This is a genomic window from Paracoccus solventivorans (assembly GCF_900142875.1).
GTDB classification, from domain to species: Bacteria; Pseudomonadota; Alphaproteobacteria; order Rhodobacterales; family Rhodobacteraceae; genus Paracoccus; species Paracoccus solventivorans.
The window spans coordinates 55,500-138,258 of sequence record NZ_FRCK01000009.1 but is presented as its reverse complement, the minus strand read 5'-3'; the positions used below and the strand labels follow the sequence as shown (position 1 = coordinate 138,258).

81 protein-coding genes and 1 pseudogene (1 of these 82 running past the window's edge) are annotated in these 82,759 nt (G+C 67.1%); 39 read left to right on the top strand and 43 right to left on the bottom strand.

Annotation, left to right across the window (positions count from 1 at the left end; all coding sequences use genetic code 11):
* The 4 genes and pseudogenes from BUB57_RS16625 to BUB57_RS13320 form a co-directional block, all read left to right on the top strand.
* Positions 1 to 153, top strand: a pseudogene (locus BUB57_RS16625) (electron transfer flavoprotein subunit alpha/FixB family protein); the annotation flags it as partial.
* Between the two features lie 153 nt (positions 154 to 306).
* Positions 307 to 1,101: an enoyl-CoA hydratase-related protein gene (locus tag BUB57_RS13330; protein ID WP_073067836.1), complete on the top strand. Its 795-nt coding sequence runs from the start codon at positions 307 to 309 to the stop codon at positions 1,099 to 1,101.
* Between the two features lie 12 nt (positions 1,102 to 1,113).
* Positions 1,114 to 2,319 (top strand): acetyl-CoA hydrolase/transferase family protein, encoded by a 1,206-nt coding sequence (locus tag BUB57_RS13325; protein ID WP_073067834.1) that lies wholly within the window; start codon positions 1,114 to 1,116, stop codon positions 2,317 to 2,319.
* Positions 2,320 to 2,369: 50 nt separating this feature from the next.
* Positions 2,370 to 3,527, top strand: a complete 1,158-nt coding sequence (locus tag BUB57_RS13320; RefSeq protein ID WP_073067831.1) for an acyl-CoA dehydrogenase family protein — start codon at positions 2,370 to 2,372, stop codon at positions 3,525 to 3,527.
* A 186-nt stretch (positions 3,528 to 3,713) separates the two neighbouring features.
* Here the strand turns inward: BUB57_RS13320 and BUB57_RS13315 are convergent, their stop codons facing one another.
* The 4 genes from BUB57_RS13315 to BUB57_RS13300 form a co-directional block, all read right to left on the bottom strand.
* On the bottom strand, positions 3,714 to 4,586 hold the full coding sequence (locus tag BUB57_RS13315) for an SDR family oxidoreductase (protein WP_073067829.1): 873 nt from the start codon (positions 4,584 to 4,586) through the stop codon (positions 3,714 to 3,716).
* A 148-nt stretch (positions 4,587 to 4,734) separates the two neighbouring features.
* A complete protein-coding gene (locus BUB57_RS13310; RefSeq protein ID WP_073067827.1) occupies positions 4,735 to 6,057 on the bottom strand; it encodes an MFS transporter in 1,323 nt (440 codons plus the stop codon).
* 67 nt (positions 6,058 to 6,124) lie between these two features.
* Positions 6,125 to 6,313: a hypothetical protein gene (locus BUB57_RS13305; protein ID WP_200796457.1), complete on the bottom strand. Its 189-nt coding sequence runs from the start codon at positions 6,311 to 6,313 to the stop codon at positions 6,125 to 6,127.
* 4 nt (positions 6,314 to 6,317) lie between these two features.
* Positions 6,318 to 7,463, bottom strand: coding sequence for a CaiB/BaiF CoA transferase family protein (locus tag BUB57_RS13300; RefSeq protein WP_073067853.1), 1,146 nt, complete (start codon positions 7,461 to 7,463; stop codon positions 6,318 to 6,320).
* Positions 7,464 to 7,761: 298 nt separating this feature from the next.
* Between BUB57_RS13300 and BUB57_RS16800 the strand changes: the two genes are divergently transcribed.
* Both BUB57_RS16800 and BUB57_RS16795 read left to right on the top strand, forming a co-directional pair.
* Positions 7,762 to 7,998: a hypothetical protein gene (locus BUB57_RS16800; RefSeq protein WP_084732152.1), complete on the top strand. Its 237-nt coding sequence runs from the start codon at positions 7,762 to 7,764 to the stop codon at positions 7,996 to 7,998.
* Positions 7,995 to 8,291: an AMP-binding protein gene (locus BUB57_RS16795; protein WP_084732151.1), complete on the top strand. Its 297-nt coding sequence runs from the start codon at positions 7,995 to 7,997 to the stop codon at positions 8,289 to 8,291. Before BUB57_RS16800 ends, BUB57_RS16795 begins: the two co-directional genes overlap by 4 nt.
* Before the next feature lie 169 nt (positions 8,292 to 8,460).
* Here the strand turns inward: BUB57_RS16795 and BUB57_RS13290 are convergent, their stop codons facing one another.
* The 5 genes from BUB57_RS13290 to BUB57_RS13270 all read right to left on the bottom strand — a co-directional run bounded on the left by BUB57_RS13290 (position 8,461) and on the right by BUB57_RS13270 (position 13,299).
* Positions 8,461 to 9,219 (bottom strand): SDR family NAD(P)-dependent oxidoreductase, encoded by a 759-nt coding sequence (locus BUB57_RS13290; RefSeq protein WP_073067823.1) that lies wholly within the window; start codon positions 9,217 to 9,219, stop codon positions 8,461 to 8,463.
* 43 nt (positions 9,220 to 9,262) lie between these two features.
* Positions 9,263 to 9,943, bottom strand: a complete 681-nt coding sequence (locus BUB57_RS13285; RefSeq protein ID WP_073067821.1) for a nitroreductase — start codon at positions 9,941 to 9,943, stop codon at positions 9,263 to 9,265.
* A 13-nt stretch (positions 9,944 to 9,956) separates the two neighbouring features.
* A complete protein-coding gene (locus BUB57_RS13280) occupies positions 9,957 to 11,003 on the bottom strand; it encodes a phosphotransferase family protein (RefSeq protein WP_073067819.1) in 1,047 nt (348 codons plus the stop codon).
* Entirely contained in the window at positions 11,000 to 12,244 is a 1,245-nt protein-coding gene (locus tag BUB57_RS13275; protein WP_073067817.1) for an acyl-CoA dehydrogenase family protein, read from the bottom strand. The genes BUB57_RS13280 and BUB57_RS13275 overlap by 4 nt, the downstream gene beginning before the upstream one ends.
* A gap of 266 nt (positions 12,245 to 12,510) precedes the next feature.
* Positions 12,511 to 13,299 (bottom strand): SDR family NAD(P)-dependent oxidoreductase, encoded by a 789-nt coding sequence (locus BUB57_RS13270; protein WP_073067815.1) that lies wholly within the window; start codon positions 13,297 to 13,299, stop codon positions 12,511 to 12,513.
* Positions 13,300 to 13,463: 164 nt separating this feature from the next.
* Here BUB57_RS13270 and BUB57_RS13265 point away from each other — a divergent pair, with 164 nt between their 5' ends.
* Together BUB57_RS13265 and BUB57_RS13260 are read left to right on the top strand one after the other, a co-directional pair.
* Entirely contained in the window at positions 13,464 to 14,243 is a 780-nt protein-coding gene (locus BUB57_RS13265) for an enoyl-CoA hydratase-related protein (RefSeq protein WP_073067813.1), read from the top strand.
* Positions 14,244 to 14,269: 26 nt separating this feature from the next.
* Entirely contained in the window at positions 14,270 to 15,286 is a 1,017-nt protein-coding gene (locus BUB57_RS13260) for an NADP-dependent oxidoreductase (RefSeq protein WP_073067852.1), read from the top strand.
* 69 nt (positions 15,287 to 15,355) lie between these two features.
* Here BUB57_RS13260 and BUB57_RS13255 read toward each other — a convergent pair whose 3' ends face one another.
* A complete protein-coding gene (locus BUB57_RS13255) occupies positions 15,356 to 15,820 on the bottom strand; it encodes a PaaI family thioesterase (protein ID WP_073067810.1) in 465 nt (154 codons plus the stop codon).
* A 5-nt stretch (positions 15,821 to 15,825) separates the two neighbouring features.
* Positions 15,826 to 16,587: a glucose 1-dehydrogenase gene (locus tag BUB57_RS13250; protein WP_073067808.1), complete on the bottom strand. Its 762-nt coding sequence runs from the start codon at positions 16,585 to 16,587 to the stop codon at positions 15,826 to 15,828.
* A 237-nt stretch (positions 16,588 to 16,824) separates the two neighbouring features.
* Here BUB57_RS13250 and BUB57_RS13245 point away from each other — a divergent pair, with 237 nt between their 5' ends.
* Positions 16,825 to 17,757 (top strand): 3,5-dioxohexanoate:acetyl-CoA acetone transferase, encoded by a 933-nt coding sequence (locus tag BUB57_RS13245; RefSeq protein ID WP_073067806.1) that lies wholly within the window; start codon positions 16,825 to 16,827, stop codon positions 17,755 to 17,757.
* Positions 17,744 to 18,652 carry an SDR family oxidoreductase gene (locus BUB57_RS13240; protein ID WP_073067804.1) on the top strand — a complete coding sequence of 303 codons (909 nt, stop codon included), beginning with the start codon at positions 17,744 to 17,746 and terminating at the stop codon, positions 18,650 to 18,652. The genes BUB57_RS13245 and BUB57_RS13240 overlap by 14 nt, the downstream gene beginning before the upstream one ends.
* Positions 18,653 to 18,710: 58 nt before the next feature.
* On the opposite strand, the gene BUB57_RS13235 is transcribed toward BUB57_RS13240, so the two are convergent.
* The 5 genes from BUB57_RS13235 to BUB57_RS13215 all read right to left on the bottom strand — a co-directional run bounded on the left by BUB57_RS13235 (position 18,711) and on the right by BUB57_RS13215 (position 23,660).
* Positions 18,711 to 20,354, bottom strand: coding sequence for an AMP-binding protein (locus BUB57_RS13235; protein ID WP_073067802.1), 1,644 nt, complete (start codon positions 20,352 to 20,354; stop codon positions 18,711 to 18,713).
* A 69-nt stretch (positions 20,355 to 20,423) separates the two neighbouring features.
* Complete coding sequence (locus BUB57_RS13230; protein ID WP_073067800.1) at positions 20,424 to 21,119, bottom strand: ABC transporter ATP-binding protein; 696 nt, start codon at positions 21,117 to 21,119, stop codon at positions 20,424 to 20,426.
* Entirely contained in the window at positions 21,116 to 21,814 is a 699-nt protein-coding gene (locus tag BUB57_RS13225) for an ABC transporter ATP-binding protein (RefSeq protein ID WP_073067798.1), read from the bottom strand. The genes BUB57_RS13230 and BUB57_RS13225 overlap by 4 nt, the downstream gene beginning before the upstream one ends.
* Positions 21,811 to 22,806, bottom strand: a complete 996-nt coding sequence (locus tag BUB57_RS13220; protein WP_084732149.1) for a branched-chain amino acid ABC transporter permease — start codon at positions 22,804 to 22,806, stop codon at positions 21,811 to 21,813. The genes BUB57_RS13225 and BUB57_RS13220 overlap by 4 nt, the downstream gene beginning before the upstream one ends.
* Complete coding sequence (locus BUB57_RS13215) at positions 22,803 to 23,660, bottom strand: branched-chain amino acid ABC transporter permease (protein ID WP_073067794.1); 858 nt, start codon at positions 23,658 to 23,660, stop codon at positions 22,803 to 22,805. The genes BUB57_RS13220 and BUB57_RS13215 overlap by 4 nt, the downstream gene beginning before the upstream one ends.
* Before the next feature lie 353 nt (positions 23,661 to 24,013).
* Here BUB57_RS13215 and BUB57_RS13210 point away from each other — a divergent pair, with 353 nt between their 5' ends.
* Positions 24,014 to 24,724, top strand: a complete 711-nt coding sequence (locus tag BUB57_RS13210) for a tyrosine-protein phosphatase (RefSeq protein WP_073067792.1) — start codon at positions 24,014 to 24,016, stop codon at positions 24,722 to 24,724.
* 74 nt (positions 24,725 to 24,798) lie between these two features.
* Here BUB57_RS13210 and BUB57_RS13205 read toward each other — a convergent pair whose 3' ends face one another.
* Entirely contained in the window at positions 24,799 to 25,266 is a 468-nt protein-coding gene (locus BUB57_RS13205) for a hypothetical protein (protein WP_073067790.1), read from the bottom strand.
* 449 nt (positions 25,267 to 25,715) lie between these two features.
* Here BUB57_RS13205 and BUB57_RS13200 point away from each other — a divergent pair, with 449 nt between their 5' ends.
* A complete protein-coding gene (locus BUB57_RS13200) occupies positions 25,716 to 26,720 on the top strand; it encodes a type VI immunity family protein (RefSeq protein ID WP_073067788.1) in 1,005 nt (334 codons plus the stop codon).
* Between the two features lie 215 nt (positions 26,721 to 26,935).
* On the opposite strand, the gene BUB57_RS13195 is transcribed toward BUB57_RS13200, so the two are convergent.
* Genes BUB57_RS13195 through BUB57_RS13170 form a run of 6 tightly spaced genes read right to left on the bottom strand, consistent with a single transcriptional unit; the run spans position 26,936 to position 33,027 of the window.
* The gene (locus BUB57_RS13195) at positions 26,936 to 27,853 is read right to left on the bottom strand and encodes an SDR family NAD(P)-dependent oxidoreductase (RefSeq protein WP_073067786.1); all 918 of its coding nucleotides are present in this window, start codon (positions 27,851 to 27,853) and stop codon (positions 26,936 to 26,938) included.
* 10 nt (positions 27,854 to 27,863) lie between these two features.
* A complete protein-coding gene (locus BUB57_RS13190; protein ID WP_073067783.1) occupies positions 27,864 to 29,051 on the bottom strand; it encodes an acyl-CoA dehydrogenase family protein in 1,188 nt (395 codons plus the stop codon).
* Between the two features lie 2 nt (positions 29,052 to 29,053).
* On the bottom strand, positions 29,054 to 29,923 hold the full coding sequence (locus BUB57_RS13185; RefSeq protein WP_073067781.1) for an HpcH/HpaI aldolase/citrate lyase family protein: 870 nt from the start codon (positions 29,921 to 29,923) through the stop codon (positions 29,054 to 29,056).
* Positions 29,920 to 30,372: a MaoC family dehydratase gene (locus tag BUB57_RS13180; RefSeq protein ID WP_073067779.1), complete on the bottom strand. Its 453-nt coding sequence runs from the start codon at positions 30,370 to 30,372 to the stop codon at positions 29,920 to 29,922. Before BUB57_RS13180 ends, BUB57_RS13185 begins: the two co-directional genes overlap by 4 nt.
* Positions 30,373 to 30,386: 14 nt before the next feature.
* Complete coding sequence (locus BUB57_RS13175; protein WP_073067777.1) at positions 30,387 to 31,580, bottom strand: acetyl-CoA acetyltransferase; 1,194 nt, start codon at positions 31,578 to 31,580, stop codon at positions 30,387 to 30,389.
* A gap of 4 nt (positions 31,581 to 31,584) precedes the next feature.
* The gene (locus BUB57_RS13170; RefSeq protein ID WP_073067775.1) at positions 31,585 to 33,027 is read right to left on the bottom strand and encodes an OB-fold domain-containing protein; all 1,443 of its coding nucleotides are present in this window, start codon (positions 33,025 to 33,027) and stop codon (positions 31,585 to 31,587) included.
* A 158-nt stretch (positions 33,028 to 33,185) separates the two neighbouring features.
* Between BUB57_RS13170 and BUB57_RS13165 the strand changes: the two genes are divergently transcribed.
* From BUB57_RS13165 to BUB57_RS13150, 4 genes are all read left to right on the top strand, one after another.
* Positions 33,186 to 34,193, top strand: coding sequence for a phosphotransferase family protein (locus BUB57_RS13165; protein ID WP_073067773.1), 1,008 nt, complete (start codon positions 33,186 to 33,188; stop codon positions 34,191 to 34,193).
* 10 nt (positions 34,194 to 34,203) lie between these two features.
* A complete protein-coding gene (locus tag BUB57_RS13160; RefSeq protein WP_073067771.1) occupies positions 34,204 to 35,100 on the top strand; it encodes a MaoC/PaaZ C-terminal domain-containing protein in 897 nt (298 codons plus the stop codon).
* A gap of 307 nt (positions 35,101 to 35,407) precedes the next feature.
* Positions 35,408 to 36,520, top strand: a complete 1,113-nt coding sequence (locus BUB57_RS13155; RefSeq protein ID WP_159435576.1) for a DcaP family trimeric outer membrane transporter — start codon at positions 35,408 to 35,410, stop codon at positions 36,518 to 36,520.
* Between the two features lie 82 nt (positions 36,521 to 36,602).
* Positions 36,603 to 37,574, top strand: a complete 972-nt coding sequence (locus BUB57_RS13150) for a DUF7064 domain-containing protein (protein ID WP_073067767.1) — start codon at positions 36,603 to 36,605, stop codon at positions 37,572 to 37,574.
* A gap of 57 nt (positions 37,575 to 37,631) precedes the next feature.
* Here BUB57_RS13150 and BUB57_RS13145 read toward each other — a convergent pair whose 3' ends face one another.
* Complete coding sequence (locus BUB57_RS13145; protein ID WP_084732146.1) at positions 37,632 to 38,393, bottom strand: enoyl-CoA hydratase-related protein; 762 nt, start codon at positions 38,391 to 38,393, stop codon at positions 37,632 to 37,634.
* Positions 38,394 to 38,456: 63 nt separating this feature from the next.
* A complete protein-coding gene (locus BUB57_RS13140; RefSeq protein WP_073067762.1) occupies positions 38,457 to 38,990 on the bottom strand; it encodes a MarR family winged helix-turn-helix transcriptional regulator in 534 nt (177 codons plus the stop codon).
* Between the two features lie 196 nt (positions 38,991 to 39,186).
* Here BUB57_RS13140 and BUB57_RS13135 point away from each other — a divergent pair, with 196 nt between their 5' ends.
* The 4 genes from BUB57_RS13135 (at position 39,187) to BUB57_RS13120 (ending at position 43,800) form a co-directional block, all read left to right on the top strand.
* Positions 39,187 to 40,335 carry an acyl-CoA dehydrogenase family protein gene (locus BUB57_RS13135; protein ID WP_073067850.1) on the top strand — a complete coding sequence of 383 codons (1,149 nt, stop codon included), beginning with the start codon at positions 39,187 to 39,189 and terminating at the stop codon, positions 40,333 to 40,335.
* A gap of 106 nt (positions 40,336 to 40,441) precedes the next feature.
* Positions 40,442 to 41,587, top strand: coding sequence for an acyl-CoA dehydrogenase family protein (locus BUB57_RS13130; protein WP_073067760.1), 1,146 nt, complete (start codon positions 40,442 to 40,444; stop codon positions 41,585 to 41,587).
* Between the two features lie 101 nt (positions 41,588 to 41,688).
* On the top strand, positions 41,689 to 42,573 hold the full coding sequence (locus BUB57_RS13125) for a MaoC/PaaZ C-terminal domain-containing protein (protein ID WP_073067758.1): 885 nt from the start codon (positions 41,689 to 41,691) through the stop codon (positions 42,571 to 42,573).
* Between the two features lie 45 nt (positions 42,574 to 42,618).
* A complete protein-coding gene (locus BUB57_RS13120; RefSeq protein ID WP_073067756.1) occupies positions 42,619 to 43,800 on the top strand; it encodes an ABC transporter substrate-binding protein in 1,182 nt (393 codons plus the stop codon).
* Between the two features lie 235 nt (positions 43,801 to 44,035).
* On the opposite strand, the gene BUB57_RS13115 is transcribed toward BUB57_RS13120, so the two are convergent.
* From BUB57_RS13115 to BUB57_RS13095, 5 genes are all read right to left on the bottom strand, one after another.
* On the bottom strand, positions 44,036 to 44,806 hold the full coding sequence (locus BUB57_RS13115; RefSeq protein WP_073067753.1) for a 3-ketoacyl-ACP reductase: 771 nt from the start codon (positions 44,804 to 44,806) through the stop codon (positions 44,036 to 44,038).
* Position 44,807: 1 nt separating this feature from the next.
* A complete protein-coding gene (locus BUB57_RS13110; RefSeq protein ID WP_073067751.1) occupies positions 44,808 to 46,463 on the bottom strand; it encodes a class I adenylate-forming enzyme family protein in 1,656 nt (551 codons plus the stop codon).
* 107 nt (positions 46,464 to 46,570) lie between these two features.
* Positions 46,571 to 47,368, bottom strand: a complete 798-nt coding sequence (locus BUB57_RS13105; protein WP_073067749.1) for an SDR family NAD(P)-dependent oxidoreductase — start codon at positions 47,366 to 47,368, stop codon at positions 46,571 to 46,573.
* Between the two features lie 107 nt (positions 47,369 to 47,475).
* A complete protein-coding gene (locus tag BUB57_RS13100) occupies positions 47,476 to 48,843 on the bottom strand; it encodes a 2-hydroxyacyl-CoA dehydratase subunit D (protein ID WP_084732144.1) in 1,368 nt (455 codons plus the stop codon).
* A gap of 30 nt (positions 48,844 to 48,873) precedes the next feature.
* Positions 48,874 to 50,022 (bottom strand): 2-hydroxyacyl-CoA dehydratase subunit D, encoded by a 1,149-nt coding sequence (locus BUB57_RS13095; RefSeq protein WP_073067747.1) that lies wholly within the window; start codon positions 50,020 to 50,022, stop codon positions 48,874 to 48,876.
* Positions 50,023 to 50,436: 414 nt separating this feature from the next.
* Between BUB57_RS13095 and BUB57_RS13090 the strand changes: the two genes are divergently transcribed.
* The 6 genes from BUB57_RS13090 (at position 50,437) to BUB57_RS13065 (ending at position 56,238) form a co-directional block, all read left to right on the top strand.
* Entirely contained in the window at positions 50,437 to 51,585 is a 1,149-nt protein-coding gene (locus BUB57_RS13090; RefSeq protein ID WP_143159727.1) for an acyl-CoA dehydrogenase family protein, read from the top strand.
* 105 nt (positions 51,586 to 51,690) lie between these two features.
* Complete coding sequence (locus BUB57_RS13085) at positions 51,691 to 52,854, top strand: ABC transporter substrate-binding protein (protein WP_084732143.1); 1,164 nt, start codon at positions 51,691 to 51,693, stop codon at positions 52,852 to 52,854.
* A gap of 107 nt (positions 52,855 to 52,961) precedes the next feature.
* Positions 52,962 to 53,858 (top strand): branched-chain amino acid ABC transporter permease, encoded by an 897-nt coding sequence (locus BUB57_RS13080; RefSeq protein ID WP_159435575.1) that lies wholly within the window; start codon positions 52,962 to 52,964, stop codon positions 53,856 to 53,858.
* Positions 53,858 to 54,787, top strand: a complete 930-nt coding sequence (locus BUB57_RS13075; protein ID WP_073067739.1) for a branched-chain amino acid ABC transporter permease — start codon at positions 53,858 to 53,860, stop codon at positions 54,785 to 54,787. Before BUB57_RS13080 ends, BUB57_RS13075 begins: the two co-directional genes overlap by 1 nt.
* Before the next feature lies 1 nt (position 54,788).
* A complete protein-coding gene (locus BUB57_RS13070; RefSeq protein ID WP_073067737.1) occupies positions 54,789 to 55,529 on the top strand; it encodes an ABC transporter ATP-binding protein in 741 nt (246 codons plus the stop codon).
* A 1-nt stretch (position 55,530) separates the two neighbouring features.
* On the top strand, positions 55,531 to 56,238 hold the full coding sequence (locus BUB57_RS13065; RefSeq protein ID WP_073067735.1) for an ABC transporter ATP-binding protein: 708 nt from the start codon (positions 55,531 to 55,533) through the stop codon (positions 56,236 to 56,238).
* A gap of 53 nt (positions 56,239 to 56,291) precedes the next feature.
* Here the strand turns inward: BUB57_RS13065 and BUB57_RS13060 are convergent, their stop codons facing one another.
* Positions 56,292 to 57,110 carry a TetR/AcrR family transcriptional regulator gene (locus BUB57_RS13060; RefSeq protein ID WP_234952079.1) on the bottom strand — a complete coding sequence of 273 codons (819 nt, stop codon included), beginning with the start codon at positions 57,108 to 57,110 and terminating at the stop codon, positions 56,292 to 56,294.
* Between the two features lie 541 nt (positions 57,111 to 57,651).
* On the opposite strand from BUB57_RS13060, the gene BUB57_RS13055 reads away from it, so the two are divergent.
* From BUB57_RS13055 to BUB57_RS13020, 8 genes are all read left to right on the top strand, one after another.
* On the top strand, positions 57,652 to 58,869 hold the full coding sequence (locus tag BUB57_RS13055) for an ABC transporter substrate-binding protein (protein ID WP_073067732.1): 1,218 nt from the start codon (positions 57,652 to 57,654) through the stop codon (positions 58,867 to 58,869).
* 70 nt (positions 58,870 to 58,939) lie between these two features.
* Entirely contained in the window at positions 58,940 to 59,959 is a 1,020-nt protein-coding gene (locus BUB57_RS13050) for a DUF7064 domain-containing protein (protein ID WP_073067730.1), read from the top strand.
* A complete protein-coding gene (locus tag BUB57_RS13045) occupies positions 59,956 to 61,185 on the top strand; it encodes a phosphotransferase family protein (protein ID WP_073067728.1) in 1,230 nt (409 codons plus the stop codon). Before BUB57_RS13050 ends, BUB57_RS13045 begins: the two co-directional genes overlap by 4 nt.
* Positions 61,185 to 61,739: a hypothetical protein gene (locus tag BUB57_RS13040; protein ID WP_073067726.1), complete on the top strand. Its 555-nt coding sequence runs from the start codon at positions 61,185 to 61,187 to the stop codon at positions 61,737 to 61,739. Before BUB57_RS13045 ends, BUB57_RS13040 begins: the two co-directional genes overlap by 1 nt.
* Positions 61,740 to 61,773: 34 nt before the next feature.
* Positions 61,774 to 62,517 carry an ABC transporter ATP-binding protein gene (locus BUB57_RS13035; RefSeq protein ID WP_073067724.1) on the top strand — a complete coding sequence of 248 codons (744 nt, stop codon included), beginning with the start codon at positions 61,774 to 61,776 and terminating at the stop codon, positions 62,515 to 62,517.
* A gap of 1 nt (position 62,518) precedes the next feature.
* Complete coding sequence (locus BUB57_RS13030; protein WP_073067721.1) at positions 62,519 to 63,229, top strand: ABC transporter ATP-binding protein; 711 nt, start codon at positions 62,519 to 62,521, stop codon at positions 63,227 to 63,229.
* A gap of 12 nt (positions 63,230 to 63,241) precedes the next feature.
* The gene (locus BUB57_RS13025) at positions 63,242 to 64,120 is read left to right on the top strand and encodes a branched-chain amino acid ABC transporter permease (RefSeq protein WP_073067719.1); all 879 of its coding nucleotides are present in this window, start codon (positions 63,242 to 63,244) and stop codon (positions 64,118 to 64,120) included.
* Between the two features lie 101 nt (positions 64,121 to 64,221).
* Positions 64,222 to 65,103, top strand: coding sequence for a branched-chain amino acid ABC transporter permease (locus tag BUB57_RS13020; RefSeq protein ID WP_407670367.1), 882 nt, complete (start codon positions 64,222 to 64,224; stop codon positions 65,101 to 65,103).
* A gap of 3 nt (positions 65,104 to 65,106) precedes the next feature.
* Here BUB57_RS13020 and BUB57_RS13015 read toward each other — a convergent pair whose 3' ends face one another.
* The 4 genes from BUB57_RS13015 to BUB57_RS13000 form a co-directional block, all read right to left on the bottom strand.
* Positions 65,107 to 65,856, bottom strand: a complete 750-nt coding sequence (locus tag BUB57_RS13015) for a GntR family transcriptional regulator (RefSeq protein ID WP_073067716.1) — start codon at positions 65,854 to 65,856, stop codon at positions 65,107 to 65,109.
* 140 nt (positions 65,857 to 65,996) lie between these two features.
* Positions 65,997 to 68,777 (bottom strand): cation-translocating P-type ATPase, encoded by a 2,781-nt coding sequence (locus BUB57_RS13010; RefSeq protein WP_073067714.1) that lies wholly within the window; start codon positions 68,775 to 68,777, stop codon positions 65,997 to 65,999.
* Between the two features lie 155 nt (positions 68,778 to 68,932).
* Positions 68,933 to 69,424, bottom strand: coding sequence for a DUF305 domain-containing protein (locus BUB57_RS13005; RefSeq protein WP_073067712.1), 492 nt, complete (start codon positions 69,422 to 69,424; stop codon positions 68,933 to 68,935).
* Between the two features lie 82 nt (positions 69,425 to 69,506).
* Positions 69,507 to 70,226, bottom strand: a complete 720-nt coding sequence (locus tag BUB57_RS13000) for a peptidoglycan-binding domain-containing protein (protein WP_073067710.1) — start codon at positions 70,224 to 70,226, stop codon at positions 69,507 to 69,509.
* A 174-nt stretch (positions 70,227 to 70,400) separates the two neighbouring features.
* Between BUB57_RS13000 and BUB57_RS12995 the strand changes: the two genes are divergently transcribed.
* Both BUB57_RS12995 and cydB read left to right on the top strand, forming a co-directional pair.
* Positions 70,401 to 71,819, top strand: coding sequence for a cytochrome ubiquinol oxidase subunit I (locus BUB57_RS12995; protein WP_073067708.1), 1,419 nt, complete (start codon positions 70,401 to 70,403; stop codon positions 71,817 to 71,819).
* A complete protein-coding gene (gene cydB, locus BUB57_RS12990) occupies positions 71,816 to 72,817 on the top strand; it encodes a cytochrome d ubiquinol oxidase subunit II (protein ID WP_073067706.1) in 1,002 nt (333 codons plus the stop codon). The genes BUB57_RS12995 and cydB overlap by 4 nt, the downstream gene beginning before the upstream one ends.
* A 300-nt stretch (positions 72,818 to 73,117) precedes the next feature.
* Here the strand turns inward: cydB and BUB57_RS12985 are convergent, their stop codons facing one another.
* The 8 genes from BUB57_RS12985 to BUB57_RS12950 form a co-directional block, all read right to left on the bottom strand.
* Positions 73,118 to 73,912, bottom strand: coding sequence for an IclR family transcriptional regulator (locus tag BUB57_RS12985; RefSeq protein WP_084732139.1), 795 nt, complete (start codon positions 73,910 to 73,912; stop codon positions 73,118 to 73,120).
* Between the two features lie 160 nt (positions 73,913 to 74,072).
* Complete coding sequence (locus BUB57_RS12980; RefSeq protein ID WP_073067702.1) at positions 74,073 to 74,885, bottom strand: substrate-binding periplasmic protein; 813 nt, start codon at positions 74,883 to 74,885, stop codon at positions 74,073 to 74,075.
* Positions 74,886 to 74,911: 26 nt separating this feature from the next.
* Entirely contained in the window at positions 74,912 to 75,571 is a 660-nt protein-coding gene (locus BUB57_RS12975) for an amino acid ABC transporter permease (protein WP_073067700.1), read from the bottom strand.
* Complete coding sequence (locus BUB57_RS12970; RefSeq protein ID WP_073067698.1) at positions 75,568 to 76,209, bottom strand: amino acid ABC transporter permease; 642 nt, start codon at positions 76,207 to 76,209, stop codon at positions 75,568 to 75,570. The genes BUB57_RS12975 and BUB57_RS12970 overlap by 4 nt, the downstream gene beginning before the upstream one ends.
* Positions 76,209 to 76,985 carry an amino acid ABC transporter ATP-binding protein gene (locus BUB57_RS12965; RefSeq protein WP_073067696.1) on the bottom strand — a complete coding sequence of 259 codons (777 nt, stop codon included), beginning with the start codon at positions 76,983 to 76,985 and terminating at the stop codon, positions 76,209 to 76,211. Before BUB57_RS12965 ends, BUB57_RS12970 begins: the two co-directional genes overlap by 1 nt.
* Positions 76,985 to 78,163 carry an NAD(P)/FAD-dependent oxidoreductase gene (locus tag BUB57_RS12960; protein ID WP_084732138.1) on the bottom strand — a complete coding sequence of 393 codons (1,179 nt, stop codon included), beginning with the start codon at positions 78,161 to 78,163 and terminating at the stop codon, positions 76,985 to 76,987. Before BUB57_RS12960 ends, BUB57_RS12965 begins: the two co-directional genes overlap by 1 nt.
* A gap of 26 nt (positions 78,164 to 78,189) precedes the next feature.
* Positions 78,190 to 79,509, bottom strand: coding sequence for an aspartate aminotransferase family protein (locus BUB57_RS12955; RefSeq protein WP_073067692.1), 1,320 nt, complete (start codon positions 79,507 to 79,509; stop codon positions 78,190 to 78,192).
* Between the two features lie 69 nt (positions 79,510 to 79,578).
* Entirely contained in the window at positions 79,579 to 81,126 is a 1,548-nt protein-coding gene (locus BUB57_RS12950; protein WP_073067690.1) for an aldehyde dehydrogenase family protein, read from the bottom strand.
* Between the two features lie 207 nt (positions 81,127 to 81,333).
* Between BUB57_RS12950 and BUB57_RS12945 the strand changes: the two genes are divergently transcribed.
* The 3 genes in view from BUB57_RS12945 to BUB57_RS12935 are tightly spaced (at most 11 nt apart) and all read left to right on the top strand, a layout consistent with a single transcriptional unit that may run on beyond the window.
* Positions 81,334 to 81,657, top strand: coding sequence for a type II toxin-antitoxin system HigB family toxin (locus BUB57_RS12945; RefSeq protein WP_073067687.1), 324 nt, complete (start codon positions 81,334 to 81,336; stop codon positions 81,655 to 81,657).
* Positions 81,647 to 82,027 carry a helix-turn-helix domain-containing protein gene (locus tag BUB57_RS12940; protein WP_073067685.1) on the top strand — a complete coding sequence of 127 codons (381 nt, stop codon included), beginning with the start codon at positions 81,647 to 81,649 and terminating at the stop codon, positions 82,025 to 82,027. Before BUB57_RS12945 ends, BUB57_RS12940 begins: the two co-directional genes overlap by 11 nt.
* An 11-nt stretch (positions 82,028 to 82,038) precedes the next feature.
* Positions 82,039 to 82,759, top strand: the beginning of a protein-coding gene (locus tag BUB57_RS12935; RefSeq protein ID WP_084732137.1) for a recombinase family protein. 1,034 nt of this gene lie beyond the right edge of the window; the window shows 721 of its 1,755 coding nt (coding positions 1-721); its start codon is at positions 82,039 to 82,041; its stop codon lies off the right edge, out of view.

The following is an 82,759-nucleotide window of genomic DNA, read 5'->3' as shown; positions in this document are numbered from 1 at the left end:
TCGGGCGCGATCCAGCACCTGGCCGGCATGAAGGACAGCAAGGTCATCGTCGCCATCAACAAGGACGAGGAAGCCCCCATCTTCCAGATCGCAGACTACGGCCTGGTCGGAGATATCTTCACAGTCCTGCCGGAACTGACCGAAAGACTGTGATCCGACGCCACGGCAAAATCCCCCCGGCGGGGATTTAGCGGTGGCGGACTCTCAAACAGATATGCATACTGACGATATTGATACGAACAATAGTCGCGGCACGTCGCCTGATCGCAATCGCGCCCCTGCCGCATGACTGGAGGAGAGCCCCACATGGCAAACGCACCCGCTTTCGAGGACATCATCTACGAGGTCCGCGGCCGCGCCGCCTGGATCATCATCAACCGCCCCAAGGTCTACAACGCCTTCCGCGGCCAGACGCTGGAAGAGATGATCCGGGCGCTGCACCTGGCCGGCAACGACAAGGACGTGGCCTCGATCGTCATCACCGGCGCCGGCGACAAGGCGTTCTGCACCGGCGGCGACCAGTCCGCGCATGAGGGCAATTACGACGGCCGCGGCGTCGTCGGCCTGCCCATCGACGAGCTGCAGGGCTTGATCCGCGACGTGCCGAAGCCGGTGATCGCCCGGGTGAACGGCTTTGCCATCGGCGGCGGCAACGTGCTGGCGACGCTCTGCGACCTGACCATCGCCTCGGAAAACGCCATGTTCGGGCAGGTGGGTCCCAAGGTCGGCTCGTTCGACGCCGGCTGGGGCACCTGCCTGCTGGCCCGCATCGTCGGCGACAAGAAGGCCCGCGAGATCTGGTATCTGAACGACCGCCTCTCGGCCCGCGACGCCATGAGCTATGGGCTGGTCAACAAGGTCGTGCCGCTGGAGGAGCTGGACGCCGCGGTCACGCAATGGACCGACACGCTGGCGGAACGTTCGCCCACCGCGCTGGCCTTTCTCAAGCGGTCGTTCAACGCTGACAGCGACTCGATCCGCGGGATCTCGAACCTCGCCCTGCACGCGGTCAAGCTGTATTACGCGACGCCGGAATCGCAGGAAGGCGTCAATGCCTTTAACGAGAAGCGCAAGCCCGATTTCTACAGCTTCGTGGAATAAGCGGGACCTGCCATGGCACCCTTGCGGATCGGTTCGCACGACATCGCCGGCCATCTTCCCGCCGGCGCCCGCATCTGGATGCACGCCTGTTCGGGGGAAAGCGCGCTGATCCGCGACGGGCTGGAGGCCGCTGATCTGCGCGGCCTGACCTTTACCGGGATCTTCGTGCCCGGGCTGAACCGGCTGGGCGGGCTGCTGGCAGCCGGGGCGCGGATCGACAGCTATTTCATGATGCCCGAGTTCGCGGGAAATGACGCGCAGGTCCGCTTCCTGCCGTTCTGCTATCGCGACATCCGCCTGCATCTTGGCGCGCTGCTGCCCGATGTAGCGCTGGTCATGGTCGCCCCCCCGGATGAGGCCGGGATGTGCAGCCTTGGCCCGGTCAACGACTTCATCGCCGACATCTGGCCGCAGGTCCCGCGCATCATCGCGCATGTGAACCCGCTGCTGCCGCGGACCCATGGCCGGGCGATTCCCTACGACCGCTTCCACGCGGTGATCGAGGGCGAGGCGCCGCTGCCGGTGTCGGACCCCGGCACGGACGCGGTGTCCGCCCGCATCGCGGCGCTGGCGGCCGGGTTGATCCCCGAGGGCGCCACGATCCAGGCCGGGCTGGGCCGCACCCCAGAAGCGGTGCTGTCCGGGCTGACCGGCCACCGCGCACTGTCCATCCATTCCGGGCTGATCGGCAACTCGACGCTGGACCTGCTGAACGCCGGCACCCTGCGCGCCGATGCCCCGATCCTTGCCGGGGTCGCCATCGGCAGCGCCCGGCTTTACGACGCCGTGGCCCGGCCCGAGTTCCGCTTTGCCCCGCCCTCGGTCACCCATGACATCGCGCAGCTGGCGACGATGGGGCGTTTCGTGACCATCAACTCGGCCATCGAGGTGGATCTGGCCGGCAATTCCCATGCCGAGGCCACGCCCAGGGGGCCGGTCTCGGGCCCCGGCGGGGCGTCGGATTTCGCGGCCGGTGCCCGCGGCCTGCAGGGGCTGCGCATGGTGGTGCTGCCCGCGACCGCGGCCGGCGGCCGGATCAGCCGCATCGTCGCCCCCGGTCGGGCCAGCGGCCCCGTCTCGCTGGGACGGTTCGATACCGATGTGGTCGTCACCGAATACGGCATCGCCGATTTGCGGGCCGCCAGCCCGGCCGAGCGCCGCGAAAGACTGATCGCCATCGCCGCGCCAGAGCATCGGGACCGGCTGGCGGACGGCTGATCCGCCCCTTGCCCGGACTTGCGGGCCCCCGCCACACGAAAGGAAACCACATGATCGAACGCAGCCTGTTCAACGAGGAACACGAGCTTTTCCGGGCCACGGTCCGGCGCTTCGTCGAAAAAGAGATCACGCCCTATCACGCGCAATGGGAAAAGGACGGCATCGTCCCGCGCGAGCTGTGGCTGAAGGCCGGCGAGCAGGGCCTGCTGTGCTGCACCGTGCCCGAGGAATATGGCGGGCTGGGCCTCGACTACCTGTTCGACGTGGTGGTGTTCGAAGAGCTGTGGCGCGCCGGCGCCTCGGGCCCCGGCTTCCTGATCCACACCGATCTGGTGGCGACCTATATCCTGTCCTTCGGGACCGAGGACCAGAAGCGCAAGTTCCTGCCCAGGATGGTGACCGGGGAATGGATCGGCGCGCTTGGCATGACCGAGCCGCATGCCGGTTCCGACCTCAAGGCCATCCGCACCCGCGCCACCCGCGACGGCGATGATTTCGTCATCAACGGGCAAAAGGTGTTCATCTCGAACGGGCAGCACGCCGATGTGCTGGTCTGCGCCACCAAGACCGACCGCGACGCCGGCGCCAAGGGGGTGACGCTGTTCCTGATCGAGGGCGACCGCGAGGGCTTCCGCCGCGGCCGCAACCTGGAAAAGCTGGGGATGCACGCACAGGACACGTCCGAGCTGTTCTTCGACAACGTCCGCGTCCCGGCCGCCAACATGCTGGGGGCCGAGGGCGACGGCTTCGCCCTGATGATGACCAAGCTGTCGCAGGAGCGGCTGGCCCAGGCCATCCGTTCCGCCACGGTGGCCGAGACGATCATCGAATGGACGCTGGACTACACCACCCAGCGCGAGGCCTTCGGCAAGACCATCTTCGATTTCCAGAACACCCAGTTCAAGCTGGCGGAACTCAAGACCCAGGCGACGCTGGCCCGGGTGTTCACCGACAAATGCATCGAGCTGTTCATGCAGGGCAAGCTGGACCCGGTCGATGCGGCGATGGCCAAGATGTACACCACCGAGCTGCACTGCAAGGCGGCCGACGAATGCCTGCAGCTGTTCGGCGGCTGGGGCTACATGTGGGAATACCCGATCTGCCGCGCCTATGCCGACGCGCGGATCACCAAGATCGCCGGCGGCTCGATCGAGATCATGAAGACGATCATCGCCCGCGCCATGAAGGCCGAGCACGAGCGGCGGTAAGGGGCGGCCCCGGGGCGCGCCGCTGCGCCAGTCCCGGGGCACCTGCCTGCCGAGGTGGCCTTGGCGCACCGCCGCCATGACCGCAAGCAACGGTCCCGGACACCCCACACCCTCCTGAGCCGCGCCCCTGAAAGCAGAGGGCGCCGCCGGAAGCGGGGCCCCATGCGGCCGATGGCGTTCCGGCGGTCAGCCGCGGTTCTTGAGAATCTCGGGCTGCACCGCGCGGTGAAAGCCGTTGTATTCCGGGATGTTGGTCGCCGGATAGTTCTGGGTCCAGGTCTGCCGGCGGTTGGGGGCGCCGCCGTCGACGCGCAGGCAGCTGCCGGTCACATAGGCCGCCGCCGGCGACAGCAGATAGGTGATCGCGGCCGAGATTTCCGATTCGGTGCCGTAGCGCGGCAGCGGCACCTGCGCCGGATAGGCCAGGATGCGTTCGGTGATCTCGGGGGTGTACTGGTCGAACCCCGAGGACGCGATTCCCCCCGGCGCCACCGCATTCACCCGCACCCCCGAATGCGCCCATTCGCAGGCGGCGGTTTCGGTCAGCGTCCACATCCCCCCGCGCGAGGCGCCAGAGTGCCCCATCTCGGGCCAGCCGTTCCAGATGTCGGCGATCACGTTGACGATGGCGCCGCCGTTGGCCTCCATCCAGCGGTTGTAGATTTCCCGCATGAAGATGAAGCCGCCGGTCAGGTTGTTGCGCACCACCGCCTCGAACCCCTTGGTCGAGATGGTCCTGAGCTCGGCGCGGTATTGCCCGCCGGCGTTGTTGACCAGCGCGTTGATGGCGCCGAAACGTTCGAGCGTCTGGTCGATCACGCCGATGACCTGGGCTTCGTCGCGGATGTCGCAGGTGGCGGTGTGGACCTTGCCGCCGTCCTCGGTGATCTCTTGCCGGACGGTTTCCAGCTTGTCGGGGTTGCGGCCGACGATCACCACCTGCGCGCCCAGATGCGCCAGCTCGTGCGCGGTGCAGCGCCCGATGCCGCTGCCGCCGCCGGTGACGATGATGGTCTGGTCCTTGAACAGGCCGGGTGCATATACGGAATTATAGGGCATTCGCATCTCGCTGGTGCTGCGGCGGGCGCAAGGCCGGCCTGTTGACATTTTTCCCGCCGCGGGGCTGAAGCATACCGTGCGCTTGTATACTATATTGCCCCGATGACGACGCAACGGTTATTTGCCCCGCTCCGCCCCGGTTGCCGCATCACAGTCCCTGCCCGGCGCGGCGATAAAGCCGCTCGCTATAGACCGACAGCAGCAGGGCCAGCCCCGCCACCGCGCCGCCGGCCACGCCCAGCCAGTCATAGCCCAGCCCGGCCACCACCAGCCCACCCAGGGCGGACCCCAGCGCAAACCCCAGATAGTTCATCGTCGCGTTCAGCCCCAGCACCACCGCCCCACGTTCCGGGTTGCGCTGCATCAGCAGGATCTGCTGCGGGATCATCATGCCGCCGGCCAGCAGATGCCACAGCAGCGCCTGCACGATCAGCAGCGCCCCCGGCAGCGGAGCGACGCCGATCAGCGGCAGCGACAGCACCGGCAGGATCACCAGCTGCGAGCCGATCGCGATCCTGCGCGCCCGCACCGCCCCCAGCCGCTGGGTGACGCGGCCCATCATCAGCCCGGCCACCACCCCGCCAGCGCCGAAGGCCCCGACCGTCAGCCCGACATTGCCGCCGTGCCGCATGACCAGCGGCGCGATCAGCCCATAGCACAGGATCAGGGCGCAGGCGTGCAGCGCCATGATCGACACCGCCGCCAGCGCCCTCAGGTCGCGTCCCGCATCCAGCAGCGTGCGCAGCGAGGTGACGGGGACCACCACCCGCCGGGGCAGCGTCCACCACAGCCCGGCCGCCGACAGCACGCCCAGCCCTGTCACGGTCAGGAACGCGGCGGGCCAGTCCAGCTGATGCGCGATGACCACGCCCAGCGGCAGCCCGGCAGCCTGCGACAGCTGCAACCCGGCAAAGACCAGCCCCAGCGCCCGGCCGCGCCGCGGCTCGGGCACGGTGGCAAAGACCACCGATGCGGCGACCGGCGTGTAAAGCCCGCCGCCAAAGGCCGCCAGCGCCCGCGCCGCCAGCATCACCTCGAACGAGCGGGTAAGGGCGCAGACCAGCGCCGAGGCCACCACCATCGCCAGGGCGGCAAGCAGCAACCGCCGCCGCCCGATCGCCCCGGTCGCCGAAATCAGCAGCGGCGAGCCGATGGCATAGGCGCCCGCATAGATGGTGAACAGCAGCGCCCCCTGGGCCAGGCTGACGCCCAGCCCGGCGGTGATCTCGGGCAGGATGCTGACGACGATGAAGCCGCTGGTGCCGACCACAAAGTTCCCCGTCGCCAGCAGGACGAGGGCCAGCGGCGATGCGGGGACCGGCTCATCCCTGCCCGGCCCGGCCGCACCCGCCACGCTGCCGGCCTGCCCGCTGGCGGGGCGGGGGTTTGGGGCTGCGCCGGATTGGCTCACCCGCAGCGCACCGGCCGGGGCCCCTGCATGGGCGTCCTGCGGGTTGACCGGATCGTCCATCTTTCTCCACCCGTCCGCTGCCGGAGACTCTCGCATATCATATGCTTATTGGTAATATATTGGTATATCAAATGACTGCCGCCGTGGTGGGGACCGCCTTCAACCCTCCCTCATAGGCAAAGCCCAGCTGCCCCGGGTCGGCGGTGTCGCGACCGATCCCGATGCCCGGCGCATAGAGGATGCTGTCCCGCTCATCACAGCTTTGCGCGATCTCGGGGATGCGCAGCGCCAGCGCCCTTTCGGGACGGACCGCCACCCCGCTACCCCGCCGCCGGGGGCGTGGCGCCGTCGCCGCCCAGCCGATCCCAGAGCGCCTGCGGAAGCCCCCAGTCGCTCCAGATCTCGCGGCTGTTCTCGCCCGGCGCCGGGGTGGTGCGGCGCAGGCTGCCGGGGGTGCGCGACAGCCGCGGCGCGGGCGCGGGGTGGACCAGCCCCCCGAACCGCTCATGGACCGCGCGCGCCCGCATCTGCGGATGCTCCCACGCCTCGGTTATGCTCAGCACCGGAGAGAAACAGGCGTCGCGCCCCGCCATCGCCGCTTCCCACTCGGCGCGGGTCCGCTGCCGGAAGCGGTCGGCGAAAAGCCGTTTCAGCGCGGGCCAGTTCGCCCGCTCGGCGCGGTCGGGAATCGTGGCCGGGTCAAGTCCCAGCACCTCGAGCAGCGCGGCGTAGAACTGCGGCTCGATGGCGCCGACGGCGACATGCTTGCCGTCCGCCGTCTCGTAGCAGCCATAGTCCGGCGAGCCGCCGTCCACGATGTTGTCGGCCCGCCGCTCGGTCCAGATTCCCTGCTGGGTAAAGGCCATGAAGGCCGACATCAGATGCGACACCCCGTCGATCATCGCCGCATCCACCCGCTGCCCCCGGCCCGAGCGTCGCGCCTCGTGCACCGCGGCCAGGATGCCAAAGGCCAGATACATCCCGCCGCCGCCCAGATCGGCAACCAGATTCAGCGGCGGCGCCGGCGGGCGGTCGGGATAGCCGATGGCGTGCAGCGTCCCGGTCAGCGCCAGATAGTTGATGTCGTGCCCCGCCTCCATCGCCATCGGGCCGTCCTGCCCCCAGCCGGTCATCGAGCCGTAGATCAGCCGCGGATTGGCGGCGGCGCAGGCGTCATAGCCCAGCCCCAGCCGGTCCATCACCCCCGGCCGGAACCCCTCGATCACCACATCGGCGGCCGAGACCAGCGCCACCGCCGCCTCGCGCCCCGCCGCCGATTTGAGGTCCAGCGCGATCGAGCGCTTGTTGCGGTTGTAGAAATCATATTCAGGCGGCAGCAGCGGCTGGCCGGGGCGGTCGACGCGGATGACGTCGGCGCCGAAATCGGCCAGCAGCCCGCCGGCGAACGGCCCGGGCCCTTGCCCCGAAAACTCGACGATCCGCAGATCGGACAATGGTCCGGTCATGGTGGCTTCCTCCTCCCTGCGGGCGGACGGCCGCGGAACGGCGGCGTCGCGCCGGATATTTTTCGCCTCGCCACCCATCCCGGGATGAAATCGGTGCTTGCGTTTTATATTCGCTTTCATACAGTAACAATGCGAAATAAATCTGACAAGCCACGCAATATCCGGTCCGCCGGCCCAGAACCGCAAGTCCCGCTGGAAAGAGGGAAGCTGCCGGCTCTGCGCGCCCGGCCGCCGCGAAGAGCCGGCACCCGCCACGTCGACAAGCGATTCGGGCAGGAACAGGGGGAGAGGAGAGCAGATGCAGGGAACGTTGCTGTTGAAACAGGCCGTTCACCACAGCCGCCAGGGCGTCGCCACCCTTTGCGGCACCCGCAAGCGGCTGTGGCACGAGCTGGGCGACCGGGTTCCGCGCATGGCAGCGGCGCTGCACCGGCTGGGCGTGGCGGATGGCGCGTTTGTTGCCACGCTGGCGATGAACTCGGACAATTATCTGGAACTGCCGCGCCCTGGGCGGGCGGTTGTTTCGCGCCGATGAACATCCGCTGGTCGGCGCAGGAAAATCGTTATGCGTTGCGCGACTGCGACGCGGTGATCCTGCGCGTCGACGACGCTTTCGCCGAACAGGGCCAGCAGCTGCGCCGGGATTTCCCCGGCCTGCGCGCGGTGATCCACATCGGCGACGCGCCCATCCCCGAGAGTATGCTGTCCTATGAGGAGCTGATCGCCAGCCACGAGCCGATGGAGGATGCCGACCGCAAGGGCGACGACCTCTATGCCGTTTTCTACACCGGCGGCACCACCGGCCAACTGGACCGGCCCGCGCAGTAATTCCCTCTCGTCCTGCGCGGACGGCGGGCGAGCCCCTCGGGGCTCGCCCTTCTTGCTGCGAGGGCGGCGGATCGCCTGTCCCGCCCGAAGATGCGGGCCCACCCATGCGTCCCCGGCCGCGAGTGCGGCGCAAGCCCGAAGGCCGCCGCCATCACGGCGACGGCTGCGCTCAGATATGGTCGGTGGGGCGGATCACCACCTCGGCCAGCGCGACGCGGCGGGGGCGGGTGAGGATATGGGCGATGGTCTCGGCCACGTCCTCGGGGTGCAGGTATTCCACCTCGGACAGGGCCCGCGACAGCCGCGCCTGCGCCGCCGGGGCCTGATGCTCGAACAGTTCCGTCTGCACCGCCCCCGGCTCGACCACCGAGACCCGAACATTGCGCCGGGCGAACTCTTGCCGCAGCGCCTCGCTGAAGGCGGTGACCCCGAACTTGGTCGCGTTATAGACCCCCGCCGTCCTCGACGCCACGCGGCCGGCGATCGAGCTGATGTTCACCACATCGGCCACGCCCCGCGCGCCCTGCGCCGCCTGAACCAGATGCGGCAGCGCCGCCTTGGTGGTCGCCAGCAGCGCCATCAGGTTCAGGTCGACCATCTGTTCCCATTCCGACAGCGGCCGGTCCAGGGCATCGCCGTTGAGCATCACCCCGGCCGCATTCACGAGGATGTCGAGCCGTCCCTCGGCTGCGACCGCATCCGCCACCACCTGCGCGGGCACCCCGCGTTCGGCGATGTCGGCGGCCAGCACCCGCGCCGTGCCGCCGGCCGCGGCGATTCTTTCAGCCAGCTGGGCCAGCCGCTCGGCCCGCCGGGCGACCAGCACCACAAGGGCGCCCTGCGCCGCCAGCTCGACCGCGGTCGCCGCGCCGATCCCGCTCGAGGCGCCGGTCACCAGCGCCACATATCCGTCCAGCTTCCCCGCCATCCGCTCCTCCTCGTTGATCGCTCGCCTTCTTTCCCGGCGGCCGCTAGGCCCGGGCCGCGTCGCGGTGGAACACCACCGCATCCTCCACCCCGGCCCGGCCGGCACGGGCGCGGTTCGCCTCGACCGCCGGGTCCTCGTAGCCGAACGAGATGCCGAAGATCAGCCGATGCGTCTGCGTCAGGCCAAGGTGGTCGCGGATGATCCCCGGATAAAGCCCCAGCGCCCCCTGCGCGCAGGAGGAAATCCCGCGCGAGGTCAGCAGCAGCATCAGCGTCTGCGCATAGATGCCCAGATCGACCGCCTCGCGTTCCTCGAACGTGTGGTGCAGGAAGATCAGCGCCGCATGGGGCGCGCCGAAGAAATCGAGGTTGCGGCGATAGGCCCAGTCCCGGCGCGGGCGGTCGTGCCGGTCGATCCCCATCGCACCGTAAAGCTGGACGGCGGCGTCGATCTGGCGGGCGCGATAGATCCCTTCGAACTTGCGGTCGGCAGGGAAATCCGGGTCCGGGGGAATCCCGGCCTCGGCCGCCGCCACCATCTTGTCGCCCAGGCTGCGCAGGCTGGGCCCGGACAGGACATGGGTGATCCACGGCTGGATATTGCAGTTCGAGGGCGACAGCTGCGCCAGCGCCAGCAGCTCGCGCAGCCTGTCCTGCGGCACCTCGTCGGGCAGATAGCCCCGTACAGAGCGGCGCGTGGCCACGGCTTCGTCGATGCTCATCATCCCCGGTTCCCCCCTAAAGCCCGCTGCGGGCCGCGATCTCCATCCCGCGGCGAGCATAGGCGGCGGCAAGCCGGCGGCCAACCTGCGCGGAATCGGGCAGCGTGCTGTTGCCCAGTTCGCCGCGATAGGCGACGCCGGCGCTGCCGACCGCGGCGCGGAACATCGCAAAGATGCGGTGGAAATCGCTCAGCCGTTCGGTGGTGCCGGCGGCGGCGTAGTAGCCTTCCAGATAATCCGCCTCGGCCGGGATTCCTTCGGCCGCCAGCTCGATGCCCAGCAAGCCGCCGTTTTCATCGGGGGCCATGTGCCAGGCCTGCGTATTGAAGGCGACATCGACCAGCGGATGGCCGAGGGTCGAAAGCTCCCAGTCCAGCACGCCGATGACGCGCGGTTCGGTCGGGTGGAACATCAGGTTGCCGATCCGGCAATCGCCGTGGCACAGCGCCAGCAGCTCGCTGTCGGGGATGCGGTCGCCCAGCCAGCCCAGCATCCGGTCCAGCGCCGGGTTGTCGTCGTCGCCCTTGCGATACTGCTGCCAGAGTTGCGACCAGCGGCTGATCTGGCGCTCGAAGTAATTCCCCGGCCGCCCGAAATCGCCAAGCCCCGCCGCACGGAAGTCGAGGCTGTGGACCGCCGCCATCGTCGCGGCCATGGAGCGGTAGATCGCCCCCCGCTGCTCCGGGGCCAGCCCGGGCAGCGCGTATTCGGTGAAGATGCGGCCGTCGAGCCACTCCATCAGGTAGAAGGGGGTGCCCAGCAGGCCCGGGTCCTCTTCGTAATGATAAAGCTGCGGGACCGGCACGGCGCTGCCCTGCAGCGCGCCCATCACCCGGAACTCGCGGTCGATGGCATGGGCGGATTTGGCCAGCTTCATCCCCGGCTGCTTGCGCAGCACCGCCCGCCAGCCGTCGGCGGTGACGAAATAGGTCGGGTTCGACATCCCGCCCGAGGTGGGCGCCACCGTCAGATCGCACACCTCGCGCCCCAGGAAGCCGCCAAGAAAGCCGCGCAGCGCCTCGGGGTCGAAATCGGCCGCCGGGGTTGAGGGGGGCGCGCTCATTCCGCCCTCCGGCCGCGGAAACCGAACAGCTTCTGGGCGATGCGGCGCTTCTGCACCTCTTCCGAGCCCTCGGTGATCTTGTAGCGGCGGTGGTGGCGGTAGATGTGCTCGAACGGCATGTGCCGGGAATAGCCCAGGCCGCCATGCACCTGCATGGCGAAATCCGCCGCCCGGCAGACCAGGTTGTTGGCCAGGTAGTTGCAGATCGACACCTCGTCCGACATCGTGGCCGGGTCCTGCCGGTCCATCTTCCAGGCGGTGCGGAAGACGTAGTTGCGGATCACCTCGCATTCGGCGTGCAGTTCCGCCAGCGGGAACTGGATCGCCTGTCGCGAGGAAAGGGATTCGCCGAACAGCACCCGTTCCCTGGCGTATTTCACCGCCTCCTGGATGCAGTAGCGGGCGGCGCCGACGCTGCCTGCCGCCTGGCGGATGCGGTTTTCGTGGATGAACATCATCGCGATCTTCAGCCCCTCGCCCTCGACATGCAGGATGGCGCTGTCGGGGACGCGGACATCCTTCAGCTCGACCTCGGAATGGTCGGTGGGCATGTTGAAGGTCCAGTGGTTCATCACGATGCGGTGGCCGGGGGTGTCGGTCGGCACGATGAAGGCGGTGATGCCGCGGGCCTCGCCGGGGTTGCCGCTGGTGCGGGCAAAGACCAGGTTCGCCTGCGCGCGGCCGACCTGGCTGTTCCAGCGCTTGCGGCCGTTGATGACCCAGTGGTCGCCGTCGCGGACCGCCCTGGTTTCCAGCCAGGTCGCGTCCGAGCCGTGGCGCGGCTCGGTCAGCGCAAAGCTCAGGTGGCGCTCGCCGGTGATGATGCCCTCGATATAGACCTGCTGGTCCGCGGTCCCGTATTTCGCGATGGCGGGCACGATGGGGAAGTTGCCGACGACCGAATTTTCATCCTGAAGATCGTTGTGCAGCCCCAGCCCCTTGGCGGCCAGATGTTCGCGGATCGCCGCGTTCATCAGGTTGCCGGCCGCCTGCCCGCCGCAGCTTTCCGGCAGGCACAGCCGCAGATGCCCGGCCTTGTCGGCCCGGCGCTCCATCTCCGTCAGCAGCGCGCGCCATTCCTTGCTGGGGGCGCCGTCGTTTTCCCAATCGGTGCGGTAATATTCGCGCCGGTGGTCGAAGAACCTGGCGTTCTCGCGTTCCAGCGGCCTGATCTCGGCCTCGATGAAGGCGTCAAGCTCGGCGAGCTTGTCGGTGATGGCCTGCGGCAGTTCGAAATCCATGTGACTGTTCCTGCGGGTTTGAGGAATGCGGGGGCCGACCGTCGCCAGCCGCCTGCGCGAAGCTTTGACCGCGGCGGGGTCCGCCGCCTGTTCGTCGGGCGGCGGGACCGCCCTGCCGGACGCACGCCGCCTGCAGAGATGCGGGTGGGGCCGGATCGAATGTGATATACTAGCTTACGATACTGAAGCATGGCGGAATTGCCGCCGTCAAGCCTTGCATCCGCCCCATGCGAAACCGCCGCACCGGGGCGCGGCCGGTCCGGCGGTCAGTAGACGAACTTCCCTGCCGGGTGGGTGGCGGAGATCCCCCCGTCCACCGGCAGCAGCTGCCCGTCCATATAGGCCGAATCGTCCGAGGCAAGGAACGCCGCCACCGCCGCCATGTCGTCCACATGGCCCGGGCGCTGCAGGGGAGTAAGCTTGCCCAGCCGGTCCTCTTTCCCCGCGGTCCGCGCCCAGTCGAACATCGGCTTGGTCAGGCCGGTCTCGGTCAGCCCCGGCAGGATCGCGTTCACCCGCACGTTGCGGCCGGCAAAGGCGCAGGCCGCGGTCATGGTCAGGTGGTTCACCGCCGCCTTGGCCGCCCCGTAAGCCTCGGTGCCGCCGCGGGCCCGCAGCGATCCGGTGGAAGAGTTCAGGATGATCGAGCCGCCGCCATGCTCGGCCATATGGCGCCCGGCCAGCTTGCAGGCGATGAAGGCCGGGACCACGTTGTCGCTGAACATGGCCTGCCACTGCGCGACGGTCTGTTCCAGAAACGGGGTGACGGAATCGGTGTTCCCGGCATTGGCGAAAAACACCTCCAGCCCGCCCAGTTCCTGCACGCAGCGGTCGATGGCGCCCTGCATGGCGGCCTCGTCGCCGGCGTCGGCGACATGGGCGATGCAGATGCCGCCCGCCGCGCACGCCAGCTCGGCGGTTTCCTGCAGCGGCGCCTCGCGCCGGCCCACTGCCATGACCAGCGCGCCCTCGGCCGCAAAGCGCAGCGCGCTGGCGCGGCCGATCCCGCTGCCGGCGCCGGTGATGATGGCCCTGCGGCCCTCAAGTCGTTTCACGCTACCTCCTCCCGGACCTCTCTCCCCGGTCCGCATATCGGGATCAGTGTGAAGTTTAGCTATCATAAAGTAAACAAGCTTTCGATATTGCGCACCGCGCTTGCCATGTTAGTTTGCATGGTTATCATCCTGCGAACCGCAAACCCCCGGCAAAAGAGGCGATTATGCTGCAAGACCCCGTGCTTGTGGACGACACCCATCCGCGCGTGACCGTGATCCGGCTGAACCGCCCCGAGCGGCTGAATGCCTTTGACGACGCCGCAGTCGATGCGTTCTTCGCCGCACTCGACGGGATCGGCCGCTCTGACGCCAGCGCCGTCATCGTCACCGGCGAGGGGCGCGGCTTCTGCGCCGGCTTCGACCTGAATGCGGCGGCCGAAACCGGCGAGGATCCGGTCGCGACCGCCGCCTATTGGACCGGGCGGCAGGAACATTTCGCCCAGCTGGTCACCCGGCTGCGGGCGCTGCCCCAGCCGGTGATCGCCGCGGTCAATGGCGCCGCCTGCGGCGCGGGGCTGGGGCTGGCACTGGGCTGCGACCTGCGCATCTGCTCGGACCGGGCAAGGTTCAACGCCGCCTTCATCAAGGTGGGGATGACCAGCTGCGATATCGGGGTCAGCTATCTGCTGCCTCGCGCCATCGGCACCTCGCGCGCGTTCGAGATGATGCTGACCGGCCGCATGGTCGACGCCGACGAGGCCGGGCGCATCGGGCTGGTCCACAAGACCACCACCGCCGCGGGGCTGATGCCCGCCGCCATGGAACTGGCCGAGACCATCGCCGAGAACGGCCGCCTGAACACCTGGCTGACAAAGCGCGGGATGTGGGCCAATCTCGAGGCCGGCAGCCTTGCCGCCGCGATCGAGCTGGAAAACCGCAGCCAGATCCTGATGCAGGGCACCGGCAATCTTGAGCGCGTGGCAAGGGCGCGCGGGTTTCTTTGAACATTCCCAACCGGAAGGACGGCAGCATGACCATGAACCGCAGCTGGGTGCTGGACAGCTATCCCGAGGGCCCGGCGCGGGCCGACAACTTCCGGCTGGTCGAGAACCCGGTCCCCGAACCCGGTCCGGGCCAGATCCTGGTGCGCACGCTGTGGCTGTCGATGGACCCCTATATGCGCGGCCGCATCAGCCCGGCGAAGAACTACACCGCCGGCGTTCGCCCCGGCGAAACCATGCACGGCGGTGGCGTGGGCGAGGTCATCGCCTCGAACCACCCCGGCTGGCAGGTGGGCGAGCTGGTCGAATCGATGAACCTCGGCTGGCAGGAATATGCGGTGATCGCGCCCGATCAGGGCGGCACCGCCGCCGCGAACCGGGTGCTGCCCGACGCGCCGCCGCAGGCTGCGCTGTCCTGGCTGGGGATGCCAGGGCTCACCGCCTATATCGGGCTGTTCGAGATCGGCCGGCCGAAGCCCGGCGACACGGTGGTGGTGTCCGCCGCCTCGGGCGCGGTCGGGCAGATCGCGGGCCAGATCGCCAAGTTGATGGGCGCGCGGGTGGTTGCGGTGGCCAGCAGCGACGACAAGCTGGACTACTGCCGCTCGATCGGCTTCGACGCCGGGATCAACTATCGCACCGCACCGGACCTGGGTGCCGCCGTCGCTTATGCTTGCCCCGAGGGGGTGGATTTCTTCTTCGACAACACCGGCGGGCCGATCCACGATGCGGTGCTGGCCAATCTGGCCAATTTCGCGCGCGTGGCCATCGTCGGGCGCATCGCCGTCATCGACAAGCCCGCGTCCGAGGATATCGGCCTGCGATCGAGCGCCCGGCTGGTGGTGACCCGCGCCACCGTGCAGGGGCTGGTGGTCTTTGACTGGTGGCACCGCCGCGACGAGGCCTTCGCCCGGCTGCTGAAATGGCACCAGCAAGGGCATCTGCAATTCCGCGAGGACGTGCTGGAGGGGATCGAAACGGCGCCCGAAGCCTTTCTGCGGATGATGTCGGGGCGCAACCACGGCAAGCAGCTGGTGCGGCTGTAAAACGCACGGCGGGCCGGGTTGTCGCCCCGGCCCGCCCTTGCGCGTGCAGCCTGCCGGGCCGAAGGCCGCTCAGGATGCGCCCTTGTCCCCGTCGCGTTTCCGGCCGATCTTGTAGACCACGCTGGCGTTCACCGATGGCACGCCGTCCGCGGTCAGCACGCAGCGGCTGAACAGGATGTTGCGGGTGCGGCGCAGGATCTGGGGCTGCGCCTCGACCCATTGCCCCAGCACCACCGGCGCAAAATAGTCCAGCGTCATCGAGATCGTCGGATTGACCTCGCCCAGATCCTCGCGGCGGCTGATCGGGGTGATGTTCATGTCGGCCAGCGTCGCCAGAACCCCGCCGTGGCACATGCCGCCGCGATTGAGGTGCCGGCGATGCACCCTGAACCCGATCGCGGGCGCATCCTCGTCCAGACGCACGTAATAGGGACCCGAAAGAAGCTCTGCCTCGGAACAGGGGTTCAAGGGCACAAAGCCGGGGGGCGGATTGTTCGCCTCCCGGTCGTCGGCCGCCTGCGGCTCGTCGCGCATCTGCGTCAAATCATGTTCATCCCGCCCGAGACCGAGATGGTCTGGCCGGTGATGAACCCCGCATCATCCGAGGCGAGGAAAGCCACGATGCCCGCGTAATCCTCGGGCTCGCCCATGCGGCGCAGCGGGATGCCGCGGACCATGGCGTCCTTCCATTTCACCGCATCCTCGCCAGTGCCCAGCACCGAAGCCATCATCGGGGTGTTGGTCGGCCCCGGACAGACCGCGTTCAGCAGCACGTTGCTGCGCGCCAGTTCCCGCGCCATCGACTTGGTGAAGGCGATCACCCCGCCCTTGCAGGCGGAATAGACCGCCTCGGTCGAGGTGCCGACGCGGGCCGCGTCCGAGGCGATATTGATGACCCGGCCGCCCTTGCGGCCGACCATATGCGGGCAGACCGCCTTGTGGGTGTTCAGCGGGCCGCGCAGGTTGATGGCGATGATCTTGTCCCACAGGTCGCTTTCGGTCTGCAGGAACATCGCGGGCTTGTCCCAGCCGGCGTTGTTCACCAGCACCCAGACCGGGCCGACTTTTTCCTCGACATCGGCGACCGCCGCGTTGACCGCGGCCTCGTCCGCCACATCCAGCCCGTAGACCTTGACCGTGACGCCGCTGGCGCGGGCCTCGGCGGCGGTATCCTCGGCCAGCTCGGGTTTCAGGTCGAAGATGGCGACGTTGTAACCTTCGTTGGCAAGGCGCAGGGTGATGGCACGCCCGATTCCCTGCCCGCCGCCGGTGACGATGGCGGTTCTGCTTGTGCTGGACATTGATCTCTCCTCCGATGGCAGGGCCCGGCATCCGACTGGGGGTCCTGTCCCGGCCGCATGAATTTAACACGGATACGATATGCTAGCATACAATTGTTGGCAACAGTATTTTCCGCCATGACCCCGCGCGGCGCTTTACAGATATAGTTTACGTAAATACCATAAGTAAGCAAACGAAATTGGACCCAGGGCCATGGCAGCGCGCCCCGGCCCGCCGTCCCCGAGGAGGAGGAAGCCATGCGCCCATCCAGCAAGGTGATCGTCAGCTGCGCCATCACCGGCTCGATTCACACCCCGACGATGAGCCCGCATCTGCCGGTCAGCGCCGAGGCCATCGGCACCCAAGCCATCGACGCCGCCCGCGCCGGCGCGGCGATCCTGCACCTGCACGCCCGCGTCGAAGGCACCGGCGCGCCGTCGCAAAAGCCCGAGGACTACGCCCGCTTTCTGCCGCGCATCCGCGACAACTGCGATGCGGTGGTCAACATCACCACTGGCGGCGGCCTGGGCATGTCGCTCGAGGACCGGCTGGCGCCGGCGCTGGCCTTTGCGCCGGAACTCGCGTCGATGAACATGGGCTCGCTGAACTTCAACATCTCGGGGGCGGCACGCAAGATCAAGGAGTTCCAGCACGACTGGGAACGCCCCTATCTGGAGATGACGCAGGACTTCATCCTGTCCAACACCTTTACCCAGATCGAGCGCGGCATCCGCGCCCTGTCGGAACAGGGCACCCGCTTCGAATATGAATGCTACGATGTCGGGCATCTGTACAACCTCGCGCATTTCCTGGATCGCGGATTGGTCGATGGGCCGCTGTTCGTGCAGGGCGTGTTCGGCATCCTTGGCGGCATCGCCGCCGAAACCGAACATCTGCTGCACATGCGCCGCACCGCCGACCGGCTGTTCGGCGACCAATATGTGATGTCGGTGCTGGCGGCGGGCCGTCACCAGATGCCGATGGCGGTGACCAACGCCACGCTGGGCGGCCATGTGCGCGTCGGGCTGGAGGACAGCATCTATATCGCCAAGGGCGAGCTGGCGCGGTCGAACGCCCAGCAGGTCGAAAAGATCACCCGCATCCTGAACGAGCTGTCGATCGAGACCGCCACCCCCGATGAAGCCCGCGCCCTGCTGGGCCTGAAAGGAGCCGCCCATGTCAAGTTCTGAGATCCGCGCGCAAAGCCCCTACAAGCCCGACCTGCTGGCGGGCAAGCGCATCCTGGTCACCGGCGGCGGCACCGGGCTGGGGCTGGAAATGTCGCGCGGCTTCTCCGCGCTTGGCGCGCATGTCTTCATCTGCGGCCGGCGCGAGGAGGTGCTGGCCGAGGCCTGCAAGACCATCGCGGCCGAGGGCGGCGCGGCCGACTACCTCATCACCAATGTCCGCGACCCGGAAAGCGTCGATGCGACGGTGGCGAAGATCTGGGACAGCGGCCCGCTGACCGGGCTGGTCAACAATGCCGCGGCGAATTTCATCGCGCCGACCGAGACGCTCAGCCCCCGCGGCTATCAGGCGATCACCCAGACGGTGATGGACGGCTCGTTCTACGCCACGCTGGCCTGCGGCAAGCGCTGGATCGCCGGCGGGCTGCCCGGCACCGTGCTGTCGAACCTGGTGACCTGGGTCTGGACCGGCTCGGCCTTCGTCACGCCGTCCGCCATGTCCAAGGCGGCGATCCAGGCGATGACCATGTCGCTGGCGGTCGAATGGGGGCCGAAGAACATCCGCCTGAACGCGATTGCGCCCGGGCCGTTCCCGACCCCGAACGCCTGGGAAAAGCTGAACCCGATCCCCGGCTCGTCGGTGGGCGCGACGCAAAAGGAAAAAGTGCCGCTGCGCCGCTTCGGGCAGATGCATGAATTGCGCGCCCTGACCGCCTTCCTGATGTCAGATGCCTGCAGCTATATCAACGGCGCCACCATCGCCGTGGATGGCGGCCACCATCTGGCCGCGCCCTCGACCTTTGCCGATCTCTCGGACATGAGCGCCGAGGACTGGGCGGCGGCGCGCGAGGCGCTGCGAGCTTCGGCCGAAAAGGAAAAGCAGGGCCGCAAGGCCTGATCGCGTCACAAGGAAAGCCCGCCGACCGGCGGGCTTTTTCATTCGCGCTTTCAGCCGGTCAGGCGCTGCCGGGCTGGTTGTAATAGTCGGCGTAGGTTTCGCGCAGATCCATCTTGCGGACCTTGCCGGTCGCGCTCAGCGGGAACGCGGCGATCTGCACCACGTCGTCGGGCACCCACCATTTCGCCACTTGCGCACCGATCAGCTCGAGGATGGCGCGCGTATCCAGCACCGCGCCCTCGCGCAGCTGCACGATCAGCAGCGGCCGTTCCTGCCATTTCGGGTGGTTGACCGCGATGGCCGCCGCCTGCACCACGTCGGGATGGCTGGCCGCGATCTTTTCCAGATCGGACGAGCTGATCCACTCGCCCCCCGACTTGATCAGGTCCTTGTCGCGGTCCACGATCTTCAGATAGCCGTCGGGGTCGATGGTGGCGATGTCGCCGGTCACCAGCCAGCCGTCGCTGTCCAGCGCGCAATCCTCGGGGTGGTTCAGATAGCCCCGTGCCGCCCACAGCCCCCGGACGCGCAGATGCCCGCGGGTGGTGCCGTCGCGGGGCAGGACATTGCCCTCGTCATCGACGATCCTGATCCGGGTCAGCGCGGTCTGGCGGCCGTCCTTCAGCAGATAGGGCATCCGCTCTTCCAGCGGCAGGTCGGCGTGCAGGCTGAGCAGCGCCCCCGAGGTGCCGAACATGCATTCGGTCATCCCCCAGCTGTGGGTGGTGGCGATGCCATGGTCGTGCAGCCAGGCGATCAGCTTGGGCGCCGCGCCGGCGCCCGAGGTCACCACGGATTCCAGCCGGCCCAGATCCAGCTCGTTCGCGCGGATATGCTCAATGATGCCGGTCAGGATCGAGGGCACCATGGCGGCGCAGGTCACGCCTTCGTCCGCGATCACCCGCTGCAGGTTTCCCGGCGACAGGTTGCGGCCCGGCAGCACCAGCGGAACGCCGGCGTAAAGCGCGCCGAAGGGAAAGTTCCAGGCGTTGGAATGGAACATCGGCGCCACCGCCAGCAGCACCGGCTTGCCCCGCCGCGTCGGCGGCAGCCACCCCATCGAGGTGAAGGTCATCGTCTGCAACACCGTGGCGCGGTGCGAATAGACGACGCCCTTGGGCAGCCCGGTGGTCCCCGAGGTGAAGCAGATGGTCGAGGCGGAACGTTCGTCGAACTCGGGCCACTGGAACTGGTCGGGTTCCGCGGCCAGCCAGTCCTCGTAGGATTCAAGCGCCAGCGGCCCGCCGTCGGGCAGGTTTTCGCGCGGCTCGAGCACCACGAAGTGACGGACCTGCGGCAGCTTCCCGGCCAGCTCGACCGCGCGGGGCACGAGGTCCGCGTCAAGGAACAGCACCTCGGCCCCGCCCTCGTTGATGATGTATTCCAGATGCTCGGTGGTCAGGCGCGGGTTGACGGTATGGATCGGACAACCCATCCCGGTCGCGCCATAGAAGATCTCCATGTGCCGATGCGTGTTCCAGGCCAGCGTGGCGACCCGCTTGCCAAGGCCCATGCCCCGCGCCGTCAGCGCATTGGCCAGCCGCTTGCTGCGCCGGTTCATGTCCAGAAAGCTGTAGCAGTGGCGCTGACCGGCCAGATCGTAAGACACGATTTCCGTCCGCCCATGCGCCTCGGCGCCATGCTCGTTGATCGCCGAGATCAACAGCGGCAGGTCCATGCTCAGACCCATGAGATGTGACATCGCTTTCCTCCCGCCCGCGGGCCTGTTGCCACGGACCAACTTCTTCAGGTCACAGCCAGGGCCGGGCGCCTACAGCTCGAACAGATGGGCGTTTTCCTCGGCCGCCATAGCGGCGCTGGTGCCGCCGCCCCTGATCTCGCCCTTCGCCATCACCACGAAGCGGTCGGTGACCGCCCGGATCAGCGCGTGATGCTGCTCGACCACCAGGATGCCGGTGCCGCTGGCGCGCACCTTCAGCAGCGCCTCGGTCAGCACGTCGACCAGCACCGGGGCCAGCCCCTCGGTCGGCTCGTCCAGCACCAGCACCTCGGGGTTGGCCATCAGCGCCCGACCGATGGCCAGCATCTGCAACTGCCCGCCCGACAGCGCCATGCCCGGCTGGCGGGCGCGTTCGCGCAGGACCGGGAACAGGTCGAAGACCCCTTCCAGCGTCCAGTCGCCCTTGCGGCCGGTCGCCAGGCTCATGCACAGGTTTTCCTGCACCGTGAGGTTGGGCAGGATCATCCGCCCCTGGGGCGAGAACGACACCCCCAGATGCGCGGCGCGATAGGCGGGCAGCCGGTCTATGCGGGTGCCGGCGACGCGGATCTCGCCGCCGAAGACCCGGGTCTGGCCGAAGATCGACAGCAGCAGCGTCGATTTGCCGGCGCCGTTGCGCCCGACGATCCCCACCGATTCGCCGCGATCGACCGACAGCGACAGGTTGCGCAGGATCGTGGCCTTGCCATAGCCCGAGGTGAGGTCCGAGATTTCCAGAAAGCTCATGCTGCGGTCCCCAGATAGGCGGCGACGACCTGCGGATTGGCGCGGATCTCGGCGGGCGTGCCGGTCGCCAGATGGCGGCCAAGGTCAAGGACGGTCACCACGTCGGACAGCGCGAACACCGCCTCGACATCGTGCTCCACCACCACGGCGGCGATGTCGCGCTCGGCCGCCAGCTTGCGCAGGTGCCGAAACAGATTGGCAGTTTCCTCGGCCGACAGCCCGGCGCCGGGTTCGTCCAGCAGCAGGATGTCGGGCATCCCGATCAGCCCCAGCGCCACGTCGACCCGGCGCTGCACGCCGTAGGCGGCCCGCGCGGCTTCGAGATGCAGCACCTCGCGCAGGTCCATGGTGTCGATGATCGCGCCCAGGTCGGGTTCGTTCAGATGCGCCGCGACCAGATCGAGCTGTTCGAGGATAGTCAGCCCGGGAAAGATCGAGGTCTTCTGGAACGACCGCGCCATGCCGTCCTTGCGGCGCCGCTGGATGCTGTCGCCGCTGATGTCGCGGTCCTTGTAAAAGATGCGTCCGGCGCTGGGACGGCGCTTGCCGACGATGGCATCCATGAAGGTCGATTTCCCGGCGCCGTTCGGCCCGATGATGGAATGGACCTGCCCGCGCCGGCCCAGATCGACCGAGATGTCGGTCAGCGCCTTGAAGGCGCCATAGGCGACCGTCAGATTCTCGACGCGGATCATGCCCGCCCCCCTTTCCGGCCGAGCAGCCGCAGCGGGTGCAGGATGCCCTTGGGAATGAACAGCATGACCAGGATCACCGCGATGCCGGTGAACAGCTGCGAATAGCCCAGCGCCCCGAACTCGCTGATCGCCCAGGTATAGATGACCCCGCCCATGACCGGCCCGACGACCGAGGACACGCCGCCGGTGATCGCTGCCAAGAGCGCGTTGGTCGAGGTGATGATGCTGAACATCTCGGGCGAGGCAAAGCCGGTGGCCAGCGCCTGGATTACCCCGGCGACGCCCGCGGCCAGACCCACCCCGGCAAAGGCGAAGACCCGCGGCCAATAGGTGTCGAAGCCGGAAAACCGCATCCGTTCCTCGTTTTCCTTGATGGCGCGCAGGCGGACCCCGAAATGCGAGCTCGCGACGATCAGGAACAGGCCGGCGATCACCCAGGTCGCGGTCCAGATCAGCGGCCAGACCTGCCCGGTGTCCAGCAGGTCCACGGCGTCGATGCCGAACACCCGCCCCTCGGGCATGAACAGCAGCCCGTCGCTGCCGCCGGTGGTCCTGCGCAGGCTGGGCAGGGCGACAAGGTGGCGCATCAGCTCGGCCAGCGACAGGCAGATCATCATGAAGGCCAGCGGCTTGACGCGGATGACGATGGCGCCGACCAGGAAGGCCGCGGCCAGCGTGACCAGCAGCGCCACCGCCGCCGCAGCCATCGCGGGAAACCCGAAGCTGTTGACCAGGATCGCGCAGGCATAGGCCGCAAGCCCGTAATAGGCGGCGATCCCGAACAGCACGAAACCGCATTGATGCATGATGAAGGCCACGCACAGCGCCAGGATCCCAGTGATCAGCCCGTTGTTCAGCATCGACTGCAGATAGCCACCCTCGAGATAGCCGGGCAGCAGGAAACCGGCGAGAAAGACGGCCAGCGCGACACCGCCCAGCACGGGCCAGCGCATTGCCGAAACCGGGCGGCGGGACAGGGGAAGGCTGGTCATTCCGCGCCTCCTCCGAAGTTGAGGCCCTGCGGGCGCCAGACCAGGATCGCGACCAGCATCAGATAGGGCAGCAGCACCGAAATCTCGTGCAGGTAGACGGTGCCGAAGGTCTGCACGAAGCCAAGGATCAGCGCGGCGAAGATCGCCCCCCAGATCGAGCCGGTCCCCCCGATCACCACCACGATCATGCAGGTGATGATCATCGCCACGTCCATGCCGGGGTCGATCGACAGATACGGCCCGACCAGCACCCCGGCCAGCCCGGCAAACGCGGTCGAAAGCATCGAGATCAGCAGGCTCAGCCGGTTGGCGTTGATCCCCATCATCGACGACACGTCGGGCGCATGGCTGACGGCGCGGACGAACATGCCGGTCCGGGTGGCGTTCAGCCAGACCGCTAGCGCGACCACGGAACACAGCCCGACTACGGTGATGAACAGCCGATAGACCGGATAATCCGCGCCGAAGATCTTGACCGAGGACGCCAGCAGCGGCGGTGCCGCCACCGACAGCGGCGTGCCGCCATAGATGCGAATCACGATCTGCGCGATCACGATGCCGATGCCGAAGGTGATCAGCGCCACCTCGATCTGCTGGCGCCGCTCCAGCGGCCGCAGCACCGCCAGCTCCAGCAGCACGCCAAGGACCGACATCAGCAGCGGCACGATCACCAGCGCCGCCCAGAAGTTCATGCCCGAGGCGATGGTGTAGCCCAGATAGGCGCCGACCATGTAGATGGCGCCGTGGCCGAAATTCATCACCCGCCGCAGGCCGAAAATCAGCGCCAGTCCGCTTGCCATCATGATATAGAGTGACGAGACTGCCAGCGCGTTCAGGATCAATGTGGGTATCATTCCCGCCCCTCCCAAAGCGAAAAACTCCCGACCGGCCGGACTGCCTGCGGCCCCCGGCGGTTCCGCTGCGACGTCTCGGCCGCCGGCAACGTCGAGAGTTAAATAGCTAGCAAACTGTATGCTAGCAGTCAACATGCTGAAGTGGCGGTCTGCGCGTGGTGACCCGCTGCGGGACTCCAAGCCACCGGGGGACAAATATTCCTTGCCGGCGCATAATTCGCTAGCATACATCTGGATCGACATGCACGAAAAGCGGGTGAGGAAAGCCCATCCATGGCCGGCATGGCACGCCTCGCCCGGCGCAGTCCGGCAAGGCATCGGCACATGGACAATTCCAGAAAGGACGGGGCGAAATGCTGCTGAACTTCCGCGAGATCGCCGGCCTGCGGGGCCATGAGGGCCGCAGGATCAAACCGGGAATGATCTTCCGCGGCGGCGCGGTCACCGATCCGGCCGCGGCGCTGCTGATGGGCAACCACCGGGTGACCACGGTCTATGACCTGCGCAACCGTCGGGAAGAGGCCGACCGCCCCTCGGCCCTGCGCGGGCTGGGATTGCGCCATCCGGTCCGCCAGCACGACATCGACCTTGCCGCGCCGATCCGCATGATGCGCGACAGCACCGCCAGCGCCGAAAGCAACCGCGCCGCGATGCTGGGGATCTACGGCGAGCTGCCCCGCCTGTTCCAGCCGACGTTCGAGGCGGTCTTCTCGGACCTGCTGGCCAGCGACGGGCCGATCTACATCCATTGCGCCGTGGGCAAGGACCGCACCGGGGTCATGGTGGCGCTGCTGCTGAGCGCGCTTGGCGTCGGGCGCGAGGCGATCGACGGCGACTATTTGCTCAGCAACGACGCCTATGGCGATATCGCCGCCAGCATCCGCCTGCGCCACCCGCAGCTGTCGACAGCAAAAAATCCCGCGCTGCGCCCGATCATTACAGTTGAAACGGCTTACCTGGACGCCTTCCTGGACCGCATCGAGACGCCCGAGACCTATCTGCGCCAGAAGATCGGCCTGGACGAGGCCGCGCTGACTGCCCTGCGCCGGCGTTTTCTGGACTGAGCCTGCAAGCGGGGGCGGTTGGTCTTTCGGCTGCTGGCCCTCTCAACTCGCGCCGCAGCGCGTGCCACGCCGTATCAGGACGGCACGACCGTATAGCGGCTTTCCATTGTCACCAGATAGTCGGACCGTGCGCCCCTGAAATAGTCCTCGCGGGCATATGCGTGGAAATCATGGGGGAAGAGTCCGGCCGAGCGGATGGTCTCCAGGATCGGCGGCGGCGCGAAGACGACGAAAAACTCGTGATCGAGCGGTTGCCAGACATAGGTTTCCGCGGACTCGAAAGCGACCAGCACATGCGCGTAGCCGAGATCGAAAGACTGCCGACCGGCGTCGTCCAGGCTCAGCCCCGCAAGATGGTGCGGCTCCTGTTGATGCTGACAGCTCCAGAGCTCCGCACGCTCTGCCCCCGCCAGCCTGCCGACCGCCACGATGTCGTCGGGACTCGCCCATTCGGGAAACGGCAGGGCCGCAAGCCCGGCGGCGCCGATCGCCCCGGCGTCGAGTTCGTTCCCGTCCGGGATGAACCGGGTGAAACTGTCCATCTTTTCCCCCTCGCATCCTGCCGCCGCCCTGCGGCCTTCCAGAGGCACGCCGGCGACCTTTTGGGCCGGGATCGCAGCCGGGCAGCAGGTCCGGAAACACTCACCCCTTGATGATCCGCCATTTGGTGCCAAGGGCGCAATATCCGTTCCATCCCAGCCCGGGGGCACCTACTCCTCCTGCCCTCCGCCCGGATCATGGGCCGAGGCTGCTTCCGGCGCCTGCGTTTGATTTCGCCGGTGAGATAGCCTAGCCGTCCAGTGAGGGGACACGCGCCTTCGCTGTGCTGTCCGAACCGTTACGATTGGCCCGAATGAAGCATCGGAGCTGACCCCATGGCCGAAACCCGCCCTGCCCAAGACCTGCCCGGTTCCATGGCGCTTGCCCGGCTGTCTGCTGGCGGCGCCCGGCGCGCCACTGTGCTTCCGATGCTTCGGCCACGGGGCTGAGCATGGATCGCCGCACCGATTACGAAAACCTCGACGAGGCGCTGATCCCCCACCGCCACAGCGGCAATCCGGTCTTGCGCATCGGCCTGCAGACGCAGCTGTTTTTCCCCGGCGGCACCCGGCCGCAGGTGCGGGTCGCGGCGGTCGAGGCGCTGGCCGCCTATGCCCGGCTTGCCGGCCCGCATCTCACCCGCATCCTGCCCAACGGCTCCAAGCGCCTGGCGAACATCGCCCGGGCGGATTTCCCGGAACGGCAGCGCCAGCAGGCAGCCAAAGCTGCGCCCGGCGAGGTGTTCGGGATCACGGTCTGCGAGGATCGGAAGATCCCCCTCTGGCACGCCACCGCCCAGCTGCCCGGGGATTATGCGCCAGAGCTGCTGTCCTATTTCACCGCCGCCACGCCCGCCTCGGCCATCAAGGAAGACCCCGACCGCCATGTTGCCGCCGTGGTGGAATGGGCGTCGATGGTCAGGCCCGATTACGGAACCGCCGGTTTCGCCCTGATTGCAGAGCCGGGAATGGAGCTGCAATGGCCCGATGAAAGCTGGCCGGTCCTGTCGCGATTTTGCGGGCTCGACCATCTCGGCGCGTTCAACCTGAACCGGAAGCCCGGCTGCATCCAGGCGGTGAACTGGCTGACCGTGCTGGGCGAGGCCGCGCTGGCGGCCATCGGCGGGCGCGAGCGGCTTGCCGAACGCCTGTCCCGGGCGTGGTCCGAGATCGCCCCGGCCGCGCCCGGGTTTTCCCTGCATGATTTCGACGGCGGCATCGTCGTCCGCGCCGGGGATCATCCGCAGATGGGCGATCTGCAGCAGGACGGCATCCCCGAAACCTACCAAGCTGTCAGCGCCGCCCTGCGCCCGGTTATCTTCGCCGGATACCGGAACCGCCCCGGCGACCTGCTCAAGCTGCCCGCAAAGCTGGATCGTCACCGCGAGACGATGGGCTGGATCTTTCGCTTCGACGGGGACGATCGCGCCGCAGGGTCCGTATCTGAAATTAGGTGAAAGCTGTGCCGGAGGGACCGAGTGGGGACGGCGTCCTGTCGGCCAGATGCGGGCATAGGTGATGGCGCGGGCTTGCCAGCAGCGTCGAGGATCAGCGTTCCGGGCGCGCTTTAGCAACAGCCCGGCCAGCGCCATCACCGCGCCGCCGGCCCGCCCGCGGACCGGCAGCGCGCCCCGTCCAGCGAGCGCCCCGCCGGCATCGGTTCGCGCCGGGTTCAGACCGGGTCCCAGGTGAACACATCGCCCGACTTGTGCAGCGGGTAGAAGTCGTTGCGGAACATCGGGAACACCCGTTCGGCCACGGCCTCGGGCGTCCAGCCGTCCGAGGTATGGGCGGTGCGGATCGGGCGCGGCTGCGAGAACAGGTAGATTTCGTTGTTGCGCACGCCGAAGATCTGGCCGGTGACCTCGCTGCCCGCGTCCGAGGTCAGCGCCACCACGAAAGGCGCGATCTTTTCGGCGACCAGCTTTTTCAGCCCCTCGACGCGCTTCTTCTGCTCGGGCGTCTCGTCGGGGATCGAGGACACCATGCGCGTCCAGGCGAATGGGGCGACCGCGTTCGAGCGCACGCCGAAACGCTGCATGTCGATGGCGATGGCCTTGGACAGCCCGGCAATGCCCAGCTTGGCGGCGGTATAGTTCGCCTGCCCCAGATTGCCGATCAGCCCCGAGGTCGAGGTCATGTGCACATAGGCGCCCGAGCCCTGTTCCTTGAAATGCGGGGCGGCGGCGCGGCTGACGTTGAAGGTGCCCTTCAGATGCACGGCGACGACGGAATCGAACTCGTCCTGCGACATGCGGTGGAACAGCACGTCGCGCAGGTTGCCGGCGTTGTTCACCACCGCATCGATGCGGCCGAAGGTGTCAAGCGCCGACTGCACCATCGCCTGCGCGCCGTCCCAGTCGGCGACCGAATGACCGTCGGCGATGGCCTGGCCGCCCATGGCCTCGATCTCGGCCACCACCTCCTGCGCCGGGCTGAGGCCGCTTTCCGAGGCGCCGCTCAGCGCCACGCCCAGGTCGTTGACCACCACCGCCGCCCCGGCCCGCGCCATGTCCAGCGCGATGCCGCGCCCGACGCCGCGGCCGGCGCCGGTTACCAGGACCACCTTGCCCTGCATTGCCTTGGTCATGATGGCCCTCTCAGTAGGATTTCGGCAGGCCGAGAACCTTCTCGGCGATGAAGCTGGAGATCAGCTGTTCGGTGATCGGGGCGATGCGGGTCACCGCCACCTCGCGGAACAGCCGCTCGACATGGTATTCCTTGGCATAGCCAAAGCCGCCCATGGTGAAGATGGCGCGTTCGCAGGCCTCATATCCGGCGCGCGCGCCCAGGAACTTGGCGGCGTTCGCCTCGGCCCCGCAGGGTTTGCCGGCGTCGTAAAGCTCGGCCGCCTTCATCGCCATCAGCCAGGCGGATTCCAGATACATCCAGCGTTCGGCCAGCGGGTGCTGGATGGCCTGATTCTGGCCGATGGGGCGGTCGAAGACCACGCGTTCCTTGGCGTATTGGGTGGCCCGGCGCAGCGCGTCCTGGCCGATGCCGATGGCCTCGACCGCGATCAGCACCCGCTCGGGGTTGAGGCTGTCGAGGATGTAGCTGAACCCCCTGCCCTCGTCGCCGATGCGGTGTTCGTCGGGAATGAACAGGTCGTCGATGAAGATGGCGTTCGAATCCACCGCCTTGCGGCCCATCTTGGGGATGCGCTGCACGTCGATCCTGCTGCGGTCGAGATCGGTGTAGAAGATGGTGATGCCGTCGGTCGGGCGCTTGCAATCCTCGAACCTGGTGGTGCGGGTCAGCAGCATGATCTTGTTGGCGACCTGCCCGGTCGAGGTCCAGACCTTCTGCCCGTTCACCCGGTAACCGCCCGGCACCTTTTCGGCGAAAGTCTTGATGCGGGTGGTGTTCAGGCCTGCGTCGGGTTCGGTAAAGCCGAAAGCGACCTGATCCGAGCCCGCGATCAGCCGCGGGATCCATTCGGATTTCTGCTCATGGGTGCCGTGGACCACGATCGGATGCGGCCCGAACAGGTTGATATGCACCGAGGATGTCGCGGCCATGCCGCCGCCGTGACTGGCGACCTCGTGCATCATGATGGCGGCCTCGGTCACGCCCAGCCCGGCGCCGCCGTATTCCTCGGGCATGGTGATGCCCAGCCAGCCGGCGTCAGCCATGGCGCGGTGGTATTCGCGGGGAAACACCCCGTCTTCATCACGCTCCAGCCAGTAATCGGCGTCGAAGCGCGAGGCGACGGCGCGCACGCCCTCGCGGATCGCGGCGCGGGTCTCGGCCAGTTCCTCAGCGGATTTATCGCTACTCTGGGACATGGTTATCCTTTCTGCACACTGGCGAGGGTCCGCCGCGCCTGTTTCAGATGCGGGATGTCGTACATCTTGCCGTCGATGCCGATGGTGCCGAGCCCGGGATCGGCCTCGAAGGCGGCAACGATGCGGGCGGCCAGCGCCAGATCCTCGTCCGAGGGGGCAAAGGCGCGGTTGATCGGCTCGACCTGGGCCGGGTGGATCGCCAGCCGGCCGGCAAAACCGTCGCGCCGCGACACGCCGCAGGCGGCGACCAGCCCGGATTCGTTGCGGAAGTCGGCGTAAAGCGTATCCAGCGCCGGCACCTCGGCCGCGGCGGCCGCCATCAGGCACAGGCTGCGCGCCAGCTGATAGGGCTGCGACCAGTCGCCATCCGCGCCCTTGTTCGAGGTGGCGCCGACCACCGCCGACAGATCCTCGGCCCCCCAGGTCAGCGCCGCCAGCCGCGGATGCGCCGGCGCATAGGAGCCAAGGTTGAACATCGCCTGCGCGGTCTCGGTCGCCACCACGATGATGCGGATGCCGCCCGCCGGCAGACCGGCGCGGGCTTCCAGCGCGTCCAGATAATGGCCCAGCTGCGCGACATCCTGCCCGCCACTGGCCTTGGGCAGGATGATCCCGGCCAGCCCCGGCCGCACCACCGCCGCCAGATCGGCCAGCGTGAGGCCGGTGTCCAGCGCGTTGATGCGGACCCACAGCGCCGGGCCGTCCAGACCCTCGTCCAGCCAGCCGGCCACCATGGCGCGGGCGGCATCCTTGTTGGGCGGGGCCACGCTGTCCTCGAGGTCGAGGATCAGCCCGTCGGCCGCGGTCCCGCGCGCCTTGCGGTATTTCTTTTCGCTGTCGGCGGGGACGAACAGCAGCGATGTCAGCCTCATGACGGGCGCTTCATCATCAGGGCCAAGCGCCTGCATTCGCAGACCACCTCGTCGCGCTGGTTCAGGCCGCGATGCAGAAAGGTGACGATGCCCTGCGTCGGGCGCGATTTGGATTCGCGTCGCGCGATCACCTCGGTCTCGGCGCGGATGGTGTCGCCGGCGAAGACCGGCCGGGGGAACTTGACCTCTTCCCAGCCCAGGTTGCCGATGGTGGTGCCCAGCGTGGTGTCGCCGACCGACAGGCCCACCACCAGCCCTAGCGTGAAGACGCTGTTGACCAGCGGCTTTCCGAACTCGGTCGTCTGGCAATAGTCGTGGTCGATATGGATCGCCGCCGGGTTCATCGTCATCGTCGAGAACTGCATGTTGTCCCAGTCGGTGACCGTGCGGCGCACGTCATGGCGGATGACATCGCCGACCTCGAGCTCTTCGTAATACTTCCCTGCCATGCGCTTTCCCCCTGTTATTCCAGCCGCCCCAGCACCGACACTGCCGCGACCGAGTTCGACGGCTGCCCGCCCAGGTTATGCGTCAGGCCGAAGTCGATATTCGCAAGCTGGCGCGCCCCGGCGCGGCCCTTGAGCTGGGTGTAGACCTCGTAGGCCATGCGCAGCCCCGAGGCGCCGACCGGATGGCCGAAGCACTTGAGCCCGCCGTCGATCTGGCTGGGCAGCCGCCCGCCCGCGTCGAAGGCTCCGTCCAGCACGTCGAACACCGCCCGGCCGTCCTGCGACAGGCCCAGATCCTCCATCGTCACCAGCTCGGTGATCGAGAAACAGTCATGGACTTCGGTCAGGCCCAGATCGGCGGGGGTGATGCCCGCCTCGTCATAGGCGCGGCCGGCGGCGATGCGGGTGTTGCGGACGTAAGAGCCGTCCCATTCGCCATACTGCATCTCCCACCCGTTCGAGGCGCAGACCTGCACCGACTTGACCGAGACCAGCGCGTCTTTCGACAGGCTGCGGGCGATTTCGGGGGTGCAGATGATCGCGGCCGCCGCGCCGTCCGAGACGCCGCAGCAGTCGTAAAGCCCCAGCGGATCGGCGACCATCGGCGCGTTCAGGATCGTTTCCATGGTAACCGCCTTGCGCAGATGCGCCTTGTCGGCATGGACCCCGTTCTGGTGCGATTTCCACGATACATGCGCCATCGCCCGCTTCAGGTCGCCCGCGTCGATGCCGTGGCGCGCCGCATAGGCCCCGGCCAGCTGTGCGAAGGTGCCGGGGGCCGAGCCATAGGGCATCCACAGGTCGTTGACCGATCCCTTGGTGCGGATCGGCAGGCCGCCGAAGCCGGTATCCTTCAGCTTCTCGACGCCCAGCGCCAGCGCAATATCAACCGCCCCCGAGGCGACCGCATAGGTCGCGGCCCGCAGCGCCTCGGTCCCGGTCGCGCACATGTTCTCGACCCGCGTGACCGGCATCGGCGGCAGCCGCAGCGCCGTCGCCAGCGGAATGGCCGAGTTGCCGACGTTCACGTCGTCCAGCGCCGAGCCCAGCCAGGCCGCGCCGATCTGGTCGCGGCTGATGCCGGCGTCGGCCAGCGCCTCGTCGAAGGCTTCGGCCATCAGCATGTCGGAACTCATGTCCCAGCGCTCGCCAAAGCGGGTGCAGCCCATGCCGAGGATGACGGCCTTGTCGCGGATGCCTTGCGCCATGGGTTTACTCCTTTGCTGCAAGCTGCGGACGCGCCAGCGGCGCAGCCTTCCAGAAATAGCTGCGGAACTGGCGCTGCCGGTCGATGGCCTTGATGCGGAACCGCATCCGCAAGGGGGCGCCGACCTGCTGCGCCCCGCCCTCGACGTCGCAATGCTCCATCACCACGCGGGCGCCGTTCTCGAACTGCACCAGGCCGAAGTGGAACGGCGGGTCGGGGGTGAAGTTCAGCCGGTCGGCGGTGATCGAGACCACGCGGGCCGGCTCGTCGCGCAGGATGACGTCCTGATAGGCGCCGGCTTCGTCCAGCCCGGGGTTGACCGGCATCGGGGTCTTGGGGAACTGCACGTTGCCGCCCTGGTCGCGGCCGCCGACAAAGCCGTGCATCTCGCGCCCGTGGCGGGCCAGCACGCTGGCGGAAACCTTCTGGTTCACCTCGGCCCGCGGGCCCCAGTCGAGGTCGATGCCGCCGGTCAGGGACAGCAGGCGGGAATAGCTGGTCAAGGGCACACCCTCGTCCAGCGCTTGGTGCGCCGGGCGATTGTGGGTCTTGGTGGTCACCTCCAGCAGCAGCACGTCGCAGCCATTGCCGCAGCCCACCAGCAGCACGATCTGGCCCGGCTCGGCCTGCTCCAGCGCCAGCGCCAGCCCGAACAGCGGCGCGGCGGTGCCCAGCTCGCCGGCTTCGGGGGCCAGCCGGTCAATGACATTTGGCGCCGACAGGCCCAGCTTGCGGGCGGCGGCGGCATAAAGCCCCGACACCGGTTCGGGCACCACGGCCAGCGCGACATCCTCGGCCCGCAGCCCGGCCTCGGCCAGCGCGGCCTTGGCGGCTGGGATCAGCGCCTCGGACAGCATCACGTCGCGGGTGAACCGCTCTTCGGCGGCATAGGGAAGCCCGCGCGCGACCGAGGTATAGCTGTCGAGCAGGTCGAGATTGACCCGCCCCGCGCCCCGCAGCCGCGCAATGCCCGGCCCGTCGCCGACGACGACCGCCCCCGCGCCGTCGCCCCAGCTCAGGTTCGCGGCGCTGCCGGGTTGGGTGGCACGCTTTTCGCCGGCAGCGATCAGCTCGACCCCCTCGGGGCCGCGCAGGGCGCGCAGCAGGGCCGACACGGCGGACCGGCGGCAGTTGGCCAGATCGACGGTTTCCGCATCGCGCGGCAGATTCAGCGCCTCGGACAGCAGCACCGACTGCGAGCGGTCGGAAAAGGCGGCCGAGGTCGAGGCGAACACCACCCGCGCCACCGGCCCCTGCGCGGGCGCAAGCGCCTCGCGCGCGGCCTCGACCGCCTGGGTCAGCGCATCCTCGTCCCAGCCGGCGACCGTGCGCCGCCCCTTGCCGTTGCCGCCCAACCCCGCCCAGGAGAGTTCCGCCCGCGCGGCCTTCCGCTCGAATCGCAGCAGTGGCAGGTAAGCGCCGGTGCTTTGGATAGATCTGTTGGCCATGCCCTCTCCTCCGATGCAAGGGGAGTATGCACTACTGCATACTATACGCAAGCTAAACATTATGCTTGAACTATATCCTTTGCATTATAATATGCTTGCAGTCAAAGGCTCGACCGGCACCGCTGCCGCACATGAAAACTTGCAGACAGGACAATGAAATGGAGTGGAGTTGGACCGAAGCCGACAGCGACCGACTGGTCGCCTGGCTCAAGGCCCGCCAGCTGGTGCCGCCAGACGGACGGCCGGTGCTGAAGATCATCGGCGAAGGCCATTCCAACATCACCACCCTGGTCGAGCTGGGCGATTCGCGGCTGATCCTGCGCCACCAGCCAGTCATCCGCGCCAATGCGCCGGACGTGCTGCGCGAGGCGCGCCATATCGCCAAGCTTAACACGGCGGGGGCGCTGGCGCCGCGTGTGCTGGCGATGGCCGAAGCGGGCGAGGCGCTGGCGGTGCCGCTTTACGTGATGGAGCATGTCCCCGGCATCGTGGTGTCCGGCGACCTGCCGGAACCGCTGCGCCGGGACCCCCGCGGCATGGCCCATGCGATGATCGACGCGCTGGCCGATCTGCACGGCATCGACGCCGCGCGGATCACCTCGCGCCCGCTGGACGACCCCGAGGCCAACCGCACCCATTTCGCCATGATGCGCGGCCTGATCGCCCAGCTTGACGGGCACGAGGGCGCGGCGCTGCGCGCCATGGCGCAGCAATTGGACGACCGCGTGCCCGACGCCGCCCGGCAATGCGTGGTCCACAGCGATTTCCGGCTGGGCAACCTGATGTGGGCCCCGGACCTGCCGCCCCGGCTGGTGACCGTGCTGGACTGGGAGCTGAGCACCACGGGGGACCCGCGGCTGGACCTGGGCTATTTCATGATCGCCTATCCCGCCCCCGGGATCACCCGCACCCCGTTGCAGGATCTGGGACGGGCGCTTTACCAGGCGGACTTTCCGCCGATTTCAGAGCTGATGGCCCGCTATGCCGGGCGCACCGGGCGGGCGCTGGCGGATCTGCACTGGTTCGCCGCCTTCGCCGCCTGGAAGACGGCGGTGTTCTATGTCCTGTCGCGGCAGCGCGGCGAGGATCGCTATTACGACGACGACGCCCATTGCCGCGCCTTCCTGGGGGCCAGCGCCGATCACCTGGCACGTCGGGACAAGTGACGAGAGACGAATGGACATCGAAGCATTGCGTCATTTCCGGTTCGACGAGATCCGGCAGAGCTATTCGAAAAAGGATACCATCCTTTACGCGCTGGGTCTGGGCTACGGCAGCGACCCGCTGAACCCCGACGAGCTGCGCTTCACCTATGAACAGGACCTGCACGCCGTCCCTTCGATGGTCAATATCCTGGCCCATCCGGGGTTTTGGGTGCAGCGGCCGGAACTGAAGCTGAACTGGCGCAAGCTGCTGCACGCCGAGCAGCGCTTCGACATTCTGCGCCCCCTGCCCCCCGAGGGCGAGCTGAGCGCGACCTATCGCGTGACCGGCGTCGTCGACCGCGGCGCGGCCAAAGGGGCGTGGCTTTATCAGCGCAAGGATCTGAGCGATGCGGCGGGCCGGCCGGTCGCGCAGGTCAGCTCGACCTATCTGCTGCGCGGCGACGGCGGCTGCGGCATGTTCGGCACCGCCGAGCCGGAACTGCCGCCACTGCCGCAACGGCGCGCCGATCATGTGCTGCGCCAGCCCACCCTGCCGCAACAGGCGCTGCTGTATCGGCTGAGCGGGGACATGAACCCGCTGCACGCCAGCCCAGAGGTGGCGCGGCAGGCCGGGTTCGACCGGCCGATCCTGCACGGGTTGTGCACCATGGGCATCGCCTGTCGGGCGCTGATCTCGGTGCTGTGCCCCGGCGCGCCCGAGCGGCTGCGGCATCTGTCGCTGCGGTTTTCGCATCGGGTCTACCCCGGCGAGACGATCCAGACCGAGGTCTTCGATCTTGGCGCCGGCGAGATCCGCTTCCGCTCGCGGGTGGTCGAGCGCGACGTGATCGTGCTGGATCGCGGCCGCGCCGAGCTGGCGCCGGCAACCGCCCCCGCCCCCGATGAGATGGCGGCGTCCCCGGGCTGATCCGGTCGGGACGCCAACCAGCGCCGTTCGGGCTGCGAAAACCATCCCCCCGGACGACACCGGCGCGCCCGCTACCAAGACCGGGCGCGCCTGATTTCGCGCCGGACACCGCTCGCCTAAGTTCGATAGTGATTTTTATGCAAGCATACCATGCTCAACATATATAAGTCGCTTGGTTACTATAATCTTTGCATGTAACGTCCCCTTCGTGCGCCGAGCTTCGGCACACCACAGATTGGGAGGAGACTACATGTTCGGAAACTACCGATCCCCCGCCGCGGTCGCGGTGGGCATGGCTGCTGCATCCTTGGCCGTGGCGGGCAGCGCCCAGGCCGAAACGCTGACGCAGCTCGAGGCGCGCATCGCCGCGCTGGAAGCGAAAGAGCAGGAACCGGTCCAGGTGACCAACCGCTATGGCATGGCCCTGTCGTTCTACGGCACGGTCAAGGTCGATGCGGTGATGGATAACAATTACGGTCTGGGCAACACGATCGGGGGTATCGCGCAGATCCTCGACGGCACTGCCGAGGAGAGCGATCAAAAGATCCACGCCTTCCAGTCCCGCTTCGGCTTCCGCGGTGAACAGGACACCGAATACGGCAAGCTGCGCTTCAACGTCGAGGGCGACTTCTTCGGCGGCGGCGGCGGCACGTTCCGACTGCGGCACGCCTATGGGCAGATTGGCGGCTGGACCATCGGTCAGACCTGGTCGACGTTTTCGGTGCTGGGTGAAGCCCCGGCGGTCTGGGACTTCAACGGCCCCGCCGGTCCGGCCAGCTTCCGCGTGCCGCTGGTCCGCTATTCGCATGATTTCGGCAACGGCAGCAACATCACCGCCTCGATCGAGGAAGACTATGTCAGCTGGGGCGACCGCCCGGCCTTTGCCGTCGCGGCCAGCCACAGCTTCGATCAGGGCAGCGTCCGCGTTGCCTATATCAACCGCAAGCTCGACTACGCCGGCGGCACCGTCACCGGCTGGGGTGCGAATGTCGGCGCGACGTACAAGCCGTGGGAAGGCGGGCTGATTCAGGCCAGCTATACCCGCGGTGAAGGGATCTCGTCGATCCTGGGCTTCAGCGGCTATGCCGGTCAGCAGGCCGGTGCCGGCGCTCCGACCTTCTTCGACGTCGACACCAATGGCGACGCGATCGAAATGGACGGCCTCAGCCTTGCGGTCAGCCACAAGATCCGGCCGGATCTGTCGGTGCTCGCGGCCTATGGCCGGCAGAGCTACGATTCCTTCGCCGGCGCACGCGCCACCGATACCGACAAGCTGGAAACGGTGAACATCGGCGGCAAATACAACCTGACGGAAAACTTTGCCGTCGGCGGCGAGGTCATCTGGGCGAACCGGACGCAATTCGACGGCGCGGAAGTGGACAACACCCGCTTGCATCTGGGCGCGACTTTCGACTTCTGACCCCCACCCACGGGGACGAGCCGGAGCCGGCTCGTCCCAGACTGCAATCCGCTTCCCTGATCCCGATACAAGGATGAATAGGATGTCCGAGGCCCGTTACCTGCACAAGCTGGACCCCGCACTGGCCATGTTGGCGCGTGCCGAGGACGATCTGCGCCACCGCCCTGCGCCGGGGGGGCAGATGCGCGATTCGCTGTTCTGGCAGGTGAGCCTGGCCGAGGAAAAGCTCTGCCTGCAGATCTATTTCTTCGCGACCGAGGACGGCAATGCCGGCTGCAACATCTGCCTGTGGGGCGAGGGCATCGCGCCGGCGGTGGTGGATTTCCATTCGGGCAGCATCCCCGACGACTGCGACTTCTCGGCCATCGACCTGGCGGGGCTGGTGGTGCGGCAGGATATCGCGGCCCAGCGCTCGACCCTCTCCTACGACGGCGCGCGGCTGAAGCTGAGCTTCAGCTTTGCCGCGCTGCACGACGCCTTCAGCTATCACGCCAATGCCGACGGGCTGCCCGGCTGGATGGCCACGAACCGCATCGAGCAAAGCGGGGTCCTGCAGGGCTGGCTGGAGATCGACGGGCGCCGCGTGTCGCTGGACGGGCGGATCGGGCACCGGGACCATTCCTGGGGTCTGCGGGAATGGGCGATGCCGCAGCACTGGAAATGGCTGGCGGCCTATACCCCTGACGGCGCCATCACCATGAACGGCTGGATCTGGATCGCGGGGGGCGAGCGCGGCGTGGCCGGCTACGTGGCCCGCGACGGCAAGGTCAGCCCGATCACCGCGATCCGGGACCGCACCGAATACGACGCCGAGATGATGCAGCAATCCGCGACCATGAGCATCGACTATGGGGCCGCGCAGCCGCTGGAGCTGCGGCTGGAGACGTTTTCGGCGATTCGCTTCCCCAGCTCGAAGCGCAACCCGATCACGATCACCGAGGCGGGCTGCGCCGCGACGCTGGACGGCATCCCCGGATCGGGGCAGTTCGAGACCCACTGGCCGACGCCGTATCTGGACTATCTGCGCCAGCGCAAGCAGGCGTCCGCGGGCTGAGCGCCGGCAGGCTCTCCGCGCGGGACGGCCGCCGTGTGCGGAAAGCTGGCGCCGGGGTCAGCCCCGGCCGCGCAGGGCGGCGATCCTTGCCTGGATTTCCACCGCAGTTACCTGGGAATTGAGGGCGATCGCGGTCTCACGCTCCAGCGCCAGCGCCTGGTCGATGGGCAGCCCCGCGCCGTTCCGCAGCAGCGCCTTGTAGGCTTCGACCCCGCCCGCAGGGGCCGCGAGGCTTTGCCGGGCAAGGTCGAGCGCGGTCGGCAGCAGCGCCTCGGGCGGCACCAGATGGTTGATCAGCCCCCAGTCCAGCGCCTCCTGATCGGACAGGAACCGCGCCGTCACCGCCATTTCCGTGGCGCGGGCCATGCCGATCCGCTCGGCAAGCCGGACCGAGCCGCCCCAGCCCGGCAACAGCCCCACCCGGCTGTGGGTATCGGCAAAGCGTGCGCCCTGTGCCGCGACCAGCAGGTCGCAGGCCAGCGCCAGTTCCAGCCCGCCGGTCACGCACAGCCCGTTGATCGCCCCGATCACCGGCCCGGAAAACCCCCGCAGCGCCGCCACCGGATCATGCAGCCATGCGCCCGCGGCGGCGGCCCCGGCGCTGTCCCATTCCGAGACCTCGAGCCCCGCGGAAAACGCCCGCCCGGTCCCGGTCAGGATCAGCACCCGCACCGCCGGATCCGCCTCGAGCAGCGCCACCGCGGCGACAAGCGCCTTGCGCAGCGAAACCGACAGGGTGTTGAGCCGCTCCGGCCGGTTCAGGCGCAGAACCGCCCAACCCTCGTCGGAAATCTCCGTCAAAAGCTCAGAGCCGGACATGAGGCCCCCTATATTCATGCAAGCTGACAATACGCTTGCATTGCAAATGGGCAAGCCTTGGAATCAAAGATCCTCGCCGGCCAGATCGTCCTCGCCGACGTTGTTCCCATGCAGCTCTTGCATGATGTTGGTTTTCATCTTCGCCAGCACCTCTTCGGCCGTGCGGATGGCCTCCTTGGGAATATCCTTCAGGATCAGTGCGTTGAGTTCCTGGCTGACGCTTTGCATCTGCCGCAGCGTGGCCCGGCCCGCCTCGGTCACCACCACCCGTTTCGCGCGGCGGTCGTTCGGGCAGGGCATCCGGCGCACGAAGCCCCCGGCCTCGAGCCGGTCGATCAGCCCGCCGACGGTGACCTTGCCCACGTCCAGCACATTCGCCAGCTCGGTCTGCAACATGCCCTGTTCGCCCAGGGTCTTTTCCGACCGGCCCAGCTGCGCCAGCACCCACCATTGCGAACGGGTCACCCCCAGCGGCTTCATCTTCTGGTCGAACAGGGTGCGCCGCAGGCGTGAAACGTCATGCACGAAATAGCCGATCCGCAGATCGCTGCTGGCGCGGCCGGACTTGTCGATGATGCCGGTGGTGTTGTCGTTCATGGCGAAGCCCTTGTCATGGAAATATGCTGTTGCCTGTCTGCGAAAGCCGGAGTCTCGATCAGGTTCAAGATCACATGATATCCAAGCTTATGTTGTGCTACCAGCACCAACGCACTACAAGCCGGCAATATGGTTCGCTTGCGCAATGTATCGTAGCACTTCAAGCGGCGCGGCGGTACCGGGGAGGGTGCGCAACATGCTTTTCACCGAAGAACAACAGGCTGTCCGCGACATGGCCGTGCGCTTTGCGCGCGAGACGCTGCAACCCGGCTATCTCGCCCGTGAAAAACAGGGCGGGCTGGATCGCGACCTGATCCGCGAGCTGGGCCGGCTGGGCTTTCTGGGCGCCGACCTGCCCGAGGATCTGGGTGGGCTGGGCACCGATTCGATCATGGTCGGGCTGATCGCCGAGGCGATGGGTTACGGCGATTTCTCGATCAGCCAGGTGCCGGTGAACGTGTCTCTGAACGCGGCGATCCTGCTGCGCCACGCGCCGCGCGCCATCGTCGAGGAATGGGTGCCGCAGATGGTCCGCGGCGAAAAGATCATGTCGATCTGCCTGACCGAGCCGCGGGGCGGCTCGGACGCGGCCAACATCCAGCTGCGGGCGCGCAAGCGCGGCTCGGACTATGTGCTGACCGGGGAAAAGACCTCGATCACCTTCGCGACCGAGGCGGATATTCATTTGGTCTTCGCCCGCACCGGCCCACCCGACAGCGGCGCACGCGGAATCTCGGCCTTCTTCATCCCCGAAGGCGTGGCGGGGATCGCCACCACCAGCTTTGACGACGTGGGCTGCCGGCAGATCGCCCGCGGCTCGGTGTTCTTCGAGGATGTGGTGGTGCCGGCCGACTACATGCTGGGCGACGAGGGCGGCGGGTTTTCCCAGGTCATGCAGGGGTTCGACTATTCCCGCGCCCTGATCGCGCTGGAATGCTGCGGCGCCGCGCAGGCCTCGCTGGACGAGGCCTGGGACTATGCCCGCACGCGCGAGGCTTTCGGGCGGCCCATCGGGCAGTTCCAGAACGTGTCCGGGCCGCTGGCCGACCACGACACGCTGGTCGCGGCGGCGCGGCAACTGGCCTGGCACACGCTGCAACTGCGCGAGGCCGGCAGGGACCACACCGCCGAGGCCGCGATGTGCAAATGGTTCGGCCCCAAGGTCGCCTTTGACGCCATCCACCAGGCGCTGCTGACCGAGGGGCATTACGGCTATGTCACCGACAGCGCGCATCAGCAGCGGATGCGCGACGTGCTGGGCCTGCAGATCGGCGACGGCACCGCCGGGGTGATGAAGCAGATCATCGCGCGCAGCCGCATCGGCCGCGCCGCGGTCCAGTACTGAGCTTCTCACCCCCCGTTCCGGCGGCTTCCGCCGGCCGAATCCCCCTTTACCGTAGGCGCCCATATGGTATGCTAGATTACTAATAAGTTGGAGGGGGAAAAAGTCCATGCTGCCCAATCGCGCCATCTACGACGATGAACACCAGCAGCTGCGCGACACCGTGCGCCGCTTTGTTGCGGCCGAGGTTGCCCCGAACTTCGCCCGTTGGGAAGAGACCGGCATCGTCGCGCGCGAGTTCTGGGCCAAGGCAGGCGAGGCCGGGCTGCTCTGCCCCACCGTCCCCGAGGAATACGGCGGCATCGGCGCCGATTTCCGCATGAACATGGTGGTCTGCGAGGAAATGGCCTATTCCGGCTTTGCCGGACCCGCCGCCGACATCTCGGTGCACTCCGACGTCTGCCTGGGCTATCTGATCAAGCACGGCACCCCCGAACAAAAGGCGCGCTGGCTGCCGGGCATGGTGGACGGCTCGGTTGTCTGCGCCATCGCCATGACCGAACCGGGCACCGGCTCGGACCTGCAGGGCGTGCGCACCACCGCGGTCCGCGACGGCGACCACTATGTGATCAACGGGCAGAAGACCTTCATCTCGAACGGACAGCATTGCGACATCGTGATCGCAGTCACCCGCACCAATGCCGAGCGCGGCTCGGGCTCGATGAGCCTGATCGTGGTCGAGACCGACCGCGAGGGCTTCCGCCGCGGCCGCAATCTCGACAAGCTGGGGCAGCTTTCGGCCGACACCTCCGAGATCTTCTTCGACGACGTGCGGGTTCCGGTGGACAACCTGCTGGGCGGCGAGGGCCGCGGCATGAACATCCTGATGTCGGAACTGCCGCAGGAACGGCTGACCATCGGCGTCACCGCCCTGGCGGCGGCGCAGCGCGCCTATGACATCACCCTGGCCTATGCGTTCGAGCGCAAGGCCTTCGGCAAGCCGATCGGCGATTTCCAGGTCAACCGCCACAAGCTGGCCGACATGAAGACGGAACTGACCATCGGCTGGGCCTTTGCCGACCAGTGCATCGCGCGCCATGTCGACGACCAGCTGAGCGCCGCCGAGGCCTCGATGGCCAAGCTGTGGCTGACCGAGATGCAGGGCCGCATCGTGGACCAATGCCTGCAACTGCACGGCGGCTACGGCTTCATGCGCGAATACGACATCTGCCGCATGTATGCCGACGCCCGCATCCACCGCATCTATGGTGGCACCTCGGAAATCATGCGCGAGCTGATCTCGCGGGCGCTGTAGCCGCGACGCGAACGGGTAATTGACATGATGATAAACTAGAATACGATACTCTATAGAAACAAATAGCGGCCGCTTTTGGTCCAGCATGGAATGGATGACGCATGACGATCCGCTATCCCGACATCCTGGACTATGGATTTCCGCCGGGGCGGCAGAGCTATGGACCGCGGGACTGCATCCTCTATGCGCTTGGCACCGGCTTCGGCCGCGACCCGCTGGACCCCGAGCTGCTGCGCTATGTCTATGAAAAGGAGCTGCGGGTCTCGCCCACCCTCGCCTCGGTCCTGGGCGAGAATACCGATTGGAGCAACGATCCCCGGCTGGGGCTGACCACCAGCGGCCTGCTGCATGGCGAAGAGCATCTGGTCCTGCACCGCCCGCTGCCGGCCGCGGGCGAGATCCGTTGCCGGACCCGCTTCAGCGAGGTTTTCGACCTGGGGGCGGAACGCGGCGCGCTGCTGGTGATGGATCGCCGGATCGAGACTGCGGCGGGCGAGCTGCTGGCCGAGCTGCGCCGGATCGAGTTCGCCCGCGCCGATGGCGGCTTTGGCGGGCCCGCGCCGGGCCAGGGTCGGGTCGAGCTGCCGCCGCTGGCCGCCATGCCCGACCGGGACCCCGACCAGCGCGTGGTTCTGGACATCGACCCGGCGGCGCCGCTGATCTATCGGCTGTCCGGCGATCTGGTCGCGATCCATGTCGACCCCGCTGCGGCCCGCCACGCCGGGTTCGACCGTCCGATCCTGCACGGCCTGTCCACATTCGGCTTTTGCTGCCAAGCGGTGCTGGCGGCGGCGGCGGATTACGACGGCGCGCGGCTTGCCCGCATCGGCGCCCGCTTTGCTGCACCGGTCTTCGGCGGCGACCGGCTGGTCGTCAGCCTGTGGATCGACGGGTCGCAGGTGCGGTTCCAGGCCGAGGTTCCCGACCGCCAGGCCACGGTGATCCGCGGCGGCTATGCCGAGCTGCGCGCGCCGGGCGCGACCTGACAGGCCCCGCGGCGCCCCATTGATATTCCAGAGGAGGAGAATGGAATGAAACTTGCAGCAGCCGCCCTGTCGGCAGCGGCGCTTTCGGCGGCAGCCGGAGCCGCCTGGGCGCAGGACACGGTCAAGATCGGCGCGCTGATGATCGACAGCGGGCCGCTGGCCGCGTTCTACCAGTATTCGGTGGCCGGGCTGGAAACCGCGGTGGTCGAGATCAACGAGGCCGGCGGCATCAACGGCCGCCCGGTCGAGCTGGTCTCGATGACCTATTCGGGCACGCCCGAGGCCGCCCTGCAGACCGCCACGCGCCTGGTCAAGAACGACAAGGTCGCCGCCGTCACCGGCATGATCCCCACCGCGGTGGCGCTGGCGATCGCAGGCCGGGCCACGGCGCTGGACACGATCATCATCGACCCGCTTTCGGCGGCGGGCACGCGCTGCAACCAGAATTATTTCCGAGTCAAGGCATCCAGCGAGATGCTGGGGGCGACCTACAAGGCGTTCCTGCAGCAGAACCCGCTGGAATCCTGGGACATCATCGCTGGGGACACCACCTCGGGCCACGACAATGCCGAATCCTTCGCCGAGGACGTGCAGGAACTGGGCGGCGAGGTCCGCAAGCAGCTGTTCACCCCGGTGCCCACCCCCGACTTCGGCACCTATATCACGCAGCTGAACCAGGAGCCGGCCAAGGGGCTGCTGGCGATCGTCTATGGCGCGGACGGCGTGACCTTTGCCAAGCAGCAACAGCAGTTTGGCCTGCTGGACAAGTACGAGGTCGTGCTGGGCAACAACTTCGCCATTCCCGCCGTGCTGCCGGCGATGGGGGAGGCCGCGCTCGGCGTGATCCAGAACGTCACCTATGTCCCGCAGGTCGAGGGCGACGGGCCGCGCAAGTTCGCGGACGCCTTTGAAAAAATCGCGGGGCACGAGCCGGACGACGTGGCGTTCGACATGTATACCTCGATGATCGCGCTGGCGCAGGCGATGAACAAGGCCGGCACCCAAGAGTCCGCGGCGGTGTCCAAGGCGCTGGAAGGGCTGGTGATCGACAGCCCCGTCGGCCCGCTGGAGATCCGCGCCGAGGATCACCAGATGACCCGGCCCTATATCTTTGCCGAGGTGGTGGCCGCCGCCCCCGACAGCGGCAAGACCGTGGACTATCAGATCAAGTCGATCATCCCGGCTGCGGACTACATGCCGCCGCCATCGCCGGAATGCACGATGTGAGAACCCGAAAGCCCCGCCCTCGCGCGGGGCTTTTCCATCGGGACCTGGGCCGGGCGCTGCGAAAAGCATGGTGACGTGCAAGTATGCTTCATAGCAATATGCGAGGTAAAATACCGCGCCCGGCCGTGATCGAGCGATAAGCCCGGGGGTTCCACGCCAGGCCGCGCAACGGCGATCGGGACCTGCCCTCAGCCTGTTCCTGCCAAGGCTTCCGTTCTGAGGGCAGGCAGCGGCGTCAGAACATCTTCATCCGCATCCCGCCGTCGATATGGATGGTCTGGCCGACCGCATACGCGAACTCGCCCGAGGCCATGGTGGCGACGACCTTTCCGATTTCGTCAAGCTCCCCCCAGCGCCCGGCCGGGACGAAGCCCTCGGCGATCAGCCGGTCGTATTTCTCGCGGCTGGTCGAGGTCATGGGGGTCTGCATCATGCCGGGGCGGATCTCGAAACAGTCGATGTTCTGGGGCGCCAGGCGGGCGGCGAAATGCTGGACCATATGCGCCAGCCCCGCCTTGGACATCGAATATTCCGCCAGCACCCTGCCCACGACGTGATCGACGGCCACCGTGGTGATCGTGACGATCGCCCGGCGGCGCGCGGACGGCGCCGCCAGCATGTGCCGCGCCACCGCCTGCGTCAGGAAGAACTGCGCCCGCAGGTTCACCGCGATGCAGCGGTCGAAGCTTTCCGGGGTCACCTCCAGCAGGTCGCCCCGCGACAGCACCGAGACGCCGGCATTGTTCACCAGCACGTCGAGCCCACCCATCCGCGCCGCCACCCCGGCGACATAGCCGGGCAGATGCGCGACCTGCGCGATGTCCTGCGCCATGATCTCGACGCGCACGCCCAGGGCGCGCAACTCTGCCGCCAGCGCCTCGAGCCGTTCCGACGGCTCGAGGTCGTTCAGCACCAGATCATGCCCGCGCCCGGCCAGCGCCCGGGCGATCGCCGCGCCCAGGCCGCCGCCGGCGCCGGTGACCAGCGCGACCGACGCCGTGCCCATGCTAGGCGACCACCGAGTTGCGGACCGGGCGCGCCCAGGCGGTCTCGGCCAGCTCGCCCGCCCGGATCATGTCGGCCAGCAGGTTCTTCTGGATCTTGCCGGTGGCGGTCATGGGGTAGCTCTGGACGAAGAACCACTTCTCGGGGGTCTTCTGCGGCGACAGGTTCTTGCGGCAATAGGCGTAAAGCTCCTCGGCCGTGGGGCAGTCGTCGCCAGCGCAGGGCAGCACCACGGCCGCCACGATCTCGCCCCAGGTATCATCCGGCAGGCCCAGCACCGCCACCTGCGAAACCTGGGGATGGTCGAAGATCACCTCTTCGATTTCCTTGGGATAAAGGTTCATCCCGCCCCGGATGATCATCTCCTTGAGGCGCCCGGCGATGCGCATATAGCCGTTTTCGTCCATCGTGCACAGGTCGCCGGTGCGCAGCCACCCGTCCGGGGTCAGCGCCGCCGCCGACGCCTCGGGCTGGCCGTAATATCCCTTCATGGTGCCGAAGCCCCGCATCCACAATTCCCCGACCGTGCCGACGGGGACCGTCTCCAGCGTCTCGAGATCGACGATCTTGACCTCGACATGGGGGACCGGGCGGCCGATGGTCTCGGACTGCAACTCGACCGGATCGGTGGTCAGCGTCTCGATGAAGGGGCCGTTGCTTTCGGTCTGGCCGAACATGATGGCGAAATCGACGCCGAACTCTTTCTTTGCGCGATGGACCAGCGCCGCCGGCACCGCCGCCGCCCCCGACAGGATCGAGCGGAAGCTGCTGACGTCGCGGGTCTTCATGTCCGGGTGGTTCAGCAGCGCCAGGATCATGGTGGGCACGATCAGCGAACAGTTCACACCCTCGGCCTCGATCAGCTCAAGAAACAGCCCGGGGTCGAACTGCTGCATCAGCACAAAGGTGCCGTGGCGGCTGAAGGTGCCGATGGCGGACACGATGCCGCCGCCGATATGGAACATCGGCATCGAGTTGATCCAGACCCCGCCGACGGGGAAATCGGCGCGCTCGACGATCAGCCGGGCCGAGTTGATGACCCCGCGGTGATGCAGGCAGGCGCCCTTGGGGAAGCCGGTGGTGCCCGAGGTGTACTGGATCTGCATGATCTCGCCGGGGTCCAGCCGCGGCAGTTCGCGGTCGGGGCGGCCCTCGGCCTTGAGCCGGTCCAGATCGGTGATGCAGATGGCATGGACCAGATGCGGGATGCTGGCCTGCACCGTCTCGATCATCGGGCGCAGCGCCTTGCCGCGCGAGGTCTCGGCAAAGACGATGCCCTTGGCCTCGGCGTTGCGCAGGATGAACTCGAGCTCGCGTTCGGTATAGGCGGGGTTCACGGGGACGATGACCAGCCCGGCCATGCAGATGGCGTGCTGGAAGATCACCCATTCCGGCGTTTCCGGGGCGATGATGCCCACCTTGTCGCCGGGGGTGAAGCGTTCAAGCAGCCCGCGCGCCACCGCGGCCGCTTCGTCGACCAGCTGCCGGTAGGTCCAGCGCCGGCGCCGGGTCGGGTCCGCGATCCCTTCCACCAGCGCGATGCGGTCGGGGTGGTCCTTGGCATTCCACTGCATCAGTTCGGGGACGGTCATGTCCCACAGCGGCTCTCCGGGCTCGGCCGGAAAATAGGACATGGTGAACTTGTGGCTCTGGGACATTCCTGGCTTCCTCCCTCGCATTCCGCCGGCTCCTCTCCGGCACTGGAATGCTTGTGTGCGTTGCGGTCGTTGGCGGCAGGACGGCGGCCGCCCTGCCGCAGGGGCCCCTAGGCCGCCGAGATCCCGCCATTGCAGCTGATCGCCTGGCCGGTGATCTTGGCCGCCTGCGGGCTGGCCAGGAACACGATCAGCGCCGCCATGTCGGCGGGGGTGACGACGCCCAGCTGCGCCATCTTGATCGCCTTGCCGAACAGCTTGCTGGAAAACTCGGCCGCCATGACCTGCTGATAGGTGGCGGTGCCCTCGATGATCGAGGGGGTGACGATGTTGACGCGGATGCCGTTGCGCTTGGCCTCGATCGCCATGGTGCGGCTGAACATGATGATCCCGGCCATGGCGGCGCCGATCACCGATTCGCCCGGCGTGGTCAGCTTGCCTGCGTCCGAGGCGATGTTGACGATGGCGCCGCCGCCCTTTTCGCTCATCCACGGCAGGACGATGCGGCTGGTCAGCAGCGGCGCCATCATCTGCTTGAGCACGATGTCCTGCAACTGCTCGACCGGGATCTTGTGCAGCAGCGTTGGCCCATAGGGCCCGACGGTCGAGTTCACCAGGATATCGACCGAGCCGAAGGCCGCCCGCGCCGCCTCGCAGACAGCATTCGCCTGATCGGCCTCGTTGCAGTCGCCCTGAAGGAACTCGACATGCACCCCCGGCTGGCGGGAAAGGACCGCATCCCGCGCCGCCTGGCCGCGTTCGGCGTTGCGTCCGACGATGGCGATGCGGGGCACCCCGGCCTCGGCCAGCTGGCAGGCGGTTTCCAGCCCGACCCCCGAGGTGCCGCCGGTTATCAGCGCGCTCGCCTGTTCAAAGGGGATGGGTGTGCGCCTGATCGCCTCGGTCATGTCTGTCTCCTCCCAGATTCGCCGCATAGGGTTACCATATGCTAGCGTAGTTTGCTTTGGTGAAAAAACCCGCCCCCATCCGCAGGGGGCGGGTTCGTGCCAGGCAGTCAGGCCGCCCGCGCCTTTGCATCCAGCGCCTCGACCATCGCTTCCAGCCGAACGTTCAGCAGTTCGTCCTTGTAGAAGGATTCGTCGGCCACGTCGCCTTCGAAGAACAGCGCCTGGCGGCCATGGCGCTTGGCGCTGTCGGCGATCAGGAATTGCGAGTTGGTCATGCCCCGGCAGGTGCGCGCGGCGTGCATCACCATCCCGTCGATCTTGAACTTGTCGCAGATCCGCTCGATCTCGCCGATCATGATCGGGGCGCCGTGGTTGTTGGGGCAGATCAGATAGTTCTGCGCCATCCCCAGCACCGGGTTTTCCAGGTCGATCAACTCGGGTTCCTGCCAGAAGGACATATGCGTATAGCGGCCGGCGACGACGCAGGCATTCACGGCGGCGAACTTGTCGGCCAGCCAGCCGACCTTGTTCCAGTTCATCATCCCGTCGAAGAACAGCCGGTATTTCTCGTCCTTCACGGCGCCCTCGCCGCGGGCGATCCGCTCCTTGCACTCGGCCAGTACGCCCTCGAAATAGGTGACGATGTTCTGGTCTCCGGGCAGGAAGTTGACCGGGGCGATCGACACGATCCAGTCGAAGAACGAGGCCGGCGAGGGCTGCGCGGTGCACAGGTCCATCGCTTCCAGCCGCAGCTGCGCGGCCTTCTTGATGTAGCCCATGACCTCGGACAGGCGGTCGAAGTCGAACTTGCGGCCGGTATGCTCCTCCATGAACTTCGTCATCGCGACCAGCTGGTCGGCCACATAGCGCGAGCGTTCGTGCCATTCCTCGCCGCGCAGATAGCCGGCATCGGGACGCCCGCCCCACAGAAGCGGGATCGAGATCGTCATCATCGGGACCTTCTTGCCGAACAGCCGATAGGTGATGTCGTCCCATTGCTGCCCCGACGAGCAATAAGGATAGGCGTTGATGATCATGTCCGGCGGCGGCAGCTTCAGCAGCGTTTCTATGCGCGGATCGTCGGGCGCCATGTCCGAGGTGCCGGATTTCACCTTGTCCAGCTCGATCAGCAGCTGGCCGATATGGGTGCGGGCATAGGAGCAAAGCTCGCGGTCGTAGCCCTTCTGGTCGCCGCGCGCCTGCGCCGTCACCTCGCGGTGCTTGGCCGACAGCATCGCCGACCAGGCCTCGCCATGGACCCAGGCCACGTCATGGGCGTGGAAGAAGGGCGGGATATAGGTGCCGTTGTACCAGACCACCTTCTTGCCCTGCTCTTTCGCGGCGAAAAGGCTTTCCCAATAGTCGTTGACCAGCTTGCCACCGAAGCGCGTGGCCTTCAGGCGGTTCGCCCGCTCGCCGTTGCCGAAGACCGGGCCGGCCTTGGAACGTTCCTGCGTTTCTGCAACCATCTGCATCCTTCTGTCCTCCGGTTCATCTGCGCCGCGTCATGCGGCCATCCGTCGCCTTGCAATCTCGATGAAGGTTTCGACGCGCGTCTTCAGCGCCTCCATCGGCATTTCCTCGTGTTCGGTCTCGACCAGCAGATGCGGGATGCCGTTGCGGTCGAAGGCGTCCTTGATCTCGGGATAGAAATACATGTGCGGCTCGCAGAACTTGGCCATCAGCACGATCAGCCCCTGCGCCCCCGATGCGCGGACGTTGCGCAGCAGATAGTCTTCCCAGTCCAGCGACTTCACCGCGCGGGTCGGACAGGGAACCTTGGTCGAGCGCAGCTGATACCAGTCCGCCAGCGCTTCGACCGGATCGCCGGTTTCCGCGACATCCCAGAACACGAAGCGGAACCCGTGATAGAGGTCGTCGTCGACCACCACCCCCCCGCATTCCTCGACCAGATCCAGCACCGGCAACTTGGGCGCGTGGCAAAGATGCCCCGACAGGAACACCCGCACCGCATCCGCGGGCGGCCCGCGCCGTTCCAGTCCCGGCACCAGCTTTTCCAGCAGCGCCGTATGCTGCGCGCGGTCCATCACCATCGAGGATTTGACGACATCCTGCATCTGGCGGCCGGTCAGCGCGATCTGCCCAGCCCGGCGCAGGTCGTAAAGCTGGCGGATCAATGCGCGATTGCGGTTGAACAGGCGGATGGATGCCTGCACCTGCGTCGGCGTGATGGGCTGGCCGATCAGCGCCTCCAGCTCTTTCCACAGCTGCGAAAAGGTGCGCGTGGTCTCGGCCTTGGCCCATTCCGCATCGAGGATCGAGCACAGCTGGTTGAACAGGATCGGCAGCTTGGGCAGGCTGGCGCGGATCACATCGGCAGTGCCCAGCAGCTGCACGCAGTGATCCCCGAACAGGATCGCGTCCAGCACCTCGAACTCGCCCCGCAGCGCCTGGTCGATGATCGAGCGGTTGTAGCCGCAGTAGAAGTTGAACACCTGCGCCTGGCCGACGGTGACCGGCTCGTCATCCTCTTGCAGGATGACCGGCAGCGCGCCGGCGGCGTGGGCCAGCTCTCCGGGGAAATGCATCGGGAACAGGCCGATCACGCGGCCCTGCGTCTCTTGCTTCCATTGGCGCGCATAACCCAGGGGGTCAGCGGCCACGGCAGCCATGGTTGCCAGGATCTCGTCCATCGCTCCTCCTCATCGCGCCGCCTCGGGGCAGCCACGATTCGCATAGGTAAGTGTAACTCACCCCAGCCTTATCAGGCAATAATAATTAGGTAGCAAGTTTACTATTGTGATTATTTACGGATTCCGCTTAGGTTCCAGTAAGGAATCAACTCGGACGCTGGAGCAAGATATGCTTTCTGCGAGGACCCTGTGAGTAACTGTTACCTCTACCCGCCCCGCAATCCGCGGCCAACCCCGCTCGTCCCCGATAGCCCCGACCGGCGGGGCCGAGAGGCGGGCTCGACCGGCCCGCACCGCAGCCGCCCGCCCCTGCCGCGGGAGGCGGACGGCACAGGGCGGAATGAACCGCACCCGGCCCGGACAGGCGCCAGCCATCGCTCGCCCTGAGCGGAGCGCGTGTGACGAGGGAGGAATATGTTGGACTTTTCCTATACCGACGATCAGGCAAGCATCGCCGCGGCGCTGGATGGTTTCGTCGCCAGCGCATTGCTGTCCGGCTACATGGCCCGCGACCGCGACGGCGCCTTCCCCGAGGACGCCTGGCGGCAGATGGCAGGGATGGGCCTGTTCGGCCTGCGCATTCCCCGGGAATACGACGGGCAGGAACTGGACTGCGTGACCGCCGGCATCGCCATCGAGGCGGTCGCCCGCGGCGATTTCAACCTGTGCTACGGCATCCTGAACAGCGCCTTCGTCGGGGACCTGATGGCGCGCAACGCCAGCGAGCCCCTGTGCCGGGAATGGCTGCCGCGGCTGGCCGCCGGGGACGCCCGCATCAGCGTCTGCCTGACCGAGCCGCATTGCGGATCGGACGCGGCCTCCATCCGCACCCGCGCCGAGCGGGATGGCGATGATTTCATCCTGAACGGAGAGAAAGCCTCGGTGACGCTGGTCATGGCGGCCGATGCGGGAATCGTGTTCGCGCGGACCGACCCCGACGCCGGCTCGCGCGGCGTTTCCGCCTTTCTGGTGCCCTTCGACACCCCCGGCGTGACCCGGCATCCCTATGCCGACATGGGGTCGAAATGCATCCTGCGCGGCTCGCTGTTTCTCGACAACGTGCGGGTCCCCGCCGCGAACCTGGTCGGCACGCTGAACGGCGCCTTCGGCTCTGCGATGCAGACCTTTGAATACACCCGCGCCCTGATCGGGCTGATGTGCGTGGGCGCGGCGATGCAGACGCTCGAGGAAACCATCGCCTACACACGCGAGCGCACGGCCTTCGGACAGCCGGTCTCGCGCAACCAGGGCGTATCCTTCCCGGTGGCCGAGGCGTGGTCCCGGCTGGAAATGGCGCGCTGGCACTGCCTGCGCACGCTGTGGCTGCGCGACCAGAACCGCCCCCACAATGCCGAGGCCGCGGTCTGCAAGGGGATGGTCCCCGAGATCTGCGTCGACGTGATCCGCGACTGTCTCGTGCTGCACGGACACTACGGCTACACGCAGGACCTGCCGATCGAGCAGCGGCTGCGCGACGTCTGCGGGCAGCTGATCGCGGACGGCACGCCGCAGATCCAGAAGATCATCATCGCCCGGCATCTTTACGGGCGGGAGAACGTCTGAGCGCCCCCGGCGCGACGGCGGAGGAGGAGGAGGCCGACGCGGCGCGAACGACACAAGGGCGCACGCGTCGGATCAACTGAAACGTCAATGGGAGGTTGACGGACAATGACCTACAGAAAAGCGATGAAATCCTGCGCCCTGGCGCTTGGGACCGCGGTCCTGGCCACGGCGGCGATGGCCCAGGACGGGCCGATCAAGGTGGGCGTCATCCTGCCCATGTCGGGCGGCGGCGCCTATGTCGGCGAGGGCATCTATGCCGGCGTCGATCTGGCGGTGAAACAGGTCAACGAGGCGGGCGGCGTCCTTGGCCGCCCGCTGCAGGTGCTGCTGCGCGACGAGCAGCTGCGCCCGGACGTGTCGACCGCCGCCATGCGCGAGCTCATCACGCTCGAGGGGGTGCAGCATTTCATCGGCCCGGCGACCTCGGCGACCTCACTGGCCAACTCGCAGATCGCGCGCGAGGAAAAGGTGGTGAACATCTCGCCCTCGGCCAAGACCGAGGCGCTGACCGCCGGCGACAACCTGCACGACTATATCTTCCAGCTGGCCCCCACCACCGATGTGGACGGCGTGCGCACGGTTGAGGTGCTGCGCGGCATGGGCACGGAAAGCATCTGCTTCACCGGCTTCGACTATGCCTATACGCATGACTGGTTCGCCGCGATCCGCGCCAACATGGGCGACATCACCGAGGCCGGGGAGTTCCTGGTCCCGATGAACGCCACCGATTTCAGCGCGACAATCACGCAGCTGCTGTCCTCGGACTGCGACACCATCGTCGGCACCCAGTACGGCGGCAGCTTCATCGCCTTCGTCAAGCAGGCCACCCCCTTTGGACTGTTCGAGTCCAAGAAGGTGCTGTGGGGCTCGAACACCGGCGACCACGCCGTGGCCGCCGCGCTGGGGGCCGAGCTTCCCGGCGGGCTGTGGGCCTCGGCCGCCGATGTCTGGTATTACGAGGGCGAGGACTCTCACGCCGCCTATCAGCAGGCGCTGGCCGCCCATCAGGGCCGCAAGGAAACCGACATGTGGCCGATCACCGGCTATAACGCCGTCAAGTTCCTTACCGCCGCGATCGAGGCTGCCGGCACCACCGAGCCGACGGCGGTGGCGGCCGCGCTGGACGGGCTGACCATCCAGACCCCGCTGGGCGAGATCACCATCGACCCGGAAACGAACCGCGCCAACTCGCCCGAGTTCTACGGCCGCTTCGAACCGCAGGAAGGCTCGGACGTCGCGCGCATGACCGATCTGCGCCTGGTACGATAGCGCCCGCGCCGCGATCCTGGCGCGCCGCCGCTGCGGCGCGCTGTTCCTTCCCAGCAACGCTGGCCGTCATGCGCATGGCGCGCGGCGCGGCCGCAAGGTGCAACCGCATGTTCGCGAACCCGATGATCCTGTTCATACAGGTGATGAACTCTCTTTCCCTGGCGATGAACCTGTTCATCATCGCCGCCGGCCTGACCCTGATTTTCGGCGTGCTGCGCATCGTCAATTTCGCGCATGGCGCATTCTACATGGTCGGCGCCTATGTCGCGCTGTCGATCCTGCGGGTGACGGGCGACAGCAATCTCGGCTTCCTGCTGGGGGTGCTGGGCGCCGGCGCGCTGATGGGCGCGATGGCCTTTGTCGTCGAGCGGGGGCTGCTGTCCCGGCTGTATGACAAGGAACACATGCTGCAGCTGCTGTTCACCTTTGCCCTGGTGCTGGTCATCAAGGACCTGGTGAAGATGATCTGGGGCTCGGGGCAATACAGCATCGGCGCGCCGCCCTTCCTGCGCGGCGCGGTCAACCTGGGGATCAGCCCCTATCCCAAATACGCGCTGTTCCTGTGCGTCATGGGACCGATCATCGCGGTCGCGATCTGGTTCTTCATGGAGCGCACGCGCTGGGGGCGCATCCTGCGCGCCGCGCGCGAGGACCGGGTGATGCTGAACGCACTGGGGACCGACGTGAAGCTGGTCTATTCCGGGGTGTTCGTCACCGGCGCCGCACTGGCCGCCATGGGCGGCGCGCTGGCCGCGCCGCGCTCGGCGGTCGATCCGGGCATGGACTCGCTGGTCATCATCGACGCCTTCATCATCGTCATCATCGGCGGGCTGGGCAGCCTGCTGGGCAGCTTCGTCGGGGCGCTGATCCTGGGCTTCCTGACCGTGATGGGGTCGATCTACCTCAAGGAATGGGTGATCGTCGCCTCTTACGTGATGATGGTGGTCATCCTGCTGGTGCGCCCCTGGGGACTTTTCGGCAAAGCTGACGAGGAGCGCCACTGATGACCAGCCGTCCGCAACTCATCTTCCTGGCCTGCCTGTTCCTGGCGCTGCTGGCGGTGCCGTTCCTGGGGTCGCGCTACCTGACCGAGCTGGCCGTGCAGGTCATGATCTTCAGCCTGCTGGCGCTCAGCCTCAATATCCTGGTCGGGCATATCGGGCTGGTCTCGTTCGGCCATGCCGCGTTCTTTGCCATCGGCGGCTATGCCACGGCGTTCTTCCTGACCCGCTGGCAGCTGCCGCTGGCCGCGGCGATGCCGATGGCCGTGCTGCTGGCCGCCGCCTTTGCGCTGGTGATCGGGGTGCTGTGCGTGAGGCTGAAGGCGATCTATTTCGCCATGCTGACGCTGGCCTTCTCGATGCTGGTCTGGGGCATCATCATCAAGTGGAAGCCCGTGACCGGCGGCGACGACGGTTTCGTCGGCATCACCCTGCCCGGGATGCTGGCCTCGCCGCAAAGCTTCTATTGGTTCGTGCTGGCGGTGGTCGGCGCCTCGACCGCGCTGATGTGGCTGCTGAGCAAATCCACCATGGGCCAGATCTTCGTGGCCATCCGCGAGAACGAGACCAGGGCCAGCTTCCTTGGCGTCAATGTCCGGCAGATGCAGCTGATCGGCTTTGTGCTGGCGGCGCTGTTTGCCGCCATCGCCGGCAGCCTGATGGCGATGTATCTGCGCGGCATGTACCCGCAATCGGCGTTCTGGACGCAGTCCGGCCATATCGTGATCAGCGTGCTGCTGGGCGGCGTGCACAGTTTCGTCGGGCCGATCCTAGGCGCCTCGCTGCTGTATCTGCTCGAGGTGACGATCCACCAGTACACGCAATACTGGCCGCTGGTGATGGGGCTGATCCTGCTGCTGGTGGTGCTGGTCCTGCCCGAGGGGCTGATCGAGCTGTTCCGCAAACTCTACGCGCGCCTTGGACGCAAGTGACATGGCATTTCTGGACGTTACCAACGCAACCAAGAAGTTCGGCGGCTTCATCGCCATCAACGACGTGTCGTTTTCCGTCGAAAAAGGCGCCCGCCACGCCATCATCGGGCCGAATGGCGCCGGCAAGACCACATTGTTCAACCTGATTTCCGGGCTGATCCTGCCGACGACCGGCAGCATCGCCCTGGAGGGGCAGCGCCTGTCGCGGATGAAGCCGCATGAGATCGTGCGGATCGGCATGGCGCGTTCGTTTCAAAAGGTGAATGTGTTCCCCCGCAAGACCGCCTTTGAAAACGTGCAGGTGGCGCTGATTGCCAATCGCAAGCTGCAATTCAACCCGTTCCACGCCGCCGCCGGGCTGTTTGGGGACGAGATCATGCAATTGCTGGAACAGGTCCGGCTGGGCGGCGATTCCGGCCGGCGGGCGGGCGAATTGGCCCATGGCAAGCAGAAACAGCTGGAATTGGCCGTGGCGCTGGCGGCGGAACCGAAAATCCTGCTGCTGGACGAACCCACCGCCGGCATGTCGATCGCCGAAACCCTGTCCAGCATCGCGCTGATCCGCGATATCGTGCAGCAGCGCGGAATCACGCTGCTGTTCACCGAACACGACATGAATGTGGTGTTCGAGATCGCCAGCACGATTTCCGTCCTGCATCACGGAGAGATCATCGCCACCGGTCTGCCGCACGAGGTCCGCGCGAATGACGATGTGCAGCGCATCTACCTGGGAAGGGAATGAGATGAGCCTTTTGCAAGTCGAGGCGATCAACGTCTGCTACGGCCTCAGCAAGGTCCTGCATGATGTTTCCCTGAAGATCGAAACGGGCGAACTTGTGGCGCTGGTGGGCCGCAATGGTGTCGGCAAATCGACGACCATGCGGGCGATCATGGGAATTACCCCGCCCGCCTCGGGCAAGATCCTGTGGAAGGGGCAGCCGATCACCCGCCGGCCGTCGCATCTGAATGCCCGGGCCGGGCTGGGCTATGTCCCCGAGGAACGGCGCATCTTCGGTTCGCTGACCGTCTGGGAAAACCTCGACGTCGCCCGGCTGCCGCCGCGCGAGGGGCTGGAGCCCTGGACCGAGGACCGGGTGTTCGCGCTGTTCCCCGATCTGGAACGGTTCCGCAACCGCCCGGGCGGGCTGCTCAGCGGCGGGCAGCAGCAGATGCTGACCATCGCCCGCACGCTGATGGGCAACCCGGAACTGATCCTGCTGGATGAGCCGTCGGAAGGGGTCGCCCCGCTGATCGTCGCCCAGATCGGCGAAAAGATCCGCGAATTGCGAGATGCCGGCGTGTCCATCATCATGGCGGAACAGAATCTGGATTTCGTCCTGAACCTCAGCGACCGCTGCTATGTCCTGGAAAAGGGCGTGGTGGTCTATCACGGAACCGCCGCGGAACTGCGCGACAACAAGGATGTCCAGAACCGCTATCTGCATATCTGAGATTCATGCGGCTGATCCGGCCGCATGAATCCTCAACGAGGGATTGCAGCCCTCTAACCCGCGGGAGGCGTCATCCGTGCATTGTGCAATTCATTGGCAAGCTGGCCTGCCATATGCTCGAGCCGCTCGATCATTTCGGTCGTCAGCGGCTTTTGCGTGCTGATGCCGTCGAGGATCATGTCCGTGATGCCGCGGGCGGTGACCTCGACGGAAAATTCCTCATCCTCGCCGCGCAGGAATGCCCAGGTGGCGTGTTCGATCGCGCCAAAGATCATGTCGCGCGCAAGCTTGCGGTTCAGATCGGCCCGGATCAGCCCCCGCTGGATGCCAAGGTCGATGACGCTGACCACCGATTCCGCGAAACGCCGGCTTTGCCGATAGGTGGGGAGATTGCGATAATTCGGGTCCGCCCGCAGTTCCATCAGCACGAAACGCGTCAGCGCCGGCTCTCTCTTGATCGACATCAGCGAGCTCCAGATCACCTGGAACAGCTGGTCGCGCAGCGGCTGGTCCTGGTCCGGGACCGGGGCCTCGCTGAGGAATTCCTCGAACCAGCCTTCGGCCACGCGCTCCATCAGCTCGCGCTTGCTCTTGAAATATTTATAGACCATGCCTTCGGAAACGCCGCTGCGCTGCGCGACCTCCAGCGGCAGGAAATTCTCGAAACCCTTTTCGCGAATCAATTCGCGCGCGGTCCGAAGGATCAGCGCAATCCTGTCATCCTTGGAAAGACGCCGGGGGCCCGATCTGGATGATGTTTTCGAGCTCAATCCACGCATCCCGAAGCAGCTTCCCGCAGAAGAACCACGGGCCCGGGTGAAAGTCCAGCGCAAGGCGAGGCCATGCGGGTCGACGTCCACGGCATAAAGCAATCATGCGATTGCTTCTGCCGCCGGACCTGCGACCGCGAAAGCCGATCGGCGCAGGGCGCAACTACGACTGGGCGGGATGCCGCGTGGCGGCGTCGCCGCGGTGCGACCTCTACGGCCGAGTCGCCCCCGTCCATGGCAACGGGATCGCGTCGGGGAAGGTGAAAGCGACTCGGCCAACGTCAGGCCGCAGAAGGATTATGCGCCGCGGCCGACCATCATCGCCCCATGACAATCCGGCGCGGAAAATTCACATAAATTACTGAGTATATTATATATTTCAGAGCATCCGGCAGCGTTTTCGGCCACGTACTCACCCCCTCCACATCGCTTATTATGTTCCAACAAATCATTTGACAGCGAAATTACCTTATCCTAGCGTATCAATGTCGCCCGTCCTTCCGGCTGCAGGAGGAAGCACCACCGGAAGGCGGGAAACTACAGTGAACAGGAAGGTTTCGGCACGCGCCGGAGGCCAGTGATGGCTTCTGCGACGGCTGGGGCATCATCACAACGCCATACATATCGGGGAGGATATGCGACAATGGCACCTATCACTCGTGGACGACTTCTGGCGGTCTCCGCGCTGGCGTTCATCCTGACCGCAGGCACGGCCTCCGCCGATATCACCAGGCTGCGGCTGGGGGTCCTGAACGACATGGCCAGCGGCTTTTCCGCCTGGAGCGGGCCGGGATCGGTCGTGGCCGCAAAGCTTGCGGTCGAGGATTTCCGCAAGGCGCATCCCGAGGCGGATTTCGACATCGAAGTGTTGTCGGCCGATCACCAGAACAAGGCCGACGTCGCATCGGCGATCGCCCGGGACTGGATCAGGGACGGCGTGAATGCGATCGTGGACGTGCCGAACTCCGCCGCCGCGCTGGCGGTTGCGGCGCTGGTCAAGGACAGCGACGCCGCGCTGCTGGTCTCCGGCGGCGGGCATGACGCGCTGACCCGCGACGCCTGCACGCCGAACACCGTGCACTGGACCTTCGACCTGTATTCGCTGGCCCGCAACACCGCACAGGCGACGGTGGAAACCGGCGGGAAAAGCTGGTTCTTCGTCACCTCGGACTATGCCGGCGGCAAGGGGCTGGAGGCGGTGGCCACCAAATTCGTGCTGGAGGCCGGGGGCGAGGTCAAGGGGCACGCGCTGCCGCCGCTTGGTCTGGTCGACTATTCGTCCTTCCTTCTGCAGGCGCAATCGTCCGGCGCGGATGTGGTGGCTTTCGGCACCGCGGGCACCGACCTGATGAACATGATCAAGCAGTCCAACGAGTTCGGGCTGGTGGAAGAGGGGCAGCGGCTGGCGACGCTGGCCATCTTCATCAACGATGTGCACGGGCTGGGGCTCGAGGCGGCCAAGGGGCTGATCTACACCACCGCCTTCTACTGGGACACGAACGACCAGACCCGCGCCTTTTCCGAACGCTTCGCTGCCGCCCATAACGGAGGAATGCCGTCCGAGGGACAGGCCGGCGTCTATTCCGCGGTCTACCACTATCTCGAATCCGCGCTGGCGACCGGCTCGGCCCAAGCCGGGACCATCGTCGCCGACATGAAATCGCAGCCGATCGACGACCCTCTGTTCGGACAGGTCACGATTCGCCCCGACGGCCGCGCCATCCACGACATGTATGTGATGCAGGTGAAGACCCCCGAGGAAAGCACGAAGCCCTGGGACTACGTCAAGGTGCTGAAGACCATTCCCGGCGAACAGGCATTCGGCCCGCCCGAGCCCGAGAAATGCGCGCTGGCCGGCTGAGGCGCGCCTTGCAACCCGTCGGATCGAGCCCCGCCCGATCCGCCATCCCGACCCGTCAGGAGCAGAAACGATGATTACCCCTGAAGACGCAGATTTCCATCCGCACGATCCTTCGGACTTGAGCTGGACGGAAACCATCTTCCTGCCGTTTGCCGTTCCCGAGGAAGGCATCTTCGGCAATTGCTATGTGCTGGCCCGGCCGAACCTGGGAATATGCCTGTCATCGGTGATCGTTAGCCGCGGCCTCTGCGTGCACACCTATGAGATCGACTTCACCGATCCGCAGATGCACCTGAAATGCCCCGAGAAGTTTTCCGACTTCACGCTGGACAACGGCCTGTCACTCAAGGCGCTGGGGGGTCCGCAGAACTACGACCTGCGCTATGAGAACCAACTGGGCGCCTGCAGCTTCGACCTCAGCTTCCGCGGCCTGCACCATCCCTTCGACCCGCGTGATCCGGCGGAAAACCCGCTGCTGACCCAGCGGCCCAGCGGTGCCGAAGATGCCCGCATCGGCAAGGAATGGGCGAACGGCCATTTCGAATGCAAGGGCCATATCACCGGCTCCCTCACGCTTTACGGGGAAACCTACAAGGTCGACTGCTACGAGGGCATGGACCATTCCTGGGGTCCCCGGAAAGAGCTGGGCACCCGTGCCGTGTCCTGGATCTCGATCAATTTCGGCGAGGATCTGGCCATCCACCTGGCCGTGCCGATGCGGATCGAAAAAGGCACGGTCCTGTATGACCCGGTGCAGTTCGGCTTTGTCGTCGAGAACGGCGAGGTCTACGGCGTGACCAGCGCCGAGGTGCAGGCCAACCGCGTCCACATGCAGCCGATCGGCAACCGCATCACCGTCACCGACATCCGCGGCAAGAGCTTCGAGTTCCTGGGCACCGCGGTCGGCGGGCATCCGTGGCATTCCTTCAACCCTTGCCATGTCTGCTACCAGACCACCATGCGCTACACGTGGAACGACCGCGTGGGCTTTGGCGAATTCGGGGATATCTTCGGGCTGGACTACCTGGCGCGCCACATGTCGCGTTCCGCGCCCTGGCGCCGCGTGCCGCAAAGCGGGGGCATCGTATGACCGTCCTGCCCGCATCGCTGCACGACAGCTTCAACATCCGCGACAACCCCACCCCCCAGTTCATCCAGGCGATCCGCGACCGCTTTCCGGTCGAGCGCGAAGTGGACGAGCTTCTGACCCGCAAGATGCAGAGCCGCTCGGGCCCGCCCTACCGGCGCATCACGCTGGACGAGCTCAGGGCGAAACTGACCCGGATGCTGACCGATCTGGGGGTCGGGAACTTCGTCATCACCGAGCCGGGCTGGTTCACGGGGGGCGTGTCCAAGATCCAGATGGGATTCACGCTGGAATGGGACGACCTTGCGCAGGGCCGCAGAAAGGAACGGCTGGTGCTGCGGATGGACCCGTCAGAGGGCTCGAACACCACCTCGCGCCCAAGGGAATACGAATTGCTGGAGGCATTCCAGGGCATCATCCCCGTCCCTGCGGTGTATTGGCTGGACCCGGACGGACGCTGGTTTCCCCAGCCGGCGCTGATCTATGCCTTTGCGCCGGGCGTCACCAAAAGCCGGGCCACGCAGACCGGGCAGGTCAGCGGGCTGGGAACCAATTTCGGACCCGATCTGCGGGCGAAACTGGCGCCGCAGTTCATGGCCCATCTGGCGGCTATCCATCATTTCGATTTCTCCGCCCGCTCCTTCGCCACCATGGACATGCCGCAGGCCGGCACCACCCAGGCGGCGATCTGGCAGCTGAACCGCGCCCGCCGCATCTGGGAAGAGGACCGGGGCGAGGATTTCCCGCTGATGGATGTGGCCGCGAACTGGCTCGAGGCGAATGCGCCCAAGCTTGACCACGCCAGCATCGTGCATGGCGATTTCCGCAGCGGAAATTTCCTGTTCGACGAGGAAACCGGCCGGATCGGCGCATGGCTCGACTGGGAACGGGCGCATATCGGCGACCGCCACCGCGACCTGGCCTGGATGACGCAATCGACCATGGGCCATTATTCCGAGGACAGGAAAACCTATTTCGTCTGCGGGCTGATCCCGCTGGACGACTTCTTCGAGGAATACACCCGCGTCTCCGGCCTCCCGGTCGATCCCGACCGGCTGGCCTGGTATCGCATCCTGAACTGCTACCAGATCATCGCCTCAACGGTCGCCACGGCAAACCGCGTCGCGCGGCTCGGCAAGTCGCATCAGGACCCGCTGCTGATCCGGGTGAAGGGCATGGCCCCCACGGTCGAGCGCGAGCTCTCCCTTTGCCTCAAGGAGCGTCTGTGATGGATCACTCCGACACCGGCCTGCGGGCCGTCTGCAAATCACTGACCGACGTGATCGCGCCCGCGCTGCCGGCGGACGACCCGCTGGCGCGCGAGCAGCTGGGCCTGATCGTGCATTATCTCGGGTTCCTGCGGTCCCGGCTGGATCACCTGCACGCGCGGGAACGCTTCCAGCTGGCCGATGCGCGGGCGCTTGCCGCAAAGGTCCGCGATGCGGCGCAGGACGCATCCGACGCCGCCGCGCTGGAAAGCGCGATTGCCGCGGCCGACGACCTGCTGGCCGCCCCCTGGGCAAGCACAAGGGACCTGCGCGAAGGGACCGCCCGCGCCAACCATGCGGTTTCCGAAATCGTGCAGTCTGCCCCCGGCCTGCCTGCCGAAGCGTCGCGCCGCATTGCCCTTGCCGTGATCGCGGGCACCGAGGATCGCATCGCCATGGAACGGGCCTGGTATCTGCCCATGGGTCTCGATCCCGCCCCGGCCGAGGTTCCGCCGCTGGAAAACCTGCTCTGCCGTCATGCGGGCCACCATGAAACCAACGCAGCAGCCAAGTGACAGTTCGCGTGCGCCATAGCGGGAACGGATCGCCATGACCGACATCATTCTTCAAGCACGCAATCTTTCCAAGAACTTCGGCGGCTTCAAAGCCGTGAACGAGGTGTCGCTGGACGTGGCGCGCGGCAGCGTGCATGCGCTGATCGGACCCAACGGCGCGGGTAAGACCACGACCTTCAACCTTCTGACCCGGTTTCTGGACGCGACCTCGGGCACGATCCGCTTGGACGGCAAGGACATCACCCGACGGCACCCGGCTGACGTGGCGATGGACGGCATGGTGCGGTCATTCCAGATCTCGGCCACCTTCCCGCATCTGACCCTGATCGAGAACGTCCGCATCGCGCTTCAGCGCCGCGAGGGTGGCACCTTCCGTTTCTGGCGCCCGATCACCCGATCCGAGGCGCTGAACGACGAGGCCGAGCAGCTGCTGGCCGACGTGGGGCTGGCCGACCGCGCGGGCAGGCTGGCCTCCAGCCTGTCCTATGGCCGCAAGCGGGCGTTGGAGATTGCAACGACGCTGGCGCTGCGGCCAAAGCTGTTGCTGCTGGACGAGCCGACCTCGGGCATGGGGATCGAGGACATCGCCCCGATCACCGCGCTGATCAACCGCCTGCGGGGGCCAATGACGGTGCTGATGGTGGAACACAACCTGTCCGTGGTGGCCGAGCTTTCCGACCGCATCACCGTCCTGTCGCGGGGCGAGGTGCTGGCCGAAGGCAATTACGCCGAGGTGTCGACCGACCCCGACGTCACCCGCGCCTATATGGGAGAATAGGATGACCGCAGACACGGCGATGCTTTCGGTCCGCGATCTCCATGCCTGGTATGGGGAAAGCCATGTGCTCCACGGCATGACCCTACATGTCGGCCGGGGCGAGGTGGTGACGCTGCTGGGCCGCAACGGCGCCGGCAAGTCCACCACCATGCGCGCGATCATGGGGCTGATGAAGAAACGCAGCGGCTCCATCACCTATGAAGAGCGCGAGACGATCACCCTGCCGCCGCACCGGATCGCGCGGATGGGTATCGCCTATTGCCCGGAACACCGCGGGATCTTTTCGCGGCTGGATGTCCAGGAAAACCTGGAACTTCCGCCGGTGATCGGCGCCGATCCCCTGACACTGGACCGGGTGCAGGCGATGTTCCCCCGGCTTGTGGAACGCCGCCACAGCCCGGGGACGAAGCTGTCGGGCGGCGAACAGCAGATGCTGGCCATCGCGCGGATCCTGCGGACCGGGGCCAGGTTCCTGCTGCTGGACGAGCCGACCGAGGGGCTGGCCCCAATCATCGTCAAGCAACTGGGAGAGATCATCGCATCGCTGCGCACCATCGGGTTCACGATCCTGCTGGTCGAACAGAACTTCCGCTTCGCCTCGGGCTTCGCCGACCGCCATTACGTGGTCGAACACGGGCGGGTGGTTGACGAAATCGCCGCCGGCGACCTGGCCGCCGGATCGGAGCGGATCAGGGCCTATCTGGGCGTCTGAAAGGGAACCCACATGGAAATATTCGGAATCCCGGCACAGGCGCTTTACGGCCAGCTTGCGCTCGGGCTGGTCAACGGGGCGTTCTATGCGCTGCTGAGCCTTGGGCTCGCCATCATCTTCGGGCTGCTCAACCTGATCAATTTTGCGCATGGGGCGCAGTACATGCTGGGCGCCTATGTCGCCTGGATGCTGCTCAGCTATCTCGGGATCGGGTTCTGGGGGGCGCTGGTCGTCGCGCCGCTGGTGGTGGCGGTGCTGGGCATGGCGCTGGAACGGGGGCTGCTGCGCTACCTGCGCGACGTGGACCAGATCTACGGGCTGCTTCTGACCTTCGGCGTCGCCCTGATCCTCGAAGGACTGGTGGCGCAGAGCTATGGCTGGTCGGGGATGCCCTATGCCAACCCGTTGCCGGGATCGGTCGATCTGGGGTTCATGCGGATGCCGATGTACCGGCTGGTGGCGATCGCCATATCGCTGGTGGTCTGCCTTGCGGTCTGGATCGCCATCGAACGCACCAAGCTTGGCGCCTATCTGCGCGCGGCGTCGGAAGATGCCGACATGGTGCAGGCGTTCGGGGTCAACATCCCGCGGCTGATCATGCTGACCTATGGCTTCGGCGTCGGGCTGGCGGGGCTGGCCGGCGTGGTCGCCGCCCCGGTCTATCAGGTCAGCCCGGCGATGGGGTCGAACCTGATCATCGTGGTGTTTGCGGTGGTGGTGATCGGCGGCATGGGCTCCATCGCCGGCTCGGTGATCGCCGGCTTCGGGCTGGGGCTGATCGAGGGGCTGACCAAGGTGTTCTATCCGGCCGCCTCAACCACGGTGATCTTCTTCATCATGATCCTGATCCTCATCTTCCGGCCCTCGGGCCTGTTCGGGAGCACCCGATGACCAGCAGCACAAGCCTTTCCGCCTCTCGGGGCGAACGCCGGATCACCCGCCGCCGCCGGCTGGTCGAGCTGGGGCTGTTCGCCGCCATCGTCCTGGCGCTGATGCTTGCGTCGCAGATGATGAACCCCTTCGTGGTGATGAAGATCATGTGCTTTGCCATGTTCGCGCTGGCGCTGAACCTGCTGATGGGGTTCACCGGCATCGTCTCGTTTGGCCATGCGATGTTCTTTGGCGGCGGCGCCTATATGGGCGGTTATGCGATCAAGGCCTTCGGCTGGCCGCTCGAGGCGGGAATTCTGCTGGCCGCCGCGGTCGCTGCCCTGCTGGGGCTGGGCACCGGGGTGCTGGCGGTCCGCCGCCACGGGATCTACACCGCCATGGTGACGCTGGCCTTTGCGCAGATGCTGCTGTTCCTGGCCATCCAGGCGCCGTTCACCGGGGGCGAGGACGGGCTGCAGTCGATTCCGCGCGGGTATTTCCTGGGGCTGCTGGACACGCGCAGCGAGTTCCAGCTGTTCCTGACCACGCTAATCCTGTTCGTGGCGGTGTTCCTGATCGTGTTCCGCACCGTGCATTCGCCCTTCGGCCAGACGCTGAAGGCGATCCGGGAAAACGAGGCGCGGGCGATCTCGCTTGGCTATCATACCAACCGCTACAAGCTTGCGGCCTTTGTCCTGTCCGCCGCACTTTCCGGCGCGGCCGGCGCGATGAAGGCGGTGGTGTTCGAGCTGGCCTCGTTGACCGACGTGTCCTGGCACACCTCGGGCGAGGTGGTGCTGATGAACCTCGTCGGCGGCATCGGCACGATGCTTGGCCCGATCGCGGGCGCGGCGATCATCATCGGGATCCAGGAATTCCTGTCCGGGATCGAGGACTGGATCCTGGTCATCAACGGGGTGATCTTCGTGGTGGTGGTCATCGCCTTCCGCAGGGGCGTCGTGGGCGAGGCCATCGGCTCCCTCGCCCGCCGCGAAGGGCGCTGACGCTCAGGGCTGGAAGGCCAGTTCGATCTGGAACCTGTCCACTGGATTCAGGCTGACGCTCAGGTGGAAGAACTGCTCGTCCGCGTTGAAATACAGCGTCGTGATCTGGGTGGCGAGCATCTTGCGCGGGACCTTCAGGTAATCCGCGCTGTCGTTCGGCATCACCACCGGCTGCGCAAATGTCCGGGCCGACGCGGCCCGGGCCAGACCCAGGTCATTGATCACGTCAATGGCGGATGCCTTGGTCCTGCCCATGCGGCGGGCGGCCTCTTCGAACTCGCGCGGGAAATAGAGGGTGATCGGGTTCCAGGGTTCCTGCGTCTTGTCGAGGATGCGGTAGCACGACAGCCTGATCCAGTCGGTCGGGTCCTGTCCAAAGGGCGTGTAATCCCGGCAAAGCCCGGTGATTCCGGTGAAGGGTTCAAAGGAATCGATCCTCAGCCGGGATTTCGCGTGGATCTCGCGCAGGGCGATGAACGGATTGACGGTGGTCCGCACGACGGGAACCTCGTCCTTCTTGACCACGCGCGATCCCTTCTTGCGGATCCGGGTGATGAAACCCTGATCGGCAAGCTGCCTCAGGCTTGCGCGGATGGTGTTCCGGCTCACCCCATATTGCGCGGCCAGGTCGATCTCGTTCGGCAGGTAGGTGTCCACCGGCAGCGAACCGTCGACGATCTGCCCGCGCAATTCCGCGGCGATCCGTTCCCACAGGGGAATGACGCGGCCGGTTGGTTTTCTGGGATGATTCATCAGTATTGATCGCCTCGCGGATGCGCGCGGTAACCATGCCATGCCCGCAGGATGCCGCCAACCGTCGTTTGCCCGACGCACCTGTCGCCCCGCGATCCGTCCCGTCCGGGGCGCCGCCCGCAAGAGTTGCGACGGCGCCCCTAACCCCGCCGCGCCATCCACTTCCGCATTTCCGCGAACCACAGCACGACGCTGCCCAGCGCCGCGCACAGCAGCCATTGCCCGGACGACAGCGGCCTTGTGCCGAAGGCGAGGTTGAGCGGCGGCAGATGGACCACGGCGATCTGCAGCAGCGTCGAAAGGATCACCGCGCCCCACAGCCAGCGGTTCACGAACAGATGCCGAAAGGCGCTGACGGTTTCCGAGCGGGCGCTGAAGCAGTTGAAAAGCTGGGCAAAGACCAGCACGGTGAAGCCGGCGGTGCGGGCCTCCTCGAGCGAGGACGAGCCCTCGATCAGACCGCCCGGCAGGTGCAGGTCGATAGCCAGCAGCGTGGCCAGCGCCATCACCAGCCCGGTGGAGATCACGCTCTGCCACATCCGCCGGTCGATGGCGCGCTCGGTCGGGCGGCGGGGCGGGCGGGCCATCACGTCCTCGGTTTCCGGGTCCACGCCCATGGCCAGCGCCGGGCCGGAATCGGTGATCAGGTTGATCCACAGGATCTGCGTCGCCAGCAGCGGCAGCACCAGCCCGTCGCCCCCCGCGGCGTCGAGGCCGATCACCCCGGCACCGACCACGCCCAGGAACACCGTCAGCACCTCGCCCATGTTCGAGGACAGCAGATAGCGCAGGAACTTGCGGATATTGTGGAAGATCACCCGCCCCTCGCGCACGGCGGCGACGATGGTGGCGAAATTGTCGTCCGCCAGGATCATCTTGGCGGCCTCCTTGGTCACCTCGGTGCCGGTGATCCCCATCGCCACGCCGATATCCGCCGACTTGAGCGCGGGCGCATCGTTCACCCCGTCGCCGGTCATCGCCACCACATTGCCGTCGGCCTGCAGCGCATCGACGATACGCAGCTTGTGCACCGGCGCGACCCGCGCATAGACCGCAGTCTCGCGCACCGCCGCGGCCAGCGCCGGCGCGTCCAGCGCATCCAGGTCGGCGCCGGTCAGCGCCACGGCGTCGGGGGCCGCGATACCCAGCTGGGCGGCGATGCGGGCGGCGGTGCGCGGGTGGTCGCCGGTGATCATCATCACCCGGATGCCGGCGCGGCGCGCCTCGGCGATCGCCTCGGCTGCCTCCTCGCGCGGGGGGTCGATGATGCCGACGGTGCCGACGAAGATCAGGTCGCGCTCAAGCCCCTCGTCGGGGCTTGCAGCCTCGGCCTCCGACAGCGGCCGATAGGCGACGGCCAGCGTGCGCAGCGCCTCGCCGGACAGGCGCTCGACATCGGCCAGCGCCTCGGCGCGGCTTGCGTCGTCGAAGTCCAGCACCTCGGTGCCGACGCGGATGCGGTTGCAGCGCTGCATCAGCACGTCGGGGGCGCCCTTGGTGACCAGCACCAGCCCGCCGCCCTGTTCCAGGTCGCGCTCGATGCTGGACATCATCTTGCGGTCGGAACTGAACGGGATCTCCTGCACCCGCTCAAAGCGGCGGTGGCGGCGGGCGTCGGTGCCCAGCTTCCTTTCGGCGACCAGGAACGCGGCCTCGGTGGGATCGCCCTGGATTTCCCACGACCCGTCGCCGGCCTGGCGCAGGGCCGCGTTGCCGGCCAGGCTGCCGCCGCCCAGCACCACGACATGTTCGGCCCGCAGCGCGCCGCCGACCGGCGCGCCCGTCTCGGTCTCGACCCTTCCCTGCGGCGCATAGCCGACGCCGGTGACGCGCGTGTCCCCCGAGGCGGTGGCGATGCGCTGGATCGTCATCTCGGACCGGGTCAGCGTGCCGGTCTTGTCGGAGCAGATCACCGTCGCCGCGCCCAGCGTCTCGACCGAGGACAGATGCTTGACGATGGCATTGCGGGCGGCCATGCGCTGGACGCCCAGCGCCAGCACCAGCGACAGGATCGCGGGCAGCCCCTCTGGCACCGCGGCGACCGCCAGCGACACCCCCAGCAGCAGCACCGTGACCACATCGCCGATGCCCCCGATCTCGGACAGGGCGAGGATCGTCGCCACCACCACCAGCGCGATGACCACCACGGCGATGCCCAGCAGCCGCCCGATCCGTGCCACCTCGCGTTGCAGGGGCGTCGGTTCCTCGCGGGTTTCGTCCAGCATGGTGGCGATGGCGCCCATTTCGCTGCACATCCCCGTGGCGGTGACCAGCGCCCGGCCGCTGCCCTGGACGACGGCGGTGCCCTTGAAGACCATCGAGGACCGCTCGGCCAGCGGCGCCGGGGCCGGCAGGGTGGCGGCGTCCTTCAGCACCGGCTCGCTTTCCCCGGTCAGCGAGGCTTCCTGGACCCGCAGCGCGGCGGCGGTCAGCAGCCGCGCATCCGCCCCGACGGCATCGCCCTCGTCCAGCAGCAGCACGTCCCCGGGCACCAGCTCGGCCCCCGGAATCCGCCGCCGCTCTCCGTCGCGCAGCACCGAAGCGGTCACCTCGGTCATCCGCGCCAGGGCGGCGACGGCATTGGCGGCCTTGCGTTCCTGCGCGAACCCCAGCGCGGCGTTCAGCAGCACGACCGCCGCGATCACCACCGCATCGACCGGCCAGCTATCCTGCCCCTCGATCAGCCAGGCTGCCAGCGCCACCACCACCGCGCCCAGCAGCAGATAGACCAGCGGGTCCCGGAACTGCGCCAGGATCCGCCGCCACACCGGCACGGCGGGCGCAGCCCGCAACTGGTTCGGCCCGTAGCGGCGCAGGCGGCGCGCGGCCTCGGCGGCGGAAAGCCCGGTGTCCGGGTCGACCTGCAGCGCCCGGGCCACCGCCTGCGCGTCGCGGGTCGAGGCATCGTCGATCGTTTCCATGACGCGTCCTTTCAGGCGGCCCCGCCCCCGGCCGGGTTCCGGCCCAAGGTTCCTGCCGCCTGATCGGCCGCGCAAGGCCGAGTCGCAACCGTCCCTGCCCCCGGCGATCCGATACCGCGTTGATTGGTCGCGACCCCCCGCCGCTGACGCGCCGGTCAGCGGGGCCGGTCCAGCCGGGCGCCGATCGCCTGCATCTGCTCGATCTCGCGCCGCTGGGCGGCGATGATCTGCTCGCACAGGGCCAGCAATTCGGCGTCCTGCAACGCCGCCTGCCGGCACATCAGGATCGCCCCGGAATGATGCGGGATCATCGAGGCGACGAACTGCCGGTCCCCGATCAGCGCCTGCGCGCGGGTGGCGGCGAACGAGGCCGCGGTCAGCACCGCGAACAGCGCGTAAAGCGCAAGGTTCAGGCGCTTGCGGGGGAACATCCCCGGCATCGTCGCCAGCATGAAGATGCCCATCGGCGCCCACATGGTGACGGCCATGTAGAGCATATTGAGATTGTGCCGGAAATCCCGCGGCCCGTCGATCATGGTGAACATGACCAGATACATGACCGCCAGCCCCAGCGCCATGTTCAGCCAGAACATCAGATAGGGACGGCCATGGCCGTGGTGCTGGCCGGTGGGTCGAGGCTGCGCCATCTCTGCTTTCCCTCTGTCAGCGCGGGGAACGGCGCCCACCGGGGGCCTGCCCGTTTCGCCTGCTGCCCGGCGCAGGGCCGGCCTAGCGGGCGGTCAGCCGCTGGACCTGCTGCGCGGTCAGATAGCCGGTGGCGCTGAAATCATTGGCGCGCTGCCAGGCGGCGATGGCGTTGCGGGTGCCGCGGCCGAAGACGCCGTCCACCCCGCGGGTGTCAAAGCCGCGCCGCGTCAGCCCGGCCTGGATGGTGGCGCGCTGCTGGCGGCTGAGGCTCAGCGCCGCCTCGGTCTGCGCCGCGCCGGTGGCGCCGCTGCCCGGCTGTCCGCTGGCGGTGCCGCGCAGGATCTCGTTCGCCTGCGCCCCGCTCAGCGTGCCGGTCTGCGCATAATTGCGGTCCCGCTGCCACAGCGCGATGGCGCGGCGGGTGCCGGGGCCGAAGTTCCCGTCCACGCCGCTGGTGCTGTAGCCCAGCGCGCTCAGCCGACGCTGGATCTCGGCCCGCTGCTGCGCGGAAAGCGAGGCGGTGTCGCCCACGGGCTGGCTGCCGGTGGCCGGGGTTCCGCCCAGCCGCTGCACGCGGTCGCGCGCCTGTTCGGCATACATTCCGTTGGGGAACTGCCGCAGATAGGACTGATAGGCCGACAGCGTGTTGGCGTTCTGCGCCTGCGCAAAGGCGGCGCGGTCGTGTTCCTGTTGCAGATACTGCCGGGCGATCCCGCCCACGATGTCGCCCACATCCTGCGCCTGCACCGGCGCAATCATCAAAGCGGCGGCAAACGCCGACGAAAGCATTGTCCTGACCATCGGTTGGCCTCCTTTCGGTCGATCCGTCGGTCGAAGTCTGGGGGTATAGCGCGGAACGCCGCCCCCGGGTTCCGATCAGGCGAGCAGATGTAGCGCTGGACAACGCAGCCGTGTGGCCGCACTGTGGGGTCACGATGTGACGGCCGCGATGCCGGGCATGTTGCGAGGTTGGCCATGCTGGAACAGTTGGACGCCGTCCTGCTTGCCAGATTGCAGTTCGCCTTCACGATGTCCTTTCACATCGTGTTTCCGGCGTTCACCATCGGCCTTGCCAGCTATCTTGCAGTGCTGGAGACCCTGTGGCTGGCGACGGGACGCGAGGTCTACCGCAACCTGCTGAAATACTGGATGCGGGTGTTTTCCATCGCCTTCGGGATGGGCGTGGTGTCGGGCATCGTCATGTCCTATCAGTTCGGCACCAACTGGTCCGCCTTTACCGATGTCGCGGGGGCGGTGATCGGGCCGCTGATGGCCTATGAGGTGATGACGGCGTTCTTCCTGGAGGCCGGCTTCCTGGGGGTGATGCTGTTCGGAACCGACAGGGTGGGCAAGGGGCTGCACGCCTTCGCCACCTATGCGGTGGCGGTCGGCACGCTGCTGTCCGCCTTCTGGATCCTGTCGGTGAACAGCTGGATGCAGACGCCGCAGGGCCATATCGTCGGCGCCGACGGCCGCATCGCGCCGGGCAGCTGGTGGGAGATCGTCTTCAACCCCTCGCTGCCCTATCGGCTGGTCCATATGGTGCTGGCCGCCTATCTGACCACCGCGCTGGTGGTCGGCGCGGCCGCCGCCTGGCACCTGCTGCGCCGCCGCGCGGCCGAGGAAAGCCGCGTCATGTTCTCGATGGCGATGTGGATGCTGCTGCTGGTGGCGCCGGTCCAGATCCTGGCCGGCGACCAGCACGGGCTGAACACGCTGGAACACCAGCCCGTCAAGGTGATGGCGATGGAGGGGCATTTCGACAGCCACCCCGAGGGCGCGCCGCTGTATCTGTTCGGTCTGCCGAACATGCGGGAGGCGCGGATGGACCACGCCATAGCCATCCCCAAGCTGGGCTCGCTGATCCTCAAGCACGACCCGAACGCGCCGATGGAGGGGCTGGAGACCGTGCCCCGCGACCAGTGGCCGCCGGTGCCGATCGTGTTCTGGTCGTTCCGGCTGATGGTCGGCCTGGGCGTCCTGATGCTGGCCGTGGGGGTGTGGAGCGGGCTCGCCCGCTGGCGCGGCCGGCTGCATGACTGGCGCTGGCTGCATCTTGCGGCGCTGGCAATGGGGCCGGCGGGGTTCGTCGCGGTACTGGCCGGCTGGGTCACCACCGAAGTCGGCCGCCAGCCCTGGGTGATCTACGGCATGTTGCGCACCGTGGACGCGGCCTCGCCCGTGGCGGCGCCGGCGGTGGGCGCGTCGCTGGCTGCCTTTGTCGTGGTCTATACGCTGATCTTCGCCGCCGGCACCACCTATCTGCTGCGGCTGATGGCGCGCCCGCCGCATGGCGGCGAACAGGGCCCCGCCGCGGGCCAGCCCCAGCACGCCGCCGGGATCATGCCGGGGGGCGCCGCGGCCGCCACCGCCGGACCGGAGCTGCGCCGATGATGCTGGACATGCCCCTGCTGATGGCCCTTACCGTCGCTTTTGCGGTGTTCCTTTACGTGGTGATGGACGGGTTCGACCTGGGGCTCGCCATCCTGTTCCCCCTTGCCCGCAAGCAGGACCGGGACACCATGATCAATTCCATCGCGCCGGTCTGGGACGGGAACGAGACCTGGCTGGTGCTGGGCGGCGGCGCGGTGCTGGCCGGCTTCCCGCAGGCCTATGCCATCCTGCTGCCGGCGCTTTACGTCCCGATCATCGCGATGCTGCTGGGGCTGGTGTTCCGCGGGGTCGCCTTCGAGTTCCGCTTTCGCAGCCGCAAGCGCGGACACTGGTGGGACCGGGGCTTCGTGCTGGGCTCGGTGGTGGCGGCCTTCATGCAGGGGATCGCGCTGGGGACGGTGCTGCAGGGGGTGCGGGTCGTGGACGGCGCCTATGGCGGCGGCTGGTTCGACTGGGTGACGCCGTTTTCGTTGCTGTGCGGGGCCAGCGTCTGCATCGCCTACATGCTGCTGGGCGCCTGCTGGCTGATCGCCAAGACCGAAGGCCATCTGCGCGACGATGCCTATGCCTGGGCGCGCAAGCTGGCCATCGCCATGCTGGCCGCCATCGTCGCGGTCAGTCTGGCCACGCCGTTCCTGCTGGGGGAATACTGGCAGCGCTGGTTCGAGTGGCCGGCGATCACCGTCACCGGGCTGGTGCCGCTGCTGGTGGCGGCGGTGTGGCTGGGCCTGCTGCGGATGCTGGCCGCGCGCCGCGACCGCTGGCCGTTCTTCCTGGCGCTGGCGCTGTTCGCGCTGTGCTTCGTGGGGCTGGGGATCTCGGTCTATCCCGACATCGTGCCGGGCAGCCTGACCATCTGGGACGCCGCCGCCCCGGAAAAGAGCCAGCGCTTCTTCATGACCGGGGTGATCCTGCTGGTCCCGGTGATCCTGGTCTATACCGGCTATTCCTACTGGGTGTTCCGAGGCAAGGTCGACCCCGACGCGGGCTATCACTGATGGGCCGCAAGCTGGCCTGGTTCGTAGCGCTGTATCTTGGCGGCGTCGCGGCGGTGGCGGCGGTTGCGGGGGTGTTGCGGATGTGGATTGGGTAGGCTGGGGCGCCTGCTCGCATTCCAACCTCTCCCGTTGGAATCCGTATCGCTTCTTCGGTCGGAGCCCGGACCCCAGCAGCCTCGGACAAGCAGTTCCCGGCAGGCCAGACGGAACGCCACACGCAGGCTACGCGCAGATTTCTCTGTACCGGACAACCGCCACGAGCGCGGAGCGCATGACCGGAGGACTCCGAGCTGACCCGGATCAGGTCATCGGCAGGGTGAGCATCCGGCCCAGCTTTTCGCTGGCCTCGGCCAGCGCCGCCAGGTTGTGCTCTTTGTTCGGGCCGAGGATGCTGTTCTCGGGCCCGGTCAGGCCGACCACATAGCGCACCTCGCCCGACGGGCCGAAGATCGGCCGCGCCACCGAGGCCAGTCCGTAGACATGCTCGCCACATTCGATGGAATACCCGCGCTCCGGCACCCGGGCGATATCCTCGACCAGCTCCGTCCGATCGGTAAGCGTGCGCGAGGTGAAGGCTTCGGGCTCGTGCGCATCAAGGATGCGGTCGCGCAGCTCCGGCGGCAGATAGCTGAGGATCGCCTTGGCCGAGGCCGAGGCATGGGGCGGCATCACCGTGCCGGGAACGATATGCAGCCGCACCGTGGTATCGGGCGCCACGCAGTTCACCGAACGGATCTCGGTCTCGTAGAGCCGGGCGAGGAAGGCCGATTGCTCGGTCGCCGCCGCAAGCTGTTGCAGGGGCCGGGCGCTGATGCGCTCCAGCCAGCTGGTGTCGTTGGCGCCGTGCAGCAGATGCAGAATGCGCGGGCCCAGTTGAAAGGCGCGCGCGCGCCCCGGGCTGGGCGCGATCAGCCCGCTGTCGAGCAGCACGTGAACCATCCGGTTGACGCTCGCCTTGGGCAGATCGAGCGCGCGTTCCAGTTCGGATTGGGTCAGCCCGTCGGCGTGCGGGGCCAGAAGCTCCAGGGTCGTCATATACCGCTCGAGCGGTGTGTCGCGGTTTTCCGATGCGGCCATCGAGCTAATGCCAGCCATTTTCAGGTAAATCCTGTCACGTCTACCCCGAGCCTAAGCCGCCGCGCAACCTGATAGCTGGCCGCGTCGACCGCCCCGCGGGGGCCGAAGCGGCGCCCGGAGAGCTTCCGGCGCCGCTTCCTTCTTCGTCCCCGTGCCGGTCTGGGCCGGGGGGCGGGGATCAGTCGATCACGCGGCTTTCGCCGACATCGGCCGCCGACGGGTCAAGGCCATAGGCCGAGAGCACCTCGCCGATCACGCCGGCGCTGCGGTAGTCTTCAATCGAGGCATTGACCGCAGTCACGAACTCCTCGTTGTTCTTGGGCAGCAGGAACGCCGTCTGCGAGGCCAGCGTGGTGGCGGTGATGCGCGGGTCGGCCTCGAGCAGGACGACCTTCACGTCGGTGCCCGCGTGCAGCACGACCGCGGCGCCGAAACCCTCCAGCCCGGCATCCAGCCGCCCGGCCTGCACATCCTGCGCCAGGTTCAGCGACGAGGGATAGGTGGTCGAGCCGTCGATGGTGTCCTCCATCTCCATCACCCAGTCGTAGCCCTCGACGGTGCCGATCTTCTTGCCGATCAGCTGGTCGACGGTCGAAAGCCCGTCTTTCGAGGCGACCGCCAGCTGGTCCAGATAAACCGGGGTCGACAGCGTGATCACCTTGTCGCGCGCCGCGGTGCGGTAGAACCCGCCCAGCGCGACATCGGCGCGGCCGGTCTGCACCGCCGAGACCGCGGCCGGATAGGTGAAGATCTCGTAGGCGATCTTCAGGCAGTTCTCTTCGGCGAATTTCGCCAGAAGATCGCCGTCGATGCCGCTAATAGCGCCGTCCTTCTCGGCCGAATAGGGCGGGGTGTTGGTCAGGGCGACGGTCAGCGTGCCCTCGGACAGGGTGGTGAAGCTGTGCTTCGGGGTGCAGTCCTGCCCGAGCGCGAGCCCGGCCCCCGAAAGGGTCAGTGCAACGGCGGCGAGCGAAAGTCTTGCGGTGTTCATGGTCTTCTCCTCCTTTGGATAGGGTTTCAGCCGAGATGGCTGCCGAGGCGCCGCGCGGCGCGGTTGACGAGCCAGCCGAACGGAATGGTGATGGCGAGGTAGACGAGGCCGGCCAGAATGAGGACATCGAGATAGAGGTACGTCGCCGCCCCGATCCGGTAAGCCCGGGCCAGCAGCTCGGGGATGGCGATGGTGAAGGTCAGCGCGGTGGCCTGGAAGATCAGGATCGCAAAGCCCATCAGCGCCGGAACCGCGAAGACCACCCCCTGCGGGATCACCACAAAGCGCAGCACGTCGCCCGGCGTCATGCCCAGCGCATGGCCGGCCTCGACCTCGCCCTTTGGCACGGCGTTGATGCCCGCGCGCAGGATCTCGCTGGTATAGGCGCCGGTGGTCAGCGCCAGCGCCAGCGCGCCCGAGATAAAGGCGCTGACGTTGATCCCCGCCGAGGGCAGGCCGTAATAGACCATCTGCAGGACCACCAGCGCGGGCGCGCCGCGGCCCACCTCGACCAGCGCGATCGCGGGCCATTTCAGCCAGGGCGTGCGCGCCGAGGTCAGCAGCGCCAGCGCCAGCCCCAGCGGAAGCCCCGCCGCCAGCGCGGCCCCCGTTAGTTGCAGGCTGATCAGCAGCCCTTTCCACAGCTGCGGCAGCCAGTCGGCCCAGTTCGCCAGAAGCCCGCTCATGCCGCAATCCTCCCGCGCATCCTTGCATCCATCGTGCGGGCCAGCACCGCCACCGGGATCGACAGCAGGATGTAAAGGACCGCCGCCGCGATGAACGGGGCAAAGCCGCCGCCCGCCGCCTGCGCCTGCTGCGTCACCAGCATCATCACGTCGCGCACGCCGATGGTCGAAGCGACGGTGGTGTCCTTCAGCAGGCTGACGAGAAAGGTCGCCATCGGCGCGACCGAGACCCGCAGCACCTGCGGCGCCAGCACATAGCGCAACGTGTCGAGCCGGGTCAGGCCCAGCGCCACCGCCGCCGCATTCTGCCCCGCCGGCAGGGTCAGAAAGCCGCCGCGGTAGATTTCGGCCAGATAGGCGGCCGAGATCAGCCCCATGCCCAGCACCGCCGCCCGGAACGGGCTGAGCGCGATGATGCCGCTGCCAAGGCCGAAGAAGATGATGAACAGCCAGACCACCGGCGGGATGCCCCGCATCACGTCGATATAGATCCGCGCGATCAGCCGCGGCAGCCAGGACCGCGCGCGCCGCATCAGCACCAGAGGGATGCCGAGAACGGCGCCGATCAGGAACGCCAGCCCGGTCACCGCCAGCGCGACCGGAACCCCCTTCAGCAGGGCAAGGAAGACCCCGGTCATCAGTGGCGGTCCAGAATGGCGCGGAAGAACTTCTGCGTCCGCGGCAGCTGGGGGTTGCGGATCACCTGATCGGGCGGCCCTTGTTCGATGATCTCGCCGTCGGCCATGACGATCACCCGGTCGGCCACCTCGGCGGCAAAGGCGATCTCGTGGGTGACGACGATCATGGTCATGCCGTCCGCGGCCAGTTCGCGCATCACCTCCAGCACATCCAGCCCCAGCTCGGGGTCCAGCGCCGAGGTCGGTTCGTCGAACAGCATGACCTTGGGGTCCAGCGCCAGGGCGCGGGCGATGGCGATGCGCTGCTGCTGGCCGCCCGACAATCTTGCGGGATAGGCTTTTGCCTTGTCGGCCAGATGCACCCGTTCCAGAAGCCGCGCCGTCACCTTGTCGGCCTCGGCGCGCGAGCGGCCCAGCACCCGCATCTGCGGCAGCGAGATGTTCTTCTCGACCGTCATGTGCGGGAACAGGTTGAACTGCTGGAACACCATCCCGGTCGAGCGCCGCAGCGCCAGCAGCTCTTTCTGGCTGAGCCTGTGGTCGAGCGAAAAGGTGAAATCGCCGACGTGAAGCGTGCCGGAACTGGGCGTCTCCAGCATGTTGATCGCGCGCAGAAGCGTGCTCTTGCCCGCCCCGCTGGGCCCGACCATGGCGACCACCTCGCCGCGCGCGATGTCCAGCGAGACATCGCGGACCGCATGATGGTTGCCGTAGCGGATGTTGATCTTCTTGAGCGAGACGACCGGCGGCCCGGCCGGGGTTTGCGCTTCGGACATCAGTGCTGCTCCTCGTGGTTCGCGGCGGCACTTACGGGGCGGTTCCGGTCGGGTGAAGGCCGCAGCGCCTCCAGCCCCGGGGCCGAGACGACAGCGCCGTGCAGCGCCCAGTCGGCGGCCGCAATGCCGATCACCGGGGAAAGCTGGATGCCATAGCCACCGCCGCCGCCCGCGGTGATCAGCCCCGGCTCGGACGGATCGACCGGCCCGGCGAAGGGCTTGTGGTCGGCGGTGATCGGATAGAGCCCCGCCCAGCCCCGGCCCAGCCGCGCGCCGGGCAGATCGGGCAAACGTTCCAGCAGCAGCTCCGCCAGATATTCGCGCGATGCGTCCATGCACTGGTCGTTGTAGTCGTCGGGGTCCGAGAACGTGCCGGTCGAGACCTTGTGGATCTCGGAAATCAGTTCATTCGGCTTTTCGTGGCGAAAGTTCAGCCCGGTGCCCTGGCCGTCGATCAGGTCCATCACCATCGGCATCGTGTAGTCGAGCGGCTGATCCAGCAGGATCGCCATGGCCTCGTGGCGCTCGGGGAAGATGTGAAGCTCCTGCCCGAACATCGCCGCCACTTTCGGCGCCCAGGCGCCGGCGGCATTGACCACGACATCGCAGTCGAGCCCGCCCTTCGTCGTCTCCAGCCGGTAGCCGCCGCTGCGCCGCGCGACCCCCGTCACCTTGCAGAACTGGCGGATCTCGCCGCCCTGTTCGCGCAGGCGCGCGCCCAGGAAGGTGCAAAGCTCGTAGGGATCCAGAAAGCCGTCGTCCGGCCCGAAGATCCCGCCAGCCAGCCCCTCGACCGACAGATGAGGGATCAGCTGCACCATCTCTTCCGGGGCAAGGACGCGGGCGCGGAACCCCGCCTCTTCCTGCATGCGCTGGGATTCTTCCAGCGCGCGCATCTGCGCAGGGGTGCGCGCCAGCCGCAGATAGCCGATATGGTTGAAGCGGAAGCCCTGCCCTTCCCATTCGCGGAACCGGGCCTGGCCATAGCGCCGCATCAGCAGCTGGAACGGATCGGTCATCTGGGTGCCCACCACCCCGACCGAGCGCCCCGAGGACCCCGAGCCGAGCGCATCGGCTTCCAGCACCGTCACCTTTGCGCCCTGGCGAGCCAGTTCCAGCGCCGTCGCCATGCCGGCCGCGCCGCCGCCGATCACCGCCGCATGAAGTTTCGCTGTCATCTTCTTTTCCGTCCTGTTCCGGCGCCTCAGCCCTCGCGGGCGATCTCGCCGAGCGTGTCTTCGATGGCCGCAAGGATTTCGGCCGCGTCGGTTCGGGTCATCGGGGTCGAAAGCGCGAACAGCCCGTAGCTGGCCGAAAGCACCCCGCGGTCCAGCAGCCCGCGGTGGAAGGCGCCAAGGCGGCGCTTTTCGACCGGGCCGGGATAGACCGAGCGATAATCGGTGATCGGCTGCGCGGTGAAATGAACCTTGAAGAGCGAGCCGAGCCCGACGCAGCGTCCCGGCAGCGACAGCCGCGCCAGCGCCGCATTGATGCCGTCGCGCAGGAAATCCCCCAGCGACTCGAGATGGGTGAACGCCGCAGGCGTCAGCGCACGCATCGCCGCCAGCCCGGCCCGCATCGTCACCGGATTGGCGGTGAAGGTGCCGCCATGGGGCAGCGCGGGCTTGCCCGAGGTGGGATCGAACACCGCCATCACCTCGGCCCGGCCGGCGACCGCGCCCACCGGAAAGCCGCCGCCGATGATCTTGCCGAGCGCGGTCAGGTCGGGCCGGATGCCCCACAGGCCCTGCGCGCCGGAATGGCCCAGCCGGAACGAGATTACCTCGTCGAAGATCACCAGCGCCCCCGCGTCGCGGGCAATCTGCGCCATCGCCTCCAGATAGTCCTTGCGCGCGGGGATCAGCCCGGCGCGGTTCGGCATCGGGTCGATCAGCACGGCGGCGATGGTTTCGCCGTCGCGGGCAAAGACGGCGCGCAGGGCCTCGGTATCGTTGAAGGGCACCACGATCACATCGGCCAGCACCCCCGCCGGAGTGCCCCTGGCATAGGCGGTCGAGGCCGGCAGGTCGCCCCAGTTCCCCGGCGCGCTGTCGAGGCTGACCTCGGCGAAATCGTAAGAGCCGTGATAGGCGCCCTCGATCTTGACGATCTTCGGCCGGCCGGTGAAGGCGCGCGCGGCCTTGATCGCCATCATCACGCCTTCGGTGCCGGAATTGGCAAAGCGGATCTGGTCCATCGCCGGCAGGCGGCCGATCAGCAGCTCGGCCAGCTCAATCTCGGATTCGGTGGGCGCGCCGAAAGCGGTGCCAAGCGGCAGCTGCGCCGCAACCTCGGCCACCTGTTCGGGCTGGCCGTAGCCATGGATCATGGCAGTGAAATTGTTGATGCAGTCGTAGAACACCTGGCCGTCGGCGTCCCAGACCCGGCAGCCCTCGCCCCGGACGGCATAGATCGGGAACGGGTCGAGGAAGACCGTGGTCCGGGTGTTCCCGCCCGGCATCACCTTGCAGGCGCGTTCGAAAAGGCGGCGCGAGGCGGGAAAGCTGTCTGGATAGGTCGGCATGATGATCCGCGGGGATTGAGGTCGGAAAAAAGAGGGCGCCCCCGGGGAAGGCCCGGGGGCGCGGACCGCTCAGACGGTCATGATCGTGTGGCTCTGTTCGTGCATGAACTGCGGCAGATACCAGGTACCCAGCCCGCCCTTGCCGCCGACGCCGGTGCCTTTCCAGCCGCAGAACGGCTGCCCGCCCGGCCAGGCGCCGGTGGTCGCCCCCGAGGCGCGGTTGGCATAAAGCACCCCCGCCTCGGCATGGGTCAGGAAATGGTCGATCTCGGCCTGATCCTGCGAGAAGATCCCTGCCGACAGGCCGTAGGAGACATCGTTGCCCTCGGCCAGGGCGGCCTCCAGCCCGTCCACGCCCCGTAGGACGAGGAAGGGCATGAACAGCTCTTCCCGGGTCAGGCGCGACGGCCCGTCCATCTCGACCAGCGTCGGGGCGAAGTAATTGCCGGGCAGATCCGCGATCCGCTCGCCGCCCAGCAGGACCCTGCCGGTGGCGCGGGCCTCGGCCACAGCCTGCGTGAAGCGCGCAGCGGCGGCATCGTTATAGAGCGGGCCCATGAAGGTGGCGGCGTCGCGCGGGTCGCCGACCTGCAGCGTTGCGGCAAAGGCCCGGAACGCCTCGATGAACTGCTCTTTCACCGCATTGTCGACATAAACCACCGAACAGGCCGAGCATTTCTGCCCCTGAAGACCATAGGCCGAGCGGGCGACCCCGGCTGCGGCGCGTTCGATGTCCGCGTTCTTCGTGACATAGGCGGGGTTCTTGCCGCCCATCTCGGCAATGACCGGGCGCATCCAGGGGCGCGCCGCCATGTGGCGAAAGATCGACATGCCGGTCTTGTGCGAGCCGGTGAAGACCACGCCGTCGATCCCGGGATCGGTGGTCAGCGCCTCGCCGGTCGCGGCCCCGCCAAGCACCAGGTTGAACACCCCCTCGGGCAGCCCGGCCTTGCGCAGGGTCTCGGCCAGCAAGAGCCCGGTCAGCTGGCATTCGGGCGACGGCTTGTAGACCACCGCATTGCCGGTCAGCAGCGCGCCGCAGAGCATCCCCACCGACAGCGCCACCGGGAAGTTGAAGGGCGCCACCACGGCGAAGACGCCATAGGGCCGCTGGACCGAGACGGCGGTCTCTCCCGGCACCATTTCGATCATCTCGCGGCGATAGCCGGCGTTCGCCTTCAGTTCGCCCGGGTAATAGTCGAGCATGTCGACCGCTTCTTCGGCCTCGCCGATGGCTTCGGTCCGCGACTTGCCGACCTCGAACAGCGCAGCGATGCCGAGACGGTATTTCGCCTCGTCCAGCGCCGCCTGCCAGCGCGCGGCAAAGGCGAGACGGTCGTCGAGGCTGGCCTTGTTCCAGACCGCCGCGCCCTTGCGCGCCGAGGCGACGGCGGCCTTGACATCAGCTTCGGTCGACACCGGGAAGCGGCCCAGTTCCAGCGCCGGGTCGATGGGGCTGGCCACCGCGGCAAGCGGGCCGGTGGCAAAGGGCGTCGCCCAGTCCTTGCCCAGCATATCGCTCTGAAATGCCGGGATCTCGCGGTCGAGGAAGGCGTGCAGCGGGGAGAAGTCGGCTCCGATGTTGGAGTAGGTTACCCGGGGCAATGTGTCGGTCATCTGTCTGGTCCTGATTTTCGGGCTTTATATCAGAAATCGATATATTCGTGGTGTTGTCAACTCTTTTCTGCACCGTGTCGCTGGACGTCGTGGGCGGTTAACCGCCGGAGCGCCCGGTAGGTCGGTCACCGCCCCACCGCCACACCCGCGTCGGGGCATTTGCACATTCTTCTTGTGACCATTTTGGTCCCATGATATAGGTGACTTATGAGGATCATTGCCCGCCGCACCTTGCGGCAGTTCGTCGACGGCCTCGCGGGGCAGGAGGACCAGCCGGCTGTTAAAGCCTCACTCGACGCCTGGTTCGACGAAGTGAGCAAGGCGGACTGGAAGAGTTCAGCGGATGTGAAGAGGCTCTATGCGACGGCCAGCATCGTCAGTGCCGAGCGCATCGTCTTCAACATCAAGGGCAACGATTATCGCCTCGTGGTGGCGGTCGATTTCGAGAAGGCTATCGTCTGGATCAAGTGGATCGGCACCCACAAGGCTTATGACAGGATCGACGTGACGGAGATCAGACATGGCGACTGAGTTGAAACCCATCCGCACCGAGGCGGATTACGATGCGGCGCTTGCCGAGGTGGAACGGCTGTGGGGCGCGAAGAGCGGGACGCCGGAAGGCGACCGGCTCGACGTGCTGGCGACGCTGATCGAGGTCTATGAAGAGAAGCATCACCCCATGGACCCGCCGGACCCGATCGAGGCGATCCGGTTTCGCATGGAGCAGCAGGGGCTGACCCGCAGAGACCTGGAGCCGATGATCGGCCCGCGCAATCGGGTCGCGGATGTGTTGAACCGCAAGCGGGGCCTGTCCATCGACATGATCCGGCAGTTGCACGACCATCTCGGCATTTCGGCCGAGGTCCTGATCCGGCCGAGCCGCTTCGGCAAGGTTGCCTGAAGGAGTCTGCCATGACCCGCGTTGCCCTCTATGCCCGCTATTCCTCCGACAACCAGCGCGAGGCGTCCATCGACGACCAGCTCCGCATCTGCCGCGAGCAGGCCAGGCGCGAGAAGTGGAAGATCGTCGGCACCTACAAGGATGCGGGCATCTCGGGCGCAAGCATGATCCTGCGGCCCGGTATCCAGATGCTCTTGCAGGACGCGCAGGCGGGACAATTCGACATGGTGCTGGCCGAGGCGCTGGACCGCATTTCGCGCGACCAGGCCGATGTGGCGACGCTGTTCAAGCATCTAAAGTTCGCCGGCGTTCCCATCGTCACGCTGGCCGAGGGCGAGATCAGCGAGCTTCATGTCGGCCTCAAGGGGACGATGAACGCGCTGTTCCTCAAAGACCTTGCGGCCAAGACGCATCGCGGCATCCGTGGCCGCGTCGAGAATGGCAAGTCGGGCGGCGGTCTTTGCTATGGCTACAAGGTCGTGAAGCAACTCGATGCGCGCGGCGACCCGATCCGGGGCGACCGTGAGATCGACGCAGCCGAGGCCAATGTCGTGCGGCGCATCTTCCGCGAGTTTGCCGCAGGCATCGGCCCGCGCACCATTGCCCGCACATTGAACGAGGAAGGCGTCCCCGGCCCCGAAGGACGGCTCTGGAGCGACACCACCATTCGCGGCCATGTGAAGCGCGGCACGGGCCTCGTGAACAACGAACTCTATATCGGCCGCCTGATCT

Excerpts from the sequence above, each read along its gene's own strand:
- BUB57_RS13330 (WP_073067836.1), top strand. The coding sequence starts at position 307 with ATGGCAAACGCACCCGCTTTCGAGGACATCATCTACGAGGTCCGCGGC.
- BUB57_RS13325 (WP_073067834.1), top strand. The coding sequence starts at position 1,114 with ATGGCACCCTTGCGGATCGGTTCGCACGACATCGCCGGCCATCTTCCC.
- BUB57_RS13320 (WP_073067831.1), top strand. The coding sequence starts at position 2,370 with ATGATCGAACGCAGCCTGTTCAACGAGGAACACGAGCTTTTCCGGGCC.
- BUB57_RS13315 (WP_073067829.1), bottom strand. The coding sequence starts at position 4,586 with ATGCCCTATAATTCCGTATATGCACCCGGCCTGTTCAAGGACCAGACC.
- BUB57_RS13310 (WP_073067827.1), bottom strand. The coding sequence starts at position 6,057 with ATGGACGATCCGGTCAACCCGCAGGACGCCCATGCAGGGGCCCCGGCC.
- BUB57_RS13300 (WP_073067853.1), bottom strand. The coding sequence starts at position 7,463 with ATGACCGGACCATTGTCCGATCTGCGGATCGTCGAGTTTTCGGGGCAA.
- BUB57_RS16800 (WP_084732152.1), top strand. The coding sequence starts at position 7,762 with ATGCAGGGAACGTTGCTGTTGAAACAGGCCGTTCACCACAGCCGCCAG.
- BUB57_RS16795 (WP_084732151.1), top strand. The coding sequence starts at position 7,995 with ATGAACATCCGCTGGTCGGCGCAGGAAAATCGTTATGCGTTGCGCGAC.
- BUB57_RS13290 (WP_073067823.1), bottom strand. The coding sequence starts at position 9,219 with ATGGCGGGGAAGCTGGACGGATATGTGGCGCTGGTGACCGGCGCCTCG.
- BUB57_RS13285 (WP_073067821.1), bottom strand. The coding sequence starts at position 9,943 with ATGATGAGCATCGACGAAGCCGTGGCCACGCGCCGCTCTGTACGGGGC.
- BUB57_RS13280 (WP_073067819.1), bottom strand. The coding sequence starts at position 11,003 with ATGAGCGCGCCCCCCTCAACCCCGGCGGCCGATTTCGACCCCGAGGCG.
- BUB57_RS13275 (WP_073067817.1), bottom strand. The coding sequence starts at position 12,244 with ATGGATTTCGAACTGCCGCAGGCCATCACCGACAAGCTCGCCGAGCTT.
- BUB57_RS13265 (WP_073067813.1), top strand. The coding sequence starts at position 13,464 with ATGCTGCAAGACCCCGTGCTTGTGGACGACACCCATCCGCGCGTGACC.
- BUB57_RS13260 (WP_073067852.1), top strand. The coding sequence starts at position 14,270 with ATGACCATGAACCGCAGCTGGGTGCTGGACAGCTATCCCGAGGGCCCG.
- BUB57_RS13255 (WP_073067810.1), bottom strand. The coding sequence starts at position 15,820 with ATGCGCGACGAGCCGCAGGCGGCCGACGACCGGGAGGCGAACAATCCG.
- BUB57_RS13250 (WP_073067808.1), bottom strand. The coding sequence starts at position 16,587 with ATGTCCAGCACAAGCAGAACCGCCATCGTCACCGGCGGCGGGCAGGGA.
- BUB57_RS13245 (WP_073067806.1), top strand. The coding sequence starts at position 16,825 with ATGCGCCCATCCAGCAAGGTGATCGTCAGCTGCGCCATCACCGGCTCG.
- BUB57_RS13240 (WP_073067804.1), top strand. The coding sequence starts at position 17,744 with ATGTCAAGTTCTGAGATCCGCGCGCAAAGCCCCTACAAGCCCGACCTG.
- BUB57_RS13235 (WP_073067802.1), bottom strand. The coding sequence starts at position 20,354 with ATGTCACATCTCATGGGTCTGAGCATGGACCTGCCGCTGTTGATCTCG.
- BUB57_RS13230 (WP_073067800.1), bottom strand. The coding sequence starts at position 21,119 with ATGAGCTTTCTGGAAATCTCGGACCTCACCTCGGGCTATGGCAAGGCC.
- BUB57_RS13225 (WP_073067798.1), bottom strand. The coding sequence starts at position 21,814 with ATGATCCGCGTCGAGAATCTGACGGTCGCCTATGGCGCCTTCAAGGCG.
- BUB57_RS13220 (WP_084732149.1), bottom strand. The coding sequence starts at position 22,806 with ATGACCAGCCTTCCCCTGTCCCGCCGCCCGGTTTCGGCAATGCGCTGG.
- BUB57_RS13215 (WP_073067794.1), bottom strand. The coding sequence starts at position 23,660 with ATGATACCCACATTGATCCTGAACGCGCTGGCAGTCTCGTCACTCTAT.
- BUB57_RS13210 (WP_073067792.1), top strand. The coding sequence starts at position 24,014 with ATGCTGCTGAACTTCCGCGAGATCGCCGGCCTGCGGGGCCATGAGGGC.
- BUB57_RS13205 (WP_073067790.1), bottom strand. The coding sequence starts at position 25,266 with ATGGACAGTTTCACCCGGTTCATCCCGGACGGGAACGAACTCGACGCC.
- BUB57_RS13200 (WP_073067788.1), top strand. The coding sequence starts at position 25,716 with ATGGATCGCCGCACCGATTACGAAAACCTCGACGAGGCGCTGATCCCC.
- BUB57_RS13195 (WP_073067786.1), bottom strand. The coding sequence starts at position 27,853 with ATGACCAAGGCAATGCAGGGCAAGGTGGTCCTGGTAACCGGCGCCGGC.
- BUB57_RS13190 (WP_073067783.1), bottom strand. The coding sequence starts at position 29,051 with ATGTCCCAGAGTAGCGATAAATCCGCTGAGGAACTGGCCGAGACCCGC.
- BUB57_RS13185 (WP_073067781.1), bottom strand. The coding sequence starts at position 29,923 with ATGAGGCTGACATCGCTGCTGTTCGTCCCCGCCGACAGCGAAAAGAAA.
- BUB57_RS13180 (WP_073067779.1), bottom strand. The coding sequence starts at position 30,372 with ATGGCAGGGAAGTATTACGAAGAGCTCGAGGTCGGCGATGTCATCCGC.
- BUB57_RS13175 (WP_073067777.1), bottom strand. The coding sequence starts at position 31,580 with ATGGCGCAAGGCATCCGCGACAAGGCCGTCATCCTCGGCATGGGCTGC.
- BUB57_RS13170 (WP_073067775.1), bottom strand. The coding sequence starts at position 33,027 with ATGGCCAACAGATCTATCCAAAGCACCGGCGCTTACCTGCCACTGCTG.
- BUB57_RS13165 (WP_073067773.1), top strand. The coding sequence starts at position 33,186 with ATGGAGTGGAGTTGGACCGAAGCCGACAGCGACCGACTGGTCGCCTGG.
- BUB57_RS13160 (WP_073067771.1), top strand. The coding sequence starts at position 34,204 with ATGGACATCGAAGCATTGCGTCATTTCCGGTTCGACGAGATCCGGCAG.
- BUB57_RS13150 (WP_073067767.1), top strand. The coding sequence starts at position 36,603 with ATGTCCGAGGCCCGTTACCTGCACAAGCTGGACCCCGCACTGGCCATG.
- BUB57_RS13145 (WP_084732146.1), bottom strand. The coding sequence starts at position 38,393 with ATGTCCGGCTCTGAGCTTTTGACGGAGATTTCCGACGAGGGTTGGGCG.
- BUB57_RS13140 (WP_073067762.1), bottom strand. The coding sequence starts at position 38,990 with ATGAACGACAACACCACCGGCATCATCGACAAGTCCGGCCGCGCCAGC.
- BUB57_RS13135 (WP_073067850.1), top strand. The coding sequence starts at position 39,187 with ATGCTTTTCACCGAAGAACAACAGGCTGTCCGCGACATGGCCGTGCGC.
- BUB57_RS13130 (WP_073067760.1), top strand. The coding sequence starts at position 40,442 with ATGCTGCCCAATCGCGCCATCTACGACGATGAACACCAGCAGCTGCGC.
- BUB57_RS13125 (WP_073067758.1), top strand. The coding sequence starts at position 41,689 with ATGACGATCCGCTATCCCGACATCCTGGACTATGGATTTCCGCCGGGG.
- BUB57_RS13120 (WP_073067756.1), top strand. The coding sequence starts at position 42,619 with ATGAAACTTGCAGCAGCCGCCCTGTCGGCAGCGGCGCTTTCGGCGGCA.
- BUB57_RS13115 (WP_073067753.1), bottom strand. The coding sequence starts at position 44,806 with ATGGGCACGGCGTCGGTCGCGCTGGTCACCGGCGCCGGCGGCGGCCTG.
- BUB57_RS13110 (WP_073067751.1), bottom strand. The coding sequence starts at position 46,463 with ATGTCCCAGAGCCACAAGTTCACCATGTCCTATTTTCCGGCCGAGCCC.
- BUB57_RS13105 (WP_073067749.1), bottom strand. The coding sequence starts at position 47,368 with ATGACCGAGGCGATCAGGCGCACACCCATCCCCTTTGAACAGGCGAGC.
- BUB57_RS13100 (WP_084732144.1), bottom strand. The coding sequence starts at position 48,843 with ATGCAGATGGTTGCAGAAACGCAGGAACGTTCCAAGGCCGGCCCGGTC.
- BUB57_RS13095 (WP_073067747.1), bottom strand. The coding sequence starts at position 50,022 with ATGGACGAGATCCTGGCAACCATGGCTGCCGTGGCCGCTGACCCCCTG.
- BUB57_RS13090 (WP_143159727.1), top strand. The coding sequence starts at position 50,437 with ATGTTGGACTTTTCCTATACCGACGATCAGGCAAGCATCGCCGCGGCG.
- BUB57_RS13085 (WP_084732143.1), top strand. The coding sequence starts at position 51,691 with ATGACCTACAGAAAAGCGATGAAATCCTGCGCCCTGGCGCTTGGGACC.
- BUB57_RS13080 (WP_159435575.1), top strand. The coding sequence starts at position 52,962 with ATGTTCGCGAACCCGATGATCCTGTTCATACAGGTGATGAACTCTCTT.
- BUB57_RS13075 (WP_073067739.1), top strand. The coding sequence starts at position 53,858 with ATGACCAGCCGTCCGCAACTCATCTTCCTGGCCTGCCTGTTCCTGGCG.
- BUB57_RS13070 (WP_073067737.1), top strand. The coding sequence starts at position 54,789 with ATGGCATTTCTGGACGTTACCAACGCAACCAAGAAGTTCGGCGGCTTC.
- BUB57_RS13065 (WP_073067735.1), top strand. The coding sequence starts at position 55,531 with ATGAGCCTTTTGCAAGTCGAGGCGATCAACGTCTGCTACGGCCTCAGC.
- BUB57_RS13055 (WP_073067732.1), top strand. The coding sequence starts at position 57,652 with ATGGCACCTATCACTCGTGGACGACTTCTGGCGGTCTCCGCGCTGGCG.
- BUB57_RS13050 (WP_073067730.1), top strand. The coding sequence starts at position 58,940 with ATGATTACCCCTGAAGACGCAGATTTCCATCCGCACGATCCTTCGGAC.
- BUB57_RS13045 (WP_073067728.1), top strand. The coding sequence starts at position 59,956 with ATGACCGTCCTGCCCGCATCGCTGCACGACAGCTTCAACATCCGCGAC.
- BUB57_RS13040 (WP_073067726.1), top strand. The coding sequence starts at position 61,185 with ATGGATCACTCCGACACCGGCCTGCGGGCCGTCTGCAAATCACTGACC.
- BUB57_RS13035 (WP_073067724.1), top strand. The coding sequence starts at position 61,774 with ATGACCGACATCATTCTTCAAGCACGCAATCTTTCCAAGAACTTCGGC.
- BUB57_RS13030 (WP_073067721.1), top strand. The coding sequence starts at position 62,519 with ATGACCGCAGACACGGCGATGCTTTCGGTCCGCGATCTCCATGCCTGG.
- BUB57_RS13025 (WP_073067719.1), top strand. The coding sequence starts at position 63,242 with ATGGAAATATTCGGAATCCCGGCACAGGCGCTTTACGGCCAGCTTGCG.
- BUB57_RS13020 (WP_407670367.1), top strand. The coding sequence starts at position 64,222 with ATGCTTGCGTCGCAGATGATGAACCCCTTCGTGGTGATGAAGATCATG.
- BUB57_RS13015 (WP_073067716.1), bottom strand. The coding sequence starts at position 65,856 with ATGAATCATCCCAGAAAACCAACCGGCCGCGTCATTCCCCTGTGGGAA.
- BUB57_RS13010 (WP_073067714.1), bottom strand. The coding sequence starts at position 68,777 with ATGGAAACGATCGACGATGCCTCGACCCGCGACGCGCAGGCGGTGGCC.
- BUB57_RS13005 (WP_073067712.1), bottom strand. The coding sequence starts at position 69,424 with ATGGCGCAGCCTCGACCCACCGGCCAGCACCACGGCCATGGCCGTCCC.
- BUB57_RS13000 (WP_073067710.1), bottom strand. The coding sequence starts at position 70,226 with ATGGTCAGGACAATGCTTTCGTCGGCGTTTGCCGCCGCTTTGATGATT.
- BUB57_RS12995 (WP_073067708.1), top strand. The coding sequence starts at position 70,401 with ATGCTGGAACAGTTGGACGCCGTCCTGCTTGCCAGATTGCAGTTCGCC.
- cydB (WP_073067706.1), top strand. The coding sequence starts at position 71,816 with ATGATGCTGGACATGCCCCTGCTGATGGCCCTTACCGTCGCTTTTGCG.
- BUB57_RS12985 (WP_084732139.1), bottom strand. The coding sequence starts at position 73,912 with ATGGCTGGCATTAGCTCGATGGCCGCATCGGAAAACCGCGACACACCG.
- BUB57_RS12980 (WP_073067702.1), bottom strand. The coding sequence starts at position 74,885 with ATGAACACCGCAAGACTTTCGCTCGCCGCCGTTGCACTGACCCTTTCG.
- BUB57_RS12975 (WP_073067700.1), bottom strand. The coding sequence starts at position 75,571 with ATGAGCGGGCTTCTGGCGAACTGGGCCGACTGGCTGCCGCAGCTGTGG.
- BUB57_RS12970 (WP_073067698.1), bottom strand. The coding sequence starts at position 76,209 with ATGACCGGGGTCTTCCTTGCCCTGCTGAAGGGGGTTCCGGTCGCGCTG.
- BUB57_RS12965 (WP_073067696.1), bottom strand. The coding sequence starts at position 76,985 with ATGTCCGAAGCGCAAACCCCGGCCGGGCCGCCGGTCGTCTCGCTCAAG.
- BUB57_RS12960 (WP_084732138.1), bottom strand. The coding sequence starts at position 78,163 with ATGACAGCGAAACTTCATGCGGCGGTGATCGGCGGCGGCGCGGCCGGC.
- BUB57_RS12955 (WP_073067692.1), bottom strand. The coding sequence starts at position 79,509 with ATGCCGACCTATCCAGACAGCTTTCCCGCCTCGCGCCGCCTTTTCGAA.
- BUB57_RS12950 (WP_073067690.1), bottom strand. The coding sequence starts at position 81,126 with ATGACCGACACATTGCCCCGGGTAACCTACTCCAACATCGGAGCCGAC.
- BUB57_RS12945 (WP_073067687.1), top strand. The coding sequence starts at position 81,334 with ATGAGGATCATTGCCCGCCGCACCTTGCGGCAGTTCGTCGACGGCCTC.
- BUB57_RS12940 (WP_073067685.1), top strand. The coding sequence starts at position 81,647 with ATGGCGACTGAGTTGAAACCCATCCGCACCGAGGCGGATTACGATGCG.